Below are 113,021 nucleotides of genomic sequence, written 5' to 3'. Positions count from 1 at the left end.
CCGCGCCTCTCGAAGGCGGCCGGCTGGTTCTCGCGACGATCGCCGTCGCGCTCGCCACGTTCATGAACGTGCTCGACACGTCGATCGCGAACGTCGCGATTCCGACCATTTCCGGCAACCTCGGCGTCTCGGTCGACGAGGGCACGTGGGTGATCACCGTGTTCGCGGCCTCCAACGCGGTGGCGATTCCGCTGACCGGTTGGCTCACGCAGCGCATCGGCCAGGTGAAGCTGTTCGTCGGCGCGATCCTGTCCTTCACGCTGGCGTCGTGGCTGTGCGGCATCGCGCCGACGCTGCCTATCCTGCTGCTGGCGCGGGTATTCCAGGGCGCGGTGGCCGGACCGCTGATTCCGTTGTCGCAGGCGATCCTGCTCGGCTCGTATCCGAAGGAGAAGTCGTCGACCGCGCTCGCGCTGTGGGCGATGACCGCCACCGTCGGCCCGATCGCGGGCCCGGCGCTAGGCGGCTGGATCACCGACAGTTATAGCTGGTCGTGGATCTTCTACATCAACATCCCGGTCGGCCTGTTCGCGGCCGGCGTCACGTGGATGATCTACCGCACCCGCGAATCGCCGACGCGCAAGCCGCCGATCGACGTGGTCGGTCTCGGCCTGCTGATCACGTGGGTCGCGTCGCTGCAGATCATGCTCGACAAGGGCAAGGATCTCGACTGGTTCTCGTCGCCGGTGATCGCGATTCTCGGCCTCGTCGCGCTGATCAGCTTTGCGTTTTTCCTCGTGTGGGAGCTGACCGAGGAGCACCCGATCGTCGATCTGCGGCTCTTTCAGCAGCGCAATTTTCTCGGCGGCACGATCGCGATTTCGATCGCCTACGGGGTATTTTTCGGCAATCTCGTGCTGCTGCCGCAATGGATGCAGGAGTACCTGAACTACCGTTCGATCGACGCCGGCCTCGTCACCGCACCGCTCGGCATCTTCGCGATCATTCTTGCGCCGATACTCGGCCGCGTGCTGCCGCACTCGGACGCGCGCGTGATCTCGACGGTCGCGTTCGTTGGCTTCGCGATCGTGTTCTACATGCGCTCGAAGTACGTGATCGAGATCGACACGTGGCACCTCGTGCTGCCGACGCTGCTGCAAGGCATTCCGATGGCGCTGTTCTTCGTGCCGCTGACGGCGATCATCCTGTCCGGCCAGCCGCAGAGCCGGATTCCGGCGGCGGCGGGGCTGTCGAATTTCGTGCGGGTGTTCTGCGGCGCGGTGGGCACGTCGATCGCGGGTACCGCGTGGAACAACCGCACGATACTGCATCATGTGCGGCTCACCGAGCAGGCGTCGGTCGACAACCCGTTGTTCGCGCAGCAGATCGACAACACGCAGTCGGTGCTGCATCTGAATCCACAATCGGCGAATGCGCTGTTCGATTTCACCGTGAACACGCAGGCCGCGATGATGGGCCTGAACGACGTCTTCTTTGTGTCGGCGATCATCTTCGTGCTGATCATTCCGCTGATCTGGATCACGCGGCCGGCCAAGGGCGGCGGTGGACCGGATGCGGCCGGCGCTCATTGAGGCAGATTCGTTTTCGTGCGACGGCGACGCTCGCGCGGTGGCCACGAAGCGGCGTCAGCGGAAATAGCGCGCCGGCGTGTCGCCGAACGCATCGCGAAACACCGCGATAAACGACGACACGTCGTTATAGCCGACTTCGAGCGCCACCTGCGTGACGCTCTCACCGGCGCCCAGATGTTCGAGCGCGGCCAGCAGACGCAACTGCTGGCGCCATTGACCGAAGGTCTGCCCCGTTTCCTTCGCGAACAAACGCGCGGCCGTGCGCGCGGTCACGCCCGCGGCCGCGGCGAGTTCCTCCAGCACCAGCGATTGCGCGGGATTCGCGCTGAGCGCCTCGGCGATGCGCCGCGCGCGCGGATCGGCCGGCCAGTTCAAGCCAAGCGGCGCGGCGGGCAAGCCGGCGACGCGATCCAGCAGCACCTGCAGCAGACGGCGGGCGGGTTCATCGGGCGCGTGATCGTGCGGCAGAGCGGCCGCGGCGGCGAGCAGCGCCTGCACCAGTGTGTCGGGGATCAGCGCGCCGGTCTGCGCGGGCAGCGGCGCGGCGGCGGCGGCGGCGGAGTCGTCGGTGGCGTCCATTGCGGCATCGGTTGCGACGTAGAGCGAATACGACTGCACCGGCCGCGTCGCATGCAGGCAGTGCAGCGTATTCGCGGCGATCCACAGCGCGCGGGCGGGCGGCACGACCCAACGGCCGGATGCCGTGCGCACGGTCAGCACGCCTTCGCTGACGTGAATCAGACGCGCGCGCCGATACGCGCGCCACGGCTCGTCCAGCGTCGCATGGCGCTCGCCGACCACGAAGACCGCTTGCTCGATGCCGTCCGGATCGAAGGCTTCCGTCATGGTGTCTGCTCTGACGCGGGACGTCCGCGAAGGGAGCAAGATTAGCACGCGCGCGGGGCGCGGCTGCGAGGCGGGCTAACAGGGTTCGGCCACCATGAGCGCGCACCCCGCCTAAGGCCTGGTTACCCCGCCCGCTTCACCAACTCCTCCAGCACCGTCCGATACGAAGTCATGCCAATCACCCGCTCGTCGGCGGCGTGATGCTGCTCTCGGTCGCGCTGGGCTTCTTGATCTATCCACTCGTCGAAGCCCGCGAATCCGGCTGACCGGATTGGATCGTCGCGATGCTCGCCTGCGCACTCGGCTGGTGTCGCGAAGCGGGAACCATACGCGCGCAGCCACGTATCGTTGATCAAACCGTGGTCTTCGAAACCGTTGAGCTTCAATGTACTCAGAATATTGAAACCGAGTTCGCCCAGCACGGCATCGAGACGTCCTTCAGCCTCGGCGTTCAAGATCCACTGAAACCACGGGGATACCTTGGCGTTTGCTCGCCATCGGTCAACCAGCGTTGCCTGGCCGAACGGCGTGGGTCCGTTGACGCTGATGATGCGCCGCACGCGATCCGGATGGCGAGACGCGAGACCCATACCAACCGGCCCGCCGAAATCATGCATGACGAGCGTTATCTCCCGCAGGTCTAGTGCTAACACGAAGCGTTCGAGATTGTCGCCGCTGGTTACTACACCGGCAGTTGGCTCATCTTGAACGGAACATCGCTCGAAACATGGTCGACATTCGGCGGCGCTGGGGCAATCGGATTCGCAGCGTCCGCACTGAAACTTCCGGGATTTCCGCGCCGAGTGTCGCTAGAGTAGACACGCGGCAGTGATACGGTCACCTCCGCAGAGAGCGTTCATTTGAGTGACAAGCCTGAGTACTCTTCATGGCTGGGCGGCCCCTCATGCAGTGCGCATACGCCGTTTGAACCTCGCAAGGCTGCGACCGGTTGAATCCGCCACTCTGAACGGCCTTTCGAATTGCATATAGCGGCCTTTCAATATTCACCGAGGCCAATTTCACGCGCGGCCTTGACCGCGAAGCGGGCAATCACCCTGAATCGTCATTGAGGCGACTTTGTGCGCCATTCCGTTGCTGCTTTATTTTTCTCGCTAGAATCACCGGCTGCCACTCCGTCACACTGCTCCCGATACATTCGGCTTTTCTAACAATCCACTTTTGATTAGAAGGAAGACTCTATGTCAAGCGATTCGAGCAAACTGGATTTGGGCGATTTCGAGAGGTATATGGAAACTCTCGTGCGTGACTGGCACGTTCCGGGAGTCGGTGTGAGTATTGTCAGGAATGACGAGGTCGTGATGACGCAGGGGTACGGCCATCGTGACGTTGCGAAGGCGCGGCCATTTACTTCCTCGACACTGTTTCCAATCGCGTCGAATACGAAACTTTTTACCGCTGTCGCCGCAGGTCTGCTGGTTGAACGTGGCCTGCTGAGTTTCGATGAACCGATTCGCAATGCAGTACCCAGTCTGCGGTTTTATGATCAGTCACTTGATGCGGCAGTCACATTACGCGACATGCTCGGGCACAAAACCGGTGTGCCGCGTTATGACATGATCTGGTACGAATCGGACTACTCGACGAAGGATCTCTTTGATCGCCTCCGGTTCATGAAGCCGATTGCTCCGATGCGCTCGCGGCTCATCTACAACAACATGATGTACGAAGCGGTCGGCCATATCATCGATCTGATGAGCGGTAAGCCATGGGAACAATTCATCAGCGACGAGATTCTGGTGCCCCTTGGTATGCACCGAACCTTGTTCACGTATGGCGACGCAAAAGCCGACGACCAGGGAGACTACGCGTTACCTTTCTCTGAACGACGCGACAGTAATGAATTTTGGCAAACACCTGCGCCGAAAGATGACAAGTCCAGTCCGGCGGGCAGCATCGTCTCCAGCCTGGAGGACATCGCGCGCTGGTCGATCATGCTGATGAACGACGGACGGATCGACGGCAAGCAAGTCATACCCGAGAGCGTTCTAAAAGCGACGCTCGCGCTCGGCTTGCCGTGGCCAACCGAAATGAGTGACGTGTTCGGCTTCAAAACCGATCTTAACGGCATCTACGGCATGGGACGCATGACGGCCGCGTTTCGGGGTCATCTGTTGACGAGTCATGGCGGCACGCTGCGTGCGTTTCATTCGCAGGTGTCATATTTGCCGGAAGAGAAGATCGGTGTTTCCGTATTCGTGATAGGCGACCATTGCGCCCCGCTAAGCAACGCAATCGGCTTCGATATCTATAGTCGCGCACTTGGCCTCAAAGAGACCGACTGGACAGCGCGCCTGCTCGACTTTCGCAAGAAGGCAAAGGCGACAATGCGCGAGGCCCGAGAACGGGCCGTGCCACGTGCGGTTCCGAACACACAGCCGTCGCACGACTTAGCGGATTACGCCGGCTCGTACGAGCACCCGGCGTATGGAACGCTGGATATCACAACTGACGGCACGCAACTCCAGTTCGAATTCCGTCAGGTCAAGCTGCCCCTTAACCATTTCCACTACGATCGCTTTGACACGGCTGATGACGAGACAAATGGCGCATGGTCGGTTTCGTTCCTTACAAGCATGCTCGGCGATATAGATCGTGCGGCGATACGGCTTGATCAGGCGGAAGCCGTGTTCGCTCGTCTGCCAACGCTACCCGATGCGGACGTCCTCGCAAGACTTGTCGGCACGTACGAAACGCCTCTTGGCAGGAAGATCGGTGTCAAGCTGAGTCGAGACAACGATATCGCATTGTTCCATCCTGGCGAACCGGCCGATGTCCTGAAACCATTCAAAGGCCTGCAATTTCGCAGCAGCGATTTCCCGGACATCACGTTTGAATTCGTTCTCGAAGAGGACGGTCGTGCGAAAGCGCTTCGCCACTGGAATGCACATGTCGAGTTGGAGTGGCCGCGCATCGACGACTCCATCCCTGCTGACGCGCTCGAAAGCGACGGGCTGCTCAAGAGTTAGCCTCGCGTTCCCGGCAGACGGCTGTGGGTACAGCTAACTGCCCAGACACGTCGCCTGCTCACTTGCTTTTATGGAACCATCCTTTCCCGATGCACCGCCTTCGTCATGACAACCTTTGAACCGGTCACATTGACTACCACGCGTCTCATTCTGCGGCCGCTGCGTCATGAGGACGCGCAAGGGCTGTTTGCGATCTGGTCAGATCCTGAGGCAATGCGCTATTTTCCGTTTCGAGCGATGACATCGCTAGACCAGGCAACGGATCGCGTCTCACGCAAATTGAAGACGTCAGCCGACGGCCAGGATTTCATCTGCGTAGTTGAATTGCGGGCGACCCGTGAAGTGCTCGGCGACTGCGCTCTCTTTAATGCGAACGAGCAATGCCGACGCGCGGAGATAGGCTTTAGTCTGAAACGCAAGCATTGGGGAAACGGATTTATGCGAGAGGCGGCTTCTGCGCTAATCGAGCATGGTTTCGGCACGCTGAATTTACACCGGATTGAAGCGGATATCGACCCACGGAATTCAGCCTCGGCGCGTCTTCTCGAGCGGCTCGGGTTTATCCGTGAAGGGTTGTTGCGTGATCGTTGGATAGTTGGCGACGAGGTGTCAGATAGCGAGTTGTATGGCCTGCTTGAACGTGATCGTCTGGCCTATATAGACACTAACTGCCGTTAGAGACACTCAATGTCGCCGAAAGCAGCCGCTCGACGGCTCGACCACGTCGCCGCGCTACCACAGAGAAAGCTAGCGGCGCGGAGAATCATTGGAGCTGCTAGCGCCACCCCATTTGCGCTCCCGACCCGGCAACTCCTGCAGCATAGTCATGAACGCTCGCACCTTCGCGCTCAGAAGCCGGCGCGAATTGTAAAGGGCCCAGATTTCCACGGGCGAGCCCGCCTTTCCCCAACAGGCGAGTCTTCCTGTCGACACATCATGCTCAACCAGCAATCTGGGCAAGAGCGCCGCGCCTACGCCCTCGAGCACCGCGTCACGCACCATCAGCAACGATGACAGCCGCAACACGGGCATCGGCCTGATCGCTATCGCACCACCGTCTTCCGTTCGCATGTGCCATAACGCGCCTGATGGTGCCGCGGCCGACATAACGGCCGGCACCTCCAGCCCGGTTGAATCGGGTGCCGTTGTGGAAGGTATCGACATGCCCGGCGCCGCGACCACGAGGCGCTCGTCACCGAGGATGCGCCGTCCCACGAGCTGCTCGCCATGCGCCGGGTCGATACGGATAACGAGGTCGTAGCCGTCCTCCACCGGATCCACGATGCGGTCTTCTGCAATGACCTCAAGTTCGACCTGCGGATAGGCGAGCGCAAAGCGCGCAGCGATCCGGCACAGCACGACATGCGCGAAAACGACAGGCGCGCTGATGCGCAGCCGCCCGCGCGCCACCGGGGCGCGTGAGGCGAGCGCTTCACCCGCCTCCTGAATCTCAGCCATGAGCCCCCGCGTGCGTTCATGGAGTGCAACGCCCTCTTCTGTCAGACGCAGCCTGCGTGAGCCTCGCTCGATCAGCCTGACGCCGAGGCTTTCCTCGAGCTCGGCCACGCGCCGCGAGAGGGTGGCCTTGGGGCGGTCGAGCGCCCGGCTGGCGGGCCCAAAGCCACCGTGCAGTGCAACTGCATTGAAATCGCCGAGCGACGTCAAATCCATGATCGTTCCGTTTACGAGACGAAGTGTATGAATTCTGGCACTTTCGACTATTGAGCGAAACGACTATTGTTTGTCTCACGGGCTGACCCAGCCCATCCACTTCAAGGAGATACCCATGGCAGTCCTCGTTACAGGCAGCACGGGCGTGATCGGTAAGCAGGTTATCGAGCATCTGGGCGGCAGCGGTGCCGAGGTACGCGCGCTGACCCGCACAGCGGAGAAAGCGCGATTTTCTGATGGCGTCACCGCAGTGAAGGGCGACCTGTCCGACGTCGACGCGGTGCGGCAGGCGATGATCGGCGTCAGCACGTTGTTCCTGCTTGCGCCCAACGTCGCGGACGAGCTGACTCAGGCGGTGCAGACCCTGAGCGTCGCACGGGAAGCGGATGTGAAAGGCGTGGTTTATCTGTCGGTGTTCAAGGGCGCCGAATACGTCGACGTGCCCCACTTCACCGGCAAACATACGGTCGAGCGCATGATCGAACACCTCGACCTGCCGGCGACAGTGCTGCGCCCCGCGTATTTCATCCAGAACGACGTCCGGCAGAAAGACCCGCTGCTTTCGCACGGCGTCTACGGCATGCCAATTGGCGCGAAAGGCATTTCCATGGTCGACGTCCGTGATATCGGCGAGGCTGCCGCGCGCGAACTGCTGCGCCGCGAGCGTGGCTCAAACCCGCTGCCGCGCGAGACGTACGAACTCGTCGGTCCTGACGTGATCAATGCGCAGACCGTGGTTTCGATCTGGGCCGAGGCGCTGGGACGTCCCGTCCGCTACGGTGGCGACGATCTCGACGTCCTTGAGCAGCGCCTCAAGTCGGTTGCTCCTGCCTGGCTCGCATACGACATGCGGCTCATGATGGGCCGGTATCAGCAGGACGGCGCGGTCGCGTCCAGCGCGGACGTCGAGCGTCTGGCGACGCTGCTGGGACGGCAACCGAGATCCTATCGGGACTTTGCTGTCGCCATGGCTGCGGCGTGGGCTAAGGACTGACCTGCCAGGATACGCGATCGCGACTTTCAGAGGCTGGCACGCGCGACGGGGGGCTTGACGGGGCCGACCCCTGCCCGCGGGTGTATTCCGCTGCTTATGAAGGCCGCGCGGATATCGACCCAGCGTGACACTCGTGGCTTCAGGGAGCGGACGTCCGTAAATCGTCTCCAGAAGCACGAACGATTCAACGCGTTTCCCGCCGACTTCAGTCAGGGCCTCGCATCCTCTGGCTTGGGGCTCCTGGCATCAGCAAAGCGGCTTTGTACCGCGACGAGTTGGTCATCAGTGGTCGCCACCAGCCACAACCGTGCGTGCTCCGCGATTTGGCGGTTGTGATCCTTCAACGGGCCCATTGCCGCGGCGGACTTCCATACCACGGGGCCAATTCGGCTGCTCCTGCCCGACGGCGCACCCACCAGCAGGCAGTATGGCCCAAGAGGAAGCGAAACAAACGGAAGGGCCGGACTAGCGCGCACGCGCCAGTCGATGAACGGCGCCTCGCTAATGAGCAGGGGCGTGGGCAAGCCGTAAAGCACACTGAAATCGTACAGCGCCAATTGCTCGCGCATGCCCCCGTAGATACGTCGGATATCGTCGACAACCGCAGCGCGGATTTCATCCTCGAACATGGGTTCTTGCGCATAGCGTGCGGCGGCCTGCTGGGCGCTCAACTGATATGCGCTGAACAGGCCGAGTTCCATGCAGTCCTGCACTGCGCGCTGGACCTCCACGATAGTGCCGGCCTCCTCGGGCCTGCCTAACTGCGCTGCCCTCAAAAACCGGGCGAGCCCCGCCTCCTGGATCGCAGGACCTTCCACAGGCGCATCGTCGTCAGCATCCTTGTCGAGCGGCACGTAAATGTATTCTTCGGCCGCGAAGCGCGACTTCTTGCCTTCGTCAAACTTGATTTCGCCATCGGTGCAGTCCAGATATCGGGTACCGATTCGGCCATGTTCCCAAATCCAATTCTTCAGGAGCGGACGTAGCGGATGCAGTCTGTCTTGATTAGCCATCGAAGCCTCCAGGTGCCCCAGTATAGATCCACATGACCGCTTGCTACGTTGTGGAGGGACATGGCATCAAATCTAACCAGTGGATCGGCCTTTTCAAATCGGGCTTTGGGTCTCGCTGGCCAGGCACAGACTGGCCAGATCGGCCGCCCTCGAAATACTTGACGGGGACGGACTCAGGGCTTGTGGCAGTCGCTCAGGCGACCTCGCGGAGCCGTTCGCGACCGTCTCAAATTGGCCGATTGTTGACTTACAACCTCACGGCACGATCGCGTCAGAGCCGAGGACGCCCATCAAGGTCTTCGCGTTGCGCTGCCCCTGATCCTCGATATTGTTGTTCTCTACACCGACGAGCGTTACGCGCGACGTTGAGGACCGTGGGCCCGCAAAGCAGATTGCTTATCTACTTTGAGGACACCCGTCGAGGAGCGGCTGCCCGTACCGACTGTTGCTCACGCGTGACGGGCCTTCGGGCTGTTGCGCCTTTGCGTGAGACGGAGCGCTGTCTGGCATCCTTGGGCAAGCGCTGCGGATTGCCAAGGATCTCGACCAGCCGTGCCTCGCATTCGGAAAACGAGTACCCGCGCCGCTGCGAGACCATGAAGGTGAGGGGGCGCATGTGCCATGCGCGCCGTTGGAGTTCGACAAGTGTTCCATTCGCAAGGTCCTCCGCAACCAGATGATGCGGCATGTGCCCCCAGCACAAGCTTCCCCTGAGCAGATCGTGCTTCGCGCCGAGATCATTCACCAGCCACTGGCGTTCACTAGCGACGCCCTGTTGCGTCTTTTCCGCATCAGGCTGATTGTCGGTTACGACGAGCTGGATGTGCCGGCCGAATTCCTCTCGCGGGATCGGCCCCGCGATTGCGGCCAGCGGATGCGATGGCGCACACACCGTCACCATTTGCGCGTCACATAGATGCTGTCTTTCAATGGTACCTGGACTCAGTTCCGGCACGTCCGTGATCGTCACCGCCAATGCGCACGTGCCCTCGAGAACCAAACGCTCGCCGCCCTGCATGGTTGTCATGCGCAGATTGATTGCAACCGTTGGAAAGTCCGCCTGCAGGGCGCGCAGGCATTCGATCAGGTGCGTACGCGGAAAATAGGTGTCTACGGCAATGGACACCTGCGGGACCCCGGCCTCAGAAATCGCAACCGCGCGCATCTTCATTTCCTCGGTGCGTGAGATTACCCCACGAGCATCGGGCAGGAGGCTGCGGCCCGCGGCTGTAAGCGTCGCTTTGCGAGTGTTGCGCTCAAACAGCATCACATCAAAGGCACTCTCGAGCGCGTTGATCGCGTGACTGATCGCCGACTGTGCACGCCTCAGCTCCCGTGCGGCTCCGGAAAAGCTCCCGTAATCACAAACGGCGACGAAGGCCCGAAGTTGATTGATGGTGACGTTGTCGAGCACAGTTATATCCAAATAGTAGATGGTACTTATACATATTCAGTCAATTGTCTTCATGAATCAAGAGCGCCAGAATTATGTTTTCGCTCTTGTCTCAAAGGATTGCATGACATGAACAGACTGAATGGAAAGACCGCCGTGATCACCGGTGGCGCTACCGGCATCGGCCTCGCCGCAGCAAAGCGCTTCATCGAGGAAGGCGCCTTCGTTTTCATCTTCGGCCGCCGGCAGGAAGCGCTCGACGCCGCCTTGGCCAGCCTCGGGCCCAATGCCCGCGCGGTAAAGGGCTCAGTCTCCGATCTTGCCGACCTCAACCGACTCTACGCGGCGGTGAAGTCCGAGCGCGGAACTCTCGACATTGTCTTTGCCAATGCCGGGGCGGGAAGCCCGCTTCCGCTCGGCAAGATCACCGCCGAGCACATTGACGAAATTTTCGACACCAACGTGAAGGGTACGATTTTCACGGTCCAGGAGGCGCTGCCGCTGATGGGCCAGGGCGGTTCAATCATCCTGACTGGGTCGAGCGCCGGCACCACCGGCGCCCGGGGATTCACCGCCTACAGCGCGAGCAAGGCGGCCGTGCGCAACCTCGCGCGGACTTGGGCGGAGGACCTCAAGGGCACTGGCATCCGCGTCAACGTGCTGTCGCCCGGGGCGACGGCGACCGAACTCGCGAAGGAGGCGCTGGGCGAAGAAGGCCAGAAGGCGTACGGCGCGATGACCCCGCTCCAGCGCATGGCTGATCCCGCAGAGATTGGAGCGGTGGCCGCCTTCCTGGCCTCGCAGGACAGCAGCTTCATGACCGCCAGCGAAGTCGCCGTCGACGGCGGCCTTGCGCAACTCTGACGTGCAACCCCACGGCGCCCCGCACGATTTTTCGGAGCGCCCCAGGGTTCAACAAACAGAAGGAAAATCTATGAGCTACGCAATCATCGGCTTCGGCAAGATCGGTCACGCGCTTGCCAAGGCGTTTGCCCGCAAAGGCATTGAAGTGTCCGTTGCAACCACGCGCGACCCGATAAGCTTTGCGTCCGACGCGGCCGCGATCGGACCCACGATCATTCCCAAAAAACTGGCGGAAGCGGTCAAGGCGGACATCATTTTTTTGGCTGTCCGTTTCGAGGCGCACCCGGATGTCGCCAAGGCGCTCCACACCTGGCACGGGAAGACCATCGTCGATGTGACCAATGCCTACGGCGTACCCCCTGACGAACTGGGAGGTCAGCCTTCTTCCAGGTTCATCGCGCAGGCCTTCAATGGTGCACGACTGGTCAAAGGCTTCAACCATTTGATCGCTGCGACGCTTGACCAGGATCCGGCCGTGCATGGTGGCAAGAGAGTCGTGTTCCTGGCGAGCGACGATGAAGACGCTGCGACGGAGATTGGTGTGCTCGCGGAAAATCTCGGCTTCGCGCCGATCAAACTTGGCGGGCTCTCGGAAGGTGGAAAGCTTGTGCAGGCGCGCGGAAATAGCTGGGGTCAACTGATCTTTAAGGACCTTGTCAAGTTCGACGGATGACCACAACGCACGCGATCGGATCCGAAGGAAATGGAGAATTCCCATGAGTACCGAGACGAACGTTCAGACTGTGAAGGATTTCTTCGCCGCCGTCGGCCGCGGCGACAGGGACAATCTGCGGGCGCTGGTCGCCGAAGACATAGAGTGGATCATCCCTGGCGAGGGCTGGCCGTTGGCCGGGACCCATATCGGGCACGCGGGATTGGAGGATTTGCTTCGGAAAGCTTCCAAAGAAATGGAGATTACGTCCCCAGAGCCTCCCGAATTCCTGGCGCAGGGAGACCGGGTCATGGTCGTAGGTTTCGCAAAGGGCAAGGTCAAGGCGACGAACAGCACGTTCGAGGATCATTTCGTTTTCGCGATCACCCTACGGAATGGCAGGCTGACGAGCATCCGGGAGTATGTCGACACGCAAGCGCTGGCGCGAGCCTCGGAGATGGACGCGAGCCCCAGGCCCTGACCCGTCAAGACCTAACGACGGCCCAGTTCCCTTGCTGACTGGACAGGGCTGCCGTCTCCCGCGGTACGTTCCCCTACTCGCTCTGCTGAGCCGAAGCCGGGACGGTCACGAGGATGCCGGCGGTGGCCAGCGACATCGCGAGAGGGAGAAAGAAACGAAGTGGACGCACGCGAATCTCCTTGCAGCTGTTAAGGGGAGGAGAAAAATGTCCATGCGTCCGATAGTAGACCGCGCCTGTCTGGCGGCGGTAACGATATTATTTCGCCCTAAGGCTAAGCTGAACAAGCCACCAAATCGGCGACGTGTCAGCGACTTGAAGGTTGCTTGGTACGCCGCATCGAATGCGTGCCATACGCTGTCGGATCAAGCCCTGCGGCCTCCGCCCATCGACGTATCATCCGCGCGTATTGCCGGGTTGAAAGATGCCGGGACGCGCCCAGGATCGGCAAGCCAGTGAAGAATCGCCACATAGCTGAAAATACCCGGCATCACAGCTGCGCATGCCCGTGCTGTCACTTCGAACAGCACATCCACGGCCCTTGGTGAAGCCGGGGGGCAAGCCCAACACGCCATCCGGCGATGAAACGTCGCGACACGACCACCAATCGGCGCGGTGTCACGCTAACCGGTTGGTTGAGTCCGCCATATGGTTGTCAATTATTCTTAGCATCGCAGATAAATAATTTTTTACGCTTTCCAGTTCTTCACTACCGAGTGTGTCATCAAACTCTGCCAGACTACGGTTGACCGCCTCGAAACAGGCATTAACCGTTGCACGACTGCCTGGAATGAAACGCAGCAGGATGCGCCGCCCATCGGTCGGATCGGGCTCACGGGCTATTAGCCCTGCTTTTTCGAGGTTCTTCAGGGATGTCGTGATACTACCTGGCGATAACCCCATCAGCTTCGACAGCCGGCCTGGCGTGACGGGTTGCACCTCGTCGAAATAGGCGACTTCGAGGCATTCCATGTCCGTAACGCTCAGTCCCAGACGCTCAGCCACGAACTGGTTGAAAGCCGCCAGCTTGACGCCCAGCATGAATCGCAGCTTGACGATCTCCGCGCATCGTTCCGCATGTGTCATGATTTCTCTCCAACCATCACTGCAATGGCACCGCGCCACCTGCCTGGCCAGCCATCGTCGGCAGCAGCACGCGAAGGATCTGAATAAAAGCCGGACCCAGCAATATCAGCATCAGCGTCGGAAATATGCAGAATATCAGCGGAAACAGCAATTTGACCGCGATCTTCCCAGCCGCCTCCTCCGCCTTTAGCCGTCGCTTGAGCCGCAGATTGTCCGAATGCACGCGCAACGAATCGCCCATGCTGGTGCCGAAGCGCTCGGCCTGAATCAGCATGGAGACCAGCACGTCGATTTCCTCGACGCCCGTGCGCTTTGCCAGGTTCTTGAGCGCCGTTTCCTTGCTCAAGCCCGCTCTCAGTTCGAGCAACAGAAGCTGGAGTTCCGCACTCAGCGTCCGGCTCTTGATGTCCATTTCATCGGCCACTTTCATCAACGCCGCATCCAGCCCGAGGCCCGCTTCCACGCAGACCGTGAGCAGATCCAGCGCGTCGGGAAAGTCCTCGAAGATGGTCTGCTGGCGCTGGTGCACCCGGCGCGCGAGCGCCATATTGGGCAGGTAGTAGCCGATTCCCGCAAGCACGAGCAGCAACAGTAGAAGCAGATGGTTTTTTTCGTTCGAGAGGTACGGACCGACCACTACAAGGCAGACAAGCGGCAGCCCGATCACGAGGACTGTCTTGGCAGCAAAGTAGAACCCGGGAGCGGTCGCGTCGCGCCAGCCGGCGTGCATGAATTTCGTGCGCAGTGCCGAGTTCTCCCAACCTTCTTTGGGGATCGAAAGTTTCGCAATCGGCTTCGAAGCTTCCGCAATCTTCCTTACCCATAGAGCCTCCTCGCCGTCCGCTGCTTCTGGCGAATTCTGCTCGTTTCCGGAGAGCTTGCTGAGGCGGCGGTGGATCGAGTTTGGCATTAGCAGTGCCATCACGCCGAATGAGAAAAGGGCGACGATTGCGAATACGGCGGCCAGCAATAGGAGTTGTTCTGTTTTCATGGCGGGCATGGGATGGACCCATCCTCAAAGAATGGAAATGGCACACTTTCGTTAAACATGGATACGGATGACTTTGCGCATCCAGATCACGCCGAACACCATCATGACGAGCGACACGCCAACCAGCTTGATGCCGGCCGGGTCGGTCCACAGAATCCGAAGGAAGCCCGGATTAATAATCGAGATTACGAACGCCACCACAAACGGCAAGGCACCCAGAACCCACGCCGACAGTCGCCCTTCGGCCGACAGCACCCTGACCTTGCCGAGCAGCGCCAGCCGTGCCCGGATGATCTGGCTGATGTTGCCGAGTATTTCAGCCAGGTTGCCACCGCTCTCACGCTGGATCAGCACTGCGATCACGAAATAGCGCAGGTCGCTGATCGGTATGCGGTTGGCAAGGCCGCCCAGTGCGTCATTCAGCGAGACGCCAAAATTGATCTGGCCGAACGTCGTGCGAAACTCGCCGCCGATCGGCTCGGGCATTTCATCGCCCACCATGCCGAGCGCCGCCGAGAACGAATGTCCGGCCCGGAGCGACCGGCCGATCATGTCGGCAGCCTCCGGCAGCTGTTGCTCGATCTGCTTCATCCGCTTCGCCTTCGCGCGGTTGACCCTGAATGGCGCGATCATGCCGGCGATCAGGATTGCGGCAAGAAGCGGCAGCAGCGGCACATAGATCGCGCTGCCTGCGATCCAGACCACGAGTGGCGGCAACACGGTGTAGGTAAGGAGCCTCCCCATCGACCAGTCCAGCCCGGACTGAACCAGCCAGCGGTCCACCGTCTGGATGCGCGGCACCCACAGCAGCAGCCTGGTCAACAGTGGCGATGTGCTCAGTTCGCGCTGCTTGAGAATCGACACCGCCTTGTCATTGCCGTGCCCGCCGGCGGACATCATCCGGATGCGGTTTTCCAGACGCTTCGCCTCGCTGCTGTGCCCGCTCTGCCACCAAAGATAGCCGGCTTCGATCAACAGGATGATCGTGAAGAAAACCAGAATGACGAATCCATAGAATAGATAGTTCATTTCCAGATACCTCGCAGGCGCATAGCCGTGGCCGCCGCCCGTTGTTGTTTCCCCGCTGCGTTCGTCATGCGGGGCTCATACCGGGTAATGCCTCGACGGGTCGTACAGCGTATCGGGCACGGCCACGCCAAAAGCCTGGAGTCGGTCGGAAAATTTCGGCCGCACGCCCGTCGCGCAGAAATGCCCGCACACCTTCCCGCTCTTGTCGACCCCCGCGCGCTTGAACGTGAAGATCTCCTGCAGGTTGATGATGTCACCCTCCATCCCAGTAATTTCCTGGATGCTGGTGATCTTCCGGCGCCCATCCGTCAGACGGGCTGCCTGGACAATGACACCGATCGCGGAGCTGATCTGATGGCGTGCGGACTTCGGCGGCAGATTCAGCCCGGCCATGCCGATCATGTTTTCGAGCCGGGTCAGCGCGTCACGCGGCGTATTAGCGTGCACCGTGGCTAGCGATCCTTCGTGCCCGGTGTTCATTGCCTGCAGCATGTCCAGTGCCTCCGCGCCGCGCACTTCGCCGAGGATGATCCGGTCAGGCCGCATCCGCAGTGCATTGCGCACCAGCGAGCGCTGGGTGATCTCGCCTTTGCCTTCGATGTTGGGCGGACGCGTTTCGAGCCGCAGCACGTGCAGCTGACGCAATTGGAGTTCGGCCGCGTCTTCGATCGTGACGATCCGTTCATCGGACGGAATAAACCCCGACAGCACGTTGAGCAGCGTCGTCTTGCCGCTGCCGGTACCGCCTGAAATCAGCACGTTCACCTTCGCAGCGGACAGCGCTTCGAGCACCTGCATCATCGGCGGCGTGACGCTTTGATACTCGATCAGGTCTTTCACGCTCAGCGGATTGACCGCGAACCGGCGAATGGAAAGCAGCGGCCCATCGATTGCCGATGGCGGAATGATTGCGTTCATGCGCGAGCCGTCCGGCAGACGTGCATCGACCATCGGGTTCGACTCATCGATTCGGCGACCCACGCGCGAGACGATCTTTTCGATGATCTTCATCAGATGCGCATCGTCGTAGAACGTCACGTCGGTCATCTCCAGCTTGCCGCGCCGTTCGACATAAACATGCTTGTACGTGTTGACGAGAATGTCGGAGACGGTCGGATCCGCCAGCAGTGCTTCGAGCGGGCCGAAGCCGAGCATCTCGTCACGCACGTCGCGCACGAGCTGCCGCCGCTCGACCTCGTTGATTGGCACGTTGCCTTCTTCGACGATGCGCTCAACCAGCTGCGCGAGTTCATGCTGGATCTGTTCGGTCGAAAGGCGCTGAAGCTTTTCCAGTTCGACGCGATCGATGATGGCCTGATGGACGTTCTTCTTGAGTTCCTGATACGCGCGCGTGACCATTTGGTTGCGGTTGAGGCTCGCATCCTGGGCGGACGCACCACCCTGATCGGAGAATTGTTCGCGCAACGTCAACACGTTTTCCATTTTTTCTCTCCTTTATCTCACGCCCGGCCCAGTACCGGCCTGCCAAAGAACTTCTGCAAGATGCCGCCCCGTTCGGTCTCGGACTGTGGCGACAGGGAGCGCGCCAGTTCACAGAGGCCTTTAGCCACACCGCTCGATCTGGCGAGCCGCAGAATCGGCACGCCCTGATTGATCGACGCAGACACCGAAGCGCCGTCTTCCGGAATCACGCTGGCCACCCGCAGGCCCAATGCCTTTTCCAGTTCCGGCAACCCCACTGGTCCTTTCTTTTCATAGCGGTTGACCAGCACGCGCACCTTGTCGCTGCGGTAGCCGAGCGAGCGGAAGATATCGAGCAGACGCCGGCCGCCGCGCAGATACGGCAGACTCAGTTGCAGCACCGGGAAAATACAGTCGCTCTGGTCGAGCGCCGCGATGGACACATTGCTGATGCTGTGACCGATATCGAAGATGACGAGATCGTACCGGTGCCTCACCAGATTCAGGATGCGCTGCAAATGCTCGGGCTTGATTTCTTTCGCCTTGGCTGGATCGAGCGCGCCGGCCAGCACATCGAAACCGTCGCTGACATGGGTCAGACACGCATCGAGAAACGCGGGATCGAGCCGCTCGATCTGTGCGCTGACATCAGCGAGGGTGGCAGGTGGCGTGATTTCGGACACCAGGAATGCCGCTTCGCCGAATTGATGGTCGAGATCGATCAGCAGCGCGCGCTTACCCGCTGTCGACGCCGCAAACGCCAGATTTGCCGCAAGGAACGACGTGCCGCTTCCGCCCTTGCAGGAAATGAATGAAATTACCGTGCCTTCGCGTCGCGTGCCGTTCGACTTCATGGCGATGCGTTCGACGGCATGCCGCAAATCCTGAGGATCGGCCGGCCACGGCTGGACGTCCCTCACCCCCGCGCGCATGGCGCGAATGAGCAGGTCCGCGGACGGCGACGGCGTCAGCAACATGCAGGTCAGATCGGCATGCTTCGTCGCAATAGCCGACAGCGCGTCGAAGTCCTGTTGTGTCAGTTGCGAGCCGTCGGATATCAGCAGGTCGACGCCATCAAGCGCTTCCTTGTTCGTGCAGAGATCAGGCAATCCTGCTGTCGACGTCTTGACGCGATGGTGGGAATCGCCCGCCTCGACAATCCGCGCAATCACGCTGGCATGCGCTGGATCGGGTGAAATTATGAGAATGTCGATCATTTCATGCTTCCTGTCACGGACGGTGGCTTAACTACAGGTGGGATTGGTTCCGCCCACGCTGCTCAGGCTTTCTCTTGGCAACCTCGTCGAGAAGGGCGGCATGGTCAGGTTGAATGGCACGAAGGGCACTACCGTATTGACCGTGACATTGGTGATGGCAACCGTGACCGAAGTGCATGACGTGGCGTCGCAGCCCGCTGGCGCGTACGTCACTGTCACGTTGGAAGGCTGAAGAATCGGCAATAGCTTCTGCATATCCTTGATCACCGGATTGCTTGCCGACTGGCTGCTGTTGATATCGCACACCACGGCCACCCGCGCGCCGAGCCGTGTGGCCTCGGCTGCCGTGTTCCAGTAAAAGAGAACCCGGCCCATCTCCATGATGCCGATCAGCAACATGAAGAACATCGACGCGACGAGCGCAAATTCGACTGCGGCGACGCCGCGCTCGTGCCGCCGGCGATACTTACGCTGGATATCGATCGCTCTCATGACTGCCTCATCACACAGCTAATATCGCCGAAGATCAGTCCGGTCAGGTTGAAGAACCCGGTGATCTGCGAATACGGGTAACCGGTGACTTTCACCTGAACGAGGTTGATGGTGTCGCCGCTGGGATCGGTCTGGACATTCTTGAATTGCCCTGTGCATCCGGTGGTATTGACCTGGTCGCAGACCACAACCATGCTGGCCTGCAACCCGTTCACCAATGGGGAACCTGTGCAACCCGTATTGCCGTAGACGATCAGACATTGCGCAGCCGCCACCGGATAGTCAGCCTGCAATGGGCTATTGGCCGATAGCATCCGAGTTGCATCACGTACGGACTTGTCGATCGTGTTGTACTGGTAAAACGCATGCCCGAACTCGGCGATACCAAGCAGGAGCAGCACCATGGGAATCGCGACAAACGCGAATTCGACCGCGACTACGCCGCGCATGCGGTGAATACGAAGACTGCCCTTGCGCATGATCACTCCTCCTATTGCACCAGCACCGGCACCTTCGGCCCGATCGCGAGCGAGGTGCTACCGGGTATGCCCTGCGTGGCGCAGGGCGAACCTGCATCGGAGGCTGAACCTAGGTACTGGACGATCGTTGGATCGTTGGTCGCATTGGTCGTCATCGGGTGCAGCAGCAGCACGCACGCCCATGAGGCGATCGTCACCGGCGTGGAGGCGCCGCCTACCGAACTGCAGTTGCTGACGATCGGGATGACGGCGAGCCGTCGGTCAGCGCCCTGCACGTAGTTGCTGTTCGGCGGTGGACTGGCGTTTCCGTTAGTGGTGGATATACCCGCCGCAGTGTCGCCCTGATACGGTGCAAATTTCAGGCGATTGTTAAGAAAATCCGTAAAGCTGCTTTGCTGGGTATTGCCTGCCGAAAGCCATGCGTTCGTATAGGCATAGCCGGTGAAATCGGACGGCCCGTCGGCAGGGCTGTTGTACTGCCCGTGGGCATAGATCCCAAAACGGGTGTTATAGGCGGCAGGCACCGAGTTACTCAGCCCAGGCTTCGTGTTCACGGAAGTCGGCACTTGACAATATCCGTCACCCGCGAAAAGGCCAGCCAACCCGTTCGGTCCGCTACCGCTACCACTCAGATCGAGCCAGCCAAAATTGCCCTTGATTTTGTCGCAGGGTGCCGGGACAGTCGGTCCCGTCTTGCTGCACAACCAGTCGTAGAGGTTGATGGTGGCCGGGGCCGGCGGCTGGCAGACGTACATCGGCAACGCGCACGTCGTCTGCGCCTGCGTGGTCGACGCAACCGCAGTGGCGGCTACCGTGGATGTGCCCAGCGCCGGAGAAATGACTTGCATGAACCAGTTGCTGATATTGGGCTTGGTAACCGTGCAGCGAACATAGCGGATGTTCGGGATGTCGGCGCTGATGTAACTGCTCTTGGCCTGGTATGGACCACCGAATGTCTTGCTGAACGTAACATTGCTATTGACGGCCAGTGACACGTTCTGGCTTTGCAGCAGCACCTTGTTGGCCTCCCCGACTGTGATACCGGCTGCCTCTGCAATCGACAATTGCAAAGCCCCCGTGAGATCGCGCGCCGCTGCGAGCGCACAGGCGTCCGCAGCATTGGACAGCTCGCTTTTCGCGACGTACAGCTTGCCCAGATCGAGCGCAAGACCGGCGAAGGCGACCAGCACTGCAAGCGTCAGTGCAACGATGATCGCCACGACGCCGCGCTCGCGCCGATGCGCAGCACCGTATACACCCGACTGATTGACACGACGCATGACGATCTCCCGCATATGTGGTTCTTACTGGCCGCTGTTCCCGTTGCCTATGCCGATCACAAATGCATTCGGCGTCGATACAGGTTCCTTGAAGGATTTGTCATAGGTGGCCATCGCCGAGGCGGCGGACTTGCCATCCATGCCCTCTGGGGAGCGCTCGCGTTCTCCCGCATGCGGATCGATGATCTGCGCCTGGGTGACCGCTTTCAGCGCTTCGCCCATATGTGCATCCCAGATCGGCGTGCTGGACATGCATCCACCCAGCGCAGCACAGATCGACACCACGATGACTGCACGACGCGCGAAGACAATATGTTCGAGTTTCATGAGATTCCCCCTTGGGATGACTTCAGTGGTCCAGCGCGTGGCCTGAAGCATCAGTGTTCGCGACGTCCTGTTGTGCCTCGCGTGCAGCGATTTGACGGGCGGCACTCTCGATGCGGGCGATCTGTGGTGCCTGCTCGTCCGTCATCGGGTTCTGCGCTGAAGGTTGAGCCGATGGCCGCGCCTTCTCCGGCGGCGCTGCGGTGCCAGACGTGGCAGGCTGCGCGGGCGCACTCGACGTGGCCTGTGTGTCGTGCGGTGGCAGTGCATTCGCTGCGGGTGCAGCGGGCGCCTGAGGTGCGGGTGCGGGCACAGGTGTCGGCGTTGGCGCGTTACCCGGCTCGGTACCCACCGGTGCCACAGAAGTCCTGCCATGGCGGCCTTCCATGTTGCCCGTCGCATAGACGTCGGCGACGTTCGGTTGCGAGAAGCTGTCCGTCGGCAGCGGATAGTTCGTGGTCTGCATCGGCTTCACGAGGTGCGGCGTGATGACGAACACGAGTTCCGTCAGGTCCTGCTGGAACGAGGTGCTACGAAGCAACGCGCCGAGAACGGGCACTTCGCCCAGACCGGGAACGGCTTTCAGCGCGCCCGTCACGTTGCTGCTCAACAGTCCGCCGATCGCAAACGACTCGCCATCGTGCATCTGGACAACCGTCGACGCGCGACGCGTGTTGATGAGCGGCAGGATGGAAACACCGTTCACGTTGGTGGACGAGACCGTCACACCCGTGGGCGACAGTTCGGACACTTCCGGCGCCACCTTCAGGCTGATGCGCCCTCCCGACAGCACGGTCGGCGTGAACTTGAGCCCCACGCCGAACTCTTCCTCCTGCAGCGTGATGCTCGACACGCCGTTGCCGCTGCTCTGGGGAATGGGAATGAAGATCTTGCCGCCCGAGAGGAACGTGGCCTCCTGCCCGCTGATCGTCACGAGGTTCGGTTCCGCGAGAATTTTGACCAGATTGTCAGTCTTCTGCGCATCGACTGCGAGATTGAACGGACGGTTGTTGGCCTTGCTGATAGCGAGCGCGCTGCTCACGCCGGCGAGCAGGTTGCTCACCAGCGCACCCGTCCACGATCCGAAGCCGCCCTGGATGTTGACGGCTGCACCGAGCTGATTGATCAGCGTCTTTGAGACCTCTGCCACCTTGACCTCGAGCATCACCTGCTGTGGCGAGTCGACGGACATCATGTTGATCACTGAAGCCGGCTTGCTGGTGCTCGAGCTCTGCTGGCTTATGCTCGGCATCCCGTTGCCCGAATTCGACGAGGCCGCTTGCTGTTGCTGCGTGGGTTGCGAGTCTGCGAAGGCCTGCGCGATCTGCATCGCCTGTTGCGCAGCGGGCGCACTCGACACTTGACCGCCCAGCACCAGGTTGCCGGCTGCCGTCGACACGCGGATGCCCCGCTCATCGGGCAACAGCTGTCCGAGTGCCTGCTGCAATCCATTGGCGTCGATATTGACGATGACGTTGATCATCTGGCAGGCGCCGCTCCGGCCCTGCACGATCATGTTGGTGGTGCCGACTGCCATGCCGACAACATAGAGCGTACGGGGAGACACCAGCGTGGCCTGTACGATTGCTGGATTGCCGAGCGTGCGGTTACGCGTCGGCTCGATGAGGGGCACCAGGATTGATTTGCCGACGGGCACGGTGACGGTCGATTCGTCACGGATCTCGCCCGTGCAGCTTGGGCCGCGCAGAGGGAAAGATCCGCTCATCGCGGCACCTGCAGCACCCGCAGCGCCAGCTGGCATTGTCCCCATCGCGACCATCATGGGCTTCGCATTGCGACCCGCTGGCAGGGGCGGGGTCGCACCGCGCTTCGCCAGCGCCGGATATTCGATCGCCTCCTGCGCCTCGGCGCTCTGCGTGCCGACCAGCCCAAAGCAAAGAATCGCGGCGAGCGCTTTGCTGCCCAGTGAGCAGCGGTGCTTCTTGCTGCCCCGCGAGAACCCCGGTTTCGTTTTCATTTGGTCATGCCCCCGTTACTCGATATCTACAGTCGAGACTTGCGTTCCAGCATTTTTGTTACGGGCCGCGGCGCCCCGGTCAGACCCCGCTGCAACCGGTCTAGAAACATTCGACACTGCCCAGCACGCCCGACAGCACGCCTACGCAGTCACGCGGCGCAGCCGGACGTGCCGCGTAATGTGCGCGCACGGGACGTACAGGTGCCGCAGCGGGTGCCGAGGCCGGCGCCGGAGCGGGAGTACCGAGCAAGGTGAACTTCGTTGCGCCAACCGTCGGCAGCGTCGCGGTGTCGACCTGGTTGCGCAGCACCAGCGACAGCGTGCCGACGCTGCGCGCCAGATCGAGCTTCTCCGCCTGTTCCGGCGTGACTTCGAGCGTCACGGCGTTGACGACCTTGGGCGTGGTCTCGTCGCGTCCCACTTCCTGGGCGACGGCCAGCACCAGAATTTTTTCGAGCACGATCTTGGAAATGCTTTCGTCCTTGCTCGATCCCTTGTCGCTACCCTTGTCCTGCTGCGTGCTGACGATGATGTCGACGTAGTTGCCGGGCAGTGCAAATCCGGCTACGCCGATCACGTCGTTCACGCGCACGGTAATGGCACGACGACCGTCCGCGATCACAGCCGAAAGACCACCCGTCGTGCCGACGGGCGTCAGCTTGCCGTCAAGAATCGGCTCGCCGCGCAACACGCTGTTTTTCATGACGCGCCCGTCGAGCTTCTGGGCGTCGGTGAACGCCCCGGGCGGCACACTGCCAGACGGCCAGTCGACCATCTTGATGAATTCGGGGTTCAGCCGCTGTCCGAGGTTGATATCGACGGCGGCGACCGCGACCTTCGCAGTCATGCCCGACGATCGGTCCATCAGCCAGCGCGATGCCATTGCCACCGCACCGAGCCCTGCGATCGCAGCGATCAGCAACATCACCAACGCACGTATGTTCTTCATGACAACTCTCCCTGATGCCTGCCCTGTGTTCCGACTGGAATTTCCGGCCGCTTAACCGGTCACTTAACCGGCCGCGATTTTTTTTGCGGTCCACTGCGCGCCGACGACCTGTGGCGGTGGCGGATTGTCGTGCTCGCCCGTCACCGCGAAGTAGCTGTTCCATGCCCTTAGCAAGCTCGGCCCATCCGCCACGGCGGCTTGCTCCTGATAACGCGCGTTGGCAAGCACGATGCGTAGCAGATCGCCCGGATAACACGCGAGCAATGGTCTGCCAGACGTCATGTGCAGGTGATGGACGAGGTAGTCGAAAGCGTCGTCTTCCGATGCCAGCGCCAGTTCCCGGCAGCGCTGCTCGTACACGACGCGATACTCGGCGACATCCAGCGGGCCCACGTAGAGCTTGCAGCCGAGCCTGCGAAAGAAGGCTTCGTCGCCGAGATCCGCCGGGGCGATGTTGCTCGAGAACGCGACCCAGACATCAAACGGCAGCGAGAAGCGCAAACCGGTATGCAACGTGAGCATGTCGAGTCCGCGGTCGAACGGCACGATCCAGCGGTTGAGCAGTTCGGCCGGCTCGACGCGCTGTCGGCCCAGGTCGTCGACTACATACAGGCCGCCGTTCGCTTTCACATGCGGCGGCGCCTGGTAAAAGCCGCTCGCAGCGTCGTAGCGCAGCTCGAGCATCTCGAGCGTGAGCTCGCCGCCGGACAGCACCGTGGGCCGGCGGCAAATCTGCCAGCGGGCGTCGGCGGGCGCATTTAACAGGCCATCGGGCGACCCCGCATCGTGCGGCTCGTGAACAAGCTGATCGAAGATCTGGATGATCTCGTTCTCGACGACGATCGCATAGGGCAGAGCCACGAGGCCGGGCAACAGCCGTCCCAATCGTTCGGCTAGCGAAGTTTTTCCGCTGCCGGGCGGGCCGAAGAAGATGACCGGTTTGCCGCTGTTGACTGCGCCGCCAATGTCGTCGAGCAGCGAGGTCCGGACCGTCAGCCCTGCGAAGGCCGCGCGCACCTGCGCGTACGTCACGTGCATTTGCCGCACGGATTGCCGTTTCAGCGCCGCTTCATAGGCGGCGAGCGACACGGGCGCCGGGCCGACGTAACGGCAGCGGTTCATGAATTCGGACGCACGTTGGCGGCCGCCTTCCGTCAGTTGCAGTTCGACATCGAGGTCGCTGGCGCCGCGCCGGACGATTTCGAGAATCCGTTCCCGCACGCCAAACGACACGACGCTGTCGAGCACGCTGGCGCCGAGCTTAAGCCGCTGCATCAGTTGCGAGAGCGACACCTTGCCCGTCACGAAGGCGGACTTGGCGACGAGTTCGAGAAGGAAGGTCTGGTCGAGGCCCGTTTCAGCGATGGTCCGCGGCGCGCGCGCCAGTAGGATCGTTCCGGCTAGGTCGGCGTCTGAGCTTGCGCGGCTTGCGTCATGGAGATGCGTCACGTCGGCCGATGCTTGCGGCGCCGCTGGTTGTTCGTCTTTCACGTTGTACCCCCGAATTGGTCCCGCGCATTACGCGAAATCTTCTCTATCTGTTCCTGTTCGGCTGTCTTTTCTTTCTCTTGCCCCTCGACGTGGGCTCTCTTTCTGAATCCGGCTGCGCATTAGCCGATGCTCTGCCCCGAGTGCAGGACCATGATGCCAAGTGTGCCAAAGGCAATAGCCACGCCATACGGCAGCGACCCGACAGAAGGCAATGCGGCGTCCTTTCCTGTTTCAGACAGCCTGCCGCTCAGCGCTCTCCCCGAGAGCAGGATGGCCAGCATGTTGGTGCCGGTCGACTTCAACTCGCGCTTGAAGATCACCACCGCCAGCGCCCAGACGCCGCCGACGACGCAGGTCACCAGCACGATCTCCAGCGCCGGCTGTGGTCCGACGAACGCGCCCACGGCCGCCATCAGTTTCACGTCGCCCGCACCCATGCCGCGCAACAGGTAGAGTGGAAAGAACAGGCCGCCTCCTGTGAGCAGGCCCAGTACCCAGCGGTGGCTGCCCTCGCCTGCGCCGTGCAGGCCCCACTGCACCGCGAATGCCAGCGCAAGGCCCACGAGCACCAGCACATTCGGAATGCGCCGCTCATGCAAATCCAAACCTGCAGCCGTTGCCACCAAACCCAGCAGACACGCGCCGACCGGAAATTCGAAAGCGTTCATGGCGTTCCCCCGTTTCGATTTCGGCGTTGGTTAAGAAAGAGCAGCCCTGAATCAGGCAGGGACTGCTCTTTGAACTACTGCTGCGACTTCTCGATGACCAAATCGACTGGCGCTTACGCTGGATTGGCCGCGAGCAACTTGCCGCTGATGTAGTTGAACGTAGCGCTAAGTTGAGTTCCCAGAGCCGTGGCAGCCACAATGATGCCGCACGCAACCAGTGAAGCCAGCAGACCATACTCAATCGCGGTCACACCATCTTCTTCACGCGCAAAGGCACGGATCAGGTCGAGAGTTTTTTGCATTTTGATGCTCCTTGAAAAAGAAGTTGTTTTACTCAGGTACACTAAACATGCCCGCTGCGGGACCGGGCATTGGTGAAGGCTGCCAACTGCACAGCCGGTTTTGGCCTGGCTGACCGGTTCGGTGCTGGAGCACATCGCCTCGACAATGCGCTCCAGCCCGTCCTCTCCCCAATGCCACTCTCTTCGGGAACTGCGGTGCCGGTCCAGACTGGCATCGCAGTTCCTTGAACTTCGCCACCATCGGCAAACAAAACCGGAAGTGCCGAAGTTTTCCTGCGCCGCAGAAGCAAACTCCCCCGTCAGCTGTTCTGTGGCACCTGAAATCGAGACGCTGTTACTGCCGGAACCATGCGCGTCGTCGCTGTGCGGGACATATAGCTAGAACGGTGCCATCTATGCTGAAAGGCTTACTGGGATTAGTTCATTTGGCCAAATGAAAGACCTCTTGATGAATGTATGACAGCGAATGTTTCACAAATGAGAATTGGCAAAGTCCGGGCGTCAGTGGGTCGCGCAGACATTAATGTGGGGAGGCGAACAGAAAAAGTCTGAGGAAAGCTTCAGGCGGAATTGGGCGCGATGGCGCATCTCACGGTAATTCAAGGCTCCGCAAGGCATCACCCAACTATCGGGAGCATAGTTTCATCACAACAAAATCCGCGTACGGGAAAGACCATGAGGCTGCCCGCGCGTCACAATTTGTTACAGATAAGAAACACGAATTACGGGTGGGCACTCGCCAGAAATCGGCGTCCGTTATAAGTACCGGCAAAAAATGCTCGTGCGCCCATGCAGCGCGTCCCGATTGCCGATCTGGTTGGGTTTAGACTGATGAATACCCTGATTTTTTGGACCAACCGGGCCGCTCGGCCGTTCTCCGTCACATTTTGTTACAAGGCTGATACACGAGCGGTAATCATTGCTCGTTGGAGTCGTCGAGCCGGAACAGGCCGGGGCAGTTTTAGTGAAACTTTTTAAACCGTACGCCGATTCGCCCACGACGTTCGGGAGATGCTGCGCAGTTTCTTGAGCGATTGCGTTTGTCCCGTGGCGGAACGTCTCGATCAGCTTGCGTATTTCGTACAGATCCTCGAAGCGCTTGAAGTCGATCGGCACGACTTTCCACCCGCCGCGCACATAGCCGCGCATCAGGCCGTCGCTTCGAAGACGGTGCAGCGCCTCGCGCGCCGGTGTGCGCGAAACGCCGAAGCGGGCGGCGATACTGGCTTCGGTCATGCGATCGCCGGCAGCAGGCGCAGGTCGAAGATATCGTCGCGCACGCTGAAGTAAACAGGGTCAGCGCGCGATGAAGGAGAGCGGGTTGTGTCTTTCACGCACGCGCGTGGAATGAACGGAACTTTTCGGCAGTGACTATCGGTCAGCGTCAAAACATCCGTCAAGACGAATTTCATAGCGCGCCAGGTGGAGTCGATCAACGTGATCGAGACGCGCAAGCCGATCCGGCTGTCTTTTCCGGTCGGACTACGCCGGCCGCTCTACTGTTCGTCAATCGGCAAGCTGCTTCCTGCGCACCAGCCGCCGGCGCGGTCGACGACTACCGGGCGAAGACGCGCCTCGTCGCATACACGCCAGAGACCGTCACGGATCCGGGCCTGTTGGGGGATCAACAAGGTTTCATGATTATCCTCTGCCCTGTCCTCTGCAGTGCGTAAGTGCGGACCTTGTTCAACCCCCTACCTCAACGCCTTGTTGCGGCAGAGCCCGCAGCCATCCTCCCACACCGCAATATCGCCAAAGACCGAAAGAAGATATCAAAATCGTAATCAGGCTGTCAGTCCGGGAGCAACGTCAATTGACGACAATGGGCTCATCGGTGCATTGCGTCGGGCATGCCCTGATGGGATCCGATCAACGGGCCGATTGGCAAATTCCTAGAGACTTCGGAGAAAACTGTGAAAAAGACAACACATATAGCGATTGGCGCCCTTGCGTGTTCGATCGCGATGAGCGCCTTGGCGCAGACGCAGCCCACTGGCAAGACCCGGGCGGACGTTCATGCGGAACTCATCGAGGCGCAACGGGATGGTGTGGTGCCTACGCCGAAGTACGACTATCCGCCAAGCGAAGCTGCGATTGAACGCAATAAGGCGCTGTATGCGATCACTCACAAAGGTGAAGAAATATCGCCTGTTTCAGTGGCGCCAACGCAATCTTCCAGTGAAACGGTGCAGTGACAAGCTTGTCAGGAATGTCTGCGTCTGCGCGCGAATGTCAAACCTGGAGTCGAAGATGATTTTATTGAACATAGCAATCCTTTCCGCGTTTCTTCTTATGCCCGTTGAGGTCGCCTACGCATGTGATGGACCTCGCGAAGAAGGATTAGGGTAAGGAATACAAAGAAACATGCAATGCCCGCCACGGACGCACACTGATCGGCAAAGCCGGCGATTTCGGAAGACCGCGCAGTCTGTCGGCGGGGAAACGCGTGTGACGTAGCGTAAGATCAATGGGCCGCGCCGTGAAGCGAGGCGCATCGTTCATGCGCAGGCATCTGTTCTGTCCTACCCAACGGCTCGCGAGCGAGCTAGCCTAAAATCCCCGACCGCTGCGAAACGATTCCATGAATCAATTAGCCTCCGTTCGCCTTTTCGCCAAGGTTGCCGACTGCCTGAACTTCGCCGAGGCGGCGAAGCAGCTTGGTATCTCGAATTCGGTCGTCACTCGTAGCGTGGCGGTACTCGAGCAACATCTCAGCGTGCGCCTTGTCAACCGGACCACTCGCCGGGTGTCCCTGACGCCTGCCGGCCAGTTGTATCGGGAGCATTGTGGCGAACTGCTCAGGCAGCTCGCGATGATGGACGAATGCATGGCAGCTGCTGCCGGTCAACCCGTCGGATCTTTGCGTATTGCGGCGTCTTCTTCATATGCTTCGACCGATCTGCCCGAAGTACTAGCGGCGTACCGGGTGCAAGAGCAGCGTACGCAGTTCGATCTGACCGTATTCGATAACATGGCCGATGTCACGGTGGCAGACTTCGATGTATGCTTCAGCGCCGAGCGCCACCTGCGTGATTCGTCGCTGGTTTGCCGGCCGCTCGCACAGACGCGGGACGTAATTGTCGGGAGCCCCGCGTACTTCGCACGTCGGCGGCCGCCACGCACCCCCGAGGAACTGTCGTCGCATGATGTGCTCGTCGCGTCGGACGCGCCGAGTCGTTACTGGGAGTTTCGTGACAAGCATGGCACGCAGCGCGTAGTGGTACGGCCGATTCTGAGCATGCAACACCCACTGCTCATAAAGCGCGCAGTCCAGGCGGGCCTCGGCATCGCCCGGCTTTCGCGCTCGCTCATTCAAGGTGAGCTGGCAGACGGCTCATTAAAGCCAGTGTTCGAAAACATCGAATTGTGCGGCGACGCGCGGACAGTGTGGGTGCTCTATTCCGGACAACCGTACATGGCGGTGGCGCTCCGCCGCTTTGTCGATTTCGTGGTAGAACGTTATCGCCAGAATCCACATGAAGACAAGCGCGAAACTGTCATTCCCGTGGGGGCGGCACAACACCATTTCAGCAATACTGAACTGCAGTGGACGGGCATTTTGTAGGTCCTAAAGTGCAAATACCTTTCGTCAGATCCCGGCTCCACGCACCAGCGCGCGAGCTAGATCATGGCGAGGTACTCAGGCAAACCTTAGGAATCTACACTCATGAAGCGACTCCTCATTACGGGCGCAGCGATCGGTTGCACGATCGTCCCGATGGCCGCGCTGGCGCAAAGCGGCGTCACGCTGTATGGCCTGATCGACGAAGGTCTGAACTATACGAACAATACCAAGCAAGGTTCGGCTGTGCAGATGGAAAGCGGCTTTGCACAAGGCAGCCGATGGGGCGTGAAAGGCAGCGAAGATCTGGGCGGTGGCACGAAGGCCCTCTTTCAACTGGAAAATGGCTTCGACGTCAACTCCGGTGCACTTGGACAGAGTTCGCGCATGTTCGGCCGGCAGGCGTACATCGGTTTGAGCAACACGAAGCTCGGGACCCTGACAATGGGCCGTCAGTATGATTCAGTCGTCGACTATCTCGCCCCGCTTACGGCGAACGGCAATTGGGGCGGCTATCTGTTGTCGCATCCGTACGACAACGACAACTCAGACAATTCGTTCCGACTGAACAACAGCGTGAAGTACACCAGTAACGCCTACGGCGGCTTTTCTTTTGGCGGTCTGTACGGTTTTAGCAATCAGGCGGGTGGCTTTGCTGACAACCGGTCGTATAGCCTCGGCGCACAATTCGTCGCTGCCAACGTTTCAGTCGCAGCGGCGTACATGCAGATCAACAACCCGGGCGGAAACTCCGGTGGGTCGCTTGCAGCCGACGACACGAATTTTTTCGCGAGCCGTCAACAGGTGTGGGGCGCCGGGATTAACTACACGATCGGCTCTGCGATACTCGGCTTCGTATATAGCCACACGGCGCTTAATAACGCGACGGGCTCCGTCTATGTCGGCAACTTCGCGAATACGGCAAGCAGCCTGAAGTTCGACAACTTTGAATTGAACGCGAAGTATCAGTTCCTGAAGAATGCGTTCGTCGGAGCGATGTACAACTACACGATCGGTCACTTCGATAGCGCCGCCGGCGATTCGAAGCCGACGTGGCATCAGGTAGGACTGATGGCGGACTACAACCTGTCGCCGCGTACTGACGTGTACGTGCAGGGTATGTATCAGCACCTGGCGGGCGGCAGTGCGTCCGCGGCGCCGCTCAACACGGCGTTTATCACGGGTGCAGATTCGCCTTCGACGACAGCAAATCAGGTCATCACGCGCGTAGCCATTCGCCACCAGTTCTAACTAGTTCGCGCTTCATCGCGCCATCCCGCGCCCACGCATCGAGAGTCCGCACGTGGGCGCGCGTTCGTCTTCCCTTTGCATCAGTCACACGTGACGCCCCAATCCGTCGGGCTCGTAGAGACGAACGCCGTCGCGCTAACCGGGTCGTTCTGGTACTCGATTGCGTAGAGCTCCTTGTTGCGGCCAATTCTCGTGGCTGGCGGCGGATAGTTGTTCTCCGGTATCGGCAAGAGCCCATCGGCCTGTGCCTGCACCCGTTGCCGGCGTGCTTCGGCGCGCGTCATTCCCGGAATGGCGGTTTGGGCGGAAGCGCTCCAGCCAAAAGTAAGGCTGACCGCGGCGGGTGCGACTGCAACGCTGGAAAGCAGCTTGTTCGTGCTTCTCCTATCAGGTTTGGAATTGTGGACATGGCCATGCTTTCCATTCCGATCGCACGACCTGGCCTTTCTCTGACCACGCGACTACGGATTTGCTATCTGCGTGCGGCGGCTGTCGATTGCATTCCCGAAGCGCGTCCGGTTATCCGGCAGATGACAGACTTGTATTGTGGCTGACCGGAACCGGTAAGCACGGCCCACACATACTCCAGACCAGGCCTGAATTCAAGCAGCAGTTCTACTGCGCGAGCCTTGGGTCGGGCAACTCTATTTGCTATTTATCAGGAATTCGTCATGTGGATTGTGAGGCTCGCCCTGCGCCGCCCGTACACATTCGTGGTACTGGCTCTGCTGATATTCATCGTCGGGCCGCTTTCCATTTTGCGCACGCCGACCGATATCTTCCCGAACATCAATATCCCGGTGGTCAGCATCGTCTGGACGTACAACGGCTTTTCCGCCCAGGACATGGCCAATCGCATCACATCGAATTACGAGCGCGCGCTGAGCTCGGACGTCGACGACATCGAGCATATCGAGTCGCAATCGCTGAACGGGGTCTCGGTGGTGAAGATCTTTTTCCATCCGGGCGCGGACATCAATCGCGCGATCGCCGAGGCAGCGTCGAACTCCGCATCGATCCTGCGCGTGCTGCCGCCCGGCACGCTGCCGCCCAACATCATTACCTATAACGCCTCGACGGTGCCGATCCTGCAACTCGGCCTTTCCAGCGACACGCTCTCCGAGCAGCAGCTCTACGACCTCGGCAACAGCCAGATCCGCACGCAGTTGGCGACGGTACAAGGCGCGTCGGTGCCGCTGCCGTTCGGCGGCAAGGTCCGGCAGATCATGGTCGATATCGACCCGCGCGCATTGCAAGCCAAAGGCCTCGCGCCGCTCGACGTAGTCAACGCCGTCAACGCGCAAAACCTGATCCTGCCGGGCGGCACCGCGAAGATCGGCACGAAGGAATACAACGTGCAGATGAACGGCAGCACGGACACCGTAGCCGCGCTCAACGATCTGCCGATCAAGACGGTGGCCGGCGGCGTGGTGTATGTGCGCGACGTCGCCCATGTGCGCGATGGCTACGCGCCGCAAACCAACATCGTGCGCAGCGACGGCAAACGCGCCGCGCTTCTTACCATCGAAAAGTCCGGCAGCGCGTCGACGCTCACCATCATCCAGCAGGTCAAGGCGATGCTGCCGCATATCGTGGCCGGCTTGCCGAGCGCGCTGCACGTCACCGCACTGTCGGATCAATCGGTGTTCGTGAAGTCGGCCGTCGTGGGCGTGGCGCGCGAAGCGCTGATCGCCGCCGCCCTCACCGCTTTGATGATCCTGCTCTTTCTCGGCAGTTGGCGCGCCACGCTGATCATCGCGGTGTCGATTCCGCTCGCGGTGCTGACCTCGCTGATCGCGCTGTCCGCGCTTGGCCAGACCATCAACATCATGACGCTTGGCGGCCTCGCGCTCGCCGTAGGGATCCTCGTCGACGACGCCACGGTCGCCATCGAAAACATCACGCATCATCTGGAGAACGGCGAGCCGCTGCACGACGCGATCCTGAACGGTTCCGGCGAAATCGCGGTGCCGACGTTCGTATCGACGCTGTCGATCTGCATCGTGTTCGTGCCGATGTTTCTGCTCTCAGGTGTGGCGCGCTATCTGTTCGTGCCGCTCGCCGAGGCGGTGGTGTTCGCCATGATCGCGTCGTACTTTTTCTCGCGCACCCTGGTGCCCACGCTCGCGATGTATCTCATGCGCGCACGCAGCAACGCACTGGTGACGGGTAATGGACCGATTGCGCGCCTGATCCGCTTTCAGGCCGCCTTCGAACATCGCTTCGAGCGGCTGCGCGAACGCTATCGCGGCGTGCTCGGCGCGGCGATAGCGAGTCCGCGGCGGTTCATCGCGATCTTCCTGCTGTTTTGCATCGGCTCGCTCGCGCTGGTGCCGTTTGCGGGCCGCGACTTCTTCCCCGCCGTCGATACTGGCGAGATCCGCCTGCATCTGCGTGCGCCGACCGGCACGCGTATCGAAGACACCGCGCGCCTCACCGACGAAGTCGAAGCCCGTGTGCGCAGCATGATTCCGAAGCAGGAACTCTCGGCGATGCTCGACAATATCGGCGTGCCGGTGAGCGGCATCAATCTGACCTACGACTCATCGGACCCGATCGGCCCGGAAGACGCCGACGTGATGATCACCCTCGCGGCGAAGCACAAACCGACCGCTCAATATGTGGCGAGACTGCGCACAACGCTCGCCAGGGATTTTCCCGGCGTCACGTTCGCCTTTCTGCCCGCCGACATCGTCAGCCAGATTCTCAACTTCGGGCTGCCCGCGCCGATCGATATCCAGATCGTCGGCAACAAGCTCGACGCCAACCGCGTCGTGGCGAACCGCCTGCTCGCGCAACTGCGCGGCGTGCGCGGCCTCGTCGATGCGCGTATCCAACAGCCCGGCGATGCCCCCGCAATCAACGTCAACGTCGATCGTACCCGCGCGAGTCAGGCCGGGTTGTTGCAACGCGACGTGTCGCAGAACCTGCTGATCGCGCTGTCCGGCAGTTCGCAGACCACGCCGAATTTCTGGCTCGATCCGCACAACGGCGTGAGCTATCCGCTGATGGCGATGATGCCGCAGTACGACATCAACTCGTTGCAGGCGCTCGCCAATATTCCGGTCGCGCAAACCGGAGGCACCGGGTCCGGCGTGATGACCACGGCCGCAAACACGGGCGGTCCGGCGCCGCAAAACCTGCTCGGCGCATTGAGCACACTGACACGCGTCACCCAGCAAGCCGTCGTCTCGCACTACAACGTGCAGCCGGTGCTCGACATTTTCGCGTCGGCGCAAGGCCGCGACCTCGGCGGCGTGGCAGCGGACGTGACCCGGCTCGTCGATCAGATCCGACCGCAATTGCCGCCTGGCGCGTCGATCGTCATGCGCGGCCAGGTGCAGGCGATGCACGACTCGTTCAGCGGTCTTGCGAGTGGCCTCGTGTTTGCTATCGCCCTGGTCTACCTGCTGATGGTCGTCAATTTCCAGTCGTGGCTCGACCCGTTCATCATCATCAGCGGCTTGCCGGGCTCGCTCGCGGGCATCGCATGGATGCTGTTCAGCACCGGCACTCGCCTGAGCGTGCCGGCACTCACCGGCACCATTCTGTGCATCGGCATCGCCACGGCCAACAGCATTCTCGTGATCAACACCGCGCGCGAATTTCACCACAGCGGCAAGCCGCCGCTGCTTGCCGCGCTCGAAGCCGGCTTCAGCCGCTTCCGTCCAGTGCTGATGACCGCGCTCGCCATGCTGATCGGGATGCTGCCGATGGCGCTCGGCCTCGGCGATGGCGGCGAACAGAACGCGCCGCTCGGACGCGCCGTGATCGGCGGCCTCGCGCTCGGCACGGTGTCGACCTTGCTGTTCGTCCCGGTCGTCTACGGGATGGTGCATGCGTGGCTCGACAAACGCCGCGCGGCACGCACCGACACACAAGAATCCGGCGTTCCCGCCCACACTCATTGATTCCGACGAGACCTTGCCCATGAACGATTCATCCCTTCCGCCCGAGCTTGGCGAGCGGTCAGAAGCGTCCGCCGAGACCGCCGACACCGCGCGTTTGCATAGCGCCAAGGAAACCCGGCATGCCGGCGCCACGCCGGCAGCGGCCGCCAGCACGAACGCGCGCCGCCGCCTCTGGCCGCTTGCGTTGACCGGACTTGCCGCGGCGTTGCTGATCGTCGGCATCGTGCCGCGACTGCACGCCAGTGCCGCGCTGACGCAACAGACGCAGGCGCAAAGCGTGCTCAGCGTGTCGGTCGTCACACCGCGCGCCGCGCCGGCCATCCACGAACTGCTGCTGCCCGGCGCAGTTACGCCGTTCGCGGAAGCGTCGATCTACGCGCGCACGAGCGGCTACCTGGCACACTGGAACGCCGACATCGGCGCACAGGTCAGAAGCGGCCAGACGCTCGCGACAATCGAAGCCCCCGAGCTCGACGCGCAATTGCGCCAGGCCCGTGCCGACGAAGCCACCGCGCAGGCCAATTTCGACTTCGCCAGGACCACCGCGCAGCGCTGGCAGGAGATGTTGAAAACGCAATCGGTCGCGCAGCAGGACGCCGACACCAAAGTCAGCGACATGGAAGCGCGCCGCGCGATGCTGGCGTCGGCGCAGGCGAACGTCGCGCATCTGGCCGAGCTTGTCTCATACGAGAAGATCACCGCGCCGTTCGACGGCGTGATCACTGCGCGCAACGTCGACGTCGGCGCACTGGTCACGGCGGGCGGCACGCCGGGCACCGCGGGCATGTCGGGCGAACTGTTCCACATCCAGCAGACCGGCGTGCTGCGCGTCTTCGTCGATGTGCCGCAGAACGACGCGCCGTATGTCACGCCGGCGACCGGCGTGTATCTCACCGCCCAGCAGTATCCGGGCCGTCGCATCGCCGCGAAGGTGGCGCGCAGCACCGATTCGATCGATCCGTCGAGCCGCACGCTGCGCGTCGAGATCGACGTCGATAACAAGGATGGCGCGCTGATGCCCGGCGCTTACACGCAGGTGCATCTGCAATTGCGATCGACCACGCCGGCGCTCGACCTGCCTGTCAGCGCCTTGCTGTTCCGGCCGGACGGCGTGACGGTCGCCGTGGTCGATAGCAACGGCCGGGCGCTGCTCAAGACCGTGCATATCGGCCGCGATTTCGGCACGCACGTGGAAATCACGACAGGCCTCGCCGCCACCGACCGCGTGATCGACAACCCCGGCGATTCGCTGAACACCGGCCAGATCGTGCAGATCGCGCCGGCCATGCCTGGCTAAGTGCAACGTCACAGAAAGGATTCACTGATGGTTTCTCTGTCTCTTTCACGGCCGCGGCTGCACCGCACGCTGATGGCCGGGATGATCGGCGCGCTGCTCAGCGCGTGCTCGACCTTGCCCTCCTATCAGCGCCCGAGCGCCGGGATTCCCGCGCAATATGCGGGCACCGCACCCGGCTGGGCGCAGGCCGCACCGGCCGACGCCACGCCGCGCGGCCCATGGTGGACGATCTTCAACGATCCGGTGCTGAATCAACTCGAAGCGCGTATCGACGTGTCGAACCAGACCGTGCGCAAGGCGGTCGCGCAGCTCCAGCAAGCGCGGTCGATGGTGGACTATCAGCGCGCCGGCTTTTTCCCGACGATTACCGCTGGTGTCGCGCAGGATCGCTCGCGGACCTCACAGAATGTCGAAGGCAAATCGCTCGCGGGCAAGACCGTGCCGGACTATTCGGCGGGCGTGTCGGCGAGCTGGGAGCCGGATCTGTTCGGACGCGTGCGCGATAGCGTGAACGGCGCGCAGGCCGACGCCCAGGCGAGCGACGCCGATCTCGAAGGCGTGCGCCTGTCGATGAGCGCCGATCTCGCCGTCGACTATTTCTCCCTGCGCTCGCTCGACACGCAGAAGAAGCTGCTCGACGACAGCGTGACCGCCTACGCGGCCGCGTTGAAACTGCTGCAGCAGCAACTGAAAAACGGTGCGATCGATGCGTCCGCGGTCGCCCAGGCCACGACGCAACTCGAAGCGACGCGCACGCAGGACACCGACATCGACGTGACGCGCGCACAGCTGCAGCACGCGATTGCCACGCTGACCGGCGAGCCGGCTTCGAGCTTCGCGCTGCCGCCGAACGGCTCGGCCGTCACACCGCCCGCGATTCCAGTCGGCTTGCCGTCGCAATTGCTGGAGCGTCGCCCCGACATCGCCGCCGCCGAACGGCGCGTAGCGTCGGCCAATGCGCAGATTGGCGCCGCGCAGGCGGCGTTCTTCCCCGATCTGGTGCTGTCGGCGAGCGCGGGACTGGAAAGCACCTTTTTCGCACCCTGGCTGAGTGCGCCGAGTCTATTCTGGTCGCTCGGCCCGCAACTGGCCGGCACGCTGTTCGACGGCGGCAAGCGCCGCGCCACCCTGCACGGCGCGACGGCGCAATACGACGGCGCGGTCGCGGACTATCGCCAGTCGGTGCTGGTGGCGTTCCAGCAGGTCGAGGACAATCTGTCCGCCTTGCATTCCCTCGCCGACGAAGCCGCCAGCCAGCAGCGCGCCACCACGGCCGCTGAACTGTCGTTGCGGCTCACGACGAACCGATTCAACGCGGGCGCGGTCAGCTATCTCGACGTGGTCACGGCGCAGACGATTGCGTTGACGAATCAGCGTGTCGCCGATCAGATAGCCGCACGGCGGTTGGAGTCGAGTGTGTTGTTGTTGAAAGCGTTGGGTGGGACGTGGGGCGATCAGGCCAAGCGTGCGGCCGGATCTGTGTAAGCGCCTTGGCTACCCTTCACCCGCCCCGCCGAAATACCAGCACAAAGCGCGTACTCCGTGCATCGCTCTGCGCATGCACCGAGCCGCCGTGCAACTCCATGATCGTGCGCACGATCGCAAGCCCGAGCCCCGCCGATCCCGTGGAGCCTCGCGACAAGCCCGATGACGGCAGCGAGCTGCGCGACGGATCGATGCGATAGAAGCGGTCGAAAATCCGATCGAGATGTTCGGCGGCAATAGGCTGTCCTTCATTCGACACGGTCACGCGCACCGCGTCGGCCGATGCGCTCGCGTCCAGCACGATCTCGCCGCCTTGCGGCGTATAACGAATGGCATTGGCCAGCAGATTGCTCACCGCGCGGCGAAACAGTTCGAGATCCGCCGTCAAGCTGGCCGTGCCGCTGACACGCACACGCACTAGCGCCTCTTCGGCAATCCCTTCGAAGTACTCGGCGATATGGCTCAACTCGCGCGCCGCATCGAACTCACGCATGTGCCTGACGAACTGCGGATGTTCAGCGCGCGCCAGAAACAGTACGTTCTCGATCATTCTCGACAGCCGGTCGCACTCTTCCAGATTCGAGGCGAGCAGCGACTCGTATTCATCGACGGAACGCGGCCGGGCGAGCGCGACTTCAGCGGCGCCGCGCATGTTGCTGAGCGGCGTGCGCATGTCGTGCGCCAGGTCGGCGGTGAAACGCGATAAACGCTGAAACCCGTGGTCGACGCGCTCAAGCATGGCGTTCAGCGACGCCACCAGCGTCTCGAGTTCGCTCGGCACACGCGCCACCGCGATCCGCGTATTGAGGCGATTCACCGTGACCAGGCTCGCGCTAGCCGCGATATCGCGCAACGGCCGCAGCGCGGCGCGGATCAGCAGATAACCGAGCAGCATCGCCAGCATCACGCCGGCTACGCCCGCCAGGTGAAGCCTGTCGCGGTAACGGTCCAGCAGCAGCCAGCGGTCGCTCATGTTGCGCGCCACCAGCACGCTCGCCGTTTCGCCGTCGCGTAGACGCGCGTCGGTGAGAATGCCGTGAATCGGCGCGCCGTTGCGGCCGGTCCACTCGCCGATATCGGCCTCGGTGATACGCGCCGAAGCCGCTACGCGCGCGAGCGGCGGCAACGCGGCGAGCGTCGCCGCGCCGGTCGCCGCATTGGGCACGGCAAAAGTCCCGGCGATGTTGTGTTCGACTGCCCGGTTGCCATCGGGATCGAACACTTCCATCGACATGGCCTGATTGCCGAGCACGATGCTGATCAAACGGTCGCCATGCTCGCCAATGCCCTTCGACGTCTCCAGCTCCTCGGCAAGCCGCCGTGCGTGGCGCGCGGCAAGCACGATGTCGAGATTGTCCTGCGCCTTGATCTCCTTTTCGAGCGCGAGATACAGAAAGCTGCCCACCAGCACGAAAACCGCCAGCGTCGTGGCGCCGAAGGCAAGCGCGAGCGTCGCGGCAAGCGAGCGCACGCGCATCAGGCAGTGTCCTTCAGTTCGAACACATAGCCGACGCCGCGCACCGTGTGAATCAGCTTGATGGGAAAGTTGTCGTCGATCTTGGTGCGCAGCCGGCGAATCGCCACCTCGACCACATTGGTGTCGCTATCGAAATTCATGTCCCACACGTACGACGCAATCTGCGTGCGGCTCAGCACTTCTCCCTGACGGCGCGCCAGCAGTTGCAGCAGCGAGAATTCACGCGGCGTGAGATCGATGCGCGTGCCGCCACGTTTCACGCGCCGGCGGTACACATCCATCTCCAGGTCGCCCACCTTGATCCGTTCGCTTTCGCGCGGCGGCCCACGGCGCGCCAGCGTACGCACGCGCGCCAGAAGTTCGACGAACGCAAAAGGTTTGACGAGGTAATCGTCCGCGCCGAGCTCCAGGCCGCGCACGCGGTCGTCGATGTCGTCGCGCGCGGTGAGAAACAGCACCGGCGTGGCGCGCGTGCTGCGCAACGTCTTGACGACGGTCCAGCCGTCCATGCCGGGCAGCATCACGTCGAGCACGATCACGTCGTATTCTTCTTCCTGCGCGAGGATCAGCCCTTGCGGGCCATCGTTCGCGACGTCGACCGCGTAACCGGATTCCTCCAGACCTTTCTTCAGATAGGCCGCTGTTTTTGGCTCGTCCTCGATCACCAGGATTCGCATCGGCTGCTCCGCTTTGCGTTGACCATTAAATCATACAGGCAAGCGCTCCGGCCGGTGATTACGATCCGGTAATGTGCGTTCGCACGGCCACCGGCCATGCCTGCTATCCGTTGAACATGGACATCCGCGGTTTGCTGACCGGTTGACGTGCTCAGGGTCACCTTACCCAATTTAACGCTCAGCGCTCTACAACTCGCTGGCCGAACCGAGACAACTGATGGTGGTGAAGGCGGCTGAACATAACGACTGGATGGGCCGCGTCGACGAAACCTGGTGGCGGGAGGCGATCGGCTTCCTGCTTACGCCTTCGCATTGAAATATGAAAGCACGCTCCGTCCCGTCGAGCTGGAAACGCTTCTATGTCCTCGATGCGAAGAGCAGGCCTGTCGAGGTGTTCGACCACGGCGAGTGGTCGCGCTGGATGACTGAGAACGAACTGATCTTCCGCCGCACGCTGCTGGACGAATCCGGCGTGACGGTCACGACCCGCTTCCGCGGTGTGTCCGAACCGAAAACCGGGGAGGTTTCGCTGCTCGTGACGCGCATCGCCGGAAAGGAAGCGCGAGACAACACGAGCTACGGAGCACGTACGCTCGATGAGGCGCTGAAGCAGCATGAGCGCATCGTGCAGAAAATCCTCCGGATGCTGACCGCGCGGTGATCGCTACAGCGCGACGATTCTCCGCGAGACGCAAATGCCACAGAAGGCGCAAGGGCGTGTAGATTAGGACCTTGTTGCGACCCGCCACTGTGTCTTCGAATCGGTCGCCATCCGAGTCAGTCCTGATGTTGCACAGGAGCAGGCATGAACACGAAGCACAGCAAGAAAGGTCATCTCGAAGCCGCGGCGTCACACCACGAGCAGGCCGCGCGACATCACCGCGAGGCGTCGCGGCATTTCGATGACGGTCAAGACTTTGCCCACGCCGCACATCAGGCGATGATGGCCCATGGCCACACGTTGCATGCGATCGATCAGGCACACGACGCTGGCGCGCACAGCGCCAATACGCCATCAATACCGCCTCCATCGACCGGCTCAACCGTAAGTGCCGCGGACGTGGCAAAACATCATGCGGCGGCCGTGGAGCTTCACACGCAGGCGGCGCAGCATATGCGCCACGCCGTCAAGCTCTTCGATCAGGATCGTAGCGCGGCCTCCCACGACGCACAGCTAGCGCTCTCCCTTGCACTGCGCGCTTTGTCCCATGGCAACGAAGCAGCCAGACTATTTGTCAAGCTCGCTGCCAGTGGTGCATCGTGAGTTAAGGCCGGTTGAATTCAGGCCAGTCACATCTAATTTGGTGGAGTATTCGGAGTGGTGCAGTATCCGCTTATACCCATTCTTGAGCGCACCGAAAGCTGAATCGCTTTCTGCACGGCACGCACGCCGTACAGCACCAGGTTGTCGCGCGGATCTACGGTCGTGGGCCTGCCGCAAAGATCCGCGCATTGATAGGTGTGGCGCAATCCAGCACGCCACTCGCGACTAGGCCTTTCGCTCCAGCAGGTCTGTTGCGAAAGACTTCGCATGCGCTAAAGCCTCTTGCGCGTCGAGGAATACACCGAGCTGATCCCAGTGCTCTTCGACCGAGTACGTTCCTTTCATACCGAGTGCCCTCTGAACGCGCAATTGCGCTGCGTACCTGCCGTCCTCCAATGGTCGGGCAGTCGCAAATACCTTATGCGGAAGATCGGATCTTTCTGGCGGATCCAACTCGACAGGACCGCCACGTACGCCGATTTCTTTCAACTCGTACATGGTTCCGGCCGCCGCGGATCACGAGTCTGCCGAAGTCCCGAAAGCTATGCAGAATGAACACGTTCAACGGGAGATGGTCGATATTGCGCAGCTCCAAGTCGAAGTCGTCGACCAGCCCGCATCGTGCGGCCAGCAAAAGCGCGAGTGCAAAACTCTTCAGTGGCCGCGCGACGAGCGACCGCGCCGCGCTGTAATCGCCGTTGGTCGTGGCATGAAGATAGGCGAGCACGTTGCCGGGCAAAGTCGATGGAACGGCCAGCCTGCCCCGATGCTGCACGATGCGGTTAAATAGCACCCCGACGGATACTTCGAGAAGCGCAGTCAGGCCGAGCGACAGCGCGGCATGCGCAAGCGTCAGCAAATACGGAGTTTCCTCGTCACTCATGTCGCACAGCGCCGACGCATACTCATCCACGATGGACCCTGCCAGAGTTTCGAAGGGTGCGCCGCACGCGTCTGATCATCAGTAAGCGTGTCGCCGAAACCGTCTTGACGCGGAGTTGAGTTACATACGCGCGGGAAGCTGAGCGGCAACGGCCCACGGCGTGAGGTCGCCGACGCGATTGATGGGATGATCGGCGACGCGAGCGAGTACGAAGCGCAGATCTGCCTCGGGATCAACGTTGTTGAGCTTCGCGGTGCCGATCAGGCTACAGATCGCTGCGGCACGTTCGCCGACCATGCGATTAACCGCATCGACGAACTCGCACCGTGGGTCTTCGCCGATCAGCTCCGCACTGCGGTCTGAAGACCCCGGTCACCGGTCAACCCGTTGCTGGTGCCACGCTTACCTGCACACAGAGATGGCCTGATCCGTTGTCGGCACGTCGAAGCGCCCATCGTTGCGTTCCCGCTGATCGGCGTCATCGGCTCCGTGCACCACTTAGCTCCCGCGATTGAGTTCGCGGTTCAGCGCGGTCATTTCGTCAGTGCTCGGGAAAGCGGGGTACGCGCCGAGTCGGTCCATGAGCGTCTGGAGGTTCTGCGGCGCACGGGCCTTGTCCGCTGCCGCGAGCGCTTTGCGCAGGTCATGCGCCGTCAGGGAGGTGCAATAGGCCGGCGTGCCCGGCTGCTGGCGCCAGGAGTCGGCAAGGCTTCCCGCATCGACCGGCTCGAACCCGGTTTCGTCCACCAGCGTCTGCGCGATCGCCTTGGCGGCCGCGTCATCGCCAGCAACAGGTACGGCGATGCGATCGGCTGCGCCGCGCGGCTTTCCCCCGTCAGCAAGCACGCCCGCCAGAATGGCGTTAAACGTTTTCACGACCGGGCGGCCGAAGTGGGCGCCAGACCAGACGCTCTCGGGCTTGCCGTCGTCGACTTCGGCGATATTGCCATCTCGCACGGGATAGTAATTCGAGGTGTCTATGACGACGACGTCCGCCGGCACATCGGCGAACAGGCCGGCGAGCTCCGGGTTGTTCTTGAAAGGAATGGAAAGGACTACGACGTCGACGTCCTTGACCGCTTCGGCCGGAGTGACCGGTTCCGCGCCCACCTTTTGGGCCAACTGGCGTAGTTCGTCGGGGGGGCGGGTTGAGGCCAGCTTGATGCTGTGCCCGTTCGAGGAAAATTTTTGCGCGAGCGTTGCGCCGATGTTGCCTGCGCCGATGATGCCTATTTTCATGTTCGTCTCTCCTAACTGTCGCGAGTGTCGGCTGCAAGCCAACGAGGGTGAAGTTGATCGCAGCCGAGGTGAGGCTGCGTCCGCTACGTCAGACGGCCTTACGGGAGCCGATGATCGCCTTGGTCTCCAGGTATTCGCCGAAGGCAACCTCGCCCCATTCGCGTCCGTTGCCCGATTGCTTGTACCCGCCAAACGGCGCGGCAAAGTCCATGTCGGCATAGTTCAGCGTGACCTGGCCGGCGCGCAGCCTGCGCGCGACCCGCTCGGCCTGGACCGGCTCGCCCTGGACGTAAGCCGCCAGCCCGAACACCGTATCGTTGGCGATGGCGATGGCGTCGGCTTCATCGGCATAACCGATGATTGCGAGAACCGGACCGAAGATCTCCTGCTGTGCGATCGCCATATCGTTCTTCACATTGGCGAAGACGGTCGGGCGAACATAGAAGCCCGTTTCCAGTCCCTCGGGACGGCCAGGACCGCCGGTGACGAGCGTCGCGCCTTCATCGATGCCGGACTGGATCAGGCGCTGGATCTTGTTCCACTGCGCCTCAGATACGACCGGTCCCATCTTCGCGCTGCTAGCCGGATGCCCCACGACCCACTGCTCAGCTGCGGCCAGGGCAAGCTCGGAGGCCTCCGCCATCCGCTCGGCGGGAACCAGCATCCGCGTGGGCGCACCGCAGGATTGACCGCTATTGATCATGACGCCCGCGACGCCCGCCGCCACAGCCGACGCCAGATCGGCGCTGGGCAGGAGGATGTTGGGCGACTTGCCGCCCAGTTCCTGATGCACGCGCTTCACCGTCTGGGCTGCATTGCGCGCCACCTGGATGCCGGCTGGCGTGGATCCGGTGAACGAGACGAGATCGACATCGGGATGGGCGGTCAGGGCATTGCCCACGCCTGCTCCGTCGCCTTGCACGAGGTTGAACACGCCCGCAGGCGTCTGAGCCTCATGAATGATCTCGGCGAAGATCGTCGCCGAATACGGCGAGATTTCCGAGGGCTTCACGACCATCGTGCAACCGGTCGCCAGCGCCGCGGCGACCTTGCAGGCGATCTGGTTGAGCGGCCAGTTCCAAGGGGTGATGAGCGCACAGACCCCGATCGGCTCACGCACGATGTGTGCAGTGCCGTGGGGACCCTCGAAACTATAGCCCGCGAGCGCAGTCCGACCGATCTGAAGGTGGCCGAGACCGACGGGCACCTGATACTGCTCGGCAAGCCAAAGCGGCGCGCCCATCTCCTCCGAAACGGCTTGGGCCAGATCCCTGGCACGCCTCTGGTAGCCGGCGATGATACGGTCGAAGAGCGCAAGACGGTCCTCGGCCGAAGTCAGCGAGAAGGTCTCGAACGCAGCGCGAGCTGCGGCGACCGCTCGGTCGACGTCGCGGGCGTCGCCGATCGCAACCTGGCCGGACACAGATTCATCCGCGGGGTTGATGACATCGATCACGGTGTCGCCGGCAGGCTCTACCCACGATCCGTTGATATAGAACTGAAGACTGTTTTGCATATCCGGGCTCTCCATCTTCGTCAAAAGAGGCCAAGGTATACGCCGTAGACCTGGGCGTCAATTAGGCACCTAGAGTAGCTCAGGTAGGCTTGAGGATACCGCGTGCCATGGGCCAACCCGTTCGGCGGCGGTGTCCCGGTCGCCCTCACAGGCCCTGGTCGACAGGGCCTGCAGGTCGCGCATCAAGCAAACTGCCGATGTTCTGATCCTTCCGCCAACGCGCTTCCGCCCGCCGCCGCGTCGAATGCCTGGCGCGCGGCCTCGACCTCGGAAAACCTGGTGAGCGTCCACTCATGCAGTGCCCGCAATGGCGGCTGCAACGTGCGCCCAAGTGGCGTGATCTGATACTGCACCGCCACCGGAGACAGCGAAACGACCGTCCTCGAGACCAGGCCGTTGCGCTCGAGCCGGCGAAGACTCTGGGTGAGCGCCTTCTGCGTGACGCCTTCGAGGCGCCGCCGGATGGCGTTGAAACGCTGCGGCCCGTCGTCCAGCACGGCCAGCACCATCATCGACCACTTGTCCGCGATCTGGTCGAAGAGTGCGCGGCTGGGACAGTCAGACGAAAAGCATTTCAGTTCGGGAACGGGCATGGTGGTTTCCTTCGATACACCTGGGCGACTTCAGGTGCCTAATTGACGGCAGGTATCAAACATATACCATGATGCCTTTGTTTGCAACGGAGCCTGTTCAATGTCTCACCCCGATACCAGCACCCTGTTTCGTCCCTTCTCAATCCGCTCGCTCAACCTGAAGAACCGGATCGTCATGGCCCCGATGACGCGGCTCTTTGCCCCCGAGGGCGTGCCTGGCGACGCGAACGTCGCCTATTACCGGCGCCGCGCGGAAGGGCGCGTGGGGCTTATTCTGTCCGAAGGGACGGTCATTGACCGTCCTGCATCACGCAACGACGGCGGCATTCCGTTGTTTCATGGCGAGGCCGCGCTAGCCGGTTGGAAAGATGTGATCGATGCCGTCCACGACGCAGGCGGACGTATGGCGCCCCAGATCTGGCACACCGGTTCCACCCGTTACCTCAACAACTGGGAGCCCGATGCGCCGGTCGAGAGCCCATCCGGGCTAGTCGCGCCCGGCGATCCTCGCGGCGTTGCTATGACCGAAGAGGACATCGCGGATACGGTTGCCGCCTTCGCCAACGCGGCAAGAGACGCCAAAGCGCTCGGCTTCGACGCGGCAGAGATCCATGGCGCCCATGGCTATCTGATCGACCAGTTTTTTTGGCCGGGGACCAACCAGCGGACCGATCGCTATGGCGGGCCGACGGTCAAGGAGCGGTCCCGCTTCGCAAGTGAGATTGTCGCTGCCGTGCGAGATGCCGTCGGTCCGGATTTCCCCATCATCATGCGGTTCAGTCAGTGGAAGCAGCAGGATTTGAGCGTGCGCGTCGCCGAGACCCCGGCGATCATGGAGGACTGGCTACTGCCGCTGGTTGAAGCCGGGGTCGATGTCCTGCACTGCTCGCAGCGACGCTTCTGGGAACCCGAGTTTCCTGAGATCGATGGCGAAAACGGGCTAAATTTTGCCGGCTGGGCCAAGAAGGTGACGGGTGCCGCGACGATCAGCGTCGGATCGGTCGGGCTTGAAAAGGATTTCGCCACCGCCTTTTCCGGCGAGGGATCGACCCCTGCGAGCCTGGACCGTCTCGTCGAGCGAATGGAACGCGACGAGTTCGATCTGATCGCCGTTGGCAGGGCCATTCTCCACGACCCAAGCTGGGTCAAAAAGGTTGAACACGGCGAATACGGCGCGCTGAAAGGGTTCGACGCGGCAGCGCTCGCCGAATTGGTCTGACGGTGAGTTCGAGGACGGGAACATTCTTCGAACCCGTCCTCTTCGGTATCCGAATTTCACGCTTTCATCTGTTTTGAGCTTCCCTCGATAGTCCACCCAAACGTCAACGCCAGGACTTTTGTAGCCCTTCCCCAGGTTCGCCAGCCGCCGAGCCAGATGTGCCCATGACTTCACCGATACTCTCGCATGAGCATGCTGCCGCTGCGCGGTTGGTTAGGTTCCTGGACGCCGGAAACAATCGGAGCCGCTGTCGGCCGCTGTTTTGCGCGACGCTTGTCCGCTGACCGCAAATGAAGGGGTGGAAAGCCCCAACTATCCGGGCCTTCACTTTCAGCCGCGAAGCGGCTACGTTTTTGTCGGCGCCCGGGCTGAGCCTTGCGCCGCAATGCTCTCCACGAGGTCCATTCCGCTCGTCGGCGAACAGCCGGATTGCCTGTCCGCCCGAACGCTGCGCTGTCACGACCTGGTCGAGCTCACGTCGGTGCGTAGGCCTGGCATTTTGTGTTGATCGTCCAATTCGTTCGGCAGCGCGGAATTCCGTGGCTGGTTGCTGGGCGCGTGTTATCTGATCTAACGACAGATGCCAGCTTGCCAACAATTCGCGGGCTCGAAGAACCGGGGTTACACCCCCCGGATCCGGTTTTCTGATCGCGGATGAGCCTGGCTGACCGGCGGCTGTGTCGACGATCACCGCGGCCGTCGCGCTCGGCACGATGTGCAATTCACGGGTGCGAAACGGCAGCGAACATTGCGGGTCGGTCAGTGTTTGACGCACCCGGCGCGCGAGTCCCCAACGCATGGTCCAGAACATGTCCGTGTTCGACCAGACGCGGATATTCAGCACCGCCGTGCTGTCGTCGAAGCGGATGACCATCACCTGCGGCGCGGGATCGCGGAGCGCACGCGGGTCGGCTGCGGCGAGCGTGCGCAGCGCCCCAAGCGCGCGATCCACATCGTCACCGCCTTTGTGGCTGCCCTCGCTCTCGCTGCTCCCATTACGGTTTTTGCCGCAGCAAACGTCGCAGCAAACCATCCACTGACCCGCGCGGAAGTCCGTGAGCAACTGGTCGAGATCGAAGCGGTGGGCCACAACCCGGCCCATGCGAACGCGAGCGAATATCCGGTGGACATCCAGGCCGCCGAAGCCAAGGTCGATGCCCATCGGGGGGGCACGTCCGGAGTGAGCGGCAGTCACGCAGTGACCGTCGTGGCAGTCAGTGAAGAAGTGATTGAGATTGAGATTGATAGCGCTGCCGACACGTCCGGAGTGGGTGGCGTCGTAAGCGGCTCGTCCGCAACGGGCGGTCATGCTTACAAGAGCGACGCAGCTCGCACCGGTCCGGGCTCGGTCTACTTCGGTCACTAACCGGCTGACAGGCGACTGACACACCGTCCGCCTGTCTTTCCATAGAAGTGCGCAGAAACACTGCGCGCCACATATACACCAACTGGCTCGGGGAAACGTCATCGCCGTCAAACGCGACCGTTTCATCAATCACTTCTTCTGTCGAGGCAGCCATGAAATCGAAACTACTCACGCACTTCATGATCGCCGCACTGCTTGGTGCGTCGATCCCTGCTTTTGCCCAGCCTCACGACAATCAGCGTCACGATGACCGGTCGGCGCACGGCCCGCAACCACACGAGATGCGTCCGCCCCCCAGGCACGGTCATGGCCCCATGTCGCACGAGGCCTATAACGGCCGGCCGGGCGGCCCGATGCCGCATGCCGACTGGCGCCAGGGCGACCGGCTTCCTCCTGAGTACCGCGATCACAACTACGTGGTCGACGACTGGCGCGGCCACGGACTGCAACCGCCGCCGCGAGGCTATCACTGGGTTGGGGTCAACGGCGATTACGTGCTCGCCGCAATCGCAACTGGCATCATTGCGGATGTCCTGTTCTCCGGCCACTAACACCGGCGGCAACATGTTAAACGCGTTGAATTCATCCACGCAGGCAGCGGCCGTGCACTATTTCGACGAGCAGCCGCGATTCATTCCGTTCAGTCGGTTAGCTTTGCTACGCACCACGCTGTACGATTAACTAATACGTGCTACGCGGCGTGGCCAAACCGATGAGCGTGGCAGAGTACGAGCTCATGCGTGAAGTGCCGGCTGCCTAGGGCCTGTTTACGCTAATCACGGGCTTGCGAACGTGCCTTTCCGCGCGCAGTGCAACGAGAGAGGAGCACCGTTTGCCCGCGCCAAACAAGCGACGACCGACGCCGCAATACGGGCGGAAAGGCACGTTCCCCTGTTTTAAAAAAACTTCAAGGCGCTGGCGGCCAGAAGGGCCGATCGCCCCGTCATGCTCCTTGCGAAAACGTCGAGTATTCGTTGCGTCGCAATCCTTGCGCTCGGCCCTTCTGGCGGCCAGCGCAAGCCCGTTATTAGCGTGAACAGGCCCTAGGAAACCGGACCGCCGACCATCGGCTTCCAACGAAAAAATCGGCGCAAGTTCGGTTCCTTCGGGTGGAACTACTGGCGGGTTAGACGGTCCCTTCGAGCAGCACAAAGTTACCGGTCGCGGCCCCGGCGCGCAGCGCCTTCGCTGCCTGATATTCAGGGCTCTCATAGAACGCCTTGGCATCCGCGAACGAATCGAACTCGATCACCATGTGTTTCGTGTGCGTACCGCCTTCTACATGCTCATGTTTGCCTGAGACTGCAACGATTTTCGGCGCAACATGTTTCGTTGAAAAGCTTGCTATTGCTTCGCCTGCGGCTTTTGAGTAGATCGCATAGGCGGCTGCATCCGTGATGTTTACGTGTGCGACGAGGTAGCCTTTTGGCACGGGTTCCTGATGCATGGCTTGATCTCCTGTTGTTCGCGGCTGAACGACGTGTGCAGCTCGAACGTCGGATCATGCCTGCAGCATCCACGCGGATAAAGCCGTCCCTGTGGACAACAGCATTCGAGCCGCATCAACAATGCTGCGACGCATTGGCCTGGCAATGCGGCCCGAAGCCGGCGTCGATTGTCGCACCCTGCGCGGTTGCGATGCGGGGCCAGGCAGAAAGCGATTCACCCGCCGAAGAAGTTCTTGCCGCTTGATCGGCTCGACCGGCGTCAAGCAGCAGACAACTACATCCGCATGGGCGCGCGATACGCCTCAGAGCTGCTTACGATCCAGCCACTGTTGTAGTCTGCGGTCACTGGCGCAGCCTAGCGTATCTGAGGCCACGAGGTCGCCTATAAGATAGGTATTCTTATATTTGCAGCGAGATTCTGTTGCGTAACCGCACCGATGCCGCGCACTCCACTCAGCACGCCGTGCCCGAGCGCGCAAAGCTGGCACGCATTATCAGGGGCGCGAAGCAATTTGCTTCATGGTCGCCCTGTCAGACATCCGTGCGAATGGACCTTCCAATTGCTCACCTGCCCGACTCCCCGGATGACGCCCTGCGCCCCGAGGCGTGTCCCGACCGCCGATTTCTGACGCAGCGAATGACGTTCCGGTCACATGCTGCTTCGGGACGCGTCACCGGCCAGCGGGGTCAATTCGCTGGACAGCGCCACAGCCCCTCCTTCCAGCATCTTTTTCCGGCCCGCTTCTCTCACGGCGATACTTTCGTCCAGTTGCCGCTCGAGACCGGCGTCTGCGTTGTCAGTCCTCCATCGTGCGACGCAATGCCTCTGACGCGTCAGGTGCGCCAGGTCGAGCGCCTGTTTCGCCAGCCTGGCGCACTCGCACTCCACGTCGTCGCAAACATCTGGAGGAAGGGCATATTTCCAGGTCGAACTGACATACTCCCGGGCATGGTGGACTGTCGCCGGAAAGTCTCGCAGCACGGACGTGATTTGGTGATTGAGCCCCGGACATGCCCGGCAGCGGGCACGGTGCTGCCCGGCCCGTGTGGCCTCGCTGCCATGAACGACGTCGAGGCGATTGCGGCGTGGCTCGGGCTGCACGAATCGGCGCACATGGTGCGCGCCTACCGGCGCGAAGCCGAACGGCTGGTACTGTGGGCCGTCGTCGAGCGCCGACTGCCGCTCTCCTCGCTCACCGCCGGGGACGCGACAGCCTTCCGCGCCTTCCTGCGGAGTCCTGTGCCCGCTGCGCGCTGGACCGGGCCACCCCTCCCCGCGCACGTCGCCGGCGTGGCGGCCATTCGCGCGGGGGCCCACCCCGCGCTCAGCCGCCTACGCGCTGTCGGTGCTGCGCGCCCTCTTTGCCTGGCTGGTCGACCAGCATTACATAATCATCAATCCGTTTGCCGGCGTGACGGTCCGCGGCGCTCACCCGCGCACCCCATTCGACGCCGCGCACGCTCTCGAAGGGCGCGAGTGGAAAACCGTACGCGCGTTTGCAGACCGGCTCGAATGCGCCGGCTGGAAGCCACCCGCGGCACACCGACTGCGCTTCATGCTGGATTTCGGTTACGCCACCGGGTTGCGTGCGCACGAGTTCGTGGCAGCGACGCTCGGCGACATCGAGGTGGAGACGCGTGGCACGTGGTGGATGGAGGTGACCGGTAAGGGGGCCAAGCCTGGCCGCGTGGCGCTGCCACCGCTCGCACGCGATGCCTTGCGCCGCTACCTCAGGTCACGGAGCCTGCCGGTCAATCGGAACCGATGGACGCCAGCCACACCGCTGATAGGTGCACTCGACCGAAATCGGGAAACGGGCCGGAGGGGCGGTCACGGCGCGTCGGGTAATACCGGCATCAGCGTGACGCGGCTGCGGCAGGTGGTGGGTGAGCTTTTCCAGGAGGCAGGGAACATGTCCTGGCGCGCAATCCGGCGCTCGCCGCAAAGCTGCGGCACGCCAGTCCCCACTGGCTTCGTCACACGCATGCCACGCACGCGCTCGACGCCGGGGTCGAACTTGTGACGGTGCGCGACAATCTCCGCCATGCCTCGATCGCGACGACCTCGACCTACCTGCACGGCGAAGAGGCGAAGCGCGCACGCCAGGTCAGCGCAGCGTTCCGGCGTCAGCCACCTCGCCAACCGCGATGCGAGGACAGATTTCGTTCGACCCGGTAGTCGAACGTTGGCGCGAGTGTATCCCCTGACATCTTAGGCACCGGAACGGCACCGGGTTGAACGCATCGATTATCGACATTTAGCACGCAGACTTTGTTGTACCCAACGACGAACCTTGCGCCCCCCGCAGACTTTGTTGTGCGCCCATAGATCGCAAAAAAGAGTTTGACAGACTGTCTTAAGATATATATCGTAAGATGCATCTTACGACACTCATAGGAGAGTCCCAGATGCGTCATCCTCATCATTTTTCCGGTCCGCGCGGCGCGCGCGACCGTTTTCATGGCGGTTTCGGCCTTCCGTCGCCGCAGGCGAGCGAAGTCGCCGACCTCGGCGCCTCCGAAGCATGCGCTTCCTCCGGCGCCCGCCACCACTACCTGCTGCACGTTTTGCGTCACGCCTTTGGCCGCCATCACGAGGGGCGCTTCGGCGGCCGTGGCGCACGCTTCGGCGGTGGTTTCGGCGGTCCGGGCGGATACGGTAGTTTCGGCGGCGGCCCCGGCGGCTTCGGCGGCGACGGCGATGGTTTCCCGCGTGGCCGCAAATTCAGCTCCGACGATCTGCAACTGCTGCTGCTATCGCTGATCGAAGCGCAGCCGAGTCACGGCTACGAGTTGATCAAGGCGCTCGAAACGCGCTCGAACGGCTTCTACAGCCCGAGCCCCGGCATGGTCTATCCAGCACTGACCTATCTCGAAGAACTCGGCTACGTCACCGTGCAGCTCGAAGGCAACCGCAAGCGCTATGAACTGGCGGATGCGGGCCGCGAATATCTGGCCGCGAACCGCGAGCGCGTCGAGCTGATGCTCGCGCGACTTTCGCATATCGCACGCAAGATGGATTCGGTGCGCCGCGCGTTTGCCGGCGAGGAGCCGGCCGACATCAGCGAAGGCGGCTGGGTGCCCGAGCTGAATGAAGCGCGCCGCACGCTGAAGAACGCGCTGCTGCGCCGCGACAACGCGCCGGCCGACGAACAGCGCCGCATCGCAGCGATTCTGATGCGCGCGGCCAAAGAAATCGAAGGCGGCAGCCGTGGCGACATCGCAAAGCCCGGCAACGACAGCGAGCCGACCGCCTGACAACGCGCGCCCGTCCACGAGGCGACCCGCGCGCCCTCCTGAACCGAACCGGAGCATCGCCCACATGCAAGAGCAACACACTCGCCCTGATCTCGCCGTGCATCGCGTACGGCATCCGTTGAAGTTTCGTCTGCTGCAGGTCAAGCAGGTACGCGCGCTGACGCCGCACCTGATTCGCGTGACCTTCACCGGCGACGATCTGCACGACTTCGTCTCAGCCTCGTTCGACGACCACATCAAGGTCTTCTTCCCCGACCTCGGCGCCGACAAACCTACGCTGCCGCAAGCCGGCCCCGACGGCCCGGTGTTCCCGGAAGGCAAGCGGCCGACCGCGCGGGATTTCACGCCGCGCCGTTTCGATCGCGACGCCCGCGAGCTCGACATCGAGTTCGCGATGCACGACGCGGGCCCCGCAGCGACGTGGGCCGCGCAGGCGCAGGTGGGCCAGTATCTGGGCGTCGGCGGCCCGCGCGGTTCGCTGGTGATTCCGACCGGCTTCGACTGGCATCTGCTGATCGGCGACGACACCGCGCTGCCCGCGATCGCGCGCCGTCTCGAAGAGTTGCCTGCCGCCACGCGCGTCGCCGCGGTGATCGAGGTCGCCGATCCGTCGGCTCGCATCGAGTTCACGACGCAGGCCGAGTTGCATCTCGTCTGGTGCTATCGCAACGAAGCCAACACGCAAAACGGCACGCGCGGCGAACCGCTGTTGCACGCGGTGCGCGAGATCTGGCTGCCGGAGAACGGCGAAGGCTACGTGTGGGCCGCAGGCGAAGCGGCAACGATCCGCGCGGTGCGTCAGCATCTATGCGGCGAGCGCGGCGTCGACAAAACGCGGATTCGCGCGGCCAGCTACTGGAAACAGGGCGCGGTCGCGGTCCACGAAACGATCGACGACTGAGCTTCTGCTCGCGTCGCGCGCGGCATTAGCGACGTACTTCGAACGACAACAAAAGGAAATCAACCGATGTACTCAATCACTGCACGGCACGAGCGTCGTTTGTTGTGGCTGCTCGCGCTCACGCAGTTCACGATCATCATGGACTTCATGGTGATGATGCCGCTCGGCCCGCAGATCATGAGCGCGTTCCAGATCGCGCCGGCCGCGTTCGCGACGGCCGTATCCGCGTATTCGTGGTGCTCGGGGCTGTCGGGCCTGTTCGCGGCGACCTATATCGACCGCTTCGACCGGCGCCGTCTGCTGCTCACCATTTACGCGCTGTTCGCGCTGTCGAACCTCGCGTGCGCGCTCGCGTCGAGCTTCGCGCTGCTGCTCGCTGCGCGCGCGTTCGCGGGCATCACGGGCGGCGTGCTCGGCTCCGTGATCATGGCGATCGTCGGCGACGTGATCCCCCTGCAACGGCGTGGCGCCGCGACCGGCACGATCATGACCGCGTTCTCGCTCGCGGCGATCGCCGGCGTGCCGGCCGGCGTGATGCTCGGCGCGCAGTTCGGCTGGGCGGCGCCGTTCTTCCTGCTGGTCGCGTTGTCGCTGCTGGTGTGGTTCGCGGCCTCGCAACAGGTGCCATCGCTGGCCGCGCATCTGAGCCGCCGGCAGCCGCCGCTCGCGGAAGTACTGCCCGAGCTGTGGCGCCTGCTGAGCAACCGAAGCCATCTGAACGCGTTCGCGCTGACGTTCATGATGATGATCGCGCACATGCTGGTGATCCCGTTCATCGCGCCGATGCTGGTCGCCAATCACGGCGTCGCGCCGCGACAGCTGTCGTGGCTTTACATGGCCGGCGGTGCGGCGACCTTCTTCACGTCGCGCCTCGTCGGCAGATTCGCCGACCGCTTCGGCACGCAGCGCGTGTTCCGCTGCGCGGCGCTGCTGTCGTTCGTGCCGGTGCTGTTCATCACGCATCTGCCGAACCTGCCGTTCTACGCGCTCGTGCTGTTCTTCCCGTGCTTCCTCGTGTTGATGAACGGCCGCATGGTGCCCATGCAGGCACTGCTGACCACGGTCCCCGAGCCCGCGCGACGCGGTGCGTTCCTGAGCGCGAACAGCGCGCTGCAGGCGCTCGGCACCGGCACCGGCGCGTGGCTCGGCGGCTTGATGCTGAGCACGTCGGCTGATGGCCGCATCGACGGATATGGAGCCGTCGGCTGGGCGGCAGTGGCGGTCGCATGCGCGGCGGTGCTGTGGGTCTCGCGCGTGAAGGGCGCGCCGCGCGAAGTGGCGGCGGCCAGCGCCGCTGGCGCGACGATGCCTCGCGCCGGCATTGAAGCTCACATCGCTGGAGAAGGTTAGCGATGCCAGGCGGCGCGCGGTGTCGCTTCGCCCACTGCGCGCCGCGCGTTACGCCTCATCGTCGGTGCTGCCCGTCAGCGCGCGCCGCGCGGCCTCGCCCTGCCCGTGCGACGCCGTGTAAAACACGCGCGCCCGGCCGATCACGATTTTCAGCGTCGCGATGACGGGCACCGCGAGAAAAATCCCAGCGACGCCGCCAAGCTGATCGCCCGCGAGCAGTCCGACGATTACCAGAAACGGACTGACCTCCACGCCTTCGCTCATCAGATACGGATTGAGCACGTAGTCCTGGAACAGCCGGTACAGTCCGATAAAAATCACGAGCCACAACAGGTGCGGATAGCCGCTGAATACGGCTACCACGAGCGTGATCGCGACCGCGGCAAGCGGCCCCGCGAACGGCACGAATTCGAGCATCCCCGCGCTGACCGCGAGCAGAAACGCGTACGGCACGCCGAGCAGCGAAAACACGACGCCGTAGCTAAATAGCGTGGCGAGCGACAGCAACAGCAGCGCGCGCACGTACTTGGACAGCAGCACGTTCAGATCGTCGACGATCTCGTTCCACAGCACGCGATGCCGGCTGTTCAGCAACGCCAGAAACGCGTCGCGCATCCGTTCGCCGTCCTTGATCAGCAGGAAGCTCAGAATCGGAATCAGCACCAGGTAGATCAGGTTGCTCGCCGCATGAACGACGCCGAGCCCGAGGCTGCGCGCCAACGGCACGGCCTTGTCGGAACCGGTCTCGATCTGGCTGCGCACGAAATCGACGATCCGCTCGCGCAGCGGTTCGAGAAAATGCGGAAGCGGAAAACGGTTCGGCACATCGGTGCGCAGAAGTGCGGGCAGTTGCGTGACGAGGCGCGTCGCCTGATCCTGCAATTCCACGCCGAACACTGAGCCAACCACCGCGAGCAGCGCGACCACGACGACGAACACGACCGCGATCGACACGACGCGCGGCATGCGGCGCGGCCTCACGCGTTCGACCAGCACCACCATCGGGTAGATCAGATAGCTGAAAAACACCGCGAACACGACGACGAGCACCGTCGTCGACGCGATATAGATGAGGAAAAATAGCAGCGCGAGCAGAGACGCGGTCCAGATTTTCCTGGCCGCGCCGACGTCGAATCCCAGCATGAAGCGTCCTCGAATGGGCGATGCGGCGCCGACGCGACGAGTGCGCCGGCTGACTCTGGACCGTAACAGAAATTTACACGTTCCGTGTGTCCGAACGCCGCGCCGAGAGGGCGCGACGCGGCGAGCACCGGCAGCGTGCGAGGCGCTACGCACGCGGTGCGTCATTGCACGGCTTGCGTGCCTGACTTGATGCGCCCGAAACCGGGGGGCAGGATAAATGAGGCTGCGGGTATGTGAAGTTTCGGCTCGCTAACTCTTCACACGCTCTCGTACCTCTTCGGTTTCTTCGCCGATTCTCGCCTGTATCCTACCGGCTATTTTTTCGGCCGCCCCTTCGGCCTGTTTCGCGCGATTGCCGGTGACCTTGCCAATCGCTTCCTTGACCGAGCCCTTGAGCTCCTTCGCTGTACCTTCTACACGATTCCTGTCCATGGTGCCTTCCTGCTAGGTTTGACTGTGGAGTTGCCTGCTGGCGTTGCAACGAAACAGCCAACGTACGGCGCGACGCGCCTCGTCATGGCGCGGATCGCTTCGCCAGAGGCGATCCGCGTCGGAGCAACCTGAAAATTCCTAGCATTCATCGTTCCCGATATCCAGTGCGCCGCGCATCGTCATCTCACCGTGACGGTGTCCTTCGCGGCGTCGTTGGCGGCATCCTTGCCGTGAGCCGGATCAGGATCATCATCTTTCGCGCCATGAAAGATATGCTTGAAAAGTTCCTTGTTCTTTGCGCCATTCAAGAGGTTTCGCAGCGCGGCTTCGTCATCGGCCGGCTTGAACGAAAGCACTCTCTTGCGGTAGCGCTCCCTGCGTTCATCGAGCATGTAACTCGCCGGTAGCGGCAGTTCGCGCCAGCCCACGTCTAGATCGATGCCTTCGAAGGTCAGCAGCCCCGCATCGTGATTGATGAAGCACGCGGGAGGCTTGGTCCGGTCGATCACGTAGACGCACTGCTTCTGCAGATTACCGGCGTCGGGCAGCTTGCCGCGGAAGACCTTGTCACGCAGGAACGTGCACATTTCTTCCCAGCACTCCTCGGTGGATTTTCCCGCCGCGCAGGACCGCAAAATTTCGGTCTTCAGAATGGCCTCTGGCACGGCATAGTAAATCGGATAACCCGCTCTCAGGTAAAGTTGCAGTTGCAACACTTCGTAACAGCGGCCCAACGCATGGATCGACGGCACGAGCAAAGACCGTTCATCCGACTCGTCGCCTTCGGTGGGTCCGGTCGCCGTCTGACTGCCCTTCGAGCGGGAGTCGACGTAGGGAGCGGCCTCGCCTTCCTCTTCCGCGATACGCTTCTTCTCCTCGACCTCGCGTTCCGCGATGGTCCGCGCCCGTTCTTCTTCTCCCCGGCAAATGTGAACATAGAACACGAGGAACGTGAAGGCCGTGACCAGCAACGCAAGCAGCCAGCTCTCACCCATGCTGGTTGCGCGATCAGCGTCGCTGACTTCCTTCATCACCGCGGCGACCTTTTTAATGCACTCGATGCCGGGAGGAAAGCAATCCGCATCCGGCACGCGATGCGAAAAGGTCACCACCCAGTAGATACCGCTGCCCACCAGAACCGCAATGCCGCCTGGCGCGGTGAGGGCGAGCTTTTTTGCATGAGGGCCCTGCTCGACGTGGGAAGCGGGTTTGTCGCCGAAGGGTTTGGAGCGGCGATTCTCATCTGACGGCTTTTCCATGCGCATTGCCTCCTGATCGATCAAGAGCACGAGAATGCGGGAAGCGGTGACGTATAAACGCACCGCAGGTCGGACGAGCGCCGTGATGAGGGCTGCGAGCAGGCTTTGCCGGTCGGGACGGGGCTGAACTATCTATCTAAGATTGCGCCCGGAAAGATGTCAATTGGCGCGCGTAGTTTGTGTCCGCCAGACCACAATTGGCACCGGCGGCTGATGGGCGGGACATGCCAAGCAGACCTAAGGGCGGGCGCGGGTGCGCCGGGCCGCGCGCCCCGCGCGGCATGCGATACGCCGCGCAAGTCAGTCGCCATGCTCCGCGCCCAGCGCCGCCAGTGGATGCGCGTCGCGATGCCACGGCGAACTCAGGAAATGCCGCACGCGCTCGGGTTGCACATCGGCGAGCGTCGCCGGTGACCAGCGCGGCCGACGGTCCTTGTCGATCAGTTGCGCGCGCACGCCCTCGCGGAAATCGCCTTCCTCGATCGAGCGCTTCACGATGCCGAGCTCCATCCGGAAGCAATCGGCAAGCGTCATCTGCCGGCCGCGCAGCAGCGCTTCGCGCGTCACGTGCTGCATCGTCGGCGAATGGGCGGTCAGTGCGTCGTAGGTCGCTTGCAGCCATTGCCGCACCTCGCGCGGCGGTTCGCGTTCGAGATCCTGACGCAGTGTCGCGACGATGCGCTCGACGCCCGAACGCCGGTCGAAGTGGCGCAGGATCAGTTGCGTCAGCGCGCCGAGCGGCGCGTGCGGCACGATATTGCACGGCGGCTCGAACACGGCGCGCAGCGCGTCGATGCGCTCGCCGTCGTGCGACATGCGCTGCAGACGTTCCTCGAAGCTCGCGAGCCAGTCGGCCGGCACGCACAGGTCGGCCAGTTGCAGGCGCATCGCATCGGCGCCCGCTAGCGTCGCGCCGGTCAGCCCGACATACAGCGCAAGCTCGGCCGGCATCACGCTCAGAAAGCGGCTCGCGCCGACGTCAGGCACGAAGCCGATGCGCGTCTCCGGCATCGCGATGCGGCTGCGTTCGGTCACGATGCGCAGCCGCGCCGCCTGGCCGAGGCCCATGCCGCCGCCCATCGCGATGCCGTCGAGCAGCGCGACCACCGGCTTTGGAAACGTGTGCAACGCGTAATCGAGCCGGTACTCGTCGACGAAGAACGCGAGCCAGCGTGGGTCGCCCTGCGTCGCGAGCCGATGCACCTCGCGCACGTCGCCGCCCGCGCAAAAGCCCTTGTCGCCAGCGCCCTTCAGCACCAGCGCGACGATCCCGGGATCGGTGCGGCAATGCTCGACCAGCACCGCGAGTTCGCGCACCATCGCGTGCGACAGCGCGTTGAGCGCGGCAGGCCGGTTCAGCGTGATGATCGCCACGCGGTTGACGACGCGAAACAGCACGTCGGGTTCGGCTTGCGTGTTCGTCGCGTCGCGCATTTCGACCGCAAAGCCGTGCAAAGCGCTCATCGCTGCGTCTCCCGCGATGCACGGCTCGTCTGCCAGCGCGGCGCGCGTTTTTCGAGGAACGCGTTGACGCCCTCGCGCTGATCGGCGCCATCGAACAGATCGACGAAGCGCTCGCGTTCTAGTGCGAGCGCGGCGGCGCGCGGCACGCCATGCCGCGCCTGATGGATCAGCTCCTTGCTGAAGCTGACCGCCTGCGGGCTCAAACCGGTGACGCGCTGCGCCATGTTCAACGCGGCTTCACGCGCGGCGCCGCGCTCCACCACCTCTTCGACGAGACCGATGCTGAGCGCGGTCGCCGGATCGACGCGCTCGCCGGTCAGAATCATCCGCTTGGCCCAGCCTTCGCCGACGAGCCACGGCAGCGTCTGCGTGCCGCAGCCGCATGGCAGCAGACCGACCGCCGTCTCGGGGAGCGCCAGCACCGCATGCTGCTCGGCGATGCGGATATCGCACGCGAGCGCGCATTCGAGACCGCCGCCCATCGCAAAGCCGTTGAGCGCCGCGATGACGACGGGCCGCGCGTTCTGCAGCGACTCGAAGGCCGTGCCGAAACGCGCGGCCGTGGTGCGCGCGACTTCGCGATTGCCGTCGGCGAACGTGTTCAGATCGGCGCCCGCGCTGAAAAACTTCGGACCGTCGCCGGTGATCACGAACGCGCGCACGCGCGCATCGGCGTTTAACTGCTCGACGGTGCGTTGCAATTGCAGCAGAGCGTCGGGCGTGCAAGCGTTCGCGGGGGGCCGTTTCAACGTGATCAAGGCAACGGCGCCGTCATGTGCGTAATCTAGGTCGATCATTGCGTGCCTCCCTGGCCGTTACCGCCGCGCTCACGCGAGCGATACAGCTTGATCACCGCCGAAAAGTCCAGGCGCCCCGCGCCGTTCGCGCTCATCGTTTGATAAAGCTGCTGCGCGAGCGCGCCGAGATAGACCGGTTGACGCACGCCACGCGCGGCATCGGTGGCGAGGCCGAGGTCTTTCAGCATCAGGTCGGTGCCGAAGCCGCCGCTATAGCCGCGCGACGACGGCGCGGTCTCGATCACGCCCGGCATCGGGTTATACGTGTCCGAACTCCAGCAGCGCCCGGTCGACGTATTGATGATGCTACCGAGCACCTTCGTGTCGATACCGAGCGCCTCGCCGAGCGACATCGCCTCGGCGACGCCCGCCATCGAGATGCCGAGCACGAGGTTGTTGCAGATCTTCGCGACCTGGCCCGTGCCGGTGTCGCCGCAATGCACGATGTTTTGTCCCATCGCCGACAGCACTGGCTTGACCTGCTCGTACGCGCTCGCACTGCCGCCGACCATGAAGGTCAGCGTGCCCGCCGCCGCGCCGCCCGTGCCGCCCGAGACCGGTGCATCCACGAAGCTGTTGCCATGAGCCGCGGCGAGTTCGGCAAACGCTTTCACGCTGGCGGGATCGATCGTGCTCGAATCGATGATCGGCACGCCCGGCGCGATGCCGGCGAGGATGCCATCGTCCGCGACGAGCACGCTGCGCACGTGAGCCGCGGCGGGCAGCATCGTGATTACGCATTCGACGTCGCTCGCGGCGGCTTGCGGTGAGCGGGCCGGCTGCGCGCCCGCGTCGACGAGCGTGCGCACAGCTTGCGCGCTGAGGTCGAACACGGTGAGCGCGTGGCCCGCCTTCAGCAGGTTCAGCGCCATCGGCGCGCCCATATTGCCGAGTCCGATAAAGCCGATCTTCATGATGTCGTCTCCGTGTGTGCCTTCAACGCAGGCGGATCGTCGTGTTGACGCCATCGTTGACGGTGTCGTCGTCGAACCAGCGCGCGGTGACCGTCTTGGTCTGCGTGTAGAACTGCACGACCTGCTTGCCGTAGGGACCGAGATCGCCAAGCTTCGAGCCGCGCGAACCGGTGAAGCTGAAAAACGGCACCGGCACCGGGATAGGAATATTGATGCCGACCTGGCCGATATCGATCTCGCTCTGGAACTTGCGCGCCGCCGCGCCGCTTTGCGTGAAGAGGCCGACGCCGTTGCCGAACGGGTTGGCGTTGACGAGCGCGATAGCATCGTCGAGCGTCGCGACGTTCAGCACCACGAGCACCGGCCCGAAGATTTCGGTGCGGTAGATTTCCATGTCGGCCGTCACGTCGGTGAACACCGTCGGGCCGATGAAGTTGCCCTGCTCGTAGCCGTGCACGTTCACATCGCGGCCGTCGAGCACGAGCGCCGCGCCCTCTTTCACGCCCGCGTCGATCAGACCGAGAATGCGCTGCTTCGCGGCGCGCGACACGACCGGCCCGACATCGGTGCCCGGCTCGTGACCCGCGTTGACCTTCAGCGTCTTCGCCTTCGCGACGAGCTCGGGCAGCCACTCGCGCGCGGCACCGACCAGCACCGCCACCGAGCTCGCCATGCAGCGTTGCCCAGCGGCGCCGAACGCGGCGCCGGCGAGCGCGTTGAGGGTCTGTTCGCGATTCGCGTCGGGCAGCACGACCGCGTGGTTCTTCGCGCCCATCATCGACTGCACTCGCTTGCCGTGTTCGCTGCCGAGGCGATACACATGCGTGCCGACCGCCGTCGAGCCGACGAACGAAATCGCCTTCACCAGTTCGTGCGTGCACAGCGCATCGACGACTTCCTTGCCGCCGTGCACGACGTTCAGCACTCCCTTCGGCACGCCGGCTTCGAGCGCCAGTTCGACGAGCTGCATCGTCGACAGCGGGTCCTGCTCGGATGGCTTCAGCACGAAGGTATTGCCGCACACGAGCGCCATCGGGAACATCCACAGCGGGATCATCGCGGGGAAATTGAACGGCGTGATGCCGACGCATACGCCGAGCGGCTGGCGCAGCGTGTAGGTGTCCACACCACCCGCGACGTTCTCGGCGAACTCCCCCTGCTGCAACGTGCCGATCGAACACGCGTGCTCGACGACTTCCAGACCGCGGAAGATGTCGCCCTCGGCATCGGGAATCGTCTTGCCTTGCTCGGCCGACAGCGTCTTCGCGATGCGCGGCATATGCTCGCGAATCAGCGCCTGGTACTTCAGCATGATGCGCATGCGCGCGCCGATCGGCGTGTCCTTCCACGTTTTGAACGCGGCGTGCGCGCTGCGCACCGCTGCGTCGACTTCCGCGACGGTCGCGAACGGCACGCGGGCGAGGACCGCCTGCGTGGCCGGGTTCACGATGTCGCGCCACTCGGTCGTCTTCGATTCGACGAACTCGCCGTTGATCAGCAGTTTGACGGTGGCCACGGCGCCGGCAACGTCGCGGCCGGTCTCGTTCGAAGCAAGGCTGCTCATGCTGAAACTCCTATGATTTAGAAAACAGTGCCCCGACGAGTCGAATCCGAAGCTCGAATTCAACGCGTGCGGTTCAAACCGGGGCGGCAAACCAGCAATGGCGAGGAATAAAGACAGTCACCGCAAGTCGGGAAAATCCTCTTCCCAATACTCGTCCGGCAGACGCGCGGGCTCGGCCGCGCGCTCCATTTCGCGGCGCCGCAATTCGACGCGGCGGATCTTGCCGGAGATCGTCTTCGGCAGTTCGCTGAATTGCAGACGGCGAATCCGCTTGTACGGCGCGAGTTTTTCGCGCGAGAACGCGAACACCGCGCGCGCGAGTTCGGGACCGGCTTCGTAGCCATGACGCACGGTGACGAACGCCTTCGGCACCGACAGACGCAACGCGTCCGCGCTCGGCACGACGGCCGCCTCGCCGATCGCCTCGTGTTCGATCAGCACGCTTTCGAGTTCGAACGGACTCAGGCGATAGTCGGACGACTTGAACACGTCGTCCGAGCGGCCGACGTACACGTAGGAGCCGTCGTCGCGGCGCAGCGCGACATCCGACGTGCGATAGAAGCCGTTGCGCATCGACTGCGCGGTGGCGTTGGCGTTGTTCGCGTAACCCGTCATCAGGCCGAGCGGCCGTTCGGCGAGCGGCAGCGCGATTTCGCCTTCGCCGACCGGTTGGTCGTCGGCGTCGAGCAGCTCGACCCGGTAGCCCGGCAGCGGACGCCCCATCGAGCCGGCCACGACCGGCTGGCCCGGCGAATTGCCGATCTGGCAGGTCGTTTCGGTCTGGCCGTAGCCATCGCGAATCGTAATGCCCCACGCGTGCCTGACGCGCTCGATGACCTCCGGATTCAGCGGCTCGCCAGCGCCGACGATTTCGCGCAGCTTCACCGGATAGTCGCCGAGCGGCTCCTGCACGAGCATGCGCCAGACGGTCGGCGGCGCGCACAGCGTGGTGACGTTGAAGCGCACAAGCGCGGCGAGTGTGTCTTTCGGCACGAAGCGCGGGACGTTGAACACGAACACGCAGGCCTGCGCGTTCCACGGCGCGAAGAAGCAGCTCCACGCGTGCTTGGCCCAGCCCGGCGAGCTGATGTTCCAATGGATGTCGCCGGGTTGCAGGCCGATCCAGTACATCGTCGACAGATGCCCGACCGGATAGCTCTGGTGCGTATGCTCGACCAGCTTCGGCTTCGATGTGGTGCCGGACGTGAAGTACAGCAACAGCGGATCGCTGGCGTGGGTGACACCGTCCGGCGTGAAATGCGGCCAAGCCTCGTACGCGGCGGCAACATCGATCCAGCCGTCGCGCGGCGCACCGACCGACAGGCGGGTGAGCGGCACGTCGAGTGCATCGAATTTGCCCAGCTCCGCGCTGTCGACCACGACGAACTTCGCGCCGCCGATCTGCACGCGGTCGCGCACGTCCTCGGCGGATAGCTGCGTGGTGGCGGGCAGCACGATCGCGCCGAGTTTCATCGCGGCGAGCATTACGTCCCATAACTCGACGCGGTTCGGCAGCATCAGCAGCACACGGTCGCCGCGGCCGACGCCCGCGCCGCGCAGAAAGTTCGCCATCCGTGACGAGCGCTCCGACATCTGCGCGTATGACAGACGCAGACCGTCGCTGGAAGGATCGTCGACGATCCACAGCGCGGGGTTGTCGTTGCCATGCGCGATCGCGTCGAAGTAGTCGAGCGCCCAGTTGAACTCGCCGAGCGCGGGCCACGCGAATTCGCGGTACGCGCGCTCGTAGTCGGTGCGATGGCGCACTAGCAGATCGCGCGCTTCGAGAAAGGCTTTCGCTGCTGTCATCGTCGTCTCCTGTCGACCAGAGTTAGCGCTTTAGCGCTTACTCCGGTCCCATGCAACGTAGTTGCGAATGGCGCGGGGCGCGCTCGGTTTTTTTTCGCCGCGGTGATCCAGGCGAGCATCCACGGCCAGGCTATTGTGCGCTCAAACGCCGCCCTCAAACATGGCGCGCGATCACCATCCGCTGCACTTCGCTCGTCCCTTCGTAAATCTGCGTAATCCGTGCATCCCGATAGTGGCGCTCGACCGCATAGTCCTCCAGATAGCCGTAGCCGCCATGAATCTGGATCGCGTTCGAACAGATCTCCTCCGCAAGCTCCGACGCAAAAAGCTTCGCCTGCGACGCCTCCGACAGACACGGCCGCCCCGCCGAGCGCAGCCGTGCCGCGTGATGCACGAGCAGGCGCGCGGCATTCAGGCGCGTCGCCATGTCGGCAAGCATGTTCGCGATCGTCTGGTGGTCTTTCAGCGGCTTGCCGAACTGCTCGCGCTCGTTCGCGTAGTGGCGCGCGGCGTCGAACGCGGCGCGCGCAATGCCGACTGCCTGCGCGGCGATGCCGATGCGCCCGCCTTCGAGATTCGACAGCGCGATGCGCAGACCCTCGCCCGCCTCGCCGAGCAGATTGGCCTCGGGCACCGCGCACTGATCGAGCGAGATCGGACAGGTGTCGGACGCGCGAATGCCGAGCTTGTGCTCCGGCCGGCCGACGTCGAAACCCGGCGTCGAGGTCGGCACGATGAAGGCGGACAGGCCGCGCTTACCGCGCTCGGGATCGGTGACCGCGAACACGATCGCGAGACCGGCGCGCGCGCCGTTGGTCACGAACTGCTTGCTGCCGTTCAGAATCCACTGCCCGTCGCGCCGCTCCGCGCGGGTGCGCAGATTGTTCGCCTCGGAGCCCGCCTGTGGCTCGGTCAGGCAGAATGCGCCGATCGTCCGGCCGCTGGCGAGCTCGCGCAGATAGCGGTCTTTCTGCGCGGCGCTGCCGAAGTTCAGGATCGGCGCGCAGCCGACCGAGTTGTGCACGCTCATCAGCGTCGCGCAGGCGGCGCAACCGGCCGCGATCTCTTCGAGCGCGAGCGCGTAGGCGACGTAATCGGTGTAGGAGCCGCCCCACTCGGCCGGCACCATCATGCCCAGAAAGCCGAGTTCGCCCATCTGCGCGACGACCTCGGCCGGCAGTTGCGCGTCGCGATCCCATTGCGCCGCGTGCGGCGCGAGACATTCGGTCGCGAAGTCGCGCGCGGCGTCGCGGATCATCCGTTGTTCGTCGGTGTAGAAGCTGTCCATGACTGCGTCCTCGTTGGTGCTGACGGCCGTGCTGGCGATCGCGGCGATGCGGCAAGTGTAGGCAAGCGGCCCGCGCCGTTCGATGCTCGCTCCGCTCATTCTTGCTGAGCGCTTTTGCCATACTGCTACCATGCATGTGCATGGGGCCTCGCCATTTCTGGGGCTTCATGAACTACGACCAAGCCCATGCTGAGCGCTTTTGCCAGAAAAACCGAATCCAGATGAAAAGCGACAAAGGCACGATCTCCGTCAGTCTCGTCGAGGAAACGCTCGCGCTCGCGACGGCGCGCGGCCTCGACGCGCGAGCGCTCGCCGAAGCGGCCGGCATTGCCGCGGCAATGCTCGCGTCGCCGAAAAGCCGCGTATCGTCGGCGCAATACGGCGCGCTGTGGGCCGGCATCGCACGCGCGCTCGACGACGAATTCTTCGGCCAGGACTCGCATCGGATGAAAAGCGGCAGCTTCATCGCGATGACGCAGATGGCGCTGGGCGCGCGCAACGGCGCGCAGGCGCTTGCGCGCGCGGTCGGCTTCATGCGGCTCGTGCTCGACGATCTCGGCGCGACGATCGACACCGACGCGCAGCGCGTGCGCCTGAAGTTCGTCGAGCGCGCGGGCACGCGCAAGCCGGCGATGTTCGCTTACGCGACGTATTTCATCCTCGTGTACGGGCTAGTGTGCTGGCTCGTCGGCCGGCGCATTCCGTTGCTCGAAGCGCGCTTTCGCTGCGCCGCGCCGCCGGCCGCGCACGAATACCGGCTGATGTTCTGCGAAGACATGTATTTCGACGAGCCCGAGTCGTCCGTCGATCTCCACCCTGCGTTTCTGGAACTGCCGGTGATCCAGACTTCACGCTCGGCGCGGCCGTTTCTGCGCGATGCGCCGGGCAGCTTCATCGTCAAGTACCGCAATCCGGGTTCGCTCGCCGCGCGCGTGCGCAAGACGCTGCGCGCGCTGCCGATGTCGGGCTGGCCCGCGGCCGATCAGATGGCCGCGCGCCTGCACGTCGCCGAGGCGACGATGCGGCGGCACCTGAAGCAGGAGGGCCACACGTATCAGTCGATCAAGGACGCGCTGCGGCGCGACATCGCGATCGCCGAACTGCAGCGCACGCAGCGCACCATCGCCGATATCGCCAACGCCGTCGGCTTCGCGGAGCCGAGCGCGTTTCATCGCGCGTTCCGCAAATGGACCGGCATGCGCCCGACCGACTACCGGCCGGCCCGGGCCGCGGGGCTCGATCTCACGCTACGCGCCGAATCGGACTAAGCTTTAAGCGGCAACAGGCCAGCCTTGATCGAGGGTATGGGCCCGCGCCGCCGGTTCGCACCGGCTGGCGCGACGGCCGTCAGCGATGAACACGACTCCGCGTCTCCCGCTCCGGCAGTCCGGTCCGCGCAAGCCGCTTATCCGCGGCGGCATCGTGGGCCGTTTGATGCGCGGCATCGCCGTGCTCGGCGTGCTATGCGCGTTCGGCTTCGCGACGCGCGAAGCGCTGGCGCCGCTGCAAGCGGCCAATGCGGCGAGCGCGGCGAACGTTGCCGCAGCGACCGCCGACAGCGTCGTCGTGATTCCGGTGAATGGCGCGATCGGACCGGCCACCGCCGATTTCATCGTGCGTGGTTTGCAGCGCGCGGCCAGCCAGCGCGCACAGCTCGCGGTCCTGCAACTCGATACGCCCGGCGGCCTCGATACGTCGATGCGGCAGATCATCAAGGCGATCCTCGCCTCGCCGGTGCCGGTCGCGACCTTCATCGCGCCGAGCGGCGCGCGCGCGGCCAGCGCCGGCACCTACATCGTCTACGCGAGCCATATCGCGGCGATGGCGCCGGGCACCAACCTCGGCGCCGCGACGCCGATCCAGATGGGCATCGGCGGCAACGAGCCGCCCGCCGGCGGCCCGCCGGTAACGCCAGCCACCCCGGGCACGCCAGGCACGTCGGGCACGCCGGGACTGCCGGACATGCGCACGCTGCCTCGCGGCGCGTCCGCGCCTGCGCCTGCGTCACCCGGCGCATCGTCCGAAGCCGCCAGCGCACTGCCGCTCGACACCCAATCGACCGAACTGCGCAAGCAGGTTCACGATGCCGCCGCCTACATCCGCGGCCTCGCGCAGATGCGCGGCCGCAACGCCGACTGGGCCGAGCGCGCGGTCCGCGAAGCGGTGAGCCTGTCCGATGAAGAAGCGCTCGCGCAGCACGTCGTCGATATCGTCGCGCGCGACGTGCCGGACCTGCTGCGCCAGCTGGACGGCCGCACGTACGTCACGAGCGCGGGCAGCGTCACGCTGCACACCGCGCATGCGCCGCTGATCACGCTCGAACCCGACTGGCGCAGCCGCTTTCTCGCCGTGATCACCGATCCGAGCGTCGCGCTGATTCTGCTGATGCTCGGCATGTATGGCCTGTTCTTCGAATTCGCGAATCCGGGCTTCGTGCTGCCCGGCGTAGTCGGCGCGATCAGCCTGCTGCTCGGCCTGTTCGCGATGCAGATGCTGCCCATCAGCTACGTCGGCCTCGGGCTGATCTTTCTCGGCATCGCCTTCCTGATCGGCGAGGCGTTCCTGCCGACCTTCGGCTCGCTCGGTTTCGGCGGCGTGGTCGCGTTCGTGGTCGGCTCAATGATGCTGATGGATACCGACGTGCCCGGCTACGGCATCCCGCTGCCGCTGATCGCCGCGGTCGTCGTGTTCAGCGTCGCGTTCGTGCTCGGCGTGTCGCGGCTCGCGCTGCGCGCGCGGCGGCGGCCGGTCGTGACGGGCTCGGAGGCGCTGATCGGCTGCGTCGGCGTGGTGCTGGACGGCGGCTTGCTGCCCGAACCCGAACACGCGGCGGGCGGCCCGCTCGCCGGCTGGGCGCGCGTGCACGGCGAGCGCTGGCGCGTCTCGAGCGCCACGCCGGCCGCGCCGGGTCAGAGCGTGCGCGTGACGGCGCGCAACGGCCTCACACTGACCGTGGTGCCCGTAACGTCGGTCGACGCCTTACAAGGAGAACACTCATGATCGGCTTCACATTCGGCTTCGGCAGCATCCTGATCCTGCTCGTGGTCGCGCTGATTGCGTCGTCGGTGCGGATTTTTCGCGAGTACGAACGCGGCGTCGTGTTCATGCTCGGCCGCTTCTGGAAGGTCAAGGGGCCCGGGCTCGTATTGATCATTCCGATCGTGCAGCAGGCGGTGCGCATGGATTTGCGCACCATCGTGTTCGACGTGCCGACGCAAGACGTGATCACGCGCGACAACGTGTCGGTCAAGGTCAACGCGGTCGTGTATTTCCGCGTCGTCGATCCGGAGAAGGCGGTGATCCAGGTCGCGCGTTACTTCGAGGCGACCAGCCAGCTGGCGCAGACGACGCTGCGCGCGGTGCTCGGCAAGCACGACCTCGACCAGCTGCTGTCGGAGCGCGAGCAGCTGAACACCGACATCCAGAAAGTGCTCGACTCGCAAACCGACGCGTGGGGCATCAAGGTATCGATCGTCGAGATCAAGCACGTCGATATCAATGAAACGATGATCCGCGCGATTGCGCGTCAGGCCGAAGCCGAGCGCGAACGGCGCGCGAAGGTGATTCACGCGGAAGGCGAGTTGCAGGCATCGAAGCAGTTGCTGGAGGCGGCCCAGACGCTCGCGCGGCAACCGCAGGCGATGCAGTTGCGCTATCTGCAGACGCTGGTGACGATCGCCGCCGACAAGAACTCGACGATCGTGTTCCCGCTGCCGATCGACCTGTTGAGCTCGGTGATGGAACGGTTCAACAAGCCTTCGGCGTGATAGGACGATATTTTGTCAGGACACCCATTTGGCACGGACTAGCGTCGAAGTTTTCAGCAAACCCGCCCGCTTCCGCGTTGCTTGCGCTCACGTGGGGAACGAGGCTCGCGGCGGGTTCGATCTGCCGGCAGAAATGATGCGCTGCGTTCTACCGCCTTACCCGGCGCGCACCGATAAACCATATTGCCCGGCTGTTTTTTCCGCTCCGCAGGAGCCCGCCATGACTCTGTTTTCCCGCATTGGACTCGGCGCGCTGTTGGCCGCCGTGAGTATCAGCACCGTCTACGCGCAAGCGGTGACGCAGCCCGCCGACCCGTCGGCGCCGAAAACGCGCGCCCAGGTCCGCGCTGACCTCGTGGAATGGCTCGCCGCCGGCTACGATCCGTTGGACTGGATCGACTATCCGGAGAACGCGCAGCGCGCGAGCCGCATCGTCGCGCAACACCGCGAGCAGCGGCAAGGCAACGCCCCGACGACCGTGCAGTAAAGCGGTCGCGGCTTGCATGGTCGCAGCCTGAATGCCGCCCGCCGCGGGCGGCAGGGCGCGGCTTGCGTCGCGGCAAGGTATCATCCCGTCCCGCCATTCTCGACGCAGCAGACCAGCCGCACACGGCCGGAACCCGCACCATGCCAATCTGGGTCGATGCCGACGCCTGCCCGGCCGTCGTCAAGGACATGCTTTATCGCGCGGCGCGCCGGACCGGCATGCCGCTGACGCTGGTCGCCAATGCGTTCCTGCGCGTGCCGCCGTCGCCGCTGATCCGCGCGATTCAGGTGCCGTCCGGCTTCGACGCCGCCGATCAGTTGATCGTCGAGCGCGTCGTCGCGGGCGACCTCGTGATCACCGCCGACATCCCGCTCGCCGCCGCCGTGCTGGCAAAAAATGCCCACGCGCTCGATCCGCTCGGCAACTGGTACACGCCCGGCACGATCGAAGAACGGCTGCGCATGCGCTCGATGCTCGACCAGTTGCGCGCCAGCGGCGTCGACACGGGCGGGCCGGCCGCCTTCAGCGCGCGCGATGGCAAGGCGTTTGCTGGCGAACTCGATCGCTGGCTCGCGCGTCAGGCGCCTCGCGGTGATGCGCAGGCGCCACAGTCGCACGGCAAACCGCCCGCCTGACGGGGCCGGGCGGCCTGCTGGCGCTGCCGCGGGCGCCGGGGCGCTGCCATTCGTGATTACAATTCCGCCGTAACCCCGCCGCGCGGCCTGCCTTGCCGCGCCGCGCTGTCACCGCCTCGATCACAAACAACACTGTCTGAACGACGAAAGAGAGAAAACCCGCCACATGGACTCGATCAAACGCTACTTCGGCTTCGACGCCGTCGACACTAACCTGCGCACCGAAGTGCTAGCCGGCGTGACCACTTTCCTGACGATGGCCTACATCATCTTCGTGAACCCGGCGATTCTCGGCGACGCCGGCATGCCGAAGAGCGCGGTGTTCGTCGCGACCTGCCTCGTGTCCGCGCTCGCGTCGCTGATCATGGGTCTGTACGCGAATTACCCGATCGCGCTCGCGCCCGGCATGGGCCTGAACGCGTACTTCGCGTACACGGTCGTCAAGGGCATGGGCTACACGTGGCAGGCCGCGCTCGGCGCGGTGTTCATCTCCGGGTGCCTGTTCCTGATCGTCACGCTGTTCCGCGTGCGCGAGGTGATCGTCAAGGGCATCCCGCATTCGATCCGCATCGCGATCACCGGCGGTATCGGTCTTTTTCTAGCGATCATTTCGCTGAAGTCGGCCGGCGTCGTGGTCGGCAATCCGGCCACGCTCGTCACGCTCGGCAATCTGCATGACGCGCACGTCGTGCTCGCCGCGATGGGCTTCTTCGGCATCGTGACGCTGGATCATATGCGTGTGCGCGGGGCGATCCTGATCGGTATCGTCGGCGTGACGATCCTGAGCTTTTTCTTTGGCGGCAACCAGTTTCACGGCATCGTGTCCGCGCCGCCGTCGATCGCGCCGACGCTGTTCCAGCTCGATATCCGCAGCGCGCTGTCGAGCGGCGTGCTGAACGTGGTGCTGGTGTTCTTCCTCGTCGAGCTGTTCGATGCGACCGGCACGCTGATGGGCGTCGCGAACCGCGCGGGGCTGCTGGTGGAAGGCAAGATGCATCGGCTGAACCGCGCGCTGCTCGCGGACAGCACCGCGATTCTCGCCGGCTCGATGCTCGGTACTTCGTCGACGACCGCGTATATCGAAAGCGCGTCGGGCGTGCAGGCCGGCGGCCGTACCGGCATGACCGCGATCACGGTCGCCGTGCTGTTCGTCGCGGCGCTGTTTTTCGCGCCGCTCGCCGAAGTGGTGCCGCCGTATGCAACCGCGCCCGCGCTGCTGTACGTGTCGTGCCTGATGCTGCGCGAACTGGTCGACCTGCCGTGGGACGACGCGACCGAGGTCGTGCCGGCCGCGCTGACCGCACTGCTGATGCCGTTCACCTACTCGATCGCGAACGGCGTGGCGTTCGGTTTCATCTCGTACGCGGGACTCAAGCTGCTGACGGGCCAGGCGCGCCAGGTGAAGCTGGTCGTGTGGATCATCGCGGCGATTTTCCTGTTCCGGTATTTCTATCTCGGCAGCGAGTGAGGAGGTCGCGCCGTCGGGGGGGCGAATGTGTCGTCGGGTTCGGGGACCGTTTATCATCCGATGTTTCGAATGACGCTCGACCGCGATCGACCGGGTCGCGACCGATCCGGTCGCAGCGGCACGGGTCGCCCCCCCAGGAGCCTCGATGTCCTCATATAACCGCACGACGGACCGCTACACGAAGCCCGCGATTTTCTTCCACTGGATGATTTTTCTGCTGGTCGCGCTGGCCTATCTGGCCATCGAAATCCGCGGCCCGCGCGGCTCCGACAGCCGCGCGTTCTGGACCGGCGTGCATTTGTGGGCCGGCACGCTGGTGCTCGGACTGGCCGTGTTGCGGCTGCTGTGGAGATTGTGGGCCGGCGCGCCGGAGGAGCTCGAAAGCAATCGGCTGCTCGCTTTTTTCGGGCGCTCCGCGCACCTCGCGCTCTATGTGTTCATCTTCGCGCAGCCGCTGCTCGGCATGCTGATGGTCAATGCGGGCGGGCGGCCGGTGTCGCTCGCATGGACGGACATCGGCTTCACGCTGGTGCGTGCGGATTCGATCGCGCGGCCGCTGTTGAAGGACGCGCACGAGTGGCTCGGCAACTTGTTCTATTGGGTGATCGGACTGCACGCGCTCGCGGCGATCGCGCACCATGTGGTGTTCAGGGATCGGGCGCTGCGGCGGATCATTTGAAAGCAATGGAGTTGGCTACGTGCCGCCGATGCATTGCACGCGGCCGCGGCTTACGCGCAGGCCAGCCAGTGGCAGCGACACCGGTGAATCCGAACTTCGCGCTTCGGCAGCAGTAGCGCTTGCCGAAGCTTCGGTACCGGTAGCCAGCCGATAACTTCAGATCGGTCAGTTACGCCAGTTCGCCTCGTAAAACCGCACGTAACCGCTTCTGAGCACGAGACACTGCGCGCGCGTTTCCGACAACAGCCGGCGCGTGGCGGCCTCGATGCGCGGCCGGTGCGCGTCGAACGCCACGATCATGTCCTCCAGCCGGGGCGACGCGGCGCCGAAGTGATCTTCGAGCGCTTCCGCGGTGATCATGCACTCCACCCTCTGCCCATCGACCATTGCCGGAAACGCCAAAGTAAGTTCGCGACCTGAATATTCAGGGGCTTCGTTCGGGAATTGGATCTGCATGGGAGTCACCTGGAAGAGTGCGCGCACGATGCGCTCGGGTAATGCACGCGCTGATTGATTGCTTGCTATCGCGTCCGCCGCTCGTTCCTCCTTGTCCCATGCAGCCGACGCGGGCCGTCGCCTCGACGCGGCATCGTCAGTTCGCGCCACGCGGAGGTGAATTGATTCACTTTAGACGAGTTCGGGCCACGTGCAAGATTTCCCCGATTTTTTCTTGAAGGCGCGACTGACGCGCCGATGTTGCGGCGCGGCATAAAGCGGTGTCCGATCCCGTGTAAAGTGTCGCGCACCTAGTCATTGACTTGCACGATGTCCGCCCCCACCCGCCCGCCTGTGGTTCGCGTCGAGCCGCTCGGCCAGAGCTTCGAAGCGCCCGATTCGCTGACGATTCTCGAAGCCGCCGCTTTCGCCAATCTGCGTTTGCCGCGTTCGTGCCGCAACGGCACGTGCCGAACATGCTTGTGCCGGATGACGTCTGGGCGTGTGCGCTACTCGATTGAATGGCCCGGCGTGAGCCGCGAGGAAAAGGCGGACGGTTATATCCTGCCGTGCGTGGCGGTCGCGGAAACCGACCTGGTGATCGAAGTGCCGGATGCGGTCGCGATACCGGCACGGTGAGCGGGAGCATGGGGGCCTGGCGCCGCGCTCGCCGACGCTCTCACGCGCTGTGTCTTATCGCGCGTTGCCCATCGCGCGGGCGATTTTCTTGTCCGTGTTGTACTGGCTCAGCGCATACACCGACCAGATGGCCGCCGGCACCCAGCCGATCACCGTGATTTGCAGAATCAGGCAGATGATGCCCGCAAACGGACGGCCGATCGTGAAAAACTGCAGCCACGGCAAAATGATGGCAAGCAAAAGACGCATTCGGTTTCCCTGTTCCTGTGATTACGGCAGCATGGGCGAGTCCGCGGGGGACGCATCTACCTCGTTGTTGAACTCATCGAGCGGCGCAAAACGCGGCACCTTGACACCTTCCTGCTCTACCAGCTCGAAAAACACCGTCGCTGGACGGGTCCAGATCGTACCATTGGCCGCCTTGTAGACGATCATCGTGACCGTCGGATCCGATTCGAGCGTGGCCTCGCAGACCAGTTCGTAAATGCCGCCTTTGTAGTGCCGGTAGCGCATGGTGTGTCTGTCCTTATTTGGGGCGTCATCGATGCACTTTCAAGCGCGGCGCGCCGGAGCTCAGCCGCCCTCTTTCATCTGCTTCAGGATCTTGTAGACGGTTGCGCGGCCCATCGTCAGCACTGCGGCCACGTAGTTCGCCGAGCTGCGGCCGCGAAACGCGCCCTGCGCGTGCAGCGCCTCGACGATTTCACGCTTGTGCTCGCGCGTCAGCGCATTGATGCCGATCTGCCGGTCACGCAGCCACGTGTGCAGATACGTGTTGATGCGGTCCTGCCAGTCGTCGCGGAACAGATCGTCGGCAGGCGCGTCCGTCATCGCGCCGCCCTTGATGAACAGATCGAGCGTCGAGCGCACATCCTCGAACACCGCGATGTTGAAGTTCACGCACAGGATGCCGGCGGGCTTGCCGTCGTCGTCGAACAGGATGTTGCTCACGCAGCGCATGCGGCGGCCGTCCCAGTTCAGCTTCTCGTAGGGACCGATGGTCTGGCCGCGCGCCGCGAAGTGAGCGTCGTCGAGCACCGACGGCGCGCCCACCTCGAGCCGCGACAGATTGTTCACCAGATACGCGATGGTCTGGTCGCGCAGATCGTGAATCACCACCTCGGCGCACGGATAGAGCAGCGCGGCGATGCCGTCGGCGATCGGCGCGTACCGCTTCAGCAGCAGGTCTTTGACAGGAGACACGTTCGGGTTGCGCATGGAAAAAACGCGAGGTTCGAAGGAGGCGGCGCGCGATAGCGGATGACGACGAGGCCAGATGCACGCAATGGATGCCGGCGCGCCCGCTCGGTCCGCAATTCAGGAAGTCGCCATTGTAGCGGCCTCGCGCTGGCGCCGCGAATCGATGCCGGACGGCTATTTTGTCTACCTCGCGAGCACATTTTTTTCGTGCGATAAACACTGATTCACCGACACCCAACCGAACGGAGCCAACCGATGGCCACACTCGAAGCGCTTCGCGCCGTGCTCGACGACAAGCGCACGCCGGAGATCATTCGCAACCACATCATCGATTCGCTGCAGTACGCGCTGCGCAACTATGGTCAGGTCTTCACGGCGAAGGAAGTCGAATGGCTGGCCGGCTGGGACGACGCGCGCCTGCCGCTGGTGGCCGCGCGCGAATTGCAGAAGCGCGTCGCCGAGACGTCGCGCTGACGAACGCGTTTCGGATAACGAGCCTCGCGCGCGCCACTCACGCGATTCGCGCGTCCGTCACCGGTCCCGCATCCGACACGACTTCGCCAACCGCCCGCGAAGCCCCGCCAGTCGGGCGTTCCGGTCGTGCGCTGAAGTTGGCACTATCCAATCAGCCCTATTTCAGGCATCATGTTGCAATTGTTGTACCTCGCACCCATATAGCACTGGCAGCACCAGGCAGTTTCAACCCGGCATCTCCGCACTACCCCCGACTGTTCGACCGCCCTCTATCTGCGATCCCGTCACTCCGGCAATGCGCCGCCCGCATTCGCCGTCGCGAGAAGTACACCGAGCGGTTCAGCATCATGCGTCCGGCGCCCGAATTGACGCGCGGCCTCAGCGTTTTTTCGGTCGAATCCGCGTTTTCGCGCGACCGCTCGGGCCATTGTCATTGAGCCCGCCGGGTCTAGCAGGCCTGTGCCAACCATTTTTATCGCGGCGCGCCCATCGGTGCTCCGCCGCCGGTCCGCGCCGTGACGCGTCAAAGGAGCGTCGCCGGGAAGCAGCGCCCCGCACGCGGCGCGTGGACCACGCAATACAGGACATGTTTCTCATGAATGCACCAGTCAGGACCTACAAGGGCTACGAAATTCACCCGCTCGTTTATCCGCGCCGCCCCGCGGGCGCGCAAGCGACCCGCAATCCGGGCGCCGGTTACGACGCTTCGGTGCGCATCTGCCGCGTCGGCGCCAATGCGGCGGCCGACGGCCGGGTATTTCGCCTGCAGTATCTGTTTCCGTTCGACGGCATGGGCAAGGCGCGCATCGCGTGCATGGCGCATGCGGAACGGCTGATCGACGGCCAGGTGAGTGGTCAGTCGGTCAGCGATCTTTGAGCGGCGTCATCGGCGCGTCACTCATGTCGCGCAGCGTGCTTTCGGGCGCCGCTGCTTTTCAAACGAATCCACAGTCGCGCCGCTCGCAATGCCCGCGGCCGATTTCCCCTTTATCCCATCGACCAGGAGTTATGCATGGCGAAAGAAGAACTGCTTGAACTTGACGGTATCGTCGACGAAGTACTTCCGGATAGCCGCTACCGCGTGACGCTCGACAACGGCGTCGTGGTCGGCGCCTATGCGTCCGGGCGCATGCGCAAGAACCATATCCGTATTCTCGCGGGCGATCGCGTGACGCTCGAATTGTCGGTCTACGACCTGACCAAGGGGCGGATCAATTTCCGCCACAAGGACGAGCGTTCGAGTGGCGGCGGTGCGCCACGCCAGGCGGCGCGGCGGAGGTAAGCAGGGGTCGCGGCGCCGCCCTGCGTATCTGCGATGTTGTGCAGGCGATGCGGGCAGCCCGCCCGAACCCATGCGAAAGCGCGAGGCCCGACTGACTCGCGCCATACCTTCCGACTCCGCGTTCTGCCTGAACGCGCTACGTCAGCCTCGCCGCCCTAGCGCGTGAACTAGACGTCTTCCCTGACATTCGGGATGCTCGCCAGCGCTTGCTCGACCGTCGTACGCCGCAACACGCGCGGCGTCTTGGTTGGAATCTGGCGGCACGCCGCTTCGGTGACCACGCACGTCGCAGCGCGTCTCGCTAAACCCCAAACACCGCTCCCCAATCCTCCCCGCCCGCGCTCTTGCGCACCTGCTCGACCACCCGCTCCTCCAGCTCCGACAGATGCTCGCGCATCGCGGTCACCGCAGCCTGCAGGTTGTCGGCATCGAGTGCGTCGATGATCCGCGCGTGCTCATCGGCGGAACAGCTCGAACCCTTCGACGGATCGAACAGCGCCTTGTACAACTCTGTCTTCGCGACGAGTTGCCCGACCAGTCCAAGCAACCCGGTGCCGCCCGCCAGCTCCGTCAGCAGTACGTGAAACTGGCCGGCCAGGCGCACGGATTCACCGATGGCGCCCGCGCGCAGCGCCTTTTCCTCGCCGTGCACGTACGCGCGCAAGCGCTGCTTGCGCTGTCCGCGCAGCTGGCTGACGTGCTCGGCCTGATCGCGTTGCCCGACGCCGCGCCGCTGCTGTGGATCGGTATCGCGGGCGCGGGGCTCGGCGGCGTGCTTTCGCTGACGCTCGTGACCGCGATGGATCATTCGACCGATCATCGCGTGGCCGGCCAGCTGGTCGCGTTCACGCAGGGCGTCGGCTTTATCGTCGCGGCGATTGCGCCGCTCCTGGCCGGCATCGTGCGCGACTGGAGCGGCGGATTCGTCGCCGCATGAATCATGCTCGCCGGCTGCATCGCCGCGATGATGGCGGTGACCTTGCTGTTTTCACCGCGCAGTTATTCGCGCTGGCTTTAAGGCTCCAAGGCTGCGGCCGCGACGAACGCGATGCCCCGCTTCGGTGCATCGGGCGCCCGCTGTCCCGCATGCCCCTCGCCGGTGCAGCGCGACCGACGTGGCCGCACCGTCTCTTTGGCGAACGATTCGCAGCCATCGCCCGCAAAAAACCCAATCGGCCCGCGCCATTCGCGCGCACCCACTCTCACGCACCTCGCCAAGCCCGTCGCACGAAGACTGGCATATCCATTGCTTTATTGATAGTCAGATGTCCCTTTCCCTGACTCCATGCTGCGTGTTCTTCTTGTCACCGACACCGACAAACCCATCGGCGATCTGCGCGACGCGCTCGCCTGTCTCGGCTGCGAAATGCTCTCCGGCACCGCGACGCCGCAGGCGCTGCATCGCGCGGTTCAGGACGAGCGGCCCGACGTCATCATCATCGATACGGAGTCGCCGTCGCGCGATACGCTCGAACAGCTCGCCGTGATGCACGCGACCGCGCCGCGCCCCGTACTGATGTTCAGCCACGACGCGAACCAGCAACTGATCCGCGAAGCGGTCAACGCGGGCGTCACCGCGTATCTGGTCGAAGGCCTCGCGAGCGAGCGGCTCGCGCCGATTCTCGAAGTCGCGCTCGCGCGTTTCGCGCAGGAGTCGCAATTGCGCGAGCGGCTCGCGCAGGCCGAAAACGAACTGGCCGAGCGCAAGCTGATCGATCGCGCGAAACGCCTGCTAATGGATCAGCAGAAACTCACCGAACCGGCCGCCTACGCGAGTCTGCGCAAACGCGCGATGAACCAGGGCGTCAAACTCGCCGAGGTCGCGCGCGAGGTCGTCGCGTCGGCCGGCACGCTCAAATGATGCGCTCATGAATCCAGCCACTTCCGTCACCGCGGCGGCCTTTGCCGAGCCGCCTGAAAAGACCCATCTGCGGCTCGGCTTCGTCGCGTTGTCCGACGCGGCGCCGCTGATCGCGGCGAAGCTGCTCGAGTTCGGCCATGCGCACGGGCTCACGCTCGAACTGTGCCGCCAGCCGTCGTGGGCCGCCGTGCGCGACAAGCTGCTAGCCGGCGATCTCGACGCCGCGCACGCGCTTTACGGGCTCGTGTATGGCGTGCAACTCGGCCTCGGCGGCCCGCGCACCGACATGGCCGTGCTGATGGTGCTGAACCGCAACGGCCAGGCGATCACGCTGTCGAATCGGCTCGCCGATGCGCTCGCGAAGCATGGGACATTGCGCGAGGCGCTCGCGACGCTCGGCCGAAAGCCCGTGTTCGCGCACACCTTCCCGACCGGCACGCACGCGATGTGGCTGTACTACTGGCTCGCCGCGCAAGGCGTCGATCCGTTGCGCGACGTCGACAGTGTCGCGATTCCGCCGCCGCAGATGGTCGCCGCGCTTGCCGAAGACCGGCTCGACGGTCTGTGCGTCGGCGAGCCGTGGAATGAAATGGCCGAGGCGCACGGCGTCGGCAAAACGATCGCTTATTCGAGCGAGGTGTGGCCCGAGCATCCCGAGAAAGTGCTCGCATGCCGACGCGATTTCGTCGATGCGCATCCGCGCACGACGCGCGCGCTCGTGCAGACCGTGCTCGAAGCGTGCCGCTGGCTCGACGGCGCCGGGCATCGCGACGAGATCGCCCGCTGGCTCGCGCGGCCCGACTACATCGGTATCGACGAGACGCTGATCGCGGCGCGGCTCGGCGACCACCTCGACACGGCAAACCCGCGCCGCCTGCCGATGCGTTTCTTCGACGACGGCGCGGTCAACTACCCGCATCCATTCGAAGGCGCGTGGTTCCTCACGCAGTTCGAGCGCTGGGGGATCATCGATGCGCGCAACGACTACGACGCGGTCGCCGCGCGCATCAACCAGACGCAGTTGTATCGCGAGGCCGCCGCGCGCGTGAACGTGCGGGTGACCGGCGAGGCCGTCACAAGGGAACTGATCGATGGCGCGGTGTGGGGAAGCGGCTCACCATCCGCCGCTTATGCGCGGCGTTTCGCGATCCGCCGCTGAGCGGACCGCACGCGAAAGCCCCGAGATCCGCTGCGCTGACTGCCCACGCACCGCCAACGGGAATCAGGTGGACAGTCGGCGTTGCCGCAGCTCAGAAGTTGTACTTGTCGATGTTGCTCGCATCGAACGTGGTCGGCGGCCCGAGAATGATTTCGCCTTGCGCGCCGATTGTGCGCTTGCCGAGCTTGCCGGCGTCGAACGTTTCGCCCTCCTTACCCGTGATCTTGCCCGACGCGAGCGACGCCGCCGCGTACGCGGCCAGATAGCCGAGCTCGCTCGGATCCCACAACTGGAACGCGGTCACGGTGCCGTTCTTCACGAACGCGCGCATCTGGTTCGGCGTGCCGAGGCCCGTCACCGCCACCTTGCCCTTGCTCGACGACGACGAGATATAGCGCGCCGCCGCCGCGATGCCGACCGTCGTCGGCGCAACGATCGCCTTCAGGTTCGGATACGCCTGCAGCAAGCCCTGGGTTTCGACGAAGGACTTCTGATCGTCGTCGTTGCCGTACGCGATCTTGACGAGCTTGATCTTCGAGTACTCCGGTTTCTTCAGTTCCTCCTGCATCCACTTGATCCACGTGTTCTGGTTCGTCGCGTTCGGCGTCGCCGACAGGATCGCGAACTCGCCCTCGCCGCCCATCAGCTTCGCGACCAGTTGCACCTGGCCGCGGCCGATGCCCTCCGCGTTCGCCTGATTGACGAACAGCTGGCGACCCTCGGGCGCGGTGTCGGAGTCGAACGTGACGACCTTGATGCCCTGGCCCATCGCCTTCTTCAGATACGGCACGACCGCGTTCGCATCGTTCGCGGCAATCACGATCGCATCCTGGTGCTGCGTGATCAGCGTGTTGATGTACGACACCTGCGACGACGCGCCCGCATCCGACGGCCCGACCGCCTTGCCCACGCCGCCGAATTCCTTGATCGCGGCGAGGCCGCCGTCGTCGGCGATCACCTCGTAGGGGTTGTTGATCTGCTTCGGCACGAACGCGATCTTCAGCCCGCTTTTCAATTCCGCGGCGAACGCGCCGCCGCAGCTGATCGCGAGTAACGCGGCGCAGAGCGCGGCCATGCCGGTGTGACGTAGAGGTTTGAACATGAAGTGTCTCCTGCGTTGTTGTTGGACAGAGAGGGGAAGCTAGGTTGCGGATGAAGAAGACGCGGCTGCGGACTTCGCGATGAAACGCCGGTCGCGCGCCGCACGCCAGCGCGCGACGAGGTTCGGAATCAGCACCGACGCGAGCAGCAGCACGCCAGTCACGATGGTCAGCGTTTCGCTCGATACGTCGTCGAGCGTCAGCGCGTTCTTGAGCACGCCGATGATCAGCAGCGACAGCAGCACGCCGACCATCGAGCCGCGTCCGCCGAAAATGCTGACGCCACCGAACAGCACCGCGGCGATCACCGACAGCTCGAAGCCCTCGCCGTTATCGCCGCGCGCGCTCGTGAAGCGCAGCGTATAGACGATGCCCGCGAGCGCGCTGACGAGACCCGACAGCACGAACAGGCGCAAGCGGATCTTCGCGACCTCGATGCCCGAGAACGCGGCGGCGGTCGGATTCGCGCCGATCGCATAGAGACTGCGGCCGAACGCGGTGGCTTGCAGCAGAACCGTGAACAGCACAGCGGCGACGATCACGATCACGAATGGCAACGGAATGAACGTGGGGCCAAGCGTGTTCATGCCGAACGCCGTATACGCAGCCGGAAAATCCGCGACCGCCTGATCGCCGAGCAGCACATACGCGAGACCGCGAAACAGCGCGAGCGTACCGATCGTGACCGCGAGCGACGGCAGGTTCAGCTTGACGATCACGAGGCCGTTCAGCAGGCCCGCCAGCGCGCCGGCGATCAGCACCACGACGATCACGACCGGCATCGGCAGACCCATGTGCCACAGCACGCCCATCAGCGCGCTCGACGCGCCCAGCACCGACGCGACCGACAGATCGATTTCGGCGGCGACGATGATCAGCGTCATCGGCAGCGCCATCAGCGCGATCTCGGTCAGATCGGCGAGCACGTTGCTCAGGTTCGCGCCGGTCAGAAACACCGGCGACAGCCAGCGGCCCAACACCAGCGACACGATCAGCACGATCACCAGCAACACTTCCCATTGCAGCGGCGTTTCGCGCTTGCGCGTGAGCAGCGCGGAATCGGGTTTAGCCATGATCGCGTTTCCTCATCATGCGTTTGGCGACGGAGCGGGCCAGCAACGTATCAGCGGCGATCGCGGCGACGATCAGCGCGCCCTGGATCGCCTGCTCCCAGAACGGCGACACGTGCAGCACGACGAGCGCGATGCTGATCACGCCGAGCACGAGCGCACCGAGCGTCGCGCCGAGGATCGTGCCGACGCCGCCCGTAATCGCGACACTGCCGACCACCGCCGCCGCGACGACCTGCAATTCGATGCCCTTCGCGGTGCTGGCATCGACGGTGCCGAAGCGCGCGAGCCACAACGCGCCCGCAAAGCCCGCGATCGCGCCGGACAACAAAAAGCCCGACATCACGCGACGCTCGACGTTCACGCCCGCGAGCCGCGCGGCTTCCGGATTCGAGCCGATCGCATAGTGCTCGCGACCGCCGCGAAACTGCTTCAGATACACCGACAGGCCGGCCAGTACGACGATCGCGATCAGCGCGAGCGTCGGGATGCCGAGCAGCGTGCCGGTCGCGAGCCGCGAGTACGCATCGGGCAGACTGGTCGCGTTGATCTGGCCGCCGTGCACCCATGCGTAATCGGCGCCGCGAAAGATGTACAGCGTCGACAGCGTCGCCACCAGCGAAGGCACGCGCCCCACCGCGACGAGCAGCGCATTGATGCCGCCCGCGACGAGCCCGATCGCGAGCCCCGCGGCCAGCGCGACGAGCACCGGCATATGCGGGAACGCAACGTACAGGCTGCCCACCGCGTATGCGCTGATACCCACCGTCGAGCCGACCGACAGATCGATATGCCGCATCAGGATCACGACGGTCATCCCAGCCGTCAGCAGACCGATGATCGACACGTTCAGCAGCACGTCGCGCAAATTCTGCAGATTCAGGAACTGCGGCTTCGCGAGCCCGGTCCCCGCGATCAGCAGGATCAGCACGACGAACAACGTGGTTTCGCGGCTCTTCGCGACGCTCGCGACGAGGCCGCCCGATGAAGCGGCGGAACGCTTCGGCAGCGACTGCCGCACCGGCGCGGGATGGGTCGAATGGCGCATCATGCTGCACGTCCCAACGGTGAAAGTCCCTGACCGAGCGCGGCGCCCATGATGCGCTCCTCGTTCGCGTCGGCGCGCGCGAGCTCCGCGCTGATGCGGCCTTCGTGCATCACGAGCACGCGATCGGCCATACCGAGCACCTCGGGCAACTCGCTCGAAATCATCAGCACGGCCATGCCATCGCGCACGAGTTCGGCGAGCGCGCCATACACCTCGGCTTTCGCACCGACGTCGATGCCGCGCGTCGGTTCGTCGATGATCAGCACTTTCGGGCCGGTCGCGAGCCACTTGCCGAGCACGACCTTCTGCTGGTTGCCGCCCGACAGCGTACCGACCGGCGCCCCCGGGTCGCCCGCCTTCAGGCGCAGACGCGTGCCCCACTTGTTGGCGAGCTGCGTTTCGCTGCGCGCCGAAATGAGCCCATGCCGAACGAGCCGTCCGAGCACCGTCATCGACGCATTGCGCGCGATGCTCAGTTCGAGCGCGAGCCCTTGCTGGCGGCGATCCTCCGGCACGAGCGCGAGCCCAGCGCGCACCGCAGCCGCGGGCTTGCCGGTGTCGAGCCGCTTGCCGGTCAGCCACACTTCGCCCGAATCGAGCGGATCGATCCCGAAGATCGCCCGCGCGACCTCGCTGCGTCCCGCGCCGACCAGACCCGCGAGCGCGACGATCTCGCCGGCGCGCACGTCGAACGAGACATCCTTGAACACGCCGATGCGCGTCAGGCCGCGCACCGACAGACGCACGTCGCCCGGTGTGCAATCGGCCTTCGGATAGAACGTTTCCAGATCGCGGCCGACCATCTTTGCGACGATCGCATCGGTGCTCAGATCGGCGGTCAGCGCGTCGAAGACCTTCGCGCCGTCACGCATGATCGTCACGCGCTGCGTCAGCACGAATACTTCGTCGAGCCGGTGCGTGATGAACAGAATCGCGACGTCGCGTTCGCGCAGCTTCCGCACGATCGCGAATAGCCGCTCGACTTCGGGCAGCGACAACGCGGCCGTCGGTTCATCCATGATCAGCACGCTCGCGTTCAGCGACAACGCCTTCGCGATTTCGATCACCTGCTGATCCGCGATCGACAGACCACGCACCAGTTGATCCGCGCGCATCTCGACGCCGAGCGACGCGAGCAGTCCGTCCACCTCGCGATGCATCGCGTCGTACTGAATGCGGCCGAAGCGGTCGACCGGCTGCCGGCCCATGAAGATGTTCTCCGCGATCGACAGATCGAAGAACAGCGTCGGCTCCTGATAGATGACCGCAAGCCCGGCGTCGCGCGCTTCGGCCGGTGTTGCGAAGCGGCGTGGCTCGCCGTTCACCAGCAGTTCGCCGGCGTCGGGTTGATGCACCCCGGCGAGAATTTTCACGAGCGTCGATTTGCCCGCGCCGTTCTCGCCGAGCAGCGCATGCACCTCGCCGGGCCACAGCACGAGGTCGCCGTCGGACAGCGCGCGCACCCGGCCGAAGGATTTGCTCGCGTGCCGCAATTCGAGTCGCGGCACCGCGGAAAGGGATGGCTGCACTGCGTGTCTCCTTTTTTGCGGCTGTCTTCTCTTCGACGGGCGGCGCGTCAAATCCGGTAGTACCGTTCCGCGTTGCGCCGAAACAGCGCGTCCTTCTCAGCCTCGCTCGCATCGCCAACGATCGCCGCATACGCGCGCCACCAATCCGTATACGAACCAAACAGCCGGTCGACGGGAAAATTCGACGCGAACATCGCGCGTTCGACGCCGAACGTATCGATCGTTTCGAGCACATAAGGCCGCAGGCTTTCGACGGTCCAGTGATGATCGAACATCGCGAGCCCGCTGATCTTCACCGCGACGTTCGGACACGCCGCGAGCAGGCGCATGCCTTCGCGCCACGCGCGGTAACCGGCCACGCTATTACGATCGACGAACATGCCCGCATGATTGACGACCAGAAGCGTGTCCGCATGCGCACGCGCCAAGGTGGCCGCCTCTTCCATTTGCGACGGATACAACTGCAGATCGAACGACAGGTCGTAACGGCGCAGCAACGCGAAATGCTCGCGCCACTGCGGCTCGCGCATGTAATAACGGCCGACGTAATCGAACAGTTTGTTGTCGTGCACGTTGAGAATCTGCCGGATGCCGCGCGTATTCGCGAACGACGCATGCGCTTCGAGCAACGCGGGCGCATTTTGCGCGGACAGGTCCACGGCGGCGACGATCGCGTTCGGCATGCCGCGCGAGGCGTCGCGATCCGCGATCGACTGCAACCAGCGCGTTTCCTCGACGGGATCGGCCGGATCGTGATTCGCTTCGACGTGCACGAGCTTCAGCACGTCGATGTCACCCGCTTCACCGAGCAGATCGTCGAGCAGATAGTCATGCTTCAGATCGCGCGCATCGCCGACGAACGACACGCCTGGGTTCTCCAGCCACGGATAGCGATGCGTCTTCAGATCCCACAGATGGATATGCGAATCGACAACCTGCATGCGGCACCTTCGTCCGGTGAAAAGCGTTTCGAGGTTCGTGCGTCGTTGCGGGGTTCAGCTGCGTTCAGCTCGACTCAATGACTGAGACGAAAGACCGGTTCGAGCGTCTGCGACAGCGGCGTGTGATCGGGCGCGGTCTGCATGATGTCGGCCATGTAATGCCACCATTTGCGCATCACGTCGAGTTGCGGCAACTGGTCCATCGTGTGATCGCTAGTGCGCGAGAGCACCGCGAAAAGATGATGCGTGTCGGGGTCGAAGAAAATGCGGTAGTCGCGCACGCCGGCGTTGTGCAGTGCGTCAACGAGCTCGGGCCAGATCTCCGTATGACGCCGTTCGTATTCTTCGCGCATGCCGGGGTTCAGCACCATCCGGAAAGCGATTGTCTCCATTGCGGCCTGTCTCCTGTCGCTCTTCGAACGACTATAATTCCTGCATCGATAGCCTCTCAATCCGTTGTTGGGATTGGGCGATCCACAAACCGAATCGCACGGGCACTCCTACTGGCACCATGAGCCAACATTCAGCCGCCGTCGCACTCGTCAATCGTCTCAAGTTCAAGCATCTCGCCCTGCTCGTCGCACTCGACGACACCCGCAACCTGCATCAGGCCGCCGAGGCCGTCAACGTCGCGCAACCGAGCGCGAGCCGCATGCTCGGCGATATCGAGGAAGCGTTCGGCTTCCTGCTGTTCGAGCGCAACGCGCGCGGCATGACGCCGACGCCGCTCGGCGTCGTCACGCTCGCTTACGCGCGCCGTGCGCTTGCCGAACTCACACGCTTCGCCGAAGACCTCGATGTCAAACGCCGCGGCGGTCACGGCCAGTTGACCGTCGGCGCGATCATGGGCGCCGCGCCCGATCTGCTGGCGATGTCGGTCGCCGCGCTGAAGACCGAAAGCCCGCTGCTCAGCGTGCGCATCCTCGGTGAAACAAGCGATCAGGTCGTGCAATTGCTGCATCGGCGCGAGGTCGATCTCGCGCTGGGGCGCCTGACCAACCCTCTGCAGCACAACGACTTCAGCTTCGAGCCGCTCGCGCGCGAAACGCTGCTGCTCGTCGTTCGCGCCGTGCATCCGCTCGCGCGGCGCACGCGCATCACGTTGCGCGAACTGGTCGCGTGGCCGTGGGTTGCGCAACCCGTCACGAGTCCGGCGCGCGTGCTGTTCGAGGAAGAACTCGCGCGTGCCGGGCTCGCCACGCCAGTCAATCTGACCGAATGCGCGTCGATCTTCGCGACGCTGCAATTGCTCGAGAATTACGATGCGGTCGCGATGCTGCCGGAGTCGGTCGTGCGCGATCATGTGCGCGGCGGGCTGCTGGTCGCGCTGCCGCTCGAAATCGGCAAGAGTCTCGCGGGTTTCGGCATTCTCACGCGCAAGGAAGAGCAGCTCGCCGAGCCGGCGCTGCGCTTCATCGAACTGCTGCGCGGCTTCTCGCGCGACCTCGCGCGCGACAATCCGGCCGCCGCACCCGGCACGCCGACTACGCCCGTCACGGTCAATTGACGCCCGCATCGCGCGCCGCTTATTGCAGGTTCACGAACAGGCCGCCGTCGACGAGCAGCGCGGCGCCCGTCACATAGCGCGCGCGGTCCGACGCGAGAAACACGACGCAATCGGCGACGTCGTCGGGACGCCCGAGGCGGCCGAGCGGAATGCGCTTTTCGAAGTAGGCCTTCTTCGCTTCGTCGGCGAGATCTTCGGCGTTCAGATCGGTGGCGATCGTGCCCGGCATGACAGAGTTGCAGCGGATGCCGAACGGCCCCAACGCGATCGCGCACGACTGCATCAGCGAATGCACGCCGGCCTTGGTCGGCGTGTAATGCGTTTGCATGCCGCCGCCCACCAACGCGCTGATCGAACTCGTCGCGACGATCGCGCCGCCGGTGCCCTGCTTTTTCATCTGTTGCGCGGCAGCCTGCGTCACGAAGAACGCGCCGTTCAGATTGACCGCGACCGTCGATTCGAGCACCTCCGCCGGCATGTCGAGAAAAGCGTGAAACGGGCAGATGCCGGCATTGCTCGCGAGGACGTCGAGCTTGCCGAAAGCGTCGACCGTCCGTCGCACCAGCTCCTGGCCAGTGTCGCGCGCCGCGACGTTGCCTTCCACCGCGATCGCGCGCCGCCCCAACGCCTCGATTTCGCCGACGACTTCCTCGACCGCCGAGCGCCGGCCATACGATGCGTCGTTGTCGCCCCAGTAGTTGATCGCCACGTCCGCGCCTTCGCGCGCGCAGGCCACCGCGATCGCGCGTCCGATGCCGCGCGAGCCGCCGGTGACGATCACGACTTTGTCCTTGAGCAGCACCTTGGTCTCCTTTGCGGCGGTTCGCCGTTCGGCACAGATTCAAAACGTTCGACCCGTTCAATGCTGATAAGGCCGCACCAGCGCGCATTCCGGATTGAGCCGCACGCCAAAGCCCGGCGTGTCCGGCACCTTCATGCGCCCGTTCACCGGCACCGGCTCGTCGAGCAGCAGCGGACTGAACATCGGCACGACTTCGTCGGCTTTCGGCGCCATCATCAGAAACTCGGAGAACGGCGAGTTATGGCGCGTGACGACGAAGTGATAGCTATACACCGACGACCCATGCGGCACCACCATCACGTTGTGCGCATCGGCGAGCGCGGAAATCTTGATCAGCTCGGTGATGCCGCCGCACCAGCCGACGTCGGGCTGGATCAGATCGCAGCACTGCATCTCCAGCAGCATCCGGAAGCCCCAGCGCGTCGCCTCGTGCTCGCCGGTCGACACCATCATGCCGCGTGGCACGTTGCGGCGCAGTTCGGCGTAACCCCAGTAATCGTCGGGAGGAAGACATTCCTCGATCCATTTGAGGCCGTATTGGTGCGCGCCTTGCGCGAGCCGCGTCGCGTAGCGCACGTCGAGGCTCATCCAGCAGTCGTACATCAGCCAGAAGTCGTCGCCGACGCGCGAGCGCATGTCGGCGAGCTTGTCGAGGTTTTGCCTGAGTCCGTCTTCGCCTTCCGCGGGACCATGCTGCAACGGCAGCTTGCCGCCGATGAAGCCCATCTCCTTCGCGAGATCGGGCCGCGCGCCGGTCGCGTAGAACACCAGCTCGTCGCGCACCGGGCCGCCCAATAGTTGATACACGGGCTCCTTGCGAACCTTTGCGAGCAGATCCCACAGCGCGAGATCGACACCGGAAATCGTGTTCAGCACGACGCCCTTGCGCCCGTAGTACAGCGTCGCGAAGTACATCTGATCCCACATCTTCTCGATGTCGGTCACCAGCTGCCCTTCGAGAAAACGCGCGAGATGCTTTTCGACGATGAACGCGCCGATCTCGCCGCCGGTCGTCACCGCGAAGCCCACGGTGCCGTCGCTCGCTTCGATCTCGACGACCAGCGTGCCGAGCACATTGATGCCGAACGACTGACGGCTCTGGCGGTACTCGGGATAACGCGCCATCGGCGTCGCGATGTGATCGTCGATCCAGTGTCCGCCGGCCTGGTCGTGATAGTCCGCGCCGCCGCCGCGAACGATGAAGGCACGCACGTGCCGGATGGTAGGCATGGCCATGAAAGGGCTCCGTGAGAGAGGCGTCGAAGCGGCTCGACAACGCGCGTTCGACGCGTGTGCAATACGCTGCGGGACGTGAGCACTGCGTGAGCAATGCGCGGGCAGCGCGCTCAGTAGGTGGCGCGGCCGCCCGACAGGTCGAATACCGAGCCGGTGCTGAACGCGCAGTCTTCGGAAGACAGCCACAGGATCAGCGACGCCGCTTCTTCCGGCAGCAGGAAACGGTTCATCGGAATCTTCGACAGCATGTAGTCGATGTGCTGCTGCGACATCGAATCGAAGATTTCGGTCTTGGCCGCGGCCGGCGTGACCGCATTGACGAGGATGTTTCTGGTCGCGAGTTCCTTGCCGAGCGACTTGGTGAGCCCGATCAACCCCGCTTTCGACGCGCTGTAGTGCGAAGCATTCGGATTGCCCTCCTTGCCCGCCACCGACGCGATATTGACGATGCGGCCGTAGCCCTGCTTCAGCATCTGCGGGACGACCGCGCGGCAGGTCAGGTACGGGCCGATCAGATTCACGTCGATCACGCGGCGCCACATGTCGGGCGCAAGCTCCCAGGTCGTGCCGTTGCCGCCGGTGATGCCCGCGCAGTTGATCAGCACGTCGATCGAGCCGTGCTCGGCCACCGTTTGCGCGGCGGCCTGCTGGACCGCGGCGTCGTCGGTCAGCTCGACTGTGACGGCGCTCACCTTGCCGAGTTCGCTCAGCTCGCGCTGACTGCGCTCGAGCCGTTCGCTATCGACGTCCCACAACGCGACCGACGCGCCCGAGCGCAACGCCCGCTGCGCGACCGCGTAGCCGATGCCACGCGCGCCGCCGGTGATGACGACCGTGCGCCCCTCCAGATCGATCCGATTCATTGCTGTGCTCCTGTGGGCCGCCGTGCGGCGTGCCATCGAGTTGTTGTATATCGCTGCAGCCAATATACGGACGGTGCGATGCGCCAACAATTCGACTATTGGAGGGGGCGATAGCAAAAGTGGATCGGCTGCGGGAGCGAGCGCTAAAGGAAAGCGAAGCGGCTAATCCCCGGCAGCGACGAAAAGCATCGACACATACAGAATGGTCGACACGACGATGATGCCGACGCCGAGCAGCACCTTGGTCTGGTCGAAGTTGATCCCGCCGATGATCGCAATGCCGATCCCGAACACCGACGACAACGTGCCGAGCGCCGCGAGGCCCACGTGTATCTTGCTGCGGACCAGCCGTTTGCGCTCCGATTCGGCAGTGGTTTCCGTTTCGCTCCGTTCCATTCCCCGCTCCTTCGCGCGCGACGCGATGACCATCGTGAAACCTGAGCCGCAATGGCCGGTGCGACGTCGAACCGCCGGTTGCGGTTCGACGCCGCGCACCTCGATACGCTTCAGCGTAGTTTATTTAAGCCTTCTCGATCGCCGTTATTTGACGTCCGCGCCATTGCGCGACACCGACGCCGCGATGGCCGAGACGAACACCGCGCGCACCGAATCGCCGACCTTCAGTTTCTCGAGCGCAATGTCCGGCGCCACGTCGAGCGTTTCCGTGCGCGACGGCCCGCGCAGCGTGATCGTGCGCTTCTTGCGATCGATCTTGCGCACCGTCGCGACGACCTCGACGCGCCGCGCCGATGCAACGACACCGTTGGACGCAGGCTGCGTGACTTCGGTATCGATGCGCTGGCGGATTCCGTTCGGCGCGAGTTTGTCGACACCGACCAGCACCGCCTTCTTGTACGCAATCGTCACGACGTCGCCGACATGCAGCTTGCTGACGTCGGCGGCTTGCGGATTCACGTCGAAAGTTTCGTCGCTGCCTTGCGGGCCGCGCAGCGTCACGCTGTTCGTCGCGGGATCGATCGCGACGACGCGCGCCTGAACGTGCAGCAGCGCCGCGGCGCCAATTGCCCGCTGTTCCGGCGCGGACGCTGCCGCGCTGCCCTGTGCCAGCGCCGGACCCGCCGCCGCGACGCAAACCACCAACGCAACCGCAATCGCCTTCACCCGCATGAGCCCGGAGACCGTTGAATTGAAAGCCATGAAATGCTCCTTTTGATCGCGTCGTTGTTACGGCAAATGTTTTGTCGCAGATCGCGTACTACGCTTGGCACCGGCAGGTGCAGTCGCTTCGAATAAAAATAAAAACCGACTATTAATCTCTTTTATCGGACGCGGTTATGCTTTTTGGAACCAATGGCGGTTCCTGTCTAATGCGTCGATTCGTCCCGGAGAACTGGTCGTGAAAAGCGCGCGCTTCTCCATGCGATGCAATCGGTATACGGAGTCGTGGCGGATGAGCTTGCGCAAGGAGCCGCGCGGCTTTGCGCATGCGTTCCCGCGAGCGTCAGCGAAGGGATAGAGAGCTAGCCATAACATATTCCTCGTAACGAGATGGACTACCGGGCGACCCAACGTAAGCGGGTCCGGAAATTGCCGAACGTTATGGCTATTTCAAACGATTTCGGGGATGCTAGCAAACGCGTAAAGGAATGGCAAGACAAGTGGCGGCGCATCGCCATTCCCGATTAATCGGGTTTGCGGCGTCAAATCTTTTATGACGGTGGGCGATTCATTTGCCCTAAAAAGATGACGGCTGCAATTCGTTGAGCTCAGATGCCCGGCGAAGCCGTCCTCGCTCTGACTCTGTCCGGTTGCCTGACAACAGTCGAATCGGCGCGGTCGATATGCATTGAAAAGCAGTAGGCGCGCGGCAGATTGGCAATCGCCGAACGACTAGCACAAACCCTTAATGGATGATACTGAAGCGATTACGCATCGCTGCGCGATGAATACAAAAAATTGTCGTCAATCATTGGAATACTGCGAACACGGCTGTATTGATCGAGCGAATTTTGCCGTCGAAGGACGCCTGAGCCGATGGCCACACCCATGTGGGCATCACGGGCACAGGGTTTGCTAAAACTAGCGTCAGCGTCTAACGCACATACATTGGTTTATCGAAAGGACACCACACATGGTCACGACTCGCCCCTGCACCGCCGCCTGCGTCATCGACGGCCGCCTCGTCACGCTGACGTTCTATCCGGACAACGGCGTGCTGCGTATTGCCGATTCGTCCGGCGCCTGTCTAAGAGAAACGCGCTGGCATGGGTCATGGCGCGCTCTGCTCGAAGAGTTCCGCGGTTACTACGAAGCGGCGGAAAACGACGCGGCGCGCGGCTTCGACGATATCGTCGCTCGCCTCGGCGAGCGCAGCGCTGATGCCCAGCGGGAATTGGCATTCGCGTGAAATGGCATGCGCTTGCAATCAAGCGCCTGAGAGGCGGCGGCAGCGCTCGGCACCCGTTCGTTGCCTCGCGATCCGGGGTCGTTCCTGGCGCCCCGCTGCCGCTCGCGAACTCTGGTCATTGACCGAAATAAGTCTTGCACTCCGTGCTGAACGAGCATGACCGGCCGCGCCGGCCTCCCGCTTGCGACTCGCCCGCCGGCACACCACCGTACGACGCGTTGCGTACGCCCTGCTCACGCGAGTCCCAGTTCTGACCGAACGACATGTCGGTCGTCGCCTGCGCCGATTCGTTCGCATCGTGCTCCATCATCGCGCGACCCGACACGGCGGGGCCCGCCTGGCCGCTCAACTCATCCGCGATGGCCGTTCTCGGCGCGAGAAACAGAACGGCGGTCGCGGCAATCATCAATATACGTACTCTCATTTCCGGACTCCTCGAATCCGGCGCAGCAGTGTTCGTCCTCCATAAGAATTGATCCGCGAACAGCCAACCTGCCCAATCGGGCCGAGGAACGGGTCGATGCCAATGCGCTACTGCTGCGACGGGTCACCGAACTAAACAGATGAAGAATTACCGCGCTTGCAACCAATACTCGACGCGTTCCCGAGCGTCGGCGGAATCGGCGCGCAAGGCGGCTGTAAGTCTGCATTGCGCAGCTTGTCGTCCTTCTTTTATAGTTCGCGCACCCCGGAATTCAATCCAGGAGCTTCCAGCAGTGTCGCCAATCGTCCACACCGTTCGACAAACCGCATTCACCGACAAATTCAGCGTGAACTAAGCGTGCTTTGCTCGCGCATTGCGTTATCATGTTGCTACAACGCACAAAAAAGCGAACCCGCACGTCGGCGAAAGTCCGGTGAAAGACGGACAGCGTGGAACGACTCCATCCATTCGCAATCATTGCATCGAGACACAGAGTTTTTCATAGCGAACGTCAGGCTTACCGGCCTCGTTCGTCGCGTTGCGACATGCTGAAATATTTGCTGATCGAGACTCTCGGTTCGAGGGTCGGTTGTTCCAGCGGCCGTCTTTGTCCAAGGCCGTATTGCGGTTCAGGGAGCAACGTTTTTTAACCCGGCACATGACATTTCCGTCAATCGACAACCCCACCGCGGGGCGGCCCCATTCAGTCGGGCTCGACGCTTCGCCGCTTTTTCCCCGCAATCTGTCTTCGACAGCACGCTGCACGTTTTAGAAGGACGAATATCCTATGGACGAAAGGAAGCGAGATAGCATGATTGCGTATCTCCGCCATCGTATGGAAGAGTTTGGTATCAGACCAGAAGACCTTGCCGCAGCGCTGGCGACCGAGTCATTGGCCAAAAAGGCTGAGCGCTATCGCAATGCGACCGGAGACAGCTGGGACGGCAATGGCGAAATGCCGCAATGGTTGAAGCAGGCCATTAGTGCCGGCCAGAGCATTGAGCATTTCGAATTGGCCGCAAAACCGGTGCCCGCGCCGCAACCGAAAAAACAGGTGGACTGGTCGAATGACCCGTTCGCAGGCACGCGGCTCGGGCGCCCGAATAACCGCTAGGTGCAGGCCGCCGCGCTCGAAGGCGCGGGCACAATGGCTGCGGCTTCGAAACGGACCGCCGTGCCACGCACCGTTTTTGTGCCACCGCTTGCCACATTTACGGCATTCACCGTATTCCCCGCATTGACGGCATTCGCCGCATCGGCGAGATTCGCATGATTCGAGGCAGGCTGCGCATATTGCGGCAGCTCGATAAGCGCGCTGACCTGCCGGACGATCTGCCAGAAGGTCTTGTCGAAAAGACGGGCCTGCTCGTCAGCGGACCCGTGGCCGCCCGCGAGCGGATCGGTAATGGTCCAATAGACGAACGCCGGTGCGCCGGGAAATACCGGCACGTGCAGTCCGCCGACGGATTCGTCGAGCGCGATCACGATATCCATGCGCGGCGCCCATTCGCCGGTGAATTCGAGCCAGCTTTTAGGGCTCAGCACCGCGCGCCCGGAAATGCCGGGCCGCAATTGCGCGACCGCGAGGGGATGAAGGCGCGCGGCCGGTTCAGGGCCCGCGCTGAACGCGTCGAACCGGTGCCCCGCCAGTTCGCGCAGTAAAGCTTCTGCAATGATGCTGCGGATCGAATTATCGCGGCAGAGAAACAGCACCTTATATTTTCTGGACACGCTTACCCCGTACCGATATTTTTATTGGCCTCTGGGCGGAATTGTGCCGCTCCAGTCTTGCGCCCCCGTGACACTACGGCGTCTCTATTATTTGCGCCTCGGGATTCGCACCAGATATCTCGACTCACGGGCACAGAGCACAACTTTGCGAACGATGGGCAGTGTACCAGTGTCCGGCCCGCTGATTCAGCACCTGTCAATATTTGCCAGATCAACCGACGCTGCCGCCGGCCCGCCGGGTCCGGCACGATGGGTTTGGCCCGGTCGCCGTCGGCGGCGGGTCAGAACTTCAGGCTGTTGAGGAACTGAAACCACAGGTTGCCGAGCGCGCCGGCCGGATGCATGTCGCTGACGGTTTCGTCGCGCTTCGCGTGGCTCTCGCGTCTGGAAGGCTGCGCGTCGTGAGGGGCGGTTTGCGAGGCCGTGCCGGTGTCTCGCGCGGGGTCCGCCAGTTCGGGCTCGGACGCCTCGGCTTGCGCCGCTTGCGCGCTCTTCTCGGTCTTTCCCGCGCGCTGGGCGTTTTGCGCGGCGTCCGCCTCGTCGCGGCGCGCGGCCTGCAACGCCGCGACGCTGTCGGCGATCTGGGCGGCGCGCCGTGGTTCGCACTGCCGCCCGAGCAGTACGCCGAACAGCACGTCGCGATTGTGACCCTGGTCGGCGAAGCGGATCGCGATCGACACCATCTCGGCATACGCGGCTTCGTCGGCCGCGCGCGCCGCTGTCTCGCGCTTCGCCTGCGCGCGTTGCCGACGCGTGTGCTGCGCCTCCCACTCGCGCATCTGCTCGGCGTAGACCGCGTCGTAGACTTTGCGCTGCTCGGCATCGGACAGGATCGCGTACGCGTCCTTGATTTCCTGGAACGCCGCGCGCGCCACGTCCTCAGCACCGTGGTTGCGGTCCGGATGCCACTTCATCGCGGCTTTCCGGTAGGCCCGCTTGATTTCGTCGTCGGTGGCGTGCGCGGGCACGCCGAGCGTCTCATACAGGGTTGCCATGCTGGACTCGATCTCGCGGAAAATCACTGCGGGCATCGTAGCATGCTAAAAGCGGCGTCATCGTGAACCGGCCTCCACGCAAGCACGCGCATGCCGGCATTGCCGCGATGGCACGGCGGCGCATCGTCCGCCAACGGCCCACGAAAAAAGGCCCCACCACTTGCGTAGCGAGGCCGAGTCCCATGTCTAAGGAGATGTCATGGAGGAGACGAGCCCATCTTACCGTCAGACCCGCATGCGCCTAACCAACGGTTCGCCATATGCTTATCGGCCGCGCGCTCACGCGCATTGCAAAGCGGCTCGGCGACCTGCTCATGCAGGGTTAGATCGTTAGAACAAAAAGTCGCTTAGCCGCGCGGCAGCCGCTCATTAAGATGACGCTTCAAAGTCCGGTTCGCTCCGGCCGGTCCGTTCGCGGCCATGCACGTGCGTTGCTAGCGCTGCATGAGTTCCGCATGAACCGCACCGTGAACCTGCACGCGGTCTGAAATACTCCCTCGGCACGTGACGCCGCCGCAATCGCGCGCGACGCCACGCTTTGCGCCGAGTGACCGTGCGCCACATAACAGACACCGCGCCCCCACGCGAATAGAGTCACCGGACACAGCGACTTCGATCCAATCCGGGCTTTTGATTACCATTCCGCCCCACGCTGATTTTCTTTCGACGAAAGATTGGTTCACCCGCTGCGCAGCGCGCCCAACGCTCGACCTGCCCGCCGCTTCACTCACCTAAGGCAACGACAGGGCCGCGCCGCAAGCATTGGTATCCCGCACGACACTCGCGGACACACAGACAAGTCAAGATCATGAACTCACACATCCGCTACAAGGGCTACGAGGTCGAAGCGGCAACGCAACTGCTCCCCAACGGATTATTCGCCGCCAATCTGACGATCGAGCAGCGCGACGAGAATACGCGCAAGGCTTATTCGTTCGACGCGCTCGACTACTTCTTCGACGAAGAGCATGCGCTCGCCTACGCGTCGGACTGGGGGCGTATGTGGATCGATAGTCACCAGTAAGATCCCGGAGCGCATCGATATCGATGACAGCGAGCGCGACACGCGTTGCGCATCGCCCGGCATCGGGTTTCAGGCGGATGTGCCAGAATAGATGAACCCTTGCGTTCGCTGTCTGCCCGCGTGACCTGTCCGCTACTTCGACGGATGCAGTCGAAACTCGCGCCGCCCGCGACGCACCCATCGATACGGAGACGCCGGTCATGACATGGACCGTCGACGCACAACTCGCGCTCAGCGCGACACAAGCGGTCGAGGCGCTGCAATCGGGCCGCCTCAAAGCCGCCGACTACGTCGCCACCCTGCTCGCGCGCGCCGCCGCGCTCACGCACCTGAATGCGCTCACCACGCTCGACTTCCACGGCGCGCTCGCCGCGGCGCAGCGCATCGACGCATTGCCGCCGGCTGAGCGGGCACGTCTGCCGCTCGCCGGTTTGCCGATCGTCGTCAAGGACAACATCAACACCGCAGGTCTACCGACGACGGCCGGCACGCCCGCGCTCGCGGGCTTCGTGCCGAACACCAACGCCCCATCGGTGCAACGCCTCGTCGACGCGGGCGCGATCGTGCTTGGCAAGGCCAACATGCACGAACTCGCGTTCGGCATCACGAGTACCAACCTGTCCGCGCACGCGGGGCCGGTGCGCAATCCGTACGATCCGTCGCTGATACCGGGCGGCTCGTCGGGCGGCACCGCGGTGGCGATCGCCGCGCGCATCGCGCCCGCCGGACTCGGCACCGACACCGGCGGCTCGACCCGCATCCCGGCCGCGCTGACCGGCACCGCGGGCTTGCGTCCATCGGTCGGCAATGGCGGTGCCGAGCGGCGCTATCACGACCCCAACGCGGTGGTGCCGATCAGCCATACGCGCGATACCGTCGGGCCGATGGCACGCAGCGTCGCCGACCTGGCGCTGCTCGACGGTGTGATCACCGGCGACGGCGCGTTGCCTGCGATTGCGCTCGATGGCTTGCGCATCGGCTTGCCCGCGCCGCTGTGGGATGCTCTCGAGCGACAGGTCGAGGCCGTCGCCCGCGCCGCACTGCAAAAGCTCGAAGCGGCGGGCGTCACGTTCGTGCCGGTCGCGATGAATGAGTTGGAGCATCTGAACGGGATGGTCGGCGGTCCGCTCGCCATTCACGAAGCGCGTGACGACGTGCTCGCGTGGTTGGTCGCGAATCGGGCGCCGGTGCAAACCGTCGCCGAGCTGGCCGTGCGCATCGCGAGCCCGGATGTGCGCGCGATCTACGACGACGTGCTCGCCGACGTGCTCGGCTCGCACTACTCGGCGGCGCTCAACTACTGGCGACCGCGGCTGCAGAACTACGTCGCCGCGACGTTCGCGAATGCCGGTCTCGACGCGTTGCTGTTTCCGACGACCCGGCTCGTCGCGGTACCGATCGACGATCTGAACGGCTCGTCGACGGTCACGATCGACGGCGGTCCACCGATCGATACGATGGAAGCGTTCCTGCGTAATACCGACCCGGCCAGCACATCCGGCATTCCGGGGCTGTCGCTGCCGGCGGGTATCAGCGCCAGCGGGCTGCCGGTCGGCCTCGAACTCGATGGACCGCTCGGCTCGGACAGGCGCCTGCTAGCCATCGGTGTCGCGTTCGAACAGGTACTGGGAGCGTTGCCCGCGCCGGTGCTTTGAAGCCCGCGTTTCACGTGCGCGCCATCAGGTTTGTGCTTTAATGCCTGCGCGTTGCAGCCCGCATTCCGACGCTTTGCCCGCCCGAACCTCCCCTTAAGCGACGATGACGAACCCCGCCACCGCCCTCTCATCTCACGGCCTCGTACGCCGCGTCGTTCACTTGAGCGCCGTGCTCGCGGTCGCTTTCGCCGCCAGCGCCTGCGCGCGCCTCGCGACGGTCGATTCCAACGCGCTGTGGAAGATCGTCGACATCCGCTGCGTGCCGTCGCAGCAGGCCACGGGCACACCAGATCAATGCACGGTCGTCGATCTCGACAAACGCTACGTCGTCCTGAAGGACATTCTCGGCCGCTCGCAGTTTCTGCTGATGCCGACCGATCGCATCACCGGCATCGAAAGTCCGCTGATCCTCGCGCCCGATGCGAAGGACTACTGGCGTGACGCGTGGGATTCGCGTCATTACGTGCAGCAAGCGGTCAAACACGAGTTGCCCGACGATCAGCTCGGCCTCGAAATCAACTCCGAATCTCGTCGCTCACAAAACCAGCTGCATATCCACATCGACTGCATGCGGCGTGAAGTCAGCGCCGCGCTCGCCAATCACGCTCACGACACGCCCGGCGAGTGGCGTTGGGAGACGCTCGATGGCGAGCGCTACAGGATCATGCGGGTGAACTCGCTGAGCGGCGCCGACAACCCGTTCCGGATCGTCGCCCGCGACAATCCTGATCCGGCGACGATGGCTACGCAAACCATCCTGGTTACTGGCGCGGGACCGTCCGCGGCTCGGGATGGCTGGCTGATCGTCAACAGCGGTATCGACATCGAAGGCGGCAGCGGCACGGCCGAAGGGCTGCTCGATCACGCGTGCCGAGTCGCGGACGATCATTGAGCGTTTGCCGAACACGCAGAATTCGCGCCCGCTTTTCCACGATTGCGCAGATGCATTGCTCAATAAAATGGTTCGGGCGTTCCAAAGTGCGGCGGCAAAGCTATGCATGGAAAGCTCAGACTTCCAGGTTATCGATCAGTCGCGTGTTTCCGAGGCGCGCAGCCGCGACGACAACGAGCTTGCCCGCATCCACCTCCTGTGCGGCTGGAGACCGCAAGTTGACCTGCTTGCGCACCGAAACGTAATCCGGCTGCCAACCTCGGTCGACCAACGTGGAGAATGCGCGTCGTTCGATGCCCTGGATATCTTTGTCTCCGCTCAAGATCCTGTCGCGGATCAGATTCAGAAGCCGATGCAACATCGGCGCCTCGACCCGCTCTGCGGGCGTCAGGAAACGATTGCGAGAGGACAAGGCAAGACCGTCGCAATCGCGGATGGTTTCGCCCGCGACAACGTCCGTTGGCATCGCGAACTGCTTGCACATCTCCCGAACAATCATCAATTGCTGGTAGTCCTTCTTTCCAAAGACGGCAACACGCGGTTGCGCGCACAGCATCAGCTTCATTACCACCGTGCACACGCCCTGGAAAAACCCGGGCCGGAATTCGCCTTCCAGCATGTCGCCCATGCCTCCCGGCGGCTGCACCCGGTACTCTTGCGGCTGTGGGTATAGATCGTGTTCCGTAGGGGCAAAGACGACATAGACGTTTTCCTTCTGGAGCTTCTCGATATCCGCATCCAGCGTTCGCGGATAACGCTCAAAATCTTCCCCCGGCCCGAACTGCAGGGGATTGACGAAGATGCTCGTGACGACGGGATCCCCGTGCTGCCGGGCGAGCCGGATAAGCGACAAATGCCCCTCGTGCAAATTGCCCATAGTCGGCACGAATGCGGTACGGTTTTGACCGCGCAACTGCGCGCGCAATTCGTCGATGGACCGAATCAGTTTCATTCTGAGACTTACCTCTGGGACGTAGCTATCATCTACTCACATGTTTGGATAGTTCGGCCCACCGCCGCCTTCCGGCGTGACCCACATGATGTTCTGTGTCGGGTCCTTGATATCGCAGGTCTTGCAGTGCACGCAATTCTGCGCGTTGATTTGCAGACGGTCCTCCTGCTGATCGTCCTTCACATACTCATAGACGCCTGCTGGACAGAAGCGGGATTCGGGGCCCGCATACGTCCGCAGGTTCACGTTCACCGGCACACTCGCGTCCCTGAGCGTGAGGTGCACCGGCTGATTCTCCTCGTGGTTTGTATTCGAAATGAAAACAGACGACAGTCGATCGAACGTTAGTTTGCCATCAGGCTTTGGATACTCGATCGGCTTACACTGCGACGCGGGCTTGAGCATTTCGTGATCCCGATGCCGGTGACGCAGCGTCCAAGGCACATTGCCGCCGAGAGCCTTCTGCTCGATACCCACCATCAGCGTGCCGAGATACAGGCCTTTACTCATCCATTGCTTGAAGTTGCGCGCCTTGTACAGTTCTCTGTAGAGCCACGACCGCTTGAACGCTTCCGGGTAGGCTGCCAGTTCATTGTGCTGGCGGCCATCCTGGAGCGCATCGAACGCGGCGTCGGCCGCGAGCATCCCGGTCTTGATCGCCGCGTGCGAACCCTTGATGCGCGACGCGTTCAGGAAGCCCGCGTCGTCGCCGACCAGCGCGCCGCCCGGAAACACGAGCTTCGGCAATGACATCAGGCCGCCGGCGGTGATTGCGCGCGCACCATACGACACGCGCTTGCCGCCTTCCAGGAATTTGCGAATTTCCGGGTGCGTCTTGTAGCGCTGGAACTCCTCGAACGGCGAAAGGTAGGGGTTCTGATAAGCGAGACCAACGACGAAGCCCACCACCACCTGGTTGTTGTCGATGTGGTACAAAAATGAGCCACCATAGGTGTCCGACTCCAGAGGCCAGCCGGCAGTGTGGATCACCAGACCCGGCTGATGTTTCGCAGGATCGATCTCCCACAGCTCCTTGATGCCGATGCCGTAGACCTGCGGATCGGCGTTCTTGCCGAGTTTGAAATTTTCGTTGAGCTGGCGGCCGAGGTGACCGCGGCAGCCTTCGCAGAACAGCGTGTACTTCGCGTGCAGCTCCATCCCGAGCTGAAAGTTCTCGGTGGGCTCGCCGTCTTTGCCAATGCCCATGTCGCCAGTGGCGATGCCCTTGACCGAGCCGTCGTCGTTGTAGAGGACTTCAGCGGCCGGAAAGCCCGGGAAGATCTCCACGCCCAGCGCCTCGGCCTGCTGGCCCAGCCAGCGCGTGACGTTCGCGAGGCTGATCACGTAGTTGCCGTGGTTCTTGAAGTTGTCCGGCAATGCCCAGTTCGGCACCGACTTCGCACGCGTTTCGGAAAGGAAAAGGAATCTGTCTTCGGTCACGGGCACGTTCAACGGCGCGTCCCGCTCTTTCCAGTCGGGCATCAGTTCATTGAGCGCGCGCGGGTCCATGACAGCGCCGGAGACGATATGCGCCCCGATCTCCGAGCCTTTTTCCAGCACGCAGACGCCAATCTCGACGCTTTTTTCGGCTGCCAGCTGCTTCAGGCGGATCGCCGAGGAGAGGCCTGCGGGACCGCCGCCGACGATCACCACGTCGTATTCCATCGACTCGCGCGGTCCATAACCTTGCTGATTGTTTTCCGCCATCCCCCACTGCCTCCCTGTCGCCTCGAAACGTCGACACACTCGTTGGACTGTTGCCCGTCGAGGGCGCCGTCGACACGAGAATCGCGTTCAGCATTTCCCATAGCCGACAGCGAAGAGTATATATAAATGAATGACGTATAACAATATGAACGAGCAGGGACCGACAATGGGACGGGACCGACGGGCGAAGCGCCCGCCCGCCCCGTCTCAGAGCGGCGCTCCCCTCGACACGTCAAGAAATCCCGCGGTCTGGAGTTTCTCGAAAATCACCTCTACGGCCATTTCGGGAGAAACGGTCAGAGTGTTGATGTGGATCTCAGGATTCTGCGGCATCTCGTAAGGCGAATCGATGCCTGTGAAGTTCTTCAACTCGCCGCTACGCGCTTTCTTGTAAAGTCCTTTCGGATCGCGCTCCTCGGCCACTTCGAGTGGCGTGTCGATGAAGACCTCGATAAATTCACCCTCCTCCATCAGCTCGCGTGCCAGGGCGCGCTCCGCGCGAAACGGCGAAATGAATGCGGTAATGACGATCACGCCCGCATCTGCCATCAATTTCGCCACCTCGGCAATGCGTCGAATATTTTCCACCCGGTCCTCGGCCGTGAATCCGAGATCCTTGTTCAACCCGTGACGAACATTGTCCCCGTCGAGCAGATAGGTTCGCTTGCCCATCGCGTGCAAACGCTTCTCGAGCAGATTTGCAATTGTCGATTTTCCCGCACCTGAAAGCCCTGTCAGCCATACAACGCCGCTCTGGTGCCCGTTCAGCACCCGCCGCGCGCGTTTGTCGACCTCCAGCGTCTGCCAGCGAATATTGTTCGCGCGGCGCAGTGCGAAGCGCAGCATACCGGCACCGACCGTGCTGTTGGTCATACGGTCAATGACTATGAAACCGCCCGTCTCGTGGTTTTGCTCGTACGGATCGAAAGCAATCGCGCGATCAAACTCCAGTTCCGCGACACCGATCTCGTTCAAGGCGAGAGTCTCGCTCGCCACGCGGTCGAGCGTATCGACATTCAGTTTGTATTTGAGCGGTAATATCGTTGCCGTGACGGTCCGGGTGCCAATTTTCAGCAAGTAACTGCGCCCCCGGAGCATGGGTTGGTCGCTCATCCACACGAGCGTTGCTTCGAACTGGTCGGCAACCTGCGCAGGCGAATCGGCCGTTGAAATCAGATCTCCACGACAGACATCCACTTCGTCGGCGAGCAGCAGCGTCACGGACTGTTCCGCGAAGGCCTCGTCAAGATCGCCGTCCGCCGTCACGATTCTTGCGACAGTGCATTCCCGTCCTGATGGCTGTACCTGTATACGCTGCCCGACACGCACCACACCGGACGCAATAGTGCCTGCAAACCCGCGGAAATCAAGATTGGGGCGATTGACCCATTGCACTGGGAAACGGAACGGCTGCGTCTGCATATGCGTTTCGTCGATCTCGACAGTCTCGAGGTGATGCATCAAGGACGGCCCTTCGTACCACGACGTCTTCGTGCTCCTTTCAACAACGTTGTCGCCATTTACGCCCGAAATCGGCATTGCAGTCACACCAGGGATGCCAATCTTTCTGGCGAATTCGCAATACTCGCGGGAGATTTCGTCGAATCGTTCGCGCGAGTACCCGACCAGATCCATCTTATTGACTGCGAGAACAACGTTGCGAATGCCGATCAACGACACAAGATAGCTGTGCCGCCGCGTTTGCTGCAGAACGCCCTTGCGAGCATCGACCAGAATGATGGCAAGATCGGCCGTAGAAGCACCCGTTATCATGTTGCGGGTGTATTGCTCATGCCCGGGCGTATCAGCAACGATGAACTTGCGCCGGTCGGTCGAGAAAAATCGGTAGGCGACGTCGATGGTGATGCCCTGCTCGCGCTCCGCAGCGAGACCGTCCAGCAGCAGCGCGTAGTCTATTTCCCCGCCACGCGTACCGACCTTTTTCGAATCGGCTTCGAGCGCGGCAAGCTGGTCCTCGAACAGCATTCTGGATTCGTAGAGCAATCGGCCGATCAACGTGCTTTTGCCGTCATCCACGCTCCCGCATGTGATGAAACGCAGAAGGCTCTTTCTTTCGTGCTGCTTCAGGTACCGTTCAATATCGGTCCCGATTAGCTCAGAGACGTGTGCCATCAGAAGTACCCCTCCTGTTTCTTCCTCTCCATGGACGCGGCGCCGTCATGATCGATCAAGCGCCCCTGCCGCTCGGAGGTCGTCGTCAAGAGCATTTCCTGGATGATTTGCGGCAATGTCGTGGCGTTCGACTCGACTGCACCGGTAAGCGGATAGCAACCAAGCGTGCGAAAGCGCACCATTTTCTCCTCTACTTTCTCATTCGGCTTGAGTGGCATGCGGTCGTCATCCACCATCACCAGGATGCCGTCCCGATTCACCACGGGCCGCCTCGCCGCGAAATAGAGTGGCACGATGGGGATATTCTCGAGGTAGATGTACTGCCAGATGTCCAGCTCGGTCCAGTTAGAGAGGGGAAACACGCGGATCGACTCGCCGTTGTTCTTTCGCGCGCTATATAAGCGCCACAGTTCGGGTCGCTGATTCTTGGGGTCCCACTGGTGGGTAGCCGTACGGAATGAAAAGATTCGCTCTTTCGCACGCGATTTCTCTTCGTCTCTGCGAGCGCCCCCGAAAGCGGCATCGAAGCCGTACTTGTCGAGCGCCTGCTTCAGCCCCTGGGTCTTCCACATGTCGGTGTGAACCTGCGAACCATGATCGAACGGGTTGATGCCCAGTTCTTTCGCTTCCGGATTCTGGTGAACGATCAGCTCCATTCCGGTCTCGCGAGCCATCCGGTCCCGCATCGCGTACATGTCGCGGAACTTCCAGGTGGTATCCACATGCAGAAGCGGAAACGGAGGGGGCGCTGGGTAAAAGGCCTTTTTTGCCAGGTGGAGCATGCAGGCGCTGTCCTTGCCGATCGAGTAAAGCATCACTGGGCGATTTGCCTCAGCGACGATTTCCCGCATGATATGAATGCTCTCGGCTTCGAGTCGCCGCAAATGAGTCAACGTCGTCATGGCACATCCTTTACAAAGCGGATTCACAGCGCGGCCGCGATGGCGGCCAGCATCGATTCGGCGATCTCACGTCGACATATGAGTAAATCGGGCATCCAGACGTCTACTCCGTTATAGATGCACGGGTTCCCGTCTATGCGGCTGGCGTGAAGGCCAGCCGCGAGCGCGACGCCTACTGGAGCGCACGAATCCCACTCGTATTGACCGCCTGCGTGCAGATACGCGTGAGCCTCGCCACGCAGTACCGCCATTGCCTTTGCGCCTGCCGAGCCCATGGGGACAAGTTCAGCATTCAGTCGCTGGGCGACCCTCAGCGCCAGTTCCGGAGCGCGGGAACGGCTCACCAGAATTTTCAGGCGCCCTTCGGGCGCTGGGGGCAACTCCGGCGGCGATAACGTTCCGAATGTGACCCCACGAGCCGGAAGCGCCACAGCGCAAGCGCGGGGTTCGCCGCAAACCGTCAGTGCCACATGGACCGCCCAGTCCTCGCGCCCCTCGTGCCGTTCGCCATATTCGCGCGTGCCATCGAGCGGGTCGATGATCCATACACGATCGAGAGCTAACCGCTTTGGATCCGGCGCGGATTCTTCCGACAGAAAGCCGTCATCTGGTCGGGTGCGAGCGAGAATGTCTGCAATCAGCTCGTTCGCCGTGGCATCGCCGACTGCGCCCAACGGTTTGCCCGCAAGCACGGCCGACGCGCGCATCGCGTTCAAGGCGCCGCCGGCCGCCGTGGCGATGTGCACTGCGAGACAGTGATCGTCGTCAACCGAAAGCGCCGTGCTGACAGTGTTCATTGGACCACTCCATTGCGAGGCACCTGTTCCATCGCTGCGAGACCGGCAGGGGTGTACCAGATATGCTCGATATAGTGTCCGAGCGTCCCCCGGTGATCCGTATAGAAGTACCGGGCGGAGCCACGCGACTGGCCGTCGATGACGATGGGCACGCCCGCGGCAGCCATTTGCTCACGCTGTGTTTCGAATGCCGCTTCGCTCTCGATCAGCTGCGCTACGTGATGATGGCGAATCGCGAAGCCGTCTCGAGGCAGGGCATCGCGATACACGCGGTCGTCGCCGCACAGCGGCTCGATCAGTTCCAGCTGAAGCGACCCCACGAACGCGAGCGCGATGTTCAGCTTGCAGCGACGTCCCGCGATGGACTCTATTTCAATACCCGGCAAGCGCGCCCACGTCGGCACCTTCTGTTCTCTGCGAAAGCGCTCAATTGCCTCGTCCACATCGGTGGTGACGTACGCTATCTGTAGAAAGCCGGAAAACGGGGAAAGCGACGGCGTTTTCATCAGTGCAGTCCATAGGTGGTCATATAGCGGGAGAAGCGCTCCCTGATCGCTGCCGGTGCAAGGCCGAATTCGTCCTGCGTATATCGATGCGCGCCATAAGCGCGTTCGGGACTCTGCTTGACGCGTCGGCGCATCGCTTCCATCGTTTCGGCGGTCAGTCTGAAGCCGAAGTGACCGTAGATACGCGTCATGGTGCCAATCGGATCGGCGTGGAAGTCGGCCTGCCTGATATCGAGGAACTGCCGGTTCGGCAAGGACGCGCGCGCCGCAATCGCCGCTTCGCTGGCGCGCGCCCAGTTATCCAGTTCGCGCCTGCCGATCTCGTGCCTGTCGACCTGCTCGCCCTCAGAAATCCGACGCGCCATCGCCAGCACGCTCGCGAGCGAAGGCAGCGCCGCCACTGGATCTCGATGTGTCTGTACCACGCATGCATCGGGAAAGACCTCGAACAGCGCCGGTAACTGCATCAGGTGTCCGGGATTCTTCAGGAGCCACGTCTTTTCGCTGTCTCGCGCACCGATGAGACTGATCGTCTTTGCCAGGTAACGATATGCAGGCAATTCGCTCTGTTCACGCCACCAGCGATCGTATTGAGGTACACGGAACGACGAGCCCCACAGATTGCTGCAAAAGCCCTGCTTGAGTATTTCCAGGCATTCATCTACCTCGTCAGCCACGATATTGTGTGCCGCGCGCATCTCTGGCGCTGACCTGAAAAAGGCCTCGAGCCCGGCCGCGGTCGCCTGGAACTGAACATGGCTGGTCCACGTATCGCGCGGAGGCCGCGGCTGCGGAAAGACGGTCAGCCATTTTTCCAAACCCTGAAATTGTGGATCAACCGAAAGCAGCTTGTGCAGCGCGGTCGTACCGGTTCTCGGTATGCCGGTGATGACGAGTGGGCGCCGCGGCGTCCGCGACAACACATCGGCATGCTTGCGCAGCCCCTCTACCATCGTCAGGCGCGAAACCAAAGCACCGACAACAGCATTCCACGCAAATTCCCGTCCGCCCGGCGCGAAGCGCGGACCATCTTCGTCGAGCGCGTTCAAAAGCTGTGTCAGGCCCGGCCTGTACTCAGCGCTGGAGCCGAAATCCGTCAGGCCAGCGACAGCACTCGCGCTCGCGTGAAGTTCGTCCTCCGCACCCGTGAATCGTTTCGATACTGACATCTGTTGTCTCCCGAAATCCATTCTTGTCGCTACCACCGCCGTCTCAACTGCGCACCTATGCGTCTCTCGCGCAGAAGTCTGCCGCGCTCGCTCGCCTCTATGAAGCGAGTTCCTGCCGGCAAGTGATTGCGCAACTCGCAAAGCGGCACACGTTTGAGTGTCGGAACTGGTTCCGAGCTACACCCATACCATCTGCCTATCGCAGTCCCACGATTGACGCCGCATGTATCCAGCCAGTTCAGGACACCGGGATCGCGATGAGCAATCACCGCGCGAAAATGGCCGTCGTCGTCGACGTGTGCCTGATGCCCATTGAGGCTGCTTTGGTGATCGATATAGTCAAGCGCGTTGAACAGTGTGTCGTTCAATTGCACGTTCCAGTAGCGGCGCGTCTGCGGCAGCGCGGTTTCGAGAATGAGCGCTTCGTCATCACCGAAATCGAAAATGGCCTGCCAGTACGCCTGCTTCGCGAGCCCACCGCCGAACGCGAAAAACTCGAACTCGTTCACCTTGATTCGCGTGCGCAGTTGCTGCATATGGGTGAGCCAGCGACGTGACAAGCGCTCCGCGTAGTCCATCAACTCGCCGGTACGCCTCGCGATCTCCTCGTGGCCCATCGACGGCTTCAACAGGGGAGCATCGAGGCACTCGATAGCGATTCGCGCGTCGCGTTCCCTTCCCCATGCATAAGAGCGCTGGCGCAGCATGGCGAAGTCAGCCTCGCGATGCAGCTCGATCCAGTTGCCGTCGTACCCGGCAGGACGCCGTGCGCTCAACAAAATTTCGAAGCTGCCGTCATCGCCAATTTCTACGTCGTCGAGGTCGAACTGACCGAGCGGCGGATGGGCTTCATCGGTAGTGCCCATGATCCCGCGGCCGAGGTCGAGCGTCAGCAAATGCACGCTGCCGCGCTCTCCGACTATCCGGTATCGCAGGTCTCCTCGCAACGGTGCGACGAAATAGGTATCGTCGGGATTCGGCTGCAGCATGAAGACTGAGTTAAGGAAGGGCAGCCAGTCAGGATGAAACGGATCGGATTGGAAGTAGATGAAGTAGGCCAGCGAAAGATTCATCTGAAACTGCCGATACAGCTCCGCGCGTGTTTGAGGATCGCTGGGTGTTTCAGTCAATTCGAGCAGACTGTCCGCGGTTGCCAACTGGGAGAGATAGTCGCGCCAGGATTTCAGCTCAGCCATGGATTCACCATTACCTTGCATTGCGTCGAGCGATTGCGCAGAGCCTCAAACATCTCGGGCAACGCGTCGAGAGACACACGATCCGTGATCATCGCGCGCGGTTCGACACAGCCCGCGTCGAACACGTTAGCGACATGAGTGAACTCTTGCATACTGTAGGTGACAGCGAACTGAATTCGCACTTCCTTCCACACCGCTACTGCCGGGATAAATTGATCTGGCACCGTGCAGAAGCCGAGCACTACGACGTCACCCCGCGGCTTGACGCAATGAATCGCCTTCGCAATCAGATCCTTTTGCCCTGCGCATTCGAAAACGACGTCTGGTGAACCCTTAAGAGCTTCGCCAGCCAGCGCCGCCAGATCCTGCCCCTCCTCCGGAACTACGAACTCGTCCGCACCCATGTGCCGCGCAAGCGCTTCGCGCCGCAGTGAGGAAGCGGTGACGACGATGCGTCCGGCGCCGAGGCGGCGGGCCCAGAACGTCGCCGCGAGCCCGACGGGACCCGCGCCAATCACGAGCGCTTTCGCACCCGGCGTGAGTTTTGCCAACGCAACGCCGTGCAAGCCAACCGCCATTGGTTCGATCAGTGCGCCGTCCTCCATGCTCAACGTCTTCGGGAGCCTGGTCGTTACGCGCTCGGTCATGACTGCATACTGAGCGAACCCGGCGGCGGCGCCCTTGAAATGCGCGCAAAAGTTGGGCTTGCCGGATAGACAAGTCGCGCAGTGCCCGCATCCGACGAACGGCAGCGCGGTAACTGGGTCGCCAACCTTCAGCTTCTCTACACCCTTTCCCAGGGCAATCACCTCGCCAGCGAATTCGTGGCCAAGTGTTGAATTTTCTGGAAGCGTGAAATGCGGAGCGTGCCCATCCGTCATGTGAAGATCCGATCCGCAAATACCGCAGCGGTGAATCTTTAGCACGACTTCTCCGGCTGCTGGACTGGGATCGGCAACACTCCTAACTTCCAGCGGCAAACCTACCCTCGTGAAATACGCGGCCCTCATCGCTCGGATCTCCGTTTGGCGTGAATGTCCTGCTCGTCACCAACATCTGTAAATCTACTTTACTGGGAAAGTATCTCGGTTAATCCTGGTGTTTGTACCGAGCGAGCACGAGAAGACAGCGCTCCAATGCGTTGCCGCGGAGCTATCGCTCGGCAAGGTATCGTTGTGGGGAAGTGGTGATTGCCACCAGATGCGTCGGAGGCAACAAAAGACGCAGAAGAAGGCCCGCTAAGAACGCGGGCCTGTGACTGGTCTTGCGTCTTGCGCGCTTGTTGCCAGCCGAGATGGCGATGAGTCAGGCGTTGCTATCGAGACGGTGAGCACCGCAACTATGTCAGGCGCGCTCGGCACTCCGACGTGCGGCCTCTGCGTCCGCGAACAGATGCAGTTCCCGCAACAAAATCGACAGTGCCGCTCGCCGCTCAGGCGTCATATGACTGGATGCCACCCAGTCGGTGCCATACGTCCCCTCATGGAGAATGTTCGTTAAAACCTTGCGCGCCCGTGACTTCATTCGCACGAGAATTCCACGCCCATCCGCCGGATCCGGCAAGCGCTCCACCAAGCCGATCTGCTCAAGTCTGCTGACGCACTTGGTGATGCCGCCGAGCGTCATCGCCAGTGGTTTTTGCAGTTGCGTTGGAGACTGGGTATACGGTGGCCCTGAAACCAGAAGCGCGTCCAATAGCAATAGTTCGGCTGCCAGCAGGCCTTGACTCGCAGCGGCTTCCTTGAGCGCCCGGTCGATGTGCGCAGATAGCCGTAGAAGTCGTTGCCCGATCAGATAGATGTTCGCGTCCTCCGCTGGCCACTCGCGCGCCCACACTGCGGCCTGTTGGTCCAACGCATCGCCATCTTCAGGGCATGCTGACTTCTGCAACGCTACGCATTCCGTCAGGAATTGTGCTTCAGCCTGAGAACGTCTCGAATAGAACGCCTCGCCATTGTTATCGACAGCAACATCGATCCAGCCGGCCTCGTCAAGCGCATTCAGGTGACGCGTCACCCCCGCACGTGACATGTTCAGTTCACGCGCCAATGCGGCTGCGCTTTGCGCCCCCTTGCTCAGCAGCGCCAACAGTTGTCGTCTGGAAGCGTCCGCTAACGCGGCAAAAAGCGAATCTGCGGCCTTGCGAGCAGTCATGCCATCATCGATCGGTGGAGACCCTCGCCTCTCGGATCGCAAAAACGCGTGCCGAGCAAAGGGGCGATTGGCATTAACCGCAATTCGACGGCCATGCCAATGCCAGACAGGTGCCGTTTCCTGCAACGCGGGTCAAATTCGGCCCCGCTAAGTTACCAGAAAATTTGACCAGGAAAGCACAGCGAAAAGTGACGCTTTGCTGCCCGACGTACCCGGCCCGATACGGTGGCTATTGCTGGACCAGATCGTACGCCGCAAGCGCCGCAATCTGCGTCACGCCACCGTCCACGGGTAAACACGTGCCGGTAATGAATCGCGATTCGTCGCTGGCGAGAAACAGCGCGGCGGCCGCGACGTCCCATGCATCTCCCTCCAATGGGAGAGGCGCGATCTTGCGGCGACGTTCGCGAGCCTTGTCGTCAAGCATGCTTTCCACCATTGGCGTAAAAATATGCCCCGGAGCAATCGCGTTGGCACGAACCTGATCGCTGCCGTACATCACCGCGAGTTCACGCGTAAAGCCGACCATTGCCGCCTTTGACGAGCCATACGCGGCCGACCCGTGGCTGCGGATGCCTGCGACCGAACCGATGTTGACAATGGCCCCGCTTCCGCGCGCCACGATCTTCGGCACCGCACTTCGGCTCATCAAGAACGCACTTTTCAGATTGACGTCGATCACACGGTCCCAGGACGCTTCGTCGACGTCCTCCAATCGCCCCGGCGCGCCTGAGATACCGACGTTGTTGATGAGAATGTCCAGGCCTCCATACCGCTGAACGGTCTCTTCGACAATGCGCGCGCAGACAGCGCCATCCGTGATATCGCCGGTCGATACGAACGCTCGGCCGCCCGCTTCCGTGATCAGTGCGAGCGTTTCCGCCGCCCGCTCGTACTGCTGATCGACGAGACAGACGGACGCGCCCTCCGCCGCAAAAAGACAGGCAATGGCCTTGCCCGTGCCAAAACCCTGACCGAGCGATCCTGCGCCGGTCACGATCGCGATCTTGCCGCTTAAACGTTGATGAAAGATTTTCGGAACGGGCATGCTGTAATCGGTTGATGAAAGTCGATTGTCATCTTGAACGTTCGAGCGAGCATCTGCACGTTCACGTTCAAGCCATAACTCGCAGGAGGCTGCCGATGGTCGAGCTTAGTCTCGCGAAGCCAATAATGCAACATACGGTTGCATTATTGGCCTGGATCATGTCGATTCGCCCACCGTGCCGTGATCCACCAATGCCGCGCCAAAGCGTGCCGCATACGCGGTGTTCACTGCTTCGGTCTGGAAGCGGGTTTCGTTAATCGCAAAGATGAAGTATCCATACGCGAGATCGCGTCGATAGTCGTTCCACGCTTCGTCGAAATCGGGCGCCTCGACCCCGCCAATCGCCAACTGCGAGAGATAGTGTTCGAGCAGCGACCGCTCCCATGAGCGACGGTCCTCGATATCGAGTGCGCACCCTATGTGATAGGCGACCTCGAGGCTCCAGGGTGCCCGACTGACCTGGGCATCGAAAAAACCTGGCGTCCCGTCAGCTTCGACGTACAGATTTCCCAGATGCGTATCGCCGTGAATAAGGCATACCGGTTTGCTCTTATGTTCGCGCGCAATGCGCGCGAGAGATGCCATCATCCAGTCCCGATCGTGCAGATACCGGCTTACTGCCGCTCCTCTCGGCAGCGATATGTAGTGCGCCCAGACGTCCGGTTCGAGATATCGGTTCTGGTATTCCAGCGACCAGTCCGAAAAACGCTCTCCCACCCATTCGAGCCGACCGCCCTTGTCGAACTCCCGGCTGTTCCATGTTTGCGCGTGATAGCGCGCCATCGCACTCAACCGTAGGGCGACTTGTTCGTAGCCCTGCGATTGCTGGGCACGGCAAAACTGAACGTTACGCTCGCTCAGGTCTTCCATCACTACGACCGATTGCCAGGCGTCAGGATCCGTGCCTGCAAAAAAGCATCTAGGCGCGTTCATATTGATGAACGGTAGAACGTCGCGATAAAAACGCATTTCGTTGCGATACATGTCTCTCATCGAAGGACTGTGATCCTCGAAACCGCCTTTGACGATCATGCGTGCCGGCAGCGCCATTGCCTGTCCCGCGTCGTTGTACTCGAGCGCGACGCGTACCTTGGTCGACGTGCCCGCCAATACCGCCACGTGCCTGCACGAAGTTACTTCGGCGCCGGGAAAGCGGAACGCGATCGCGGAGCTTAGCCACTTTGCGGTCACTTCCTCAACAGCGACAGGCAACGCCATGTCACTTACCACACCAGATTCCGACAAGGTTCCTCCCGAAGATTGCAAACAAAAAGACGCGTGCGCATCGTCGCGCATACCTGCTCCCCGTCGCAACATGGGGAAAACCACACCTCGCCTATCGTTGCATATTTCGAATGCCGTGCATATAGTTGCTTGCAAATGCAGCTACTTTTTTGGCAGGAAATCGATGAATCTGTCCGACTCCGTCACGCTCGAGCGAGAACCGGCTGGCGCCGAACTCGCACAGAGACTTGCGCCAGAGGAATACCGTACTGAAGATAGTGTCGCGTTCAAGATGAACCTGGTTCGTCTTCTGCTTGGCGCGGAAATCGACGGAAAGCTCGCTGCGAGCGAGCTTTCAGCAATACAGTGGGGAATCCTGAAAGCACTGTACGACGGACGTGCTCGCACACCTACCGCCTTGTGCCGGGTGCTGCTCGCTGACAGCAGCATCATGAC

General features: G+C 62.8%; 109 protein-coding genes and 6 pseudogenes (2 of these 115 running past the window's edge). 44 read left to right on the top strand and 71 right to left on the bottom strand.

The genetic code is table 11. From position 1 onward, the window contains the following. A protein-coding gene (locus tag OKW44_RS04095) for a DHA2 family efflux MFS transporter permease subunit (RefSeq protein ID WP_018425335.1) crosses the window boundary here: on the top strand, positions 1-1,532 show its 3' portion. It extends 70 nt beyond the left edge of the window; 1,532 of the gene's 1,602 nt are visible here — the last part of the coding sequence; the start codon falls outside the window, past its left edge; it ends in the stop codon at positions 1,530-1,532. 54 nt (positions 1,533-1,586) lie between these two features. Here the strand turns inward: OKW44_RS04095 and OKW44_RS04090 are convergent, their stop codons facing one another. Both OKW44_RS04090 and OKW44_RS04085 read right to left on the bottom strand, forming a co-directional pair. Continuing rightward, on the bottom strand, positions 1,587-2,378 hold the full coding sequence (locus OKW44_RS04090) for an AraC family transcriptional regulator (protein WP_018425336.1): 792 nt from the start codon (positions 2,376-2,378) through the stop codon (positions 1,587-1,589). A gap of 290 nt (positions 2,379-2,668) precedes the next feature. After that, a pseudogene (locus OKW44_RS04085) lies at positions 2,669-3,049 on the bottom strand (alpha/beta fold hydrolase); the annotation flags it as partial. 528 nt (positions 3,050-3,577) lie between these two features. On the opposite strand from OKW44_RS04085, the gene OKW44_RS04080 reads away from it, so the two are divergent. Both OKW44_RS04080 and OKW44_RS04075 read left to right on the top strand, forming a co-directional pair. After that, on the top strand, positions 3,578-5,365 hold the full coding sequence (locus tag OKW44_RS04080; RefSeq protein ID WP_018425338.1) for a serine hydrolase: 1,788 nt from the start codon (positions 3,578-3,580) through the stop codon (positions 5,363-5,365). Positions 5,366-5,470: 105 nt separating this feature from the next. Beyond that, positions 5,471-6,043 (top strand): GNAT family N-acetyltransferase, encoded by a 573-nt coding sequence (locus OKW44_RS04075; protein WP_018425339.1) that lies wholly within the window; start codon positions 5,471-5,473, stop codon positions 6,041-6,043. Positions 6,044-6,112: 69 nt separating this feature from the next. Here the strand turns inward: OKW44_RS04075 and OKW44_RS04070 are convergent, their stop codons facing one another. Next, positions 6,113-7,036 (bottom strand): LysR family transcriptional regulator, encoded by a 924-nt coding sequence (locus OKW44_RS04070; protein WP_018425340.1) that lies wholly within the window; start codon positions 7,034-7,036, stop codon positions 6,113-6,115. A gap of 115 nt (positions 7,037-7,151) precedes the next feature. Here OKW44_RS04070 and OKW44_RS04065 point away from each other — a divergent pair, with 115 nt between their 5' ends. Further along, the gene (locus tag OKW44_RS04065; RefSeq protein WP_018425341.1) at positions 7,152-8,030 is read left to right on the top strand and encodes an NmrA family NAD(P)-binding protein; all 879 of its coding nucleotides are present in this window, start codon (positions 7,152-7,154) and stop codon (positions 8,028-8,030) included. A gap of 209 nt (positions 8,031-8,239) precedes the next feature. Here OKW44_RS04065 and OKW44_RS04060 read toward each other — a convergent pair whose 3' ends face one another. Further along, positions 8,240-9,043, bottom strand: coding sequence for a hypothetical protein (locus OKW44_RS04060; RefSeq protein ID WP_018425342.1), 804 nt, complete (start codon positions 9,041-9,043; stop codon positions 8,240-8,242). A 400-nt stretch (positions 9,044-9,443) separates the two neighbouring features. Beyond that, positions 9,444-10,457, bottom strand: a complete 1,014-nt coding sequence (locus OKW44_RS04055) for a LysR family transcriptional regulator (protein ID WP_018425343.1) — start codon at positions 10,455-10,457, stop codon at positions 9,444-9,446. A 108-nt stretch (positions 10,458-10,565) separates the two neighbouring features. Here OKW44_RS04055 and OKW44_RS04050 point away from each other — a divergent pair, with 108 nt between their 5' ends. The 3 genes from OKW44_RS04050 to OKW44_RS04040 all read left to right on the top strand — a co-directional run bounded on the left by OKW44_RS04050 (position 10,566) and on the right by OKW44_RS04040 (position 12,433). Then, the gene (locus tag OKW44_RS04050; protein ID WP_018425344.1) at positions 10,566-11,300 is read left to right on the top strand and encodes an SDR family NAD(P)-dependent oxidoreductase; all 735 of its coding nucleotides are present in this window, start codon (positions 10,566-10,568) and stop codon (positions 11,298-11,300) included. Between the two features lie 70 nt (positions 11,301-11,370). Beyond that, positions 11,371-11,973 (top strand): NADPH-dependent F420 reductase, encoded by a 603-nt coding sequence (locus OKW44_RS04045; RefSeq protein WP_018425345.1) that lies wholly within the window; start codon positions 11,371-11,373, stop codon positions 11,971-11,973. 43 nt (positions 11,974-12,016) lie between these two features. After that, complete coding sequence (locus OKW44_RS04040; RefSeq protein ID WP_018425346.1) at positions 12,017-12,433, top strand: nuclear transport factor 2 family protein; 417 nt, start codon at positions 12,017-12,019, stop codon at positions 12,431-12,433. 323 nt (positions 12,434-12,756) lie between these two features. Here OKW44_RS04040 and OKW44_RS04035 read toward each other — a convergent pair. The 16 genes and pseudogenes from OKW44_RS04035 to OKW44_RS03960 all read right to left on the bottom strand — a co-directional run. Further along, positions 12,757-12,873: pseudogene (locus tag OKW44_RS04035) on the bottom strand (tyrosine-type recombinase/integrase); the annotation flags it as partial. A gap of 176 nt (positions 12,874-13,049) precedes the next feature. Continuing rightward, positions 13,050-13,517 (bottom strand): MarR family winged helix-turn-helix transcriptional regulator, encoded by a 468-nt coding sequence (locus tag OKW44_RS04030; RefSeq protein WP_018425347.1) that lies wholly within the window; start codon positions 13,515-13,517, stop codon positions 13,050-13,052. Positions 13,518-13,533: 16 nt separating this feature from the next. Then, positions 13,534-14,517 (bottom strand): type II secretion system F family protein, encoded by a 984-nt coding sequence (locus OKW44_RS04025; protein WP_018425348.1) that lies wholly within the window; start codon positions 14,515-14,517, stop codon positions 13,534-13,536. 42 nt (positions 14,518-14,559) lie between these two features. Continuing rightward, positions 14,560-15,537, bottom strand: coding sequence for a type II secretion system F family protein (locus OKW44_RS04020; protein WP_018425349.1), 978 nt, complete (start codon positions 15,535-15,537; stop codon positions 14,560-14,562). 75 nt (positions 15,538-15,612) lie between these two features. Next, entirely contained in the window at positions 15,613-16,968 is a 1,356-nt protein-coding gene (locus OKW44_RS04015; protein WP_429410811.1) for a TadA family conjugal transfer-associated ATPase, read from the bottom strand. Positions 16,969-16,997: 29 nt separating this feature from the next. Then, positions 16,998-18,176 carry a CpaE/TadZ family protein gene (locus OKW44_RS04010; protein ID WP_018425351.1) on the bottom strand — a complete coding sequence of 393 codons (1,179 nt, stop codon included), beginning with the start codon at positions 18,174-18,176 and terminating at the stop codon, positions 16,998-17,000. A gap of 27 nt (positions 18,177-18,203) precedes the next feature. Continuing rightward, the gene (locus tag OKW44_RS04005) at positions 18,204-18,668 is read right to left on the bottom strand and encodes a TadE/TadG family type IV pilus assembly protein (RefSeq protein WP_018425352.1); all 465 of its coding nucleotides are present in this window, start codon (positions 18,666-18,668) and stop codon (positions 18,204-18,206) included. Then, positions 18,665-19,147 (bottom strand): TadE/TadG family type IV pilus assembly protein, encoded by a 483-nt coding sequence (locus OKW44_RS04000; RefSeq protein WP_018425353.1) that lies wholly within the window; start codon positions 19,145-19,147, stop codon positions 18,665-18,667. Before OKW44_RS04000 ends, OKW44_RS04005 begins: the two co-directional genes overlap by 4 nt. Before the next feature lie 11 nt (positions 19,148-19,158). Continuing rightward, positions 19,159-20,442 carry a pilus assembly protein TadG-related protein gene (locus OKW44_RS03995; RefSeq protein WP_018425354.1) on the bottom strand — a complete coding sequence of 428 codons (1,284 nt, stop codon included), beginning with the start codon at positions 20,440-20,442 and terminating at the stop codon, positions 19,159-19,161. A gap of 9 nt (positions 20,443-20,451) precedes the next feature. Further along, a complete protein-coding gene (locus OKW44_RS03990) occupies positions 20,452-20,754 on the bottom strand; it encodes a hypothetical protein (protein WP_018425355.1) in 303 nt (100 codons plus the stop codon). A gap of 22 nt (positions 20,755-20,776) precedes the next feature. Then, complete coding sequence (locus OKW44_RS03985) at positions 20,777-22,729, bottom strand: type II and III secretion system protein family protein (protein ID WP_018425356.1); 1,953 nt, start codon at positions 22,727-22,729, stop codon at positions 20,777-20,779. A gap of 100 nt (positions 22,730-22,829) precedes the next feature. Then, the gene (gene cpaB / locus OKW44_RS03980) at positions 22,830-23,678 is read right to left on the bottom strand and encodes a Flp pilus assembly protein CpaB (RefSeq protein ID WP_018425357.1); all 849 of its coding nucleotides are present in this window, start codon (positions 23,676-23,678) and stop codon (positions 22,830-22,832) included. Between the two features lie 63 nt (positions 23,679-23,741). Next, positions 23,742-25,169 (bottom strand): DUF8689 domain-containing protein, encoded by a 1,428-nt coding sequence (locus tag OKW44_RS03975; RefSeq protein WP_018425358.1) that lies wholly within the window; start codon positions 25,167-25,169, stop codon positions 23,742-23,744. 119 nt (positions 25,170-25,288) lie between these two features. Continuing rightward, a complete protein-coding gene (locus tag OKW44_RS03970; RefSeq protein ID WP_018425359.1) occupies positions 25,289-25,837 on the bottom strand; it encodes an A24 family peptidase in 549 nt (182 codons plus the stop codon). A 113-nt stretch (positions 25,838-25,950) separates the two neighbouring features. Further along, positions 25,951-26,139, bottom strand: a complete 189-nt coding sequence (locus OKW44_RS03965; RefSeq protein ID WP_018425360.1) for a Flp family type IVb pilin — start codon at positions 26,137-26,139, stop codon at positions 25,951-25,953. Positions 26,140-27,195: 1,056 nt separating this feature from the next. After that, positions 27,196-27,473: pseudogene (locus tag OKW44_RS03960) on the bottom strand (GntR family transcriptional regulator); the annotation flags it as partial. 88 nt (positions 27,474-27,561) lie between these two features. Between OKW44_RS03960 and OKW44_RS03955 the strand changes: the two are divergent. The 7 genes from OKW44_RS03955 to OKW44_RS03925 all read left to right on the top strand — a co-directional run bounded on the left by OKW44_RS03955 (position 27,562) and on the right by OKW44_RS03925 (position 37,645). Continuing rightward, positions 27,562-27,780 carry an IclR family transcriptional regulator domain-containing protein gene (locus OKW44_RS03955; protein WP_429409526.1) on the top strand — a complete coding sequence of 73 codons (219 nt, stop codon included), beginning with the start codon at positions 27,562-27,564 and terminating at the stop codon, positions 27,778-27,780. A gap of 272 nt (positions 27,781-28,052) precedes the next feature. After that, on the top strand, positions 28,053-28,334 hold the full coding sequence (locus tag OKW44_RS03950; protein WP_239499270.1) for a DUF4148 domain-containing protein: 282 nt from the start codon (positions 28,053-28,055) through the stop codon (positions 28,332-28,334). Positions 28,335-28,720: 386 nt separating this feature from the next. Beyond that, positions 28,721-29,704, top strand: a complete 984-nt coding sequence (locus OKW44_RS03945; protein WP_018425363.1) for a LysR family transcriptional regulator — start codon at positions 28,721-28,723, stop codon at positions 29,702-29,704. Between the two features lie 102 nt (positions 29,705-29,806). Continuing rightward, a complete protein-coding gene (locus tag OKW44_RS03940) occupies positions 29,807-30,952 on the top strand; it encodes a porin (RefSeq protein WP_018425364.1) in 1,146 nt (381 codons plus the stop codon). A gap of 671 nt (positions 30,953-31,623) precedes the next feature. After that, positions 31,624-34,863 carry an efflux RND transporter permease subunit gene (locus OKW44_RS03935; RefSeq protein WP_018425366.1) on the top strand — a complete coding sequence of 1,080 codons (3,240 nt, stop codon included), beginning with the start codon at positions 31,624-31,626 and terminating at the stop codon, positions 34,861-34,863. A gap of 19 nt (positions 34,864-34,882) precedes the next feature. Beyond that, complete coding sequence (locus OKW44_RS03930) at positions 34,883-36,160, top strand: efflux RND transporter periplasmic adaptor subunit (RefSeq protein WP_018425367.1); 1,278 nt, start codon at positions 34,883-34,885, stop codon at positions 36,158-36,160. A 27-nt stretch (positions 36,161-36,187) separates the two neighbouring features. Next, positions 36,188-37,645 carry an efflux transporter outer membrane subunit gene (locus OKW44_RS03925; protein WP_018425368.1) on the top strand — a complete coding sequence of 486 codons (1,458 nt, stop codon included), beginning with the start codon at positions 36,188-36,190 and terminating at the stop codon, positions 37,643-37,645. Between the two features lie 16 nt (positions 37,646-37,661). Here OKW44_RS03925 and OKW44_RS03920 read toward each other — a convergent pair whose 3' ends face one another. Next, positions 37,662-39,122 carry a heavy metal sensor histidine kinase gene (locus OKW44_RS03920; RefSeq protein WP_018425369.1) on the bottom strand — a complete coding sequence of 487 codons (1,461 nt, stop codon included), beginning with the start codon at positions 39,120-39,122 and terminating at the stop codon, positions 37,662-37,664. Next, positions 39,122-39,799, bottom strand: coding sequence for a heavy metal response regulator transcription factor (locus OKW44_RS03915; RefSeq protein WP_018425370.1), 678 nt, complete (start codon positions 39,797-39,799; stop codon positions 39,122-39,124). Before OKW44_RS03915 ends, OKW44_RS03920 begins: the two co-directional genes overlap by 1 nt. 319 nt (positions 39,800-40,118) lie before the next feature. On the opposite strand from OKW44_RS03915, the gene OKW44_RS03910 reads away from it, so the two are divergent. Both OKW44_RS03910 and OKW44_RS03905 read left to right on the top strand, forming a co-directional pair. Beyond that, complete coding sequence (locus OKW44_RS03910) at positions 40,119-40,460, top strand: hypothetical protein (RefSeq protein WP_018425372.1); 342 nt, start codon at positions 40,119-40,121, stop codon at positions 40,458-40,460. 144 nt (positions 40,461-40,604) lie between these two features. Beyond that, positions 40,605-41,063, top strand: coding sequence for a hypothetical protein (locus OKW44_RS03905; protein WP_162634052.1), 459 nt, complete (start codon positions 40,605-40,607; stop codon positions 41,061-41,063). Between the two features lie 225 nt (positions 41,064-41,288). On the opposite strand, the pseudogene OKW44_RS03900 reads toward OKW44_RS03905, so the two are convergent. From OKW44_RS03900 to OKW44_RS03875, 6 genes and pseudogenes are all read right to left on the bottom strand, one after another. After that, positions 41,289-41,555 (bottom strand): annotated as a pseudogene (locus tag OKW44_RS03900) (hypothetical protein); the annotation flags it as partial. Continuing rightward, positions 41,482-41,976 (bottom strand): hypothetical protein, encoded by a 495-nt coding sequence (locus tag OKW44_RS03895; RefSeq protein WP_018425376.1) that lies wholly within the window; start codon positions 41,974-41,976, stop codon positions 41,482-41,484. The pseudogene OKW44_RS03900 and the gene OKW44_RS03895, both read right to left, overlap by 74 nt. Before the next feature lie 90 nt (positions 41,977-42,066). Further along, positions 42,067-42,237, bottom strand: a pseudogene (locus OKW44_RS03890) (transposase domain-containing protein); the annotation flags it as partial. 207 nt (positions 42,238-42,444) lie between these two features. Continuing rightward, positions 42,445-43,227, bottom strand: a complete 783-nt coding sequence (locus OKW44_RS03885) for an NADPH-dependent F420 reductase (RefSeq protein WP_429409520.1) — start codon at positions 43,225-43,227, stop codon at positions 42,445-42,447. Positions 43,228-43,273: 46 nt separating this feature from the next. Beyond that, complete coding sequence (locus OKW44_RS03880; protein WP_018425379.1) at positions 43,274-44,701, bottom strand: aldehyde dehydrogenase family protein; 1,428 nt, start codon at positions 44,699-44,701, stop codon at positions 43,274-43,276. Between the two features lie 182 nt (positions 44,702-44,883). Beyond that, on the bottom strand, positions 44,884-45,294 hold the full coding sequence (locus OKW44_RS03875) for a winged helix-turn-helix transcriptional regulator (RefSeq protein ID WP_018425380.1): 411 nt from the start codon (positions 45,292-45,294) through the stop codon (positions 44,884-44,886). A 100-nt stretch (positions 45,295-45,394) separates the two neighbouring features. Here OKW44_RS03875 and OKW44_RS03870 point away from each other — a divergent pair, with 100 nt between their 5' ends. Further along, positions 45,395-46,513, top strand: a complete 1,119-nt coding sequence (locus OKW44_RS03870) for an NADH:flavin oxidoreductase (RefSeq protein WP_018425381.1) — start codon at positions 45,395-45,397, stop codon at positions 46,511-46,513. 103 nt (positions 46,514-46,616) lie between these two features. On the opposite strand, the gene OKW44_RS03865 is transcribed toward OKW44_RS03870, so the two are convergent. Further along, positions 46,617-47,546 carry a hypothetical protein gene (locus OKW44_RS03865; RefSeq protein ID WP_429409517.1) on the bottom strand — a complete coding sequence of 310 codons (930 nt, stop codon included), beginning with the start codon at positions 47,544-47,546 and terminating at the stop codon, positions 46,617-46,619. Here OKW44_RS03865 and OKW44_RS03860 point away from each other — a divergent pair. Further along, positions 47,481-47,879: a DUF4148 domain-containing protein gene (locus OKW44_RS03860; RefSeq protein WP_239499271.1), complete on the top strand. Its 399-nt coding sequence runs from the start codon at positions 47,481-47,483 to the stop codon at positions 47,877-47,879. The genes OKW44_RS03865 and OKW44_RS03860 overlap by 66 nt on opposite strands. Positions 47,880-48,031: 152 nt before the next feature. Then, positions 48,032-48,430 carry an RcnB family protein gene (locus tag OKW44_RS03855; protein ID WP_026226684.1) on the top strand — a complete coding sequence of 133 codons (399 nt, stop codon included), beginning with the start codon at positions 48,032-48,034 and terminating at the stop codon, positions 48,428-48,430. Positions 48,431-49,005: 575 nt separating this feature from the next. Here OKW44_RS03855 and OKW44_RS03850 read toward each other — a convergent pair. Then, positions 49,006-49,326, bottom strand: coding sequence for a DUF1330 domain-containing protein (locus tag OKW44_RS03850; RefSeq protein ID WP_018425385.1), 321 nt, complete (start codon positions 49,324-49,326; stop codon positions 49,006-49,008). A gap of 1,046 nt (positions 49,327-50,372) precedes the next feature. Here OKW44_RS03850 and OKW44_RS03845 point away from each other — a divergent pair. The 4 genes and pseudogenes from OKW44_RS03845 to OKW44_RS03830 all read left to right on the top strand — a co-directional run. Continuing rightward, positions 50,373-51,506, top strand: a pseudogene (locus tag OKW44_RS03845) (tyrosine-type recombinase/integrase); the annotation flags it as partial. 230 nt (positions 51,507-51,736) lie between these two features. Continuing rightward, positions 51,737-52,585 (top strand): PadR family transcriptional regulator, encoded by an 849-nt coding sequence (locus OKW44_RS03840; protein WP_018425387.1) that lies wholly within the window; start codon positions 51,737-51,739, stop codon positions 52,583-52,585. 64 nt (positions 52,586-52,649) lie between these two features. Continuing rightward, a complete protein-coding gene (locus OKW44_RS03835; protein ID WP_018425388.1) occupies positions 52,650-53,486 on the top strand; it encodes a siderophore-interacting protein in 837 nt (278 codons plus the stop codon). 66 nt (positions 53,487-53,552) lie between these two features. After that, complete coding sequence (locus OKW44_RS03830; RefSeq protein WP_018425389.1) at positions 53,553-54,836, top strand: MFS transporter; 1,284 nt, start codon at positions 53,553-53,555, stop codon at positions 54,834-54,836. 48 nt (positions 54,837-54,884) lie between these two features. On the opposite strand, the gene OKW44_RS03825 is transcribed toward OKW44_RS03830, so the two are convergent. The 9 genes from OKW44_RS03825 to OKW44_RS03785 form a co-directional block, all read right to left on the bottom strand. Beyond that, entirely contained in the window at positions 54,885-55,979 is a 1,095-nt protein-coding gene (locus OKW44_RS03825) for an AI-2E family transporter (RefSeq protein ID WP_018425390.1), read from the bottom strand. Between the two features lie 249 nt (positions 55,980-56,228). After that, entirely contained in the window at positions 56,229-56,411 is a 183-nt protein-coding gene (locus OKW44_RS03820; RefSeq protein ID WP_018425391.1) for a CsbD family protein, read from the bottom strand. A gap of 179 nt (positions 56,412-56,590) precedes the next feature. After that, positions 56,591-57,670, bottom strand: a complete 1,080-nt coding sequence (locus tag OKW44_RS03815; RefSeq protein WP_018425392.1) for a hypothetical protein — start codon at positions 57,668-57,670, stop codon at positions 56,591-56,593. Positions 57,671-57,970: 300 nt separating this feature from the next. Next, positions 57,971-59,134 (bottom strand): enoyl-CoA hydratase/isomerase family protein, encoded by a 1,164-nt coding sequence (locus OKW44_RS03810; RefSeq protein WP_018425393.1) that lies wholly within the window; start codon positions 59,132-59,134, stop codon positions 57,971-57,973. Beyond that, complete coding sequence (locus OKW44_RS03805; RefSeq protein ID WP_018425394.1) at positions 59,131-59,931, bottom strand: enoyl-CoA hydratase; 801 nt, start codon at positions 59,929-59,931, stop codon at positions 59,131-59,133. The genes OKW44_RS03810 and OKW44_RS03805 overlap by 4 nt, the downstream gene beginning before the upstream one ends. After that, a complete protein-coding gene (gene mmsB, locus OKW44_RS03800) occupies positions 59,928-60,845 on the bottom strand; it encodes a 3-hydroxyisobutyrate dehydrogenase (RefSeq protein WP_018425395.1) in 918 nt (305 codons plus the stop codon). The genes OKW44_RS03805 and mmsB overlap by 4 nt, the downstream gene beginning before the upstream one ends. Before the next feature lie 22 nt (positions 60,846-60,867). Beyond that, a complete protein-coding gene (locus OKW44_RS03795; RefSeq protein ID WP_018425396.1) occupies positions 60,868-62,409 on the bottom strand; it encodes a CoA-acylating methylmalonate-semialdehyde dehydrogenase in 1,542 nt (513 codons plus the stop codon). Between the two features lie 117 nt (positions 62,410-62,526). Beyond that, positions 62,527-64,218, bottom strand: a complete 1,692-nt coding sequence (locus tag OKW44_RS03790; protein ID WP_018425397.1) for an AMP-binding protein — start codon at positions 64,216-64,218, stop codon at positions 62,527-62,529. Between the two features lie 154 nt (positions 64,219-64,372). Further along, positions 64,373-65,506 carry an acyl-CoA dehydrogenase family protein gene (locus OKW44_RS03785; RefSeq protein WP_026226686.1) on the bottom strand — a complete coding sequence of 378 codons (1,134 nt, stop codon included), beginning with the start codon at positions 65,504-65,506 and terminating at the stop codon, positions 64,373-64,375. Positions 65,507-65,727: 221 nt separating this feature from the next. Here OKW44_RS03785 and OKW44_RS03780 point away from each other — a divergent pair, with 221 nt between their 5' ends. The 7 genes from OKW44_RS03780 (at position 65,728) to OKW44_RS03750 (ending at position 72,542) form a co-directional block, all read left to right on the top strand. After that, the gene (locus tag OKW44_RS03780; protein ID WP_018425399.1) at positions 65,728-66,774 is read left to right on the top strand and encodes an AraC family transcriptional regulator; all 1,047 of its coding nucleotides are present in this window, start codon (positions 65,728-65,730) and stop codon (positions 66,772-66,774) included. A gap of 85 nt (positions 66,775-66,859) precedes the next feature. Further along, positions 66,860-68,506, top strand: a complete 1,647-nt coding sequence (locus OKW44_RS03775) for an NfeD family protein (RefSeq protein ID WP_018425400.1) — start codon at positions 66,860-66,862, stop codon at positions 68,504-68,506. Next, complete coding sequence (locus tag OKW44_RS03770; protein WP_018425401.1) at positions 68,503-69,273, top strand: slipin family protein; 771 nt, start codon at positions 68,503-68,505, stop codon at positions 69,271-69,273. Before OKW44_RS03775 ends, OKW44_RS03770 begins: the two co-directional genes overlap by 4 nt. 220 nt (positions 69,274-69,493) lie before the next feature. Then, positions 69,494-69,760, top strand: a complete 267-nt coding sequence (locus OKW44_RS03765) for a DUF4148 domain-containing protein (RefSeq protein WP_018425402.1) — start codon at positions 69,494-69,496, stop codon at positions 69,758-69,760. A 140-nt stretch (positions 69,761-69,900) separates the two neighbouring features. Continuing rightward, on the top strand, positions 69,901-70,395 hold the full coding sequence (locus OKW44_RS03760; protein ID WP_018425403.1) for a YaiI/YqxD family protein: 495 nt from the start codon (positions 69,901-69,903) through the stop codon (positions 70,393-70,395). Between the two features lie 166 nt (positions 70,396-70,561). Further along, positions 70,562-71,863 (top strand): NCS2 family permease, encoded by a 1,302-nt coding sequence (locus tag OKW44_RS03755; RefSeq protein WP_018425404.1) that lies wholly within the window; start codon positions 70,562-70,564, stop codon positions 71,861-71,863. Positions 71,864-72,008: 145 nt separating this feature from the next. Continuing rightward, positions 72,009-72,542, top strand: a complete 534-nt coding sequence (locus OKW44_RS03750; RefSeq protein ID WP_018425405.1) for a cytochrome b — start codon at positions 72,009-72,011, stop codon at positions 72,540-72,542. Between the two features lie 165 nt (positions 72,543-72,707). Here OKW44_RS03750 and OKW44_RS03745 read toward each other — a convergent pair whose 3' ends face one another. After that, the gene (locus tag OKW44_RS03745; RefSeq protein WP_026226687.1) at positions 72,708-72,998 is read right to left on the bottom strand and encodes a DUF1488 family protein; all 291 of its coding nucleotides are present in this window, start codon (positions 72,996-72,998) and stop codon (positions 72,708-72,710) included. Between the two features lie 309 nt (positions 72,999-73,307). Between OKW44_RS03745 and OKW44_RS03740 the strand changes: the two genes are divergently transcribed. Beyond that, entirely contained in the window at positions 73,308-73,616 is a 309-nt protein-coding gene (locus tag OKW44_RS03740; RefSeq protein WP_026226688.1) for a 2Fe-2S iron-sulfur cluster-binding protein, read from the top strand. A gap of 54 nt (positions 73,617-73,670) precedes the next feature. Here the strand turns inward: OKW44_RS03740 and OKW44_RS03735 are convergent, their stop codons facing one another. The 3 genes from OKW44_RS03735 to OKW44_RS03725 are packed head-to-tail and all read right to left on the bottom strand — an operon-like array spanning position 73,671 to position 74,834. Further along, positions 73,671-73,865: a YqaE/Pmp3 family membrane protein gene (locus OKW44_RS03735; protein ID WP_018425408.1), complete on the bottom strand. Its 195-nt coding sequence runs from the start codon at positions 73,863-73,865 to the stop codon at positions 73,671-73,673. Between the two features lie 21 nt (positions 73,866-73,886). Next, the gene (locus tag OKW44_RS03730) at positions 73,887-74,129 is read right to left on the bottom strand and encodes a DUF1653 domain-containing protein (RefSeq protein ID WP_018425409.1); all 243 of its coding nucleotides are present in this window, start codon (positions 74,127-74,129) and stop codon (positions 73,887-73,889) included. Between the two features lie 60 nt (positions 74,130-74,189). Further along, positions 74,190-74,834 carry a helix-turn-helix transcriptional regulator gene (locus tag OKW44_RS03725; RefSeq protein WP_018425410.1) on the bottom strand — a complete coding sequence of 215 codons (645 nt, stop codon included), beginning with the start codon at positions 74,832-74,834 and terminating at the stop codon, positions 74,190-74,192. Positions 74,835-75,071: 237 nt separating this feature from the next. On the opposite strand from OKW44_RS03725, the gene OKW44_RS03720 reads away from it, so the two are divergent. The 3 genes from OKW44_RS03720 (at position 75,072) to infA (ending at position 76,572) form a co-directional block, all read left to right on the top strand. Then, positions 75,072-75,290 (top strand): hypothetical protein, encoded by a 219-nt coding sequence (locus tag OKW44_RS03720; RefSeq protein ID WP_018425412.1) that lies wholly within the window; start codon positions 75,072-75,074, stop codon positions 75,288-75,290. 595 nt (positions 75,291-75,885) lie between these two features. Beyond that, complete coding sequence (locus OKW44_RS03715) at positions 75,886-76,167, top strand: hypothetical protein (RefSeq protein ID WP_026226689.1); 282 nt, start codon at positions 75,886-75,888, stop codon at positions 76,165-76,167. A 135-nt stretch (positions 76,168-76,302) separates the two neighbouring features. Next, a complete protein-coding gene (infA, locus tag OKW44_RS03710) occupies positions 76,303-76,572 on the top strand; it encodes a translation initiation factor IF-1 (RefSeq protein ID WP_018425415.1) in 270 nt (89 codons plus the stop codon). Positions 76,573-76,873: 301 nt separating this feature from the next. Here infA and OKW44_RS03705 read toward each other — a convergent pair whose 3' ends face one another. Continuing rightward, positions 76,874-77,224, bottom strand: a complete 351-nt coding sequence (locus OKW44_RS03705) for an FCD domain-containing protein (RefSeq protein WP_018425417.1) — start codon at positions 77,222-77,224, stop codon at positions 76,874-76,876. On the opposite strand from OKW44_RS03705, the gene OKW44_RS03700 reads away from it, so the two are divergent. The 3 genes from OKW44_RS03700 (at position 77,153) to OKW44_RS03690 (ending at position 79,592) form a co-directional block, all read left to right on the top strand. Beyond that, on the top strand, positions 77,153-77,509 hold the full coding sequence (locus OKW44_RS03700; protein ID WP_239499311.1) for an MFS transporter: 357 nt from the start codon (positions 77,153-77,155) through the stop codon (positions 77,507-77,509). The genes OKW44_RS03705 and OKW44_RS03700 overlap by 72 nt on opposite strands. A 348-nt stretch (positions 77,510-77,857) precedes the next feature. Then, positions 77,858-78,433, top strand: coding sequence for an ANTAR domain-containing response regulator (locus OKW44_RS03695; RefSeq protein WP_018425420.1), 576 nt, complete (start codon positions 77,858-77,860; stop codon positions 78,431-78,433). 7 nt (positions 78,434-78,440) lie between these two features. Continuing rightward, positions 78,441-79,592 carry a CmpA/NrtA family ABC transporter substrate-binding protein gene (locus tag OKW44_RS03690; RefSeq protein WP_018425421.1) on the top strand — a complete coding sequence of 384 codons (1,152 nt, stop codon included), beginning with the start codon at positions 78,441-78,443 and terminating at the stop codon, positions 79,590-79,592. A gap of 91 nt (positions 79,593-79,683) precedes the next feature. Here the strand turns inward: OKW44_RS03690 and rhaS are convergent, their stop codons facing one another. The 6 genes from rhaS to rhaM all read right to left on the bottom strand — a co-directional run bounded on the left by rhaS (position 79,684) and on the right by rhaM (position 85,672). Then, positions 79,684-80,694, bottom strand: a complete 1,011-nt coding sequence (gene rhaS / locus OKW44_RS03685) for a rhamnose ABC transporter substrate-binding protein (RefSeq protein WP_026226690.1) — start codon at positions 80,692-80,694, stop codon at positions 79,684-79,686. 39 nt (positions 80,695-80,733) lie between these two features. After that, positions 80,734-81,765, bottom strand: coding sequence for an ABC transporter permease (locus OKW44_RS03680; protein WP_018425423.1), 1,032 nt, complete (start codon positions 81,763-81,765; stop codon positions 80,734-80,736). After that, positions 81,758-82,813: an ABC transporter permease gene (locus tag OKW44_RS03675; RefSeq protein ID WP_018425424.1), complete on the bottom strand. Its 1,056-nt coding sequence runs from the start codon at positions 82,811-82,813 to the stop codon at positions 81,758-81,760. Before OKW44_RS03675 ends, OKW44_RS03680 begins: the two co-directional genes overlap by 8 nt. After that, positions 82,810-84,339 carry a sugar ABC transporter ATP-binding protein gene (locus OKW44_RS03670; protein ID WP_026226691.1) on the bottom strand — a complete coding sequence of 510 codons (1,530 nt, stop codon included), beginning with the start codon at positions 84,337-84,339 and terminating at the stop codon, positions 82,810-82,812. The genes OKW44_RS03675 and OKW44_RS03670 overlap by 4 nt, the downstream gene beginning before the upstream one ends. Positions 84,340-84,386: 47 nt before the next feature. Further along, complete coding sequence (locus tag OKW44_RS03665) at positions 84,387-85,280, bottom strand: amidohydrolase family protein (RefSeq protein WP_018425426.1); 894 nt, start codon at positions 85,278-85,280, stop codon at positions 84,387-84,389. Between the two features lie 74 nt (positions 85,281-85,354). After that, positions 85,355-85,672 (bottom strand): L-rhamnose mutarotase, encoded by a 318-nt coding sequence (gene rhaM, locus OKW44_RS03660; RefSeq protein WP_026226692.1) that lies wholly within the window; start codon positions 85,670-85,672, stop codon positions 85,355-85,357. Positions 85,673-85,791: 119 nt separating this feature from the next. On the opposite strand from rhaM, the gene OKW44_RS03655 reads away from it, so the two are divergent. Continuing rightward, positions 85,792-86,787 (top strand): LysR family transcriptional regulator, encoded by a 996-nt coding sequence (locus OKW44_RS03655; protein ID WP_018425428.1) that lies wholly within the window; start codon positions 85,792-85,794, stop codon positions 86,785-86,787. A gap of 19 nt (positions 86,788-86,806) precedes the next feature. On the opposite strand, the gene lra1 is transcribed toward OKW44_RS03655, so the two are convergent. From lra1 to OKW44_RS03630, 5 genes are all read right to left on the bottom strand, one after another. Beyond that, the gene (gene lra1, locus OKW44_RS03650; protein ID WP_018425429.1) at positions 86,807-87,589 is read right to left on the bottom strand and encodes an L-rhamnose 1-dehydrogenase Lra1; all 783 of its coding nucleotides are present in this window, start codon (positions 87,587-87,589) and stop codon (positions 86,807-86,809) included. A gap of 57 nt (positions 87,590-87,646) precedes the next feature. After that, positions 87,647-88,825: an L-rhamnonate dehydratase gene (rhmD, locus tag OKW44_RS03645; RefSeq protein ID WP_018425430.1), complete on the bottom strand. Its 1,179-nt coding sequence runs from the start codon at positions 88,823-88,825 to the stop codon at positions 87,647-87,649. Positions 88,826-88,935: 110 nt separating this feature from the next. Further along, complete coding sequence (locus OKW44_RS03640; RefSeq protein WP_018425431.1) at positions 88,936-89,688, bottom strand: SDR family NAD(P)-dependent oxidoreductase; 753 nt, start codon at positions 89,686-89,688, stop codon at positions 88,936-88,938. A 162-nt stretch (positions 89,689-89,850) separates the two neighbouring features. Beyond that, positions 89,851-90,084 carry a hypothetical protein gene (locus OKW44_RS03635; RefSeq protein ID WP_026226693.1) on the bottom strand — a complete coding sequence of 78 codons (234 nt, stop codon included), beginning with the start codon at positions 90,082-90,084 and terminating at the stop codon, positions 89,851-89,853. 144 nt (positions 90,085-90,228) lie between these two features. Continuing rightward, complete coding sequence (locus OKW44_RS03630) at positions 90,229-90,846, bottom strand: copper-binding protein (protein WP_018425433.1); 618 nt, start codon at positions 90,844-90,846, stop codon at positions 90,229-90,231. 934 nt (positions 90,847-91,780) lie between these two features. Here OKW44_RS03630 and OKW44_RS03625 point away from each other — a divergent pair. Continuing rightward, the gene (locus OKW44_RS03625) at positions 91,781-92,056 is read left to right on the top strand and encodes a hypothetical protein (RefSeq protein WP_018425435.1); all 276 of its coding nucleotides are present in this window, start codon (positions 91,781-91,783) and stop codon (positions 92,054-92,056) included. Between the two features lie 115 nt (positions 92,057-92,171). Here the strand turns inward: OKW44_RS03625 and OKW44_RS03620 are convergent, their stop codons facing one another. Then, positions 92,172-92,480, bottom strand: a complete 309-nt coding sequence (locus OKW44_RS03620; protein WP_026226694.1) for a hypothetical protein — start codon at positions 92,478-92,480, stop codon at positions 92,172-92,174. Between the two features lie 787 nt (positions 92,481-93,267). On the opposite strand from OKW44_RS03620, the gene OKW44_RS03615 reads away from it, so the two are divergent. Next, positions 93,268-93,594 (top strand): H-NS histone family protein, encoded by a 327-nt coding sequence (locus OKW44_RS03615; protein ID WP_026226695.1) that lies wholly within the window; start codon positions 93,268-93,270, stop codon positions 93,592-93,594. On the opposite strand, the gene OKW44_RS03610 is transcribed toward OKW44_RS03615, so the two are convergent. Next, entirely contained in the window at positions 93,591-94,211 is a 621-nt protein-coding gene (locus tag OKW44_RS03610) for an arsenate reductase/protein-tyrosine-phosphatase family protein (protein ID WP_026226696.1), read from the bottom strand. The genes OKW44_RS03615 and OKW44_RS03610 overlap by 4 nt on opposite strands. 281 nt (positions 94,212-94,492) lie before the next feature. Then, positions 94,493-95,206 carry a J domain-containing protein gene (locus tag OKW44_RS03605; protein WP_026226697.1) on the bottom strand — a complete coding sequence of 238 codons (714 nt, stop codon included), beginning with the start codon at positions 95,204-95,206 and terminating at the stop codon, positions 94,493-94,495. Positions 95,207-96,014: 808 nt separating this feature from the next. Between OKW44_RS03605 and OKW44_RS03600 the strand changes: the two genes are divergently transcribed. From OKW44_RS03600 to OKW44_RS03590, 3 genes are all read left to right on the top strand, one after another. Then, entirely contained in the window at positions 96,015-96,230 is a 216-nt protein-coding gene (locus OKW44_RS03600) for a DUF6566 family protein (RefSeq protein WP_018425440.1), read from the top strand. A gap of 200 nt (positions 96,231-96,430) precedes the next feature. After that, the gene (gene iaaH / locus OKW44_RS03595; protein ID WP_018425441.1) at positions 96,431-97,885 is read left to right on the top strand and encodes an indoleacetamide hydrolase; all 1,455 of its coding nucleotides are present in this window, start codon (positions 96,431-96,433) and stop codon (positions 97,883-97,885) included. A 103-nt stretch (positions 97,886-97,988) separates the two neighbouring features. Beyond that, positions 97,989-98,777 (top strand): CDP-diacylglycerol diphosphatase, encoded by a 789-nt coding sequence (locus tag OKW44_RS03590; protein ID WP_026226698.1) that lies wholly within the window; start codon positions 97,989-97,991, stop codon positions 98,775-98,777. Between the two features lie 115 nt (positions 98,778-98,892). On the opposite strand, the gene panC is transcribed toward OKW44_RS03590, so the two are convergent. From panC to OKW44_RS03530, 12 genes are all read right to left on the bottom strand, one after another. Then, positions 98,893-99,729, bottom strand: a complete 837-nt coding sequence (gene panC / locus OKW44_RS03585; RefSeq protein ID WP_018425443.1) for a pantoate--beta-alanine ligase — start codon at positions 99,727-99,729, stop codon at positions 98,893-98,895. 36 nt (positions 99,730-99,765) lie between these two features. Beyond that, positions 99,766-101,436 carry an electron transfer flavoprotein-ubiquinone oxidoreductase gene (locus tag OKW44_RS03580; protein ID WP_018425444.1) on the bottom strand — a complete coding sequence of 557 codons (1,671 nt, stop codon included), beginning with the start codon at positions 101,434-101,436 and terminating at the stop codon, positions 99,766-99,768. 207 nt (positions 101,437-101,643) lie between these two features. Next, the gene (gene cysN, locus OKW44_RS03575) at positions 101,644-103,569 is read right to left on the bottom strand and encodes a sulfate adenylyltransferase subunit CysN (protein ID WP_018425445.1); all 1,926 of its coding nucleotides are present in this window, start codon (positions 103,567-103,569) and stop codon (positions 101,644-101,646) included. Continuing rightward, a complete protein-coding gene (gene cysD, locus OKW44_RS03570) occupies positions 103,569-104,471 on the bottom strand; it encodes a sulfate adenylyltransferase subunit CysD (RefSeq protein ID WP_018425446.1) in 903 nt (300 codons plus the stop codon). Before cysD ends, cysN begins: the two co-directional genes overlap by 1 nt. A 23-nt stretch (positions 104,472-104,494) precedes the next feature. Next, entirely contained in the window at positions 104,495-105,268 is a 774-nt protein-coding gene (locus OKW44_RS03565; RefSeq protein WP_018425447.1) for a 3'(2'),5'-bisphosphate nucleotidase CysQ, read from the bottom strand. Then, a complete protein-coding gene (locus tag OKW44_RS03560; RefSeq protein ID WP_018425448.1) occupies positions 105,265-105,774 on the bottom strand; it encodes a VOC family protein in 510 nt (169 codons plus the stop codon). Before OKW44_RS03560 ends, OKW44_RS03565 begins: the two co-directional genes overlap by 4 nt. Then, the gene (locus OKW44_RS03555) at positions 105,774-106,943 is read right to left on the bottom strand and encodes a sulfotransferase family protein (protein ID WP_018425449.1); all 1,170 of its coding nucleotides are present in this window, start codon (positions 106,941-106,943) and stop codon (positions 105,774-105,776) included. Before OKW44_RS03555 ends, OKW44_RS03560 begins: the two co-directional genes overlap by 1 nt. 29 nt (positions 106,944-106,972) lie before the next feature. Then, positions 106,973-108,139, bottom strand: coding sequence for a DUF1214 domain-containing protein (locus OKW44_RS03550; protein WP_018425450.1), 1,167 nt, complete (start codon positions 108,137-108,139; stop codon positions 106,973-106,975). Further along, positions 108,127-109,065, bottom strand: coding sequence for an alcohol dehydrogenase catalytic domain-containing protein (locus OKW44_RS03545; RefSeq protein ID WP_239499274.1), 939 nt, complete (start codon positions 109,063-109,065; stop codon positions 108,127-108,129). Before OKW44_RS03545 ends, OKW44_RS03550 begins: the two co-directional genes overlap by 13 nt. Before the next feature lie 418 nt (positions 109,066-109,483). After that, positions 109,484-110,293: an ArsR family transcriptional regulator gene (locus OKW44_RS03540; RefSeq protein ID WP_018425452.1), complete on the bottom strand. Its 810-nt coding sequence runs from the start codon at positions 110,291-110,293 to the stop codon at positions 109,484-109,486. Positions 110,294-110,522: 229 nt separating this feature from the next. Then, complete coding sequence (locus OKW44_RS03535; RefSeq protein ID WP_018425453.1) at positions 110,523-111,341, bottom strand: SDR family NAD(P)-dependent oxidoreductase; 819 nt, start codon at positions 111,339-111,341, stop codon at positions 110,523-110,525. Positions 111,342-111,497: 156 nt separating this feature from the next. Further along, positions 111,498-112,637, bottom strand: coding sequence for a phosphotransferase (locus tag OKW44_RS03530; RefSeq protein WP_239499275.1), 1,140 nt, complete (start codon positions 112,635-112,637; stop codon positions 111,498-111,500). 112 nt (positions 112,638-112,749) lie between these two features. Between OKW44_RS03530 and OKW44_RS03525 the strand changes: the two genes are divergently transcribed. Continuing rightward, a protein-coding gene (locus OKW44_RS03525) for a MarR family winged helix-turn-helix transcriptional regulator (RefSeq protein WP_018425455.1) crosses the window boundary here: on the top strand, positions 112,750-113,021 show its 5' portion. It continues 226 nt past the right edge of the window; the window shows 272 of its 498 coding nt (coding positions 1-272); it begins with the start codon at positions 112,750-112,752; the stop codon falls past the right edge of the window.

Source organism: Paraburkholderia lebeckiae (assembly GCF_050436325.1).
GTDB lineage: Bacteria > Pseudomonadota > Gammaproteobacteria > Burkholderiales > Burkholderiaceae > Paraburkholderia > Paraburkholderia tuberum.
This window is presented reverse-complemented; position numbering and strand designations above follow the sequence as displayed.

Excerpts from the sequence above, each read along its gene's own strand:
- OKW44_RS03750 (WP_018425405.1), top strand. The coding sequence starts at position 72,009 with ATGTCCTCATATAACCGCACGACGGACCGCTACACGAAGCCCGCGATT.
- iaaH (WP_018425441.1), top strand. The coding sequence starts at position 96,431 with ATGACATGGACCGTCGACGCACAACTCGCGCTCAGCGCGACACAAGCG.
- OKW44_RS03825 (WP_018425390.1), bottom strand. The coding sequence starts at position 55,979 with ATGCTGGGATTCGACGTCGGCGCGGCCAGGAAAATCTGGACCGCGTCT.
- OKW44_RS03715 (WP_026226689.1), top strand. The coding sequence starts at position 75,886 with ATGAATGCACCAGTCAGGACCTACAAGGGCTACGAAATTCACCCGCTC.
- panC (WP_018425443.1), bottom strand. The coding sequence starts at position 99,729 with ATGAAACTGATTCGGTCCATCGACGAATTGCGCGCGCAGTTGCGCGGT.
- OKW44_RS03695 (WP_018425420.1), top strand. The coding sequence starts at position 77,858 with ATGCTGCGTGTTCTTCTTGTCACCGACACCGACAAACCCATCGGCGAT.
- rhaS (WP_026226690.1), bottom strand. The coding sequence starts at position 80,694 with ATGTTCAAACCTCTACGTCACACCGGCATGGCCGCGCTCTGCGCCGCG.
- OKW44_RS03905 (WP_162634052.1), top strand. The coding sequence starts at position 40,605 with ATGAACACGAAGCACAGCAAGAAAGGTCATCTCGAAGCCGCGGCGTCA.
- cpaB (WP_018425357.1), bottom strand. The coding sequence starts at position 23,678 with ATGAAGAACATACGTGCGTTGGTGATGTTGCTGATCGCTGCGATCGCA.
- OKW44_RS03870 (WP_018425381.1), top strand. The coding sequence starts at position 45,395 with ATGTCTCACCCCGATACCAGCACCCTGTTTCGTCCCTTCTCAATCCGC.
- OKW44_RS04080 (WP_018425338.1), top strand. The coding sequence starts at position 3,578 with ATGTCAAGCGATTCGAGCAAACTGGATTTGGGCGATTTCGAGAGGTAT.
- OKW44_RS03680 (WP_018425423.1), bottom strand. The coding sequence starts at position 81,765 with ATGGCTAAACCCGATTCCGCGCTGCTCACGCGCAAGCGCGAAACGCCG.
- OKW44_RS03820 (WP_018425391.1), bottom strand. The coding sequence starts at position 56,411 with ATGGACAGGAATCGTGTAGAAGGTACAGCGAAGGAGCTCAAGGGCTCG.
- OKW44_RS03915 (WP_018425370.1), bottom strand. The coding sequence starts at position 39,799 with ATGCGAATCCTGGTGATCGAGGACGAGCCAAAAACAGCGGCCTATCTG.
- OKW44_RS04030 (WP_018425347.1), bottom strand. The coding sequence starts at position 13,517 with ATGACACATGCGGAACGATGCGCGGAGATCGTCAAGCTGCGATTCATG.
- OKW44_RS03675 (WP_018425424.1), bottom strand. The coding sequence starts at position 82,813 with ATGATGCGCCATTCGACCCATCCCGCGCCGGTGCGGCAGTCGCTGCCG.
- OKW44_RS03835 (WP_018425388.1), top strand. The coding sequence starts at position 52,650 with ATGCAAGAGCAACACACTCGCCCTGATCTCGCCGTGCATCGCGTACGG.
- OKW44_RS03780 (WP_018425399.1), top strand. The coding sequence starts at position 65,728 with ATGAAAAGCGACAAAGGCACGATCTCCGTCAGTCTCGTCGAGGAAACG.
- OKW44_RS03875 (WP_018425380.1), bottom strand. The coding sequence starts at position 45,294 with ATGCCCGTTCCCGAACTGAAATGCTTTTCGTCTGACTGTCCCAGCCGC.
- OKW44_RS03655 (WP_018425428.1), top strand. The coding sequence starts at position 85,792 with ATGAGCCAACATTCAGCCGCCGTCGCACTCGTCAATCGTCTCAAGTTC.
- OKW44_RS03920 (WP_018425369.1), bottom strand. The coding sequence starts at position 39,122 with ATGCGCGTGCGCTCGCTTGCCGCGACGCTCGCGCTTGCCTTCGGCGCC.
- cysN (WP_018425445.1), bottom strand. The coding sequence starts at position 103,569 with ATGGCACACGTCTCTGAGCTAATCGGGACCGATATTGAACGGTACCTG.
- OKW44_RS03985 (WP_018425356.1), bottom strand. The coding sequence starts at position 22,729 with ATGAAAACGAAACCGGGGTTCTCGCGGGGCAGCAAGAAGCACCGCTGC.
- OKW44_RS03790 (WP_018425397.1), bottom strand. The coding sequence starts at position 64,218 with ATGACAGCAGCGAAAGCCTTTCTCGAAGCGCGCGATCTGCTAGTGCGC.
- OKW44_RS03865 (WP_429409517.1), bottom strand. The coding sequence starts at position 47,546 with ATGGTTTGCTGCGACGTTTGCTGCGGCAAAAACCGTAATGGGAGCAGC.
- OKW44_RS03580 (WP_018425444.1), bottom strand. The coding sequence starts at position 101,436 with ATGGCGGAAAACAATCAGCAAGGTTATGGACCGCGCGAGTCGATGGAA.
- OKW44_RS03775 (WP_018425400.1), top strand. The coding sequence starts at position 66,860 with ATGAACACGACTCCGCGTCTCCCGCTCCGGCAGTCCGGTCCGCGCAAG.
- OKW44_RS03725 (WP_018425410.1), bottom strand. The coding sequence starts at position 74,834 with ATGCGCAACCCGAACGTGTCTCCTGTCAAAGACCTGCTGCTGAAGCGG.
- OKW44_RS04070 (WP_018425340.1), bottom strand. The coding sequence starts at position 7,036 with ATGGATTTGACGTCGCTCGGCGATTTCAATGCAGTTGCACTGCACGGT.
- OKW44_RS03880 (WP_018425379.1), bottom strand. The coding sequence starts at position 44,701 with ATGCAAAACAGTCTTCAGTTCTATATCAACGGATCGTGGGTAGAGCCT.
- cysD (WP_018425446.1), bottom strand. The coding sequence starts at position 104,471 with ATGACGACGTTGACTCATTTGCGGCGACTCGAAGCCGAGAGCATTCAT.
- OKW44_RS04005 (WP_018425352.1), bottom strand. The coding sequence starts at position 18,668 with ATGAGAGCGATCGATATCCAGCGTAAGTATCGCCGGCGGCACGAGCGC.
- OKW44_RS03935 (WP_018425366.1), top strand. The coding sequence starts at position 31,624 with ATGTGGATTGTGAGGCTCGCCCTGCGCCGCCCGTACACATTCGTGGTA.
- OKW44_RS03620 (WP_026226694.1), bottom strand. The coding sequence starts at position 92,480 with ATGAGAGTACGTATATTGATGATTGCCGCGACCGCCGTTCTGTTTCTC.
- OKW44_RS03560 (WP_018425448.1), bottom strand. The coding sequence starts at position 105,774 with ATGAAAACGCCGTCGCTTTCCCCGTTTTCCGGCTTTCTACAGATAGCG.
- OKW44_RS03665 (WP_018425426.1), bottom strand. The coding sequence starts at position 85,280 with ATGCAGGTTGTCGATTCGCATATCCATCTGTGGGATCTGAAGACGCAT.
- OKW44_RS03535 (WP_018425453.1), bottom strand. The coding sequence starts at position 111,341 with ATGCCCGTTCCGAAAATCTTTCATCAACGTTTAAGCGGCAAGATCGCG.
- OKW44_RS04020 (WP_018425349.1), bottom strand. The coding sequence starts at position 15,537 with ATGAACTATCTATTCTATGGATTCGTCATTCTGGTTTTCTTCACGATC.
- OKW44_RS03810 (WP_018425393.1), bottom strand. The coding sequence starts at position 59,134 with ATGAGCGCTTTGCACGGCTTTGCGGTCGAAATGCGCGACGCGACGAAC.
- OKW44_RS04090 (WP_018425336.1), bottom strand. The coding sequence starts at position 2,378 with ATGACGGAAGCCTTCGATCCGGACGGCATCGAGCAAGCGGTCTTCGTG.
- OKW44_RS03565 (WP_018425447.1), bottom strand. The coding sequence starts at position 105,268 with ATGAACACTGTCAGCACGGCGCTTTCGGTTGACGACGATCACTGTCTC.
- OKW44_RS04040 (WP_018425346.1), top strand. The coding sequence starts at position 12,017 with ATGAGTACCGAGACGAACGTTCAGACTGTGAAGGATTTCTTCGCCGCC.
- OKW44_RS03770 (WP_018425401.1), top strand. The coding sequence starts at position 68,503 with ATGATCGGCTTCACATTCGGCTTCGGCAGCATCCTGATCCTGCTCGTG.
- OKW44_RS03690 (WP_018425421.1), top strand. The coding sequence starts at position 78,441 with ATGAATCCAGCCACTTCCGTCACCGCGGCGGCCTTTGCCGAGCCGCCT.
- OKW44_RS03965 (WP_018425360.1), bottom strand. The coding sequence starts at position 26,139 with ATGCAAAAAACTCTCGACCTGATCCGTGCCTTTGCGCGTGAAGAAGAT.
- OKW44_RS03735 (WP_018425408.1), bottom strand. The coding sequence starts at position 73,865 with ATGCGTCTTTTGCTTGCCATCATTTTGCCGTGGCTGCAGTTTTTCACG.
- OKW44_RS03745 (WP_026226687.1), bottom strand. The coding sequence starts at position 72,998 with ATGCAGATCCAATTCCCGAACGAAGCCCCTGAATATTCAGGTCGCGAA.
- OKW44_RS03765 (WP_018425402.1), top strand. The coding sequence starts at position 69,494 with ATGACTCTGTTTTCCCGCATTGGACTCGGCGCGCTGTTGGCCGCCGTG.
- OKW44_RS03990 (WP_018425355.1), bottom strand. The coding sequence starts at position 20,754 with ATGAAACTCGAACATATTGTCTTCGCGCGTCGTGCAGTCATCGTGGTG.
- OKW44_RS03590 (WP_026226698.1), top strand. The coding sequence starts at position 97,989 with ATGACGAACCCCGCCACCGCCCTCTCATCTCACGGCCTCGTACGCCGC.
- infA (WP_018425415.1), top strand. The coding sequence starts at position 76,303 with ATGGCGAAAGAAGAACTGCTTGAACTTGACGGTATCGTCGACGAAGTA.
- OKW44_RS03815 (WP_018425392.1), bottom strand. The coding sequence starts at position 57,670 with ATGGAAAAGCCGTCAGATGAGAATCGCCGCTCCAAACCCTTCGGCGAC.
- OKW44_RS03540 (WP_018425452.1), bottom strand. The coding sequence starts at position 110,293 with ATGACTGCTCGCAAGGCCGCAGATTCGCTTTTTGCCGCGTTAGCGGAC.
- OKW44_RS03830 (WP_018425389.1), top strand. The coding sequence starts at position 53,553 with ATGTACTCAATCACTGCACGGCACGAGCGTCGTTTGTTGTGGCTGCTC.
- OKW44_RS03940 (WP_018425364.1), top strand. The coding sequence starts at position 29,807 with ATGAAGCGACTCCTCATTACGGGCGCAGCGATCGGTTGCACGATCGTC.
- OKW44_RS04000 (WP_018425353.1), bottom strand. The coding sequence starts at position 19,147 with ATGCGCAAGGGCAGTCTTCGTATTCACCGCATGCGCGGCGTAGTCGCG.
- OKW44_RS03530 (WP_239499275.1), bottom strand. The coding sequence starts at position 112,637 with ATGCGCGACGATGCGCACGCGTCTTTTTGTTTGCAATCTTCGGGAGGA.
- OKW44_RS03550 (WP_018425450.1), bottom strand. The coding sequence starts at position 108,139 with ATGGCTGAGCTGAAATCCTGGCGCGACTATCTCTCCCAGTTGGCAACC.
- OKW44_RS03850 (WP_018425385.1), bottom strand. The coding sequence starts at position 49,326 with ATGCATCAGGAACCCGTGCCAAAAGGCTACCTCGTCGCACACGTAAAC.
- mmsB (WP_018425395.1), bottom strand. The coding sequence starts at position 60,845 with ATGAAGATCGGCTTTATCGGACTCGGCAATATGGGCGCGCCGATGGCG.
- OKW44_RS03930 (WP_018425367.1), top strand. The coding sequence starts at position 34,883 with ATGAACGATTCATCCCTTCCGCCCGAGCTTGGCGAGCGGTCAGAAGCG.
- OKW44_RS03630 (WP_018425433.1), bottom strand. The coding sequence starts at position 90,846 with ATGGCTTTCAATTCAACGGTCTCCGGGCTCATGCGGGTGAAGGCGATT.
- OKW44_RS03640 (WP_018425431.1), bottom strand. The coding sequence starts at position 89,688 with ATGAATCGGATCGATCTGGAGGGGCGCACGGTCGTCATCACCGGCGGC.
- rhmD (WP_018425430.1), bottom strand. The coding sequence starts at position 88,825 with ATGGCCATGCCTACCATCCGGCACGTGCGTGCCTTCATCGTTCGCGGC.
- OKW44_RS04050 (WP_018425344.1), top strand. The coding sequence starts at position 10,566 with ATGAACAGACTGAATGGAAAGACCGCCGTGATCACCGGTGGCGCTACC.
- OKW44_RS03730 (WP_018425409.1), bottom strand. The coding sequence starts at position 74,129 with ATGCGCTACCGGCACTACAAAGGCGGCATTTACGAACTGGTCTGCGAG.
- OKW44_RS03840 (WP_018425387.1), top strand. The coding sequence starts at position 51,737 with ATGCGTCATCCTCATCATTTTTCCGGTCCGCGCGGCGCGCGCGACCGT.
- OKW44_RS04060 (WP_018425342.1), bottom strand. The coding sequence starts at position 9,043 with ATGGCTAATCAAGACAGACTGCATCCGCTACGTCCGCTCCTGAAGAAT.
- OKW44_RS03995 (WP_018425354.1), bottom strand. The coding sequence starts at position 20,442 with ATGCGGGAGATCGTCATGCGTCGTGTCAATCAGTCGGGTGTATACGGT.
- OKW44_RS04025 (WP_018425348.1), bottom strand. The coding sequence starts at position 14,517 with ATGCCCGCCATGAAAACAGAACAACTCCTATTGCTGGCCGCCGTATTC.
- OKW44_RS03635 (WP_026226693.1), bottom strand. The coding sequence starts at position 90,084 with ATGGAACGGAGCGAAACGGAAACCACTGCCGAATCGGAGCGCAAACGG.
- OKW44_RS03785 (WP_026226686.1), bottom strand. The coding sequence starts at position 65,506 with ATGGACAGCTTCTACACCGACGAACAACGGATGATCCGCGACGCCGCG.
- OKW44_RS03855 (WP_026226684.1), top strand. The coding sequence starts at position 48,032 with ATGAAATCGAAACTACTCACGCACTTCATGATCGCCGCACTGCTTGGT.
- OKW44_RS03970 (WP_018425359.1), bottom strand. The coding sequence starts at position 25,837 with ATGAACGCTTTCGAATTTCCGGTCGGCGCGTGTCTGCTGGGTTTGGTG.
- OKW44_RS03600 (WP_018425440.1), top strand. The coding sequence starts at position 96,015 with ATGAACTCACACATCCGCTACAAGGGCTACGAGGTCGAAGCGGCAACG.
- OKW44_RS03755 (WP_018425404.1), top strand. The coding sequence starts at position 70,562 with ATGGACTCGATCAAACGCTACTTCGGCTTCGACGCCGTCGACACTAAC.
- OKW44_RS04065 (WP_018425341.1), top strand. The coding sequence starts at position 7,152 with ATGGCAGTCCTCGTTACAGGCAGCACGGGCGTGATCGGTAAGCAGGTT.
- OKW44_RS03910 (WP_018425372.1), top strand. The coding sequence starts at position 40,119 with ATGAAAGCACGCTCCGTCCCGTCGAGCTGGAAACGCTTCTATGTCCTC.
- OKW44_RS03625 (WP_018425435.1), top strand. The coding sequence starts at position 91,781 with ATGGTCACGACTCGCCCCTGCACCGCCGCCTGCGTCATCGACGGCCGC.
- OKW44_RS04010 (WP_018425351.1), bottom strand. The coding sequence starts at position 18,176 with ATGATCGACATTCTCATAATTTCACCCGATCCAGCGCATGCCAGCGTG.
- OKW44_RS04045 (WP_018425345.1), top strand. The coding sequence starts at position 11,371 with ATGAGCTACGCAATCATCGGCTTCGGCAAGATCGGTCACGCGCTTGCC.
- OKW44_RS03720 (WP_018425412.1), top strand. The coding sequence starts at position 75,072 with ATGGCCACACTCGAAGCGCTTCGCGCCGTGCTCGACGACAAGCGCACG.
- OKW44_RS03760 (WP_018425403.1), top strand. The coding sequence starts at position 69,901 with ATGCCAATCTGGGTCGATGCCGACGCCTGCCCGGCCGTCGTCAAGGAC.
- OKW44_RS03805 (WP_018425394.1), bottom strand. The coding sequence starts at position 59,931 with ATGATCGACCTAGATTACGCACATGACGGCGCCGTTGCCTTGATCACG.
- OKW44_RS03555 (WP_018425449.1), bottom strand. The coding sequence starts at position 106,943 with ATGTCAGTATCGAAACGATTCACGGGTGCGGAGGACGAACTTCACGCG.
- OKW44_RS03795 (WP_018425396.1), bottom strand. The coding sequence starts at position 62,409 with ATGAGCAGCCTTGCTTCGAACGAGACCGGCCGCGACGTTGCCGGCGCC.
- rhaM (WP_026226692.1), bottom strand. The coding sequence starts at position 85,672 with ATGGAGACAATCGCTTTCCGGATGGTGCTGAACCCCGGCATGCGCGAA.
- OKW44_RS03605 (WP_026226697.1), bottom strand. The coding sequence starts at position 95,206 with ATGGCAACCCTGTATGAGACGCTCGGCGTGCCCGCGCACGCCACCGAC.
- OKW44_RS03945 (WP_018425363.1), top strand. The coding sequence starts at position 28,721 with ATGAATCAATTAGCCTCCGTTCGCCTTTTCGCCAAGGTTGCCGACTGC.
- OKW44_RS04075 (WP_018425339.1), top strand. The coding sequence starts at position 5,471 with ATGACAACCTTTGAACCGGTCACATTGACTACCACGCGTCTCATTCTG.
- OKW44_RS03740 (WP_026226688.1), top strand. The coding sequence starts at position 73,308 with ATGTCCGCCCCCACCCGCCCGCCTGTGGTTCGCGTCGAGCCGCTCGGC.
- OKW44_RS03925 (WP_018425368.1), top strand. The coding sequence starts at position 36,188 with ATGGTTTCTCTGTCTCTTTCACGGCCGCGGCTGCACCGCACGCTGATG.
- OKW44_RS03615 (WP_026226695.1), top strand. The coding sequence starts at position 93,268 with ATGGACGAAAGGAAGCGAGATAGCATGATTGCGTATCTCCGCCATCGT.